Source organism: Sulfurovum sp. (assembly GCA_026990595.1).
Classification (GTDB): domain Bacteria; phylum Campylobacterota; class Campylobacteria; order Campylobacterales; family Sulfurovaceae; genus Sulfurovum.
The window spans coordinates 1-103,654 of the sequence record JALXCZ010000049.1 but is presented as its reverse complement, the minus strand read 5'-3'; the positions used below and the strand labels follow the sequence as shown (position 1 = coordinate 103,654).

The 103,654-nt window shown below is 39.3% G+C and carries 98 protein-coding genes, 6 tRNA genes and 1 riboswitch; of the genes, 67 read left to right on the top strand and 37 right to left on the bottom strand.

Annotated elements, in window-relative coordinates; genetic code table 11:
- From MVE01_RS10150 to MVE01_RS10140, 3 genes are all read left to right on the top strand, one after another.
- The coding region (locus MVE01_RS10150; protein WP_472562070.1) for an RHS repeat-associated core domain-containing protein at positions 1 to 4,299 on the top strand (4,299 nt) is incomplete at its 5' end.
- Positions 4,289 to 4,705, top strand: coding sequence for a hypothetical protein (locus tag MVE01_RS10145; RefSeq protein ID WP_472562069.1), 417 nt, complete (start codon positions 4,289 to 4,291; stop codon positions 4,703 to 4,705). The genes MVE01_RS10150 and MVE01_RS10145, both read left to right, overlap by 11 nt.
- Before the next feature lie 674 nt (positions 4,706 to 5,379).
- On the top strand, positions 5,380 to 5,694 hold the full coding sequence (locus MVE01_RS10140) for a nucleotidyltransferase family protein (protein ID WP_472562068.1): 315 nt from the start codon (positions 5,380 to 5,382) through the stop codon (positions 5,692 to 5,694).
- 179 nt (positions 5,695 to 5,873) lie between these two features.
- Here MVE01_RS10140 and lysM read toward each other — a convergent pair whose 3' ends face one another.
- From lysM to MVE01_RS10125, 3 genes are read right to left on the bottom strand one after another with little or no spacing between them, the layout of a single operon-like run.
- Positions 5,874 to 6,350 carry a peptidoglycan-binding protein LysM gene (gene lysM, locus MVE01_RS10135; RefSeq protein WP_472562067.1) on the bottom strand — a complete coding sequence of 159 codons (477 nt, stop codon included), beginning with the start codon at positions 6,348 to 6,350 and terminating at the stop codon, positions 5,874 to 5,876.
- A 35-nt stretch (positions 6,351 to 6,385) separates the two neighbouring features.
- The gene (dcd, locus tag MVE01_RS10130; protein ID WP_472562066.1) at positions 6,386 to 6,952 is read right to left on the bottom strand and encodes a dCTP deaminase; all 567 of its coding nucleotides are present in this window, start codon (positions 6,950 to 6,952) and stop codon (positions 6,386 to 6,388) included.
- 12 nt (positions 6,953 to 6,964) lie between these two features.
- On the bottom strand, positions 6,965 to 7,780 hold the full coding sequence (locus tag MVE01_RS10125; protein WP_472562065.1) for a peptidylprolyl isomerase: 816 nt from the start codon (positions 7,778 to 7,780) through the stop codon (positions 6,965 to 6,967).
- A 148-nt stretch (positions 7,781 to 7,928) separates the two neighbouring features.
- Between MVE01_RS10125 and MVE01_RS10120 the strand changes: the two genes are divergently transcribed.
- From MVE01_RS10120 to gltX, 18 genes are all read left to right on the top strand, one after another.
- On the top strand, positions 7,929 to 8,897 hold the full coding sequence (locus MVE01_RS10120; RefSeq protein WP_472562064.1) for a Gfo/Idh/MocA family protein: 969 nt from the start codon (positions 7,929 to 7,931) through the stop codon (positions 8,895 to 8,897).
- Positions 8,897 to 9,475, top strand: coding sequence for an acyltransferase (locus tag MVE01_RS10115; protein WP_472562063.1), 579 nt, complete (start codon positions 8,897 to 8,899; stop codon positions 9,473 to 9,475). Before MVE01_RS10120 ends, MVE01_RS10115 begins: the two co-directional genes overlap by 1 nt.
- Entirely contained in the window at positions 9,466 to 10,557 is a 1,092-nt protein-coding gene (locus tag MVE01_RS10110) for a DegT/DnrJ/EryC1/StrS family aminotransferase (protein WP_472562062.1), read from the top strand. Before MVE01_RS10115 ends, MVE01_RS10110 begins: the two co-directional genes overlap by 10 nt.
- Positions 10,558 to 11,826, top strand: coding sequence for a lipopolysaccharide biosynthesis protein (locus tag MVE01_RS10105; protein ID WP_472562061.1), 1,269 nt, complete (start codon positions 10,558 to 10,560; stop codon positions 11,824 to 11,826).
- Positions 11,816 to 12,541 (top strand): class I SAM-dependent methyltransferase, encoded by a 726-nt coding sequence (locus tag MVE01_RS10100; RefSeq protein ID WP_472562060.1) that lies wholly within the window; start codon positions 11,816 to 11,818, stop codon positions 12,539 to 12,541. The genes MVE01_RS10105 and MVE01_RS10100 overlap by 11 nt, the downstream gene beginning before the upstream one ends.
- Positions 12,538 to 13,773 carry a glycosyltransferase gene (locus tag MVE01_RS10095; protein ID WP_472562059.1) on the top strand — a complete coding sequence of 412 codons (1,236 nt, stop codon included), beginning with the start codon at positions 12,538 to 12,540 and terminating at the stop codon, positions 13,771 to 13,773. The genes MVE01_RS10100 and MVE01_RS10095 overlap by 4 nt, the downstream gene beginning before the upstream one ends.
- Positions 13,770 to 14,843, top strand: a complete 1,074-nt coding sequence (locus MVE01_RS10090) for a glycosyltransferase family 4 protein (RefSeq protein WP_472562058.1) — start codon at positions 13,770 to 13,772, stop codon at positions 14,841 to 14,843. Before MVE01_RS10095 ends, MVE01_RS10090 begins: the two co-directional genes overlap by 4 nt.
- Positions 14,836 to 15,876, top strand: coding sequence for a glycosyltransferase family 4 protein (locus MVE01_RS10085; RefSeq protein ID WP_472562057.1), 1,041 nt, complete (start codon positions 14,836 to 14,838; stop codon positions 15,874 to 15,876). Before MVE01_RS10090 ends, MVE01_RS10085 begins: the two co-directional genes overlap by 8 nt.
- On the top strand, positions 15,873 to 16,934 hold the full coding sequence (gene wecB, locus MVE01_RS10080) for a non-hydrolyzing UDP-N-acetylglucosamine 2-epimerase (protein WP_472562056.1): 1,062 nt from the start codon (positions 15,873 to 15,875) through the stop codon (positions 16,932 to 16,934). Before MVE01_RS10085 ends, wecB begins: the two co-directional genes overlap by 4 nt.
- Complete coding sequence (locus tag MVE01_RS10075; protein WP_472562055.1) at positions 16,931 to 17,755, top strand: hypothetical protein; 825 nt, start codon at positions 16,931 to 16,933, stop codon at positions 17,753 to 17,755. The genes wecB and MVE01_RS10075 overlap by 4 nt, the downstream gene beginning before the upstream one ends.
- Positions 17,748 to 18,428 (top strand): class I SAM-dependent methyltransferase, encoded by a 681-nt coding sequence (locus tag MVE01_RS10070; protein ID WP_472562054.1) that lies wholly within the window; start codon positions 17,748 to 17,750, stop codon positions 18,426 to 18,428. The genes MVE01_RS10075 and MVE01_RS10070 overlap by 8 nt, the downstream gene beginning before the upstream one ends.
- Entirely contained in the window at positions 18,425 to 19,633 is a 1,209-nt protein-coding gene (locus MVE01_RS10065; protein WP_472562053.1) for a glycosyltransferase family 4 protein, read from the top strand. The genes MVE01_RS10070 and MVE01_RS10065 overlap by 4 nt, the downstream gene beginning before the upstream one ends.
- 1 nt (position 19,634) lies before the next feature.
- Entirely contained in the window at positions 19,635 to 21,737 is a 2,103-nt protein-coding gene (locus MVE01_RS10060; RefSeq protein WP_472562052.1) for an STT3 domain-containing protein, read from the top strand.
- A 3-nt stretch (positions 21,738 to 21,740) separates the two neighbouring features.
- Positions 21,741 to 22,337, top strand: a complete 597-nt coding sequence (locus MVE01_RS10055; protein WP_472562051.1) for a sugar transferase — start codon at positions 21,741 to 21,743, stop codon at positions 22,335 to 22,337.
- 6 nt (positions 22,338 to 22,343) lie between these two features.
- On the top strand, positions 22,344 to 23,441 hold the full coding sequence (locus tag MVE01_RS10050) for an aminotransferase class I/II-fold pyridoxal phosphate-dependent enzyme (protein ID WP_472562050.1): 1,098 nt from the start codon (positions 22,344 to 22,346) through the stop codon (positions 23,439 to 23,441).
- Positions 23,441 to 25,222, top strand: coding sequence for a UDP-N-acetylglucosamine 4,6-dehydratase family protein (locus tag MVE01_RS10045; protein ID WP_472562049.1), 1,782 nt, complete (start codon positions 23,441 to 23,443; stop codon positions 25,220 to 25,222). The genes MVE01_RS10050 and MVE01_RS10045 overlap by 1 nt, the downstream gene beginning before the upstream one ends.
- A gap of 34 nt (positions 25,223 to 25,256) precedes the next feature.
- On the top strand, positions 25,257 to 25,688 hold the full coding sequence (locus MVE01_RS10040; protein WP_472562048.1) for a helix-hairpin-helix domain-containing protein: 432 nt from the start codon (positions 25,257 to 25,259) through the stop codon (positions 25,686 to 25,688).
- 132 nt (positions 25,689 to 25,820) lie between these two features.
- The gene (gene gltX / locus MVE01_RS10035; protein WP_472562047.1) at positions 25,821 to 27,212 is read left to right on the top strand and encodes a glutamate--tRNA ligase; all 1,392 of its coding nucleotides are present in this window, start codon (positions 25,821 to 25,823) and stop codon (positions 27,210 to 27,212) included.
- A 100-nt stretch (positions 27,213 to 27,312) separates the two neighbouring features.
- Here the strand turns inward: gltX and MVE01_RS10030 are convergent, their stop codons facing one another.
- Positions 27,313 to 27,948, bottom strand: a complete 636-nt coding sequence (locus tag MVE01_RS10030; RefSeq protein ID WP_472562046.1) for an MqnA/MqnD/SBP family protein — start codon at positions 27,946 to 27,948, stop codon at positions 27,313 to 27,315.
- 70 nt (positions 27,949 to 28,018) lie between these two features.
- Here MVE01_RS10030 and MVE01_RS10025 point away from each other — a divergent pair, with 70 nt between their 5' ends.
- The 4 genes from MVE01_RS10025 to MVE01_RS10010 all read left to right on the top strand — a co-directional run bounded on the left by MVE01_RS10025 (position 28,019) and on the right by MVE01_RS10010 (position 30,832).
- Positions 28,019 to 28,240: a MoaD/ThiS family protein gene (locus MVE01_RS10025; protein ID WP_472562045.1), complete on the top strand. Its 222-nt coding sequence runs from the start codon at positions 28,019 to 28,021 to the stop codon at positions 28,238 to 28,240.
- A 2-nt stretch (positions 28,241 to 28,242) separates the two neighbouring features.
- Positions 28,243 to 28,677, top strand: coding sequence for a molybdopterin synthase catalytic subunit (locus MVE01_RS10020; protein WP_472562044.1), 435 nt, complete (start codon positions 28,243 to 28,245; stop codon positions 28,675 to 28,677).
- Positions 28,674 to 29,873, top strand: coding sequence for a molybdopterin molybdotransferase MoeA (locus MVE01_RS10015; protein ID WP_472562043.1), 1,200 nt, complete (start codon positions 28,674 to 28,676; stop codon positions 29,871 to 29,873). The genes MVE01_RS10020 and MVE01_RS10015 overlap by 4 nt, the downstream gene beginning before the upstream one ends.
- Positions 29,874 to 30,178: 305 nt before the next feature.
- Positions 30,179 to 30,832, top strand: coding sequence for a LexA family transcriptional regulator (locus MVE01_RS10010; protein WP_472562042.1), 654 nt, complete (start codon positions 30,179 to 30,181; stop codon positions 30,830 to 30,832).
- On the opposite strand, the gene MVE01_RS10005 is transcribed toward MVE01_RS10010, so the two are convergent.
- Positions 30,827 to 31,165, bottom strand: a complete 339-nt coding sequence (locus tag MVE01_RS10005) for a TraR/DksA family transcriptional regulator (RefSeq protein ID WP_472562041.1) — start codon at positions 31,163 to 31,165, stop codon at positions 30,827 to 30,829. The genes MVE01_RS10010 and MVE01_RS10005 overlap by 6 nt on opposite strands.
- Positions 31,166 to 31,214: 49 nt before the next feature.
- Here MVE01_RS10005 and MVE01_RS10000 point away from each other — a divergent pair, with 49 nt between their 5' ends.
- The 5 genes from MVE01_RS10000 (at position 31,215) to MVE01_RS09980 (ending at position 36,081) form a co-directional block, all read left to right on the top strand.
- The gene (locus MVE01_RS10000; RefSeq protein WP_472562040.1) at positions 31,215 to 33,197 is read left to right on the top strand and encodes a thioredoxin domain-containing protein; all 1,983 of its coding nucleotides are present in this window, start codon (positions 31,215 to 31,217) and stop codon (positions 33,195 to 33,197) included.
- Entirely contained in the window at positions 33,197 to 33,547 is a 351-nt protein-coding gene (locus tag MVE01_RS09995; RefSeq protein WP_472562039.1) for a DUF309 domain-containing protein, read from the top strand. Before MVE01_RS10000 ends, MVE01_RS09995 begins: the two co-directional genes overlap by 1 nt.
- On the top strand, positions 33,547 to 34,830 hold the full coding sequence (locus tag MVE01_RS09990; RefSeq protein WP_472562038.1) for a SagB family peptide dehydrogenase: 1,284 nt from the start codon (positions 33,547 to 33,549) through the stop codon (positions 34,828 to 34,830). The genes MVE01_RS09995 and MVE01_RS09990 overlap by 1 nt, the downstream gene beginning before the upstream one ends.
- Positions 34,831 to 34,916: 86 nt before the next feature.
- On the top strand, positions 34,917 to 35,420 hold the full coding sequence (locus tag MVE01_RS09985; RefSeq protein WP_472562037.1) for a YeeE/YedE thiosulfate transporter family protein: 504 nt from the start codon (positions 34,917 to 34,919) through the stop codon (positions 35,418 to 35,420).
- A 1-nt stretch (position 35,421) separates the two neighbouring features.
- On the top strand, positions 35,422 to 36,081 hold the full coding sequence (locus tag MVE01_RS09980; RefSeq protein WP_472562036.1) for a YeeE/YedE thiosulfate transporter family protein: 660 nt from the start codon (positions 35,422 to 35,424) through the stop codon (positions 36,079 to 36,081).
- A 35-nt stretch (positions 36,082 to 36,116) separates the two neighbouring features.
- On the opposite strand, the gene MVE01_RS09975 is transcribed toward MVE01_RS09980, so the two are convergent.
- The 5 genes from MVE01_RS09975 to MVE01_RS09955 form a co-directional block, all read right to left on the bottom strand.
- Complete coding sequence (locus MVE01_RS09975) at positions 36,117 to 36,458, bottom strand: SUI1 family translation initiation factor (RefSeq protein ID WP_472562035.1); 342 nt, start codon at positions 36,456 to 36,458, stop codon at positions 36,117 to 36,119.
- Positions 36,459 to 36,545: 87 nt separating this feature from the next.
- The gene (gene lsrK / locus MVE01_RS09970) at positions 36,546 to 38,156 is read right to left on the bottom strand and encodes an autoinducer-2 kinase (RefSeq protein ID WP_472562074.1); all 1,611 of its coding nucleotides are present in this window, start codon (positions 38,154 to 38,156) and stop codon (positions 36,546 to 36,548) included.
- A gap of 66 nt (positions 38,157 to 38,222) precedes the next feature.
- Entirely contained in the window at positions 38,223 to 39,371 is a 1,149-nt protein-coding gene (locus MVE01_RS09965; protein WP_472562034.1) for a class II aldolase/adducin family protein, read from the bottom strand.
- A 3-nt stretch (positions 39,372 to 39,374) separates the two neighbouring features.
- On the bottom strand, positions 39,375 to 39,662 hold the full coding sequence (locus MVE01_RS09960; protein WP_472562033.1) for a putative quinol monooxygenase: 288 nt from the start codon (positions 39,660 to 39,662) through the stop codon (positions 39,375 to 39,377).
- 181 nt (positions 39,663 to 39,843) lie between these two features.
- Positions 39,844 to 40,581 carry a YaaA family protein gene (locus MVE01_RS09955; protein ID WP_472562032.1) on the bottom strand — a complete coding sequence of 246 codons (738 nt, stop codon included), beginning with the start codon at positions 40,579 to 40,581 and terminating at the stop codon, positions 39,844 to 39,846.
- 152 nt (positions 40,582 to 40,733) lie between these two features.
- Here MVE01_RS09955 and MVE01_RS09950 point away from each other — a divergent pair.
- The 19 genes from MVE01_RS09950 (at position 40,734) to MVE01_RS09860 (ending at position 58,803) form a co-directional block, all read left to right on the top strand.
- Positions 40,734 to 40,810 (top strand) — tRNA-Thr (locus MVE01_RS09950).
- Between the two features lie 53 nt (positions 40,811 to 40,863).
- A tRNA-Tyr gene (locus MVE01_RS09945) sits at positions 40,864 to 40,948 on the top strand.
- Positions 40,949 to 40,976: 28 nt separating this feature from the next.
- Positions 40,977 to 41,052: transfer RNA gene (locus tag MVE01_RS09940), tRNA-Gly, on the top strand.
- A gap of 150 nt (positions 41,053 to 41,202) precedes the next feature.
- Positions 41,203 to 41,277, top strand: a tRNA-Thr gene (locus MVE01_RS09935).
- A 123-nt stretch (positions 41,278 to 41,400) separates the two neighbouring features.
- Positions 41,401 to 42,609 carry an elongation factor Tu gene (tuf, locus tag MVE01_RS09930; protein ID WP_472562031.1) on the top strand — a complete coding sequence of 403 codons (1,209 nt, stop codon included), beginning with the start codon at positions 41,401 to 41,403 and terminating at the stop codon, positions 42,607 to 42,609.
- Between the two features lie 52 nt (positions 42,610 to 42,661).
- The gene (rpmG, locus tag MVE01_RS09925; protein WP_011979817.1) at positions 42,662 to 42,814 is read left to right on the top strand and encodes a 50S ribosomal protein L33; all 153 of its coding nucleotides are present in this window, start codon (positions 42,662 to 42,664) and stop codon (positions 42,812 to 42,814) included.
- Positions 42,815 to 42,836: 22 nt separating this feature from the next.
- Positions 42,837 to 42,912, top strand: a tRNA-Trp gene (locus MVE01_RS09920).
- Between the two features lie 17 nt (positions 42,913 to 42,929).
- Positions 42,930 to 43,109, top strand: a complete 180-nt coding sequence (gene secE / locus MVE01_RS09915) for a preprotein translocase subunit SecE (RefSeq protein ID WP_472562030.1) — start codon at positions 42,930 to 42,932, stop codon at positions 43,107 to 43,109.
- Between the two features lie 8 nt (positions 43,110 to 43,117).
- A complete protein-coding gene (gene nusG / locus MVE01_RS09910) occupies positions 43,118 to 43,648 on the top strand; it encodes a transcription termination/antitermination protein NusG (RefSeq protein ID WP_472562029.1) in 531 nt (176 codons plus the stop codon).
- A 35-nt stretch (positions 43,649 to 43,683) separates the two neighbouring features.
- Positions 43,684 to 44,109, top strand: a complete 426-nt coding sequence (rplK, locus tag MVE01_RS09905; RefSeq protein ID WP_472562028.1) for a 50S ribosomal protein L11 — start codon at positions 43,684 to 43,686, stop codon at positions 44,107 to 44,109.
- Positions 44,110 to 44,178: 69 nt separating this feature from the next.
- A complete protein-coding gene (gene rplA, locus MVE01_RS09900; protein WP_472562027.1) occupies positions 44,179 to 44,883 on the top strand; it encodes a 50S ribosomal protein L1 in 705 nt (234 codons plus the stop codon).
- Positions 44,884 to 45,095: 212 nt separating this feature from the next.
- On the top strand, positions 45,096 to 45,578 hold the full coding sequence (gene rplJ / locus MVE01_RS09895; RefSeq protein ID WP_472562026.1) for a 50S ribosomal protein L10: 483 nt from the start codon (positions 45,096 to 45,098) through the stop codon (positions 45,576 to 45,578).
- An 82-nt stretch (positions 45,579 to 45,660) separates the two neighbouring features.
- Positions 45,661 to 46,035 (top strand): 50S ribosomal protein L7/L12, encoded by a 375-nt coding sequence (gene rplL, locus MVE01_RS09890; RefSeq protein ID WP_472562025.1) that lies wholly within the window; start codon positions 45,661 to 45,663, stop codon positions 46,033 to 46,035.
- Positions 46,036 to 46,235: 200 nt separating this feature from the next.
- Positions 46,236 to 50,393 carry a DNA-directed RNA polymerase subunit beta gene (gene rpoB, locus MVE01_RS09885; protein WP_472562024.1) on the top strand — a complete coding sequence of 1,386 codons (4,158 nt, stop codon included), beginning with the start codon at positions 46,236 to 46,238 and terminating at the stop codon, positions 50,391 to 50,393.
- Positions 50,386 to 54,915, top strand: a complete 4,530-nt coding sequence (gene rpoC / locus MVE01_RS09880) for a DNA-directed RNA polymerase subunit beta' (RefSeq protein ID WP_472562023.1) — start codon at positions 50,386 to 50,388, stop codon at positions 54,913 to 54,915. Before rpoB ends, rpoC begins: the two co-directional genes overlap by 8 nt.
- Before the next feature lie 207 nt (positions 54,916 to 55,122).
- Positions 55,123 to 55,497 (top strand): 30S ribosomal protein S12, encoded by a 375-nt coding sequence (gene rpsL / locus MVE01_RS09875; protein WP_472562022.1) that lies wholly within the window; start codon positions 55,123 to 55,125, stop codon positions 55,495 to 55,497.
- 141 nt (positions 55,498 to 55,638) lie between these two features.
- The gene (gene rpsG / locus MVE01_RS09870) at positions 55,639 to 56,106 is read left to right on the top strand and encodes a 30S ribosomal protein S7 (protein ID WP_472562021.1); all 468 of its coding nucleotides are present in this window, start codon (positions 55,639 to 55,641) and stop codon (positions 56,104 to 56,106) included.
- Positions 56,107 to 56,117: 11 nt separating this feature from the next.
- Positions 56,118 to 58,208: an elongation factor G gene (gene fusA, locus MVE01_RS09865; protein WP_472562020.1), complete on the top strand. Its 2,091-nt coding sequence runs from the start codon at positions 56,118 to 56,120 to the stop codon at positions 58,206 to 58,208.
- A gap of 229 nt (positions 58,209 to 58,437) precedes the next feature.
- Complete coding sequence (locus MVE01_RS09860) at positions 58,438 to 58,803, top strand: hypothetical protein (protein ID WP_472562019.1); 366 nt, start codon at positions 58,438 to 58,440, stop codon at positions 58,801 to 58,803.
- A gap of 15 nt (positions 58,804 to 58,818) precedes the next feature.
- On the opposite strand, the gene MVE01_RS09855 is transcribed toward MVE01_RS09860, so the two are convergent.
- From MVE01_RS09855 to MVE01_RS09795, 13 genes are all read right to left on the bottom strand, one after another.
- Complete coding sequence (locus tag MVE01_RS09855; protein WP_472562018.1) at positions 58,819 to 59,160, bottom strand: DUF2853 family protein; 342 nt, start codon at positions 59,158 to 59,160, stop codon at positions 58,819 to 58,821.
- A 54-nt stretch (positions 59,161 to 59,214) separates the two neighbouring features.
- The gene (locus MVE01_RS09850) at positions 59,215 to 59,451 is read right to left on the bottom strand and encodes a hypothetical protein (protein WP_472562017.1); all 237 of its coding nucleotides are present in this window, start codon (positions 59,449 to 59,451) and stop codon (positions 59,215 to 59,217) included.
- Positions 59,452 to 59,550: 99 nt separating this feature from the next.
- Positions 59,551 to 59,937, bottom strand: a complete 387-nt coding sequence (queF, locus tag MVE01_RS09845; protein WP_472562016.1) for a preQ(1) synthase — start codon at positions 59,935 to 59,937, stop codon at positions 59,551 to 59,553.
- A gap of 9 nt (positions 59,938 to 59,946) precedes the next feature.
- Positions 59,947 to 61,374, bottom strand: a complete 1,428-nt coding sequence (locus tag MVE01_RS09840; protein ID WP_472562015.1) for an EAL domain-containing protein — start codon at positions 61,372 to 61,374, stop codon at positions 59,947 to 59,949.
- Positions 61,374 to 63,689 (bottom strand): DNA topoisomerase (ATP-hydrolyzing) subunit B, encoded by a 2,316-nt coding sequence (gene gyrB, locus MVE01_RS09835; RefSeq protein ID WP_472562014.1) that lies wholly within the window; start codon positions 63,687 to 63,689, stop codon positions 61,374 to 61,376. Before gyrB ends, MVE01_RS09840 begins: the two co-directional genes overlap by 1 nt.
- 228 nt (positions 63,690 to 63,917) lie before the next feature.
- Positions 63,918 to 66,968: an efflux RND transporter permease subunit gene (locus tag MVE01_RS09830; RefSeq protein ID WP_472562013.1), complete on the bottom strand. Its 3,051-nt coding sequence runs from the start codon at positions 66,966 to 66,968 to the stop codon at positions 63,918 to 63,920.
- Positions 66,969 to 66,977: 9 nt separating this feature from the next.
- On the bottom strand, positions 66,978 to 68,096 hold the full coding sequence (locus tag MVE01_RS09825; protein WP_472562012.1) for an efflux RND transporter periplasmic adaptor subunit: 1,119 nt from the start codon (positions 68,094 to 68,096) through the stop codon (positions 66,978 to 66,980).
- On the bottom strand, positions 68,089 to 69,264 hold the full coding sequence (locus MVE01_RS09820; protein WP_472562011.1) for a TolC family protein: 1,176 nt from the start codon (positions 69,262 to 69,264) through the stop codon (positions 68,089 to 68,091). The genes MVE01_RS09825 and MVE01_RS09820 overlap by 8 nt, the downstream gene beginning before the upstream one ends.
- Positions 69,265 to 69,341: 77 nt before the next feature.
- On the bottom strand, positions 69,342 to 69,647 hold the full coding sequence (locus MVE01_RS09815; protein WP_472562010.1) for a hypothetical protein: 306 nt from the start codon (positions 69,645 to 69,647) through the stop codon (positions 69,342 to 69,344).
- Between the two features lie 96 nt (positions 69,648 to 69,743).
- Positions 69,744 to 70,757, bottom strand: coding sequence for a tRNA (adenosine(37)-N6)-threonylcarbamoyltransferase complex transferase subunit TsaD (gene tsaD, locus MVE01_RS09810; RefSeq protein ID WP_472562009.1), 1,014 nt, complete (start codon positions 70,755 to 70,757; stop codon positions 69,744 to 69,746).
- Between the two features lie 114 nt (positions 70,758 to 70,871).
- On the bottom strand, positions 70,872 to 71,429 hold the full coding sequence (locus tag MVE01_RS09805) for an RBBP9/YdeN family alpha/beta hydrolase (RefSeq protein ID WP_472562008.1): 558 nt from the start codon (positions 71,427 to 71,429) through the stop codon (positions 70,872 to 70,874).
- Complete coding sequence (gene dxr / locus MVE01_RS09800) at positions 71,413 to 72,483, bottom strand: 1-deoxy-D-xylulose-5-phosphate reductoisomerase (RefSeq protein ID WP_472562073.1); 1,071 nt, start codon at positions 72,481 to 72,483, stop codon at positions 71,413 to 71,415. The genes MVE01_RS09805 and dxr overlap by 17 nt, the downstream gene beginning before the upstream one ends.
- 12 nt (positions 72,484 to 72,495) lie before the next feature.
- A complete protein-coding gene (locus MVE01_RS09795) occupies positions 72,496 to 73,254 on the bottom strand; it encodes a phosphatidate cytidylyltransferase (RefSeq protein ID WP_472562007.1) in 759 nt (252 codons plus the stop codon).
- A gap of 110 nt (positions 73,255 to 73,364) precedes the next feature.
- Here MVE01_RS09795 and MVE01_RS09790 point away from each other — a divergent pair, with 110 nt between their 5' ends.
- Positions 73,365 to 75,728 (top strand): multiheme c-type cytochrome, encoded by a 2,364-nt coding sequence (locus MVE01_RS09790; protein ID WP_472562006.1) that lies wholly within the window; start codon positions 73,365 to 73,367, stop codon positions 75,726 to 75,728.
- A 1-nt stretch (position 75,729) separates the two neighbouring features.
- On the opposite strand, the gene MVE01_RS09785 is transcribed toward MVE01_RS09790, so the two are convergent.
- On the bottom strand, positions 75,730 to 77,115 hold the full coding sequence (locus MVE01_RS09785; RefSeq protein WP_472562005.1) for an NFACT RNA binding domain-containing protein: 1,386 nt from the start codon (positions 77,113 to 77,115) through the stop codon (positions 75,730 to 75,732).
- Positions 77,116 to 77,346: 231 nt separating this feature from the next.
- Here MVE01_RS09785 and MVE01_RS09780 point away from each other — a divergent pair, with 231 nt between their 5' ends.
- The 3 genes from MVE01_RS09780 to MVE01_RS09770 all read left to right on the top strand — a co-directional run bounded on the left by MVE01_RS09780 (position 77,347) and on the right by MVE01_RS09770 (position 79,878).
- Positions 77,347 to 78,627, top strand: coding sequence for a 3-isopropylmalate dehydratase large subunit (locus MVE01_RS09780; protein WP_472562004.1), 1,281 nt, complete (start codon positions 77,347 to 77,349; stop codon positions 78,625 to 78,627).
- A gap of 214 nt (positions 78,628 to 78,841) precedes the next feature.
- Positions 78,842 to 79,468, top strand: coding sequence for a hypothetical protein (locus tag MVE01_RS09775; protein ID WP_472562003.1), 627 nt, complete (start codon positions 78,842 to 78,844; stop codon positions 79,466 to 79,468).
- Positions 79,465 to 79,878: an acyl-CoA thioesterase gene (locus MVE01_RS09770; protein ID WP_472562002.1), complete on the top strand. Its 414-nt coding sequence runs from the start codon at positions 79,465 to 79,467 to the stop codon at positions 79,876 to 79,878. The genes MVE01_RS09775 and MVE01_RS09770 overlap by 4 nt, the downstream gene beginning before the upstream one ends.
- On the opposite strand, the gene MVE01_RS09765 is transcribed toward MVE01_RS09770, so the two are convergent.
- The 6 genes from MVE01_RS09765 to rpsU form a co-directional block, all read right to left on the bottom strand.
- On the bottom strand, positions 79,875 to 80,582 hold the full coding sequence (locus MVE01_RS09765) for a succinate dehydrogenase/fumarate reductase iron-sulfur subunit (RefSeq protein ID WP_472562001.1): 708 nt from the start codon (positions 80,580 to 80,582) through the stop codon (positions 79,875 to 79,877). The two genes, MVE01_RS09770 and MVE01_RS09765, sit on opposite strands and share 4 nt — an antisense overlap.
- On the bottom strand, positions 80,582 to 82,177 hold the full coding sequence (locus MVE01_RS09760; RefSeq protein WP_472562000.1) for an FAD-dependent oxidoreductase: 1,596 nt from the start codon (positions 82,175 to 82,177) through the stop codon (positions 80,582 to 80,584). The genes MVE01_RS09765 and MVE01_RS09760 overlap by 1 nt, the downstream gene beginning before the upstream one ends.
- A 3-nt stretch (positions 82,178 to 82,180) precedes the next feature.
- A complete protein-coding gene (locus tag MVE01_RS09755) occupies positions 82,181 to 83,113 on the bottom strand; it encodes a D-2-hydroxyacid dehydrogenase (RefSeq protein WP_472561999.1) in 933 nt (310 codons plus the stop codon).
- Positions 83,110 to 83,532, bottom strand: coding sequence for a secondary thiamine-phosphate synthase enzyme YjbQ (locus MVE01_RS09750; protein ID WP_472561998.1), 423 nt, complete (start codon positions 83,530 to 83,532; stop codon positions 83,110 to 83,112). The genes MVE01_RS09755 and MVE01_RS09750 overlap by 4 nt, the downstream gene beginning before the upstream one ends.
- Positions 83,522 to 84,685, bottom strand: coding sequence for a formate-dependent phosphoribosylglycinamide formyltransferase (gene purT, locus MVE01_RS09745; protein WP_472561997.1), 1,164 nt, complete (start codon positions 84,683 to 84,685; stop codon positions 83,522 to 83,524). The genes MVE01_RS09750 and purT overlap by 11 nt, the downstream gene beginning before the upstream one ends.
- A gap of 138 nt (positions 84,686 to 84,823) precedes the next feature.
- Complete coding sequence (gene rpsU / locus MVE01_RS09740; protein ID WP_472561996.1) at positions 84,824 to 85,036, bottom strand: 30S ribosomal protein S21; 213 nt, start codon at positions 85,034 to 85,036, stop codon at positions 84,824 to 84,826.
- Positions 85,037 to 85,161: 125 nt separating this feature from the next.
- Here rpsU and MVE01_RS09735 point away from each other — a divergent pair, with 125 nt between their 5' ends.
- The gene (locus MVE01_RS09735; RefSeq protein WP_472561995.1) at positions 85,162 to 86,571 is read left to right on the top strand and encodes an NAD(P)H-hydrate dehydratase; all 1,410 of its coding nucleotides are present in this window, start codon (positions 85,162 to 85,164) and stop codon (positions 86,569 to 86,571) included.
- Here the strand turns inward: MVE01_RS09735 and nosD are convergent.
- Positions 86,537 to 87,766 carry a nitrous oxide reductase family maturation protein NosD gene (gene nosD / locus MVE01_RS09730; protein ID WP_472561994.1) on the bottom strand — a complete coding sequence of 410 codons (1,230 nt, stop codon included), beginning with the start codon at positions 87,764 to 87,766 and terminating at the stop codon, positions 86,537 to 86,539. The two genes, MVE01_RS09735 and nosD, sit on opposite strands and share 35 nt — an antisense overlap.
- Before the next feature lie 49 nt (positions 87,767 to 87,815).
- Between nosD and purN the strand changes: the two genes are divergently transcribed.
- From purN to MVE01_RS09710, 4 genes are all read left to right on the top strand, one after another.
- Positions 87,816 to 88,361: a phosphoribosylglycinamide formyltransferase gene (gene purN / locus MVE01_RS09725; protein ID WP_472561993.1), complete on the top strand. Its 546-nt coding sequence runs from the start codon at positions 87,816 to 87,818 to the stop codon at positions 88,359 to 88,361.
- Positions 88,361 to 88,684: a hypothetical protein gene (locus MVE01_RS09720; protein ID WP_472561992.1), complete on the top strand. Its 324-nt coding sequence runs from the start codon at positions 88,361 to 88,363 to the stop codon at positions 88,682 to 88,684. Before purN ends, MVE01_RS09720 begins: the two co-directional genes overlap by 1 nt.
- A 54-nt stretch (positions 88,685 to 88,738) precedes the next feature.
- Entirely contained in the window at positions 88,739 to 90,064 is a 1,326-nt protein-coding gene (locus tag MVE01_RS09715) for an MATE family efflux transporter (protein WP_472561991.1), read from the top strand.
- Between the two features lie 62 nt (positions 90,065 to 90,126).
- A riboswitch (cyclic di-GMP riboswitch) is annotated at positions 90,127 to 90,265 on the top strand.
- 22 nt (positions 90,266 to 90,287) lie between these two features.
- Positions 90,288 to 90,854 carry a PAS domain-containing protein gene (locus MVE01_RS09710; RefSeq protein WP_472561990.1) on the top strand — a complete coding sequence of 189 codons (567 nt, stop codon included), beginning with the start codon at positions 90,288 to 90,290 and terminating at the stop codon, positions 90,852 to 90,854.
- Here MVE01_RS09710 and MVE01_RS09705 read toward each other — a convergent pair.
- Positions 90,851 to 91,546, bottom strand: a complete 696-nt coding sequence (locus tag MVE01_RS09705) for an SDR family NAD(P)-dependent oxidoreductase (protein WP_472561989.1) — start codon at positions 91,544 to 91,546, stop codon at positions 90,851 to 90,853. The genes MVE01_RS09710 and MVE01_RS09705 overlap by 4 nt on opposite strands.
- A 69-nt stretch (positions 91,547 to 91,615) precedes the next feature.
- Here MVE01_RS09705 and MVE01_RS09700 point away from each other — a divergent pair, with 69 nt between their 5' ends.
- Together MVE01_RS09700 and MVE01_RS09695 are read left to right on the top strand one after the other, a co-directional pair.
- Positions 91,616 to 91,855 carry a hypothetical protein gene (locus MVE01_RS09700; protein WP_472561988.1) on the top strand — a complete coding sequence of 80 codons (240 nt, stop codon included), beginning with the start codon at positions 91,616 to 91,618 and terminating at the stop codon, positions 91,853 to 91,855.
- Between the two features lie 39 nt (positions 91,856 to 91,894).
- On the top strand, positions 91,895 to 92,407 hold the full coding sequence (locus tag MVE01_RS09695) for a shikimate kinase (protein ID WP_472561987.1): 513 nt from the start codon (positions 91,895 to 91,897) through the stop codon (positions 92,405 to 92,407).
- Between the two features lie 122 nt (positions 92,408 to 92,529).
- Here MVE01_RS09695 and MVE01_RS09690 read toward each other — a convergent pair whose 3' ends face one another.
- Positions 92,530 to 92,745: a hypothetical protein gene (locus tag MVE01_RS09690; protein ID WP_472561986.1), complete on the bottom strand. Its 216-nt coding sequence runs from the start codon at positions 92,743 to 92,745 to the stop codon at positions 92,530 to 92,532.
- Between the two features lie 56 nt (positions 92,746 to 92,801).
- Here MVE01_RS09690 and MVE01_RS09685 point away from each other — a divergent pair, with 56 nt between their 5' ends.
- The 3 genes from MVE01_RS09685 to MVE01_RS09675 all read left to right on the top strand — a co-directional run bounded on the left by MVE01_RS09685 (position 92,802) and on the right by MVE01_RS09675 (position 95,929).
- A complete protein-coding gene (locus tag MVE01_RS09685; protein ID WP_472561985.1) occupies positions 92,802 to 93,650 on the top strand; it encodes a polyprenyl synthetase family protein in 849 nt (282 codons plus the stop codon).
- A gap of 157 nt (positions 93,651 to 93,807) precedes the next feature.
- Entirely contained in the window at positions 93,808 to 95,793 is a 1,986-nt protein-coding gene (tkt, locus tag MVE01_RS09680) for a transketolase (protein WP_472561984.1), read from the top strand.
- A 58-nt stretch (positions 95,794 to 95,851) separates the two neighbouring features.
- A tRNA-Pro gene (locus MVE01_RS09675) sits at positions 95,852 to 95,929 on the top strand.
- Between the two features lie 3 nt (positions 95,930 to 95,932).
- Here the strand turns inward: MVE01_RS09675 and MVE01_RS09670 are convergent.
- Genes MVE01_RS09670 through MVE01_RS09655 form a run of 4 tightly spaced genes read right to left on the bottom strand, consistent with a single transcriptional unit; the run spans position 95,933 to position 98,988 of the window.
- Positions 95,933 to 96,202, bottom strand: coding sequence for a heavy-metal-associated domain-containing protein (locus MVE01_RS09670; RefSeq protein ID WP_472561983.1), 270 nt, complete (start codon positions 96,200 to 96,202; stop codon positions 95,933 to 95,935).
- Positions 96,203 to 96,553 (bottom strand): mercuric transporter MerT family protein, encoded by a 351-nt coding sequence (locus tag MVE01_RS09665; protein WP_472561982.1) that lies wholly within the window; start codon positions 96,551 to 96,553, stop codon positions 96,203 to 96,205. It abuts the gene before it with no gap.
- On the bottom strand, positions 96,553 to 97,653 hold the full coding sequence (locus MVE01_RS09660; protein ID WP_472561981.1) for a transglutaminase-like domain-containing protein: 1,101 nt from the start codon (positions 97,651 to 97,653) through the stop codon (positions 96,553 to 96,555). The genes MVE01_RS09665 and MVE01_RS09660 overlap by 1 nt, the downstream gene beginning before the upstream one ends.
- A 15-nt stretch (positions 97,654 to 97,668) precedes the next feature.
- Positions 97,669 to 98,988 (bottom strand): MFS transporter, encoded by a 1,320-nt coding sequence (locus MVE01_RS09655; protein WP_472561980.1) that lies wholly within the window; start codon positions 98,986 to 98,988, stop codon positions 97,669 to 97,671.
- Between the two features lie 60 nt (positions 98,989 to 99,048).
- Between MVE01_RS09655 and rdgB the strand changes: the two genes are divergently transcribed.
- The 4 genes from rdgB to MVE01_RS09635 all read left to right on the top strand — a co-directional run bounded on the left by rdgB (position 99,049) and on the right by MVE01_RS09635 (position 103,240).
- Positions 99,049 to 99,654, top strand: a complete 606-nt coding sequence (gene rdgB / locus MVE01_RS09650) for an RdgB/HAM1 family non-canonical purine NTP pyrophosphatase (protein ID WP_472561979.1) — start codon at positions 99,049 to 99,051, stop codon at positions 99,652 to 99,654.
- An 83-nt stretch (positions 99,655 to 99,737) separates the two neighbouring features.
- Positions 99,738 to 101,645: an invasion protein CiaB gene (gene ciaB, locus MVE01_RS09645; protein WP_472561978.1), complete on the top strand. Its 1,908-nt coding sequence runs from the start codon at positions 99,738 to 99,740 to the stop codon at positions 101,643 to 101,645.
- Between the two features lie 20 nt (positions 101,646 to 101,665).
- Entirely contained in the window at positions 101,666 to 101,935 is a 270-nt protein-coding gene (locus tag MVE01_RS09640; RefSeq protein WP_472561977.1) for a nucleotidyltransferase family protein, read from the top strand.
- Between the two features lie 228 nt (positions 101,936 to 102,163).
- Entirely contained in the window at positions 102,164 to 103,240 is a 1,077-nt protein-coding gene (locus tag MVE01_RS09635) for a hypothetical protein (RefSeq protein ID WP_472561976.1), read from the top strand.
- Positions 103,241 to 103,654 lie beyond the last annotated feature (414 nt).

Genomic DNA, 103,654 nt, shown 5'->3' with positions numbered 1-103,654 from the left:
GGAACAGCAGGACAAGATAGGATATATTTAAACCAAGCCAAAAGACCTCTCCTCTCCCGCATCACCAACAACACAGACCAAGATATAAAAATTGATTATAAGCATATGACAGATTCGGCTGTATATCATAACTATAGTACCCATGGTGAACGCAATAAATATGCCTTTAACAATATAGCTAATGATAATATCGAAGTTACCACACCACAGTCATTGGTCTACAGTGTCAATAGTGCTAATGGAACCGGAGGATATAATCAATTACGTTATTATTATTATGGGTATATTATTAACAAAATAAGAGGTTCTCAGGGTTTCCGTGCCATAAATACTTATGATGATACTTCACGGATGAAGTCTGTTGTTTTTTATAATCAAATTACACAACCAAATGGGGTAGGGTTTTGGTATGCAGGAATGCCAGCCCATAGTTATACAGGCTTAGAATACGGGAAACCTTGGGACTATTGGCTCTCAAAAACAGATATTTATTATGGGAATGCATCTAAACGTTCTAAAATCTATGAACCTTATACACGAGTTAATGTTGAAACCATACATGAGCCAGGTACAACTACAGCTATTAAGAGTATCTACCACTACAACTACTTAAACACAGACGGCTTAGGTAACATCAATAAAACAGTAGACAGAATAGAAGATAAAGTCAACAGTAAAAACTTCTATAAAGTAACTTTAAATGAATATAAGGCAGAAGATAAAACCAACTGGCATATAGGCAGACTAAGTAAAGCCACAGTTACCCATACCCAAACAGACGGAGGTACAGTTGTAAGATCATCCACCTTCAAATACAATTCCAGAGGTGTCCTCTCTGAAGAAGTAGCTAACGCAGGTACATCGTTGGCACTTAAAAAGACCTATGCCTATGACGGACATGGTAACAAGATCAAAGAAACCATATCAGGTACAGGAGTGACTACAGCTACGACAACCTTCGGATACAGTGCGGATGGGAAGTTCCAAACCAAAGTCATAAACGCAGCCGGGCTTAGTGAAACACGTACCTATGACCCAAGATTTGGAGTTGTAAAAACACTTACCGGACCCAATGGTCTGACAACCACATGGACATACGATGGGTTGGGACGAAAAACCAAAGAGGTAAGAGCAGACGGAACGGTAAGTACATGGAGTCACCTATGGTATCAGGGAGGTGTGCTCAATAGCAGATATGTTTATTACATTATACAAACAGCATCAGGAATGCCAAGTAGCAATACATACTACGATAGCCTAGGCAGAGAAACTACTGCTTTCCATGTGACATTAAACGGCAAAAGATTGCGCACAAGCCTTAAATTCTATAACGCCAAAGGTGAACTTTATAAGGAGGCATTGCCTTACATTGAAGGGGTAGATACCGTAGGGTATATCAATACCAGCTACGACAAATATGGACGTGCCACCAAAGTCACCAAACCAGGACCAAATGGAACAACCCAGACCTATACTACGTACCATAAGAACTTTACTACCATTGTTACCAACCCAAAAGGTATCAAAAAAGCAACCGTACAAAATGCCATAGGTCAGACCATACACATTACTGATGCCTATGGCACAAGTATTGCTTCAGGAATAGTATACAAATATTATGCAGTAGGTAATCTTAAAGAGACAAGTGATGCCGCAGGTCATGTCATACGCATGAATTATGATGCAGCAGGCAATAAAACCTACATGAATGACCCAGATCTTGGGGTATGGTACTACCAGTATAATGCTGCAGGTAAACTTACCAAACAGTGGAGTGGCAATGCGGGCGTAGCATCATCCAAACATTATTCATGGAAAAGATATGACGTTCTTGGAAGAGTCATTATAGAAGAGACAAAAGACAGTATAAAGACGGATGCCAATTATGATTATAATTATAAAACATATAAATATGGAGCTTCAAATGCAGCTGTAGGAAGCAGAGGTAAACTCATAGAAGCCTATGCAAGTTCCAAGATAAACAAAGGTGACTGGCATGCAGAAAAGAAAACGATGACCTATGACAGTCTAGGAAGACCAAAGAGTACCAATACTTACATCTACGGAAGAGGGAACTACCTCACAAGCACCACTTACGATGCCTACAGCAGACCAAGTACCATCACCTACCCTAACGGCTATAAGATCACCAACCATTATAATTATGGTATTTTAGACTATGTCAAAGGCTCAGATGGGAAAATACACTACCAGATCAATGACCTTAACGCCTTTGGAGAAGTAGCCAAAGCCACCTTTGCCAATGGTGTGAAAACAACCATAGGACATGACTCAGCAGGGTTTGCAGGAACCATAGTAAGCTATACCAATTCACCGGTTGTGGGCAATATACAGCGTCTGGACTATACTTATGATGCCTTGGGTAATGTGGTGACACGTAACGACACAAGTGTTACAGGAAAATATATTAACGATACCTTTACCTACGATGCGATGAACAGACTCTATTCTCAACGTACCTCTTCAAACGTGACAGGCAGCTATGCAAAATCTATAGACTATCGTTATGACAAACTGGGCAATATGACCTACCAAACAGGTATAGGATATTACAAATATTATGCGGACAAACCACACGCAGTGAAGTCTGCAGGAAGTAGAAACTACAGCTACGACAGCGTAGGTAACATGACCAACCGCAACGGCGATACCATCGTCTACAACCCGCTGAACAAACCTGCCATTCTTAAAAACCACAAAAACGGCAAAGAGGTACGCTTTTACTACGGTGTAGGGGATGCACGTTTTATGAAGAGCACAGCAGAGCGTGACACCTTCTATATTGGTAAAGCCTACGAAGAGCAGGTCAGCGGCAGTGAAGAGAAGCAGATCTGCTACATCAGCATAGGCGGCAAGACCATAGGTACGCATACACAGGTACTGAACACAGACTATGTGCCTACCAACAGCCACTACAAAGAGACCCCGTACAACCGCTACTTCCATACTGATGCCTTAGGCAGCATTACTGCCATTACCGATGATACAGGTAAGGTGGTAGAGAGACGCAGTTACGAGCCGTTCGGGAAGATACGTGCGATGGACTACGGTACCAACAATAATACTTTTTCCAATAGAATTATCCAAACGGCAAGAGCCTTTACGGGACATGAACAGATAGCAGAACTCTCTGGACTGATACACATGAACGCCAGAGTCTATGACTCAGACATAGGCAGGTTCCTAAGTGCAGACACCATCATACAAGCCCCACACGACAGCCAGTCTTACAACAGATACTCTTATGTGAGAAATAACCCGTTGGTGTTTACTGACCCTAGTGGGCACTCTTGGTTGTCGAAGTTGTGGCATCATATTAAGCATGCCATAAGAACGATTGCTGCCATTGTTGTGGCGGTGGTGATTGCTATTTATGCTCCAGAGTTTTTAGGTGCATATATTCATAGTGCTTTTGGAGTCACTGTTGCTACAGGAGCATTGGCAGGGTTTGCCTCAGGAGGTATTATGACGGGGTCTTTAGGGGGTGCCTTGAAAGGTGCCCTGTTTGGAGCCATCAGTGCTGGAGTGGCGTATGGTGTAGCAGAAGTTGCAGGTAAACTATCAGGCTTAGGGAGCCTCGAAGGACATACTGCTACCCTGCTCAAATCAGGACTCAACAAACTCACTGCCATCAAAACTATGTTACATGGGCTAAGTCGTGGTATAATATCAAAACTACAAGGCGGAAGCTTCAAGGCAGGCTTTATGTCAGGACTCTCAAGTGCTTTTGACATAGGTACCAAAGCATTTGGTATAGGTGCAGGAGGATTCAGTATGAGAACAGCAGTGATGGCTATAGTCGGTGGAACAGCCTCTGCTCTTGGCGGTGGTAAGTTCTCTAATGGTGCTGTGTCTGGGGCTTTTGTGCATATGTTTAATGATGAGATGGGTACAGCAATAGCAAAAGCACGTCAAAAAGCTTTACGTTTAAGTACAGATAAAATAATTTCATCTTTTGAAAAAATGCGGAGTTTACCTTTAGCACAAAGATTGATGTTGTTATATAAATTTACTAAAAATGGTTCTTTGTTAGACTTTAAACAAGAAGGTGCTCTATATCAAGATTATGGAAACTTTACTTTTGGTGCTGTAGGTTCTGCATTAGATATAGATGATGCTATTTTATTAAGAGGTGCAGGTTGGGCACAAACTAGAGCAGGAACATCTAATCCTGAATATGGTTCTCCTTATGGATTAGCTCCATATGGTGACGACCCAATAGACCAAAAATACATAGAGTATGGAATTACTTATTATAGGAATCAATATGGAAAATAAAATAAAAAAAGTAGTGAAGATATTATTGCCAATACTATTATTTACTGGATGTAATTCAAAAACAGATAAAAAAGAAAATTTTCCATTTGAAACAGTAAAGATAATACCATCTAAAAATAACAGTACTATGTCAGTTGTGATTATTAAGAAAGGTACTAAAGGAGGTGCAACTGTACCCTTTGAATATGAATTTTATTTTTCTAAAGATGATAAAAATTTATCTAAAAATAAATTATTTTTATCAGTAAGAGGTTTGGATCTATATAAAATAAAATGGTCATCTGTAAATACAATAGATATAAATATACATGCTACTAGGGTTAAAATGTTTAGAAGTGATATATTATTGAAAAATAATAAAATAAGTGATTTTTATTATGTTAACAATTTTACATATAATAAATAGCTTTTCTCATTCCTCGTTCCCACGTTGCACGTGGTAACCCATACTTCAATTCATTACACCGGATGCAATGAAGACGAATAGCTCTAGGCTCCTGTATGCGTTCCCGCGAACATCGTGGGAACGAGGAAAATACCATTATTGATATTGGACAACAATTATATCAAGGTGGTATAAATACATATAACTATATTCATTGTGGATATGGTAGTTGCAAATAATATAAACAAAGGATAATTAAATGAAAAATAGAAAAGTAACTTGTAAGGAATTTAAAATAATTGGTTTTGTGGGTTTTTCTCGTTCCCACGTTGCACGTGGGAATGTATACTCCACCCCAAACTACCAAAAACGCTCAACCTCCAATAAACCATCAACCCCCTCATAATCTCTAGCACTAGAGTACCTCCAATGTGACGCCTCATCTACATAGCCACGTTTGAGAGGGTTATGATGGATATACTTAATTTTGCTTATCATCATCGCATCTGTTAGCTCGTTCCCACCCGTCCTCGGTGGGAATGCATATATCAATCCAAACAACAAATTAACCCGAAATACACTAGAATGAAAAACAATTAAACCACAGGTATACACTCCCATCGAGGACGATGGGAGCGAGGGAAAATGCCCTTGGGGTACACCAGACCCCTCTATTTTTATGTTATAATCATTATATGAAAATGACACGAGAAAAGATACTTGAGTATCTTAGAGAATTAAAACGAGAACTAGAAGCAGAAGGCATAGAACAGATAGCTTTGTTTGGGAGCTTTGCCACACAGAGTCAAAATGTCTATAGTGATGTAGATATTGCGATCAGAAAGAAAAAAGATTTTCTTGATGTCTATTCTTCGTATGACTATTTTGCGCTTATCTCAAAGATAAAATCAAAAATCATGCGTAAATTGCATCTTGCCAGTGATGTTTTTTATTTGGACAGCCAGTCTAGTTTTAAAGAACAGATAGAGAAAGAACTCATATATGTATAGTAAAAAAGCATAGGGTCAGAGCATTGGCGATATAGTAGTAATAGAGACTATCGTGGTATTGATGGTAGAATGGTGAGTTTAGGGAGATACTGATAAGGGTTCCACAGCTGGAGCTGTGGAACTAGCAAGATGCACTTGGAAAATAGTATTTCCATTCTGCCTCGCGGAAGAGTGGCGGACTAAACCACTAGCTCAGGGATGCGGATGGCTTGACCCGGGTAGATGAGGTCTGCATCTTTGATGACCTCAAGGTTTGCTTCTACGATAAGCGGGTATTTGCTTCCGTCTTTGTAGAAATCTGTAGCGATACCCCAGAGGGTATCACCCTTTTTAATGGTGTAGAATACCGGCTCAAACACTGCTTCTTCTGCTGTTGCAACATTCTCTTCCGAGATCTGCTGAAGGGTGACAAGCTGGTCTGCATTGACCTGGGAGATGCCTTCTACGTTTCCTGCAATGAGGATGGCTTTCTCTTTGGTCGCCTGATCGTTGGCAACGCCGCCCAATGCCACAGTGTCACCATTGACTTCTACGACAAGTCCCTGTACAGGAAGCTCTTCAAAACTTGATTCGATCTCATTTTTGATCGCCTCTGCATCATCACCTTTGCCCAGCAGTTTCTTGCCTGCATCACCTAAAAAACTAAAAAAACCCATTCTTTCTCCTTTGATTTGGTTTATAAAGTATTATACTAGCTTTCTTTTAATATTCGGGGAAGGGTAATACCAGTCTGGCTCTGGTACTTCCCTTTTCTGTCAGAATAGGTTGTTTCACACGGCTCGTCCCCCTCTAAAAAAAGTACTTGGGCAATGCCCTCATTGGCATAGATCTTTGCGGGAAGCGGGGTGGTATTGGAGATCTCTATGGTGATATGCCCCTCAAAACCCGGTTCAAATGGTGTGACATTGACGATGATACCGCAGCGGGCATAGGTACTTTTTCCTAAACAGATAGCCAGTGTATCACTTGGCATTTTAAAGTACTCTATGGTGCGTGCCAGTGCGAAAGAGTTGGGTGGTACAATGCACACATCGCCTTTAAAGTCCACCACATTGTTCTGGTTAAAATCTTTAGGGTCTACCACTTCTGCATTGATGTTCGTAAAGATCTTGAACTCATCTGAAACACGGATGTCATACCCGTATGAACTCAGTCCGTAACTTACCACACCTTCACCTACAAGCCCCTCACAAAAAGGGGTGATCATCTCTTCATTGATCGATTTTTCGCGTATCCATTTGTCGGATTTTAATCCCATTGTTTTCCTTTTTTATCTTAATATTTGAATATCAGCATTGGCTTTCATTTTCTCAAAGTAGTCTTTGAACGCTTTGCTCTGCTGCTGCTGTTTCCAGCTTCTAAGCACTGCCGGTTTGGCAGCTTCAAAAGGCATGTTTATCTTGCCTCTTTTTGATCGTATCTTGAAAACAACATATCTTCCTCCGGCATTGAACGGACGTGTATAGTCTCCGTTTTTTGTCTGCAGGAGCATAGAGAGCAAAGCAGGATTGAGTTCTTTGGATTTTTTAGTCACAGTACGAACTCTGATGCCTTTTGTGCTGTGTGTCTGTACAAAACGTTTCATCGTATCTTCATCTTCGGTGGAGTATTCATTCATCGTGATGCTTGAAGGAATAGTAAACTCTTTTTTATGATTTTTGTAAAAGATCTTCAGCTCATCATCAGTCGGGGAGGGAATGGCATTGATGACCTTCTCTTTATAGAACTTCTCTTTTTTCATCGCATCACGGATGGTAGAGCGGTATTGGCTCCAGGAAGTGCCTCTTTGTTTCAGTATCTTCTGCATCTGCGGTACTGTAACATTGTTCTGTGCTGCGATACTAGCGATCTTCGCGTCCACTTCATCTTCTGAGAGGGCGACATCTTTCATGGCAGCTTTTTGCAGTCTGTCCAAAACAAGCATATCAACAGCTTTGGCTTTGGAGACATGTCTCATGTGCTGTACGGCACGTATTTCGGCAGTGGTCACTGCTTCACCCTCAACGATCATAGCGATACCGTCAACCATTTGTGCATAGGTAAAGGTAAATAGAGCAATAAGCCCAAATAGAATCCGTTTGTTCATTTATTCTGTCCCCGTGTATAGATTTGAAAAATTATAGCATAATCGTGTAAATCTAATATGAATAGGTGTTACCTGCGGGAGTAAGGCTTTTAAGCTATAATAATAAAAATAATTTCAAAAAATATACTATAAATAAAGGGAGAGTATTGTGGATAGCTGCAAAAATTTTGCACTGATAGGTGCAGCCGGATATGTTGCTCCAAGGCATATGAAGGCGATCAAAGAGACAGGAAATACTCTGGTGGCAGCACTTGATCCGTATGATGGGATAGGTATTATGGACAGTCATTTCCCCCAGGCAGATTTTTTTACAGAGTTTGAACGTTTTGACAGGTTTGTGGACAAATGGCACAGAGATACGGGGAAAAAGATAGATTATATCTCTATCTGTTCACCAAACTATTTGCATGATTCCCATATACGTTTTGCTCTCAAAAGCGGTGCGGATGCGATCTGTGAAAAACCGTTGGTGTTAAACCCGTGGAATATCGATCAGTTGAAAGTGATCGAAGATGAGACCGGGCAGAGAGTTTACAATATTTTACAGCTTAGGTTGCACCCTTCTATTATTGCTTTAAAAGAGAAAGTACAAAAGGAGTTGGAAGCAGATCCGAATAAAGTGTATGAAATCGACCTGACCTATCTGACCAGCCGTGGAAAGTGGTATTTCATCTCATGGAAAGGGGATCAGGCTAAATCAGGCGGGATCGCTTCCAACATAGGGGTGCATTTTTACGATATGCTCTGCTGGATCTTCGGTGAGGTTGAGGAGAATGTGGTGCATGTAAAAACCCCTGACTGTAATGCAGGCTCATTTAAGCTCAAGCATGCCAATGTGCGCTGGTTTCTGTCTGTGAATTATGACTATATCCCCGAAGAGGTCAAGGCAACAGGGCAGCGAACTTACCGAAGTATTACGGTTGACGGGGAAGAGCTAGAGTTCAGCGGCGGATTTACAGACCTGCATACCAGAAGCTATGAAGAGATCCTTAAAGGCAACGGTTTTGGATTGGATGAAGCATACGGTTCTATCAATACGGTCTCAACCATACGAAATCTTGATGCAATCGGTTTAAAAGGTGAATATCACCCATTTTGCAAAAAGGTAGTTGGCTGATGGCTGATTTTTTTGTCCATGAAAGCAGTTTTGTCGATACTGATGTCAGGATCGGTGATCATACAAGGATCTGGCATTTTTCCCATATACTGTCACATTCAACCATAGGTAAAAACTGTTCGTTTGGACAGAACTGTGTCGTGGGTCCAAAAGTGAATATAGGCAATGGTGTCAAAGTGCAGAACAATGTTTCGATCTATGAGGGGGTGGAGATTGAAGATGATGTCTTTTTGGGACCTTCCATGGTCTTTACCAATGTTGTGAACCCCCGTGCATTCATACCGAGAAAAGAGGAGTTTAAAAAGACATTACTCAAAAAAGGCTGCTCCGTCGGTGCCAATGCCACGATTGTCTGTGGTGTGACCATCGGAGAGTATGCACTTATTGGAGCAGGAAGTGTTGTCAACAAAGATGTAAAACCATATGCTTTAATGGTAGGAGTACCGGCAAAACAGATAGGCTGGGTGGGTGTTTCAGGGAATACCATGCATTTTGTAAATGACAAAGCAGAGGATGAATTTGCTAAGTATGAAATCATAGAAAACAGTGTAAAGGTGTTGAAGAAACAATGCAAATAGATTTCGCAAAACTACAGTATCAATATCAACTGTATAAAACAGAGATAGATGAAGCTATGCATCAAGTACTTGATAAATCAAATTATATTATGGGCAATGAAGTACAAGAGCTAGAGACAAATCTTCAAAATTTCACAAAAGCCAAACATGCCATAACCTGCAGCAGTGGTACAGATGCGCTATTGCTGGCTATGATGGCGTTAGATATACAGCCTGATGATGAGATCATCACTACACCTTTTACTTTTATAGCCACAGCAGAGACCATAGCTTTTCTAAAAGCCAAACCAGTGTTTGTGGATATAGATGAAAAAACCTATAACATAGACCCCTCTAAAATAGAAGAGAAAATTACAAAAAAAACAAAAGCTATTATGCCAGTAAGTCTTTATGGGCAACCTGCCGATATGGATGCTATTCAGGCCATAGCAGACAACCACAACCTAAAGGTCATCATAGACGGTGCACAGAGTTTTGGAAGTACATTTAAGGGCAAAAGAGACTCAAATTTGGGAGATATTTCCGCCACAAGTTTCTTTCCTGCAAAACCTTTAGGGTGTTTTGGTGACGGGGGTGCTGTTTTTACCAACAGTGATGTATTGGCAGAGAAGATAAAGATGCTTAGAGTGCATGGACAGAATAAGCGATACCACCATAAATATATTGGGATGGGTGGAAGAATGGATACTTTACAGTGTGCCATTGTAAATGTAAAACTTAAATACTATAAAAAAGATTTGGCTTTACGTCAGGAAGTAGCGTCCAAATACAGTGAGCAGTTAGCAGATAGCAGTGAGCAGTTAGTTTTACCTTATGTTGACACAGGATGTACTTCTGTCTGGGCACAGTACTCTGTCAGAGTTAAAAATAGAGATGATGTGCAAGCCAAACTCAAAGATGCAGGCGTTCCTACAGCTGTGCATTACCCTATGCCTTTGCACCTACAGGAATGTTTTGCATACTTAGGATACAAAAAAGGTGAGTTCCCTATAGCCGAACAGGTTTCCAATGAAATTATGTCGTTACCGATGAATCCTTATTTGAAGGATGAAGAGATAGTGTATATTTGTGAGAAGTTATAATTGTTAAAAAAATTAAAACCTAAATCGGAGTTTTCCCGTAATGTAGTGACCTTAATGACAGGAACGACTATTGCCCAAGCCATTCCTATCGCCATCAGTCCTATTTTGACCCGTATTTATACTCCTGAGGATTTTGGGGTTTTTGCGCTTTATGTGAGTTTGGCTTCTGTCATGTCGGTCGTGGCTACGGGACGATATGAATTGGCGATCATGCTTCCCAAAAAAGATGAGGATGCTATGAATGTTGTGGTTCTGTCTATTGCTATAGCTTTTTTGGTAAGCTTTATATCGTTAGTGATCGTTTCTGTATTTAATGAAAGCATTACCGGTTTGCTGGGAAACCCTGAGATATCTAAGTGGCTTTATTTTATTCCTTTAACGGTTTTGCTGACAGGTATGTATCAGAGTTTTAACTACTGGCTGAACAGAAAGAAGTATTATAAAAAGCTTGCAGAGGGTAAAATTTGGCGAAGCGGAACAACTGCAGTTACTAATCTTGGTATGGGGGCTGGACATACCGGATGTTCCGGATTGATTGTCGGTAGTGTATTCGGACAAGTATTTGCAACCTTTATTTTGGGAAAATTAGTATGGATATCGTATTTGAATAAAATGATTCATATTGACCGATATAGAATATTCACACTTTTTAAAAAGTATAAAAATTTCCCGATTTTTAATGTACCAAATGCTCTTATTGATGCAGTGAGACTTTCAGGAATCAATATTCTGATCGCAAGATTTTTTACAGTTGGTATTTTGGGACAATTTTCGTTAGCATGGAAAATGGTTCAAGTTCCGGTTTCTTTGCTAGGGGGATCAATGGCTCAAGTATTTTTTCAGGAGATCTCTCAAACACAAGATGTACAACTGTATGAAAAAGTGATCCGGTTTCTGAAAAAATCATTCTTGGCAGCATTGCCGATATTCATAACGATCTATCTGTTTGCACCGGAAATTTTTAGTTTTGTTTTTGGTGAAAAGTGGAAACTGGCCGGAGAGGCTGCTTCAGTAATGGCTCCATGGCTGTTTTTGAATTTTATGAGTATGCCATTGGCTAATATTTTTATTGTTATGAATAGGCAAGAGATTGTTCTAGGGGTATCTATTGTTTACATGTTAGTTCCTCTTTCGGTTATATATTTTCAGCATGAATATGGATTTATATATGTTCTAAAAACAGTAACTTTTATGATGAGTATTGTCTTATTATTGTATATTGGGCTTGTTTTAAACTATACAAAAAAGGTAGCAAAGAATGATCTATGACAATCGGGTAAAAGCATTTTTGCAGGGAGAGAATTTTAGTAACGGTGCAAAATTTAGTTTGCATAACAGTTATGGTAATGTATTGTACCGAGATGCATTCTTGCTGCAATTAGTCAAAGATAAATCGGTTTTACATTTGGGTTTTGTTGATCATCTTCCTTTAATTGACAAAAAAATAAAAGAGAACAGTTGGTTACACAAAAAATTGATGGATGTTGCTACTTATTGTTATGGGATTGATATAAACCAGGAGGGTATTGCGTATCTCAAGAAGAAGTATCATTATGACAATATGTATGTGCTCGATGTTTTAAATGAAACGATACCTTCTGAAATCCTTGATATGAAATTTGATTATCTTGTGATACCAGATGTAATAGAGCATATAGGTGATCCGGTAGTTTTTCTTTCTGCGATAAGGAAGAAATTTAAGAACAATGTAGGGCAACTTGTTTTGACAACACCCAATGCATTCAGATTGAATAATTTTATTAATACTTTTAAAAGTATTGAAATAATCAATACTGATCATCGCTTTTGGTTTAGTCCGTATACCTTGTCCAAGATAGCCACAGATGCAGAACTTGACATTATGGATATGGGATATTTTGAGCATAGAATGCTGTCTGGAAGACAGATTGTACGTAAAATACTACTTTCAAAATACCCTGCTTTTAGAGATACTTTGATCTTGAGGGCAAACTTGATATCATGAAGCATATTCTTATTGTTACCTCCCATTTTCCGTATTATGGTGGAGAACAGTTCCTTGAAACTGAAATAGATTATTATTGCAGATACCATAATGTGAAGGTTACTTTGCTGCCGCTACATACAAACAAAGAGATGAGGGAGGTTCCTTTATGTGCCCGCGTAAGTGATTTTTTCAATAATCAAAAATGGGAAGAACAAAAAATGTTTTATACAGCAAAAGCTTTTTCCCTCCAATATATTTACCGGGAACTGTTTAGCCATTTCCCTATCCAACCAAAAAAGTTTAAAATATTTCTGGCATCGGCATCTTTACTGGCATTTTATCGATCTGCATTTGAGCAGTTTATCCAACAGATAGATCCGACAGATGATATAGTTTTTTATACCTATTGGCACAATGAAGCTGCTTATGCTCTTCAGAGCTTAAAAGGTAAATATGGTTTTGGTTTGGTCAGTCGTATTCATAGGTATGATCTGTATGAAGAGGTTCGCCCTTATGGGTATATGCCGATGAAGAGACAATTTACACAACAAATGGATACACTTTATACGATCACAGAAAGTGCCAATGATTATTTAAAGCGAACATATGGATTTAACCAAGACATTTTAGTCTTGAGTAGATTGGGTGTTGCTGATCATACTATTTGTGCAATGCCTACTGATAAGAATATTCTACATCTGGTCTCTTGTTCTTTTTTAACAGAAGTTAAACAAGTTGATAAAATTATTAAAAGTTTAAAAATAATTGCTTCTCGGATGAAAGGGGTAAACTTTAGCTGGACACATATAGGGGATGGTATTTTATATGATGACCTACTTTTATTGGCAGAGAATGAACTGAGTAATTTAGAGAATGTAAAGTATGATTTTGTTGGAAATTATGCAAATGATGAAGTGTATGAATTTTACGCCAAGAATAAAATAGATGTTTTTTTGAATGTCAGCCTGTCTGAAGGGGTACCTGTCTCCATCATGGAGGCTATGAGCTGTCACATACCTATTGTTGCTCCTAATGTAGGGGGTATCAAAGATATGGTGTTAAATGGCTACAATGGTTTTTTATTGAGCAATGAATGTTCAGTTAATGAAATAGTTGCTTCTTTGAAAAACATGGATTTCTTTAAAAATAAAGAGATTAGAAAGAATGCGTATAAAGTATTTTTAGAAAAGTATGATGCAAAAAGAAATTATACAGGGTTTATTGAAAATATAATGAGTATGGCAAAATGACAATAGTATACCTGATAGATTATGATCCCTGTGACAATAATGGAGTAATCCAGAAAATTAAACAGCAATCTTTGCAGTGGAGCCAAAAAGGGCATACTGTCTATTTTGTCTCGAGCAAGACAATGTCTGTCTATGATCATAATGAAAAAGTACTGTATAGACAAAAAGCACTGCATGTAAAGTTCGGCAAGATAGGTACGGCGATAAAACTGTTATATGGCGCATATTATATGGAAACTTTACTGGGCAAGGTAAAGTTTGACATTATCTATATGAGATATAGGTCCTATATGCCGTTTTTCCAGAAGGTACTCAGGCAACACAAAGTGGTCATGGAGATCAATTCGGACGATACTTTGGAATATAAAACACATTCTTGGTTGAAGCATTTGTATAATCGGTATACCAGAGAGTTATTTTTAAGAGATATGGATGCATTCGTCTCTGTCAGTCATGAACTCAAAGAACGTTTTTCGTATTTGGATAAACCGATCACAGTGATCGCCAACGGTATTGATATTGGAAGCTGCAGTCAGGCAGGTATGCCTCAGAACAAACAGCCGATCCTTGTATTTATAGGTTCTTCCGGACAATCCTGGCACGGTATGGATAAGATCATCAAAATGGCGGAGCATTTCAAGGCGTACCGTTTTTATATTATTGGTACAGAAGGCGAAGAGACGCATAATATACGTTATTTTGGTTATCTTTCACAAAAAGAAGCGATAAAGGTGATACAGCAGTGTGATGTAGGGATAGGGACACTCTCTTTATATCAAACAGGCTTGCATGAAGCATCCCCTCTGAAGACCAGACAGTATTTGGCATGTGGTTTGCCTCTTGTTTATGCGTACAAAGATACGGATATTGAAAAGGAAGAAGTGTTCGCTTTGAGGCTTGAGAATGCAGAGCATAATATGGATTATAGTAAAATAGAGCAGTTCGTTCAAGAAGTATTTCAAAATAATGAGATCAAAAAAGCAGCCAGGAGTTTTGCCGAGGATGTTTTGGATTATGCAAAAAAAGAGGAGAAAAGGTTGGATTTCTTTCAAAAGGTCTTAAATGTCTAAAAAGATTTTTTTTATTGCCAATGCCTCATCGATCCATACGGTAAAGTGGGTGGACTATTTTGTACATAAAGGCTACAAGGTATACTTGGCAACCTTCTCTAAAGAAAATCATACAGCCTGTGAAAATACCTATTTTTTGGGAGGAAAAGGTATGGATCGGGCAGGGAAGAATTATCATTATCTTCTGTCTGTATCAAAATTGGCAAAAATACTCAAAAAAGTTAACCCTGATAGTATTAATGCGCATTATAGTTACAGTATGGGGTTTGTCGCTTTGCTGGCAAAACAGAGAGCAGGGATAGAGGCAAGATTCAGTGTGGTATGTCACGGGAGTGATGTGCTGTACCCTCCTGTTCCTTTTATTGTGGATAAGATCAACCGGTATGTATTGAAGCATGCCGATAAGATATTTGCAGTCTCTGATGAGGTAAGAGAAAAGATCGAATCATTGGAGATCGAGCCTGAAAAAATATTTGTCGGACAGTATGGGATAGAGATCGAAAAAGAGGAAACACTAAAAGATATTGACATCATCTCCAACCGTGCATACTCCTCCCATTCAAGGACAGAGTTTCTTTTGGATGCCTTGGCAGAATTAAATGAGCAGCGACTGAAGATCGTATTTATTCTGCCGCAGATAGAGGATGACCGCTATGCGTTATTGGTTAAGAAGTATCCTTTTTTTGAGTTTTATAAAGAGATGGAGCATGCTAGGATGTTAGGACTTGTTGCCAGATCGAAGATATATATCAGTGCGACCAGATCGGATGGAACAGCCCTCTCTTTACTTGAAGCAATGCACCTGGGTGCTGTTCCGTTGCTGTCGAATATACCTTCAAACCGTAGCTGGATCGTTGATGGACTTAATGGGTATCTTTTTGATACAAAAGAGTCGTTGATCAGTAAAATGACATACCTTTTAAAGATGAATGAGAGTAGATATAATGAGATACAGAGACTTAACTACAGACTTATAGAGTATCGGGCTGACTATCAGACACAGATGCAAAAAATAGAGACGGAAGTATTATGAAAATCGTAACCATTCTGGGAGCAAGACCCCAGTTCATCAAAGCGGGAAGTGTGAGTAGAGAGATCGCCAAGCATAAAGAGATAGAAGAGATCATCGTGCATACAGGGCAGCACTATGATGCTAATATGAGTGACGTTTTCTTTGAAGAGATGCAGATACCAAAACCAGACTATTTTCTTGATATCAACGGACTTGGACACGGGGCAATGACAGGACAGATGCTGGAGAAGATAGAAGCAGTGTTATTGAAAGAAAAACCGGATTGGGTTATGGTATACGGTGATACCAACTCTACCCTCGCTGGGGCACTGGCAGCAGCCAAACTGCACATCAAGATCGCCCATGTGGAAGCAGGACTTCGCAGTTTTAATATGAAAATGCCTGAAGAGATCAACAGAATATTGACAGACAGGATCAGCAGTCTGCTCTTTTGCCCTACAGATACAGCTGTGCAGAATTTGAAAAATGAAGGATATACGGCACTTGATTGCAAAATAGTCAAATGTGGTGATGTGATGCAGGATGGAGCACTGTTTTATAAAGATCTGGCAGTCAAACCGGCTTGTGATATAAGGGATGGTTTTGTACTTTGCACAATACACAGAGCAGAGAACACAGATGATGAAGTGCGACTTAGGAATATTTTTGAAGCTTTGGCGACAATAGCAAAAGAAAAACAGATCATTTTGCCGCTGCATCCCAGAACAAAGAAGATCATAGAAAATCTAAAACTCAATACGGACAATGTAACACTTGTTGATCCGTTAGGATACCTTGAAATGGTTTGGCTTATTGACCATTGTGAACTGGTAATGACAGACAGTGGCGGTTTGCAGAAGGAGGCATACTTCTTTGAAAATCCCTGTATTACTCTCAGGGATGAGACAGAGTGGGTTGAGCTTGTAGAGAATGGCTTTAATATCTTGGCAGGTGCGGACAAGGAAAAAATAGTAGACACTTTCAAAAATCATGCTTCATGTTTCACGCCTCATATTTCACTAAATTTGTATGGTGATGGCAAAGCGAGCCAAAAGATCGTAGAGGAGATGCTCTTTTGATAGCGTATAAAGGAGTAAAGTGGTACCACTACCAGGGGGCTTTGCTCCCAAGAGTCCCTCCGCATCAGGAGATATCCTTGAATAGACAGGAGCAAAATGAACTCTTAAAGCTTTCCGGAGCCCTGTTTTTAAGATATACGGATGAATGGAAGAAGGAAGACGGAGAGTTCTGGTTTGTGATCAAAGAGTATTTTGGCGGGATAGAGGAGTTGAGTGCCAATACCCGAAGTAAAATACGAAGAGGGCAGAAACGCAATGATGTCAGACAGGTAGATGCTGAGTATATTGCACAATTTGGTTATGAGGTCTATATGCGTGCATTTGAACAGTATGATACGTTTATCGAACCGATGGATACAAAGCATTTCGAAGCGTATATACGTTCAAAAGAGAGATGTGAATATTGGGGTGTGTTCGATAAACACAGTAATAAACTTGTTGCCTACAGCGAAAATTTTACTGAAGCTGATATGTGCCATTACTCGACGATAAAATTTCATCCTGAATTTTTGAAAAATTATACGAGTTATATTTTATTTTATGAGATGAACAGGTATTATCTTGAAAGCAAAAAAATGAGATATGTTAATGACGGAGCACGAAGTATTTCGCATGAAACCAATGTACAAAAATTCTTGATGGAGAAATTCAAGTTTAAAAAAGCTTATGTCAGATTACATATTGCCTATAGACGGGATGTCGCTCTGGCAGTAAAACTGTTGTATCCGTTAAAGGGTATGATAGAGAAGATAGAGCATCCTTTGGTCAAGAAAATATCTGTCACACTGAAACAAGAAGCCATAAGGAGAAGTTTTGGATAACCATTCGGTATATGCCAATGAAGAATTGGGAAGCTGGACGGAACGTTCAGGACTTTTGGATCAGGAAGCATATCTTATAAAAAAATATATACAAGATCATGGAAGATTGATAGAGGCAGGTACAGGAGGAGGGAGAATTTCTCTGGAGATCAATAAAGCATTTAAAGATTTGGATATCGTTGCTTTTGATTTTGTGGCGGAGATGATCCATGCAGCCAAAACCAAAAGTGATAAGATCGATTTTATGGTTTTAGATGCAACGGAGCTCTCTGTTTTCCAAGATGCAACATTTGATCATGCTATCTATTTGCAGCAGATCGTCTCTTTGGTTCCTGAAGAAAAAATATTTGATGTTTTAAATGAGGCTTACAGGGTTTTGAAAAAAGATGGGGTGATCCTTTTCTCTTTTTTGTATTATCAGGGTAGAAAGATCAATACTCCTTTGAGTGTCATGGTCAATATCATACGTACATTGCGAGGTCAGCAGTGGAGAAGACAAAGTTTGCCGTGGCTCAAGCTTGGAGGTAAAATAAACTGGAGATTCTTTGGAAAAGGGCAGGCAACGACATATTGGTTTGAAGAGGAAGAGATTAGAAAGATATTGGAGCGTATTGGATTTAAGATCGTTGAGATCAAAAAAGACAATATGCTGTATATGGTATGTACAAAATGAATAGATCCATTATAATTGTCAATCAATATATCGGTTCACCCCATCACGGTATGGAGTACAGACATTATTATTTGGCAAAGAATCTCATGGCACTCGGGTATCAGGTTACTTTGGTAAGCGGCTCTTATTCGCATCTCTTTTCCCAATTACCGAAGACTCAAGGAAAATTCACGCATGAGACGATCGATGCAATAGAGTATATCTGGGTAAAAGTACCCAAATACCGCTCCTCAAAATCTATCGGACGTATTTGGAATATGCTCTCTTTTGCATGGAATCTACGCTCTTTGAAGATATCGGGAGCTCCTCATGTTCTGGTCTCTTCCCCTTCACTCTTTCCGATCAAGATCGCTAAAAAATGGGTAAAAAGATTTCAGAGTAAACTGTTCTTTGAGGTACGGGATATCTGGCCGTTGACCTTGGTAGAGCTTTCAAATCTGACGTCGACCCATCCGCTTATAAGAGTGATGGAGTATTATGAAAAATTTGCTTACCGTCATGCAGATAAAGTCATCTCTCTCTTGCCTGCAGCCCAAGAGCATTTTGTCTCACAGGGAATGCGGGCTGATAAGTTTGTCTATCTGCCCAACGGTATTGAGATAGAAGGCGGAGAGTTGGTCCCTCTTCCTTCTTCCCTTGAAATGAAGATCCCAAAAGAGAAGTTCATTGTGGCTTATGCCGGTACGATCGGGCTTGCCAATAATCTTGGTTACCTGGTTGAAGCAGCAGAAACACTGAAAACGTATAGGGATATTCACTTTATCATATTGGGGCAAGGTGGAGAGACACAGGAACTTCAAAACAGGGTTCAGAAATTGGGACTGGAGAATATTACCTTTATAGGAGCAGTTAAAAAAGAGATGGTCGGAAGTTTCTTGGAAAAAGTAGATGTTGCTTTCATCTCTTTACTCCCTGAAAAGCTTTTCAGATTTGGGGTCTCTCCCAACAAGGTTTTTGAATATATGTATGCAAAAAAACCCATAGTGTGGGCAGTTGAGGCAGGAAATAATCTTGTGGAAGAGGCACAGTGCGGTATCAGTGTACCGTTGAACAATGTCTTGAAACTCAAGGAAGCCATTTTGGAACTTAAGCTGCTCTCTAGAGAAAAACGTGAAGAATTAGGACAAAATGGATATAATTTTGTCAATATCCATCATAGTTATAGAATGCTGGCTGAAAAACTAATAAAGATCATTGAGGAATAATATGTTTAAAAACAAAGAGTTAGGGTGGAAAGAGATCAGCCTTTTAATGCTGGTTGCATATGTGTTCAGTTTTGCTGTCAGGCTCATATGGGTGTGGCAGGTCAAAGACAATCCGAATTTTATCTGGAATGGTCAGATCATGATCAATACGAATGACGGTTATTTCTTTGCTTCTGCGGTAGAGTATCTACTCAATGGAGCACATGCGGACAACCCCCGTATACATATTGCGATAGAGAGTTATCCCGGATTTGTCTATATCAGCTACTTGCTTGCCAAATATACACCTATGTCGCTGGAGACGGTGATCTTGTATCTGCCGGCTATTATTTCCAGTTTGGTTGTGGTTCCGCTGATCCTTGTGGGTAAATTGATCAAATTGCCTTGGGTTGGTTTTTTTGCTGCCCTGCTTGGCTCCATCGCATGGAGTTACTATAACAGAACCATGATCGGCTACTATGATACCGACATGTTCTCAGTATTGCTACAGTTTACTGTTTTGTATTTTTTTCTGTTGACCATTTATGAAAAAAAGGACAGGAATGTATTGTGGTTGGCATTTGCACTGCTTGCGTATCCGTTCTTCTATCCTCAGGGGTTGAGTCTGATCTATGCGATGTTCGTGTTGTGGACACTTTATCAAATACTTTTCCAGAAAGAAGAACAGAGCAGTTACCTGTTTATCATCGTGGCTTCTATTGCTCTTTGGGGAGTTCCTATCTGGCTTAAAGCATTATTGATCATTGTGATCTTTCTTTTCCTTGAACAGGTAAAAAACAGACTTGATAACAAAAGATTTTTCTATCTTGCATTAGGCTCTATTGTGGTATTTCTCTTTTTTGGAGATGTATTCGGATTGATCCTTGAGAAACTGAGAGGTTATCTTGATCGTGGGGTAGAAGAGCATGGATTGCACTTTTATCAGGTGATCCAAACGGTAAGAGAAGCGGGAAAGATCTCCTGGGAGACAGTAGCGAATAGAATTATAGGGCATCCTGTATTGCTGACAGCCAGTCTGATTGGGTATATCTTACTGGTTATTAGACATAAACCATTCATTTTAGCACTTCCCCTTATCGGGGTCGGTGTCTTTGCCCATTGGGCAGGACTCAGATTTACTGTCTATGCCGTACCTGTTGCTGCATTTTCTGTAATCTATCTTTTTTATGTATTGATGCAGTATGTTGAAAATAAAAAGGTTGCCTACTTGGGCTTTGCAATATTGTCTTTACTCCCTTTGATACCCAATATAGAACATATTATCGGATATAAAGTTCCAACGGTATTGAATAAATCTGAAGTTCAGGATCTTGAAGCACTCAATAAAATAGCCAATGCCAAAGATTATACCCTGAGCTGGTGGGATTACGGTTATCCTATCTGGTATTATTCAGATACTTCTACATTGATAGACGGATCAAAGCATCATCATGACAATTTCATTATTTCAAAGATTATGCAGACATCTTCTGCGGATATGGCTGTGAATTTAGGGCGCTTGTCAGTAGAGACTTATATTGATTCTAATTACTCAAAAATCACGGACACATTATTTAAGGATAATCAAAAAGATCAGCTGGATCCAAATCTTTTTTTATCGCAATTACAGAGTAGTGAGTATAAACTTCCTAAAAAAACAAGGGATATTTATCTCTATATGCCTTATCGTATGCTCAATATCTTTCCTACTGTGGCAGTATTCGGTAATCTGGATCTGTCTACCGGAAAAGCAGAGCGCAGAATCTCTTTTTATCCCAGCTATGCAATGAGTAATAACAATGGCATACTTGTTATGAGAAATGGGATTGTCTTTGATACCAAACAGGGTGAGATCACTTTAGGCACTGAAAAGAAGGCGGTCAAACATTTTATTATTACACAAAATACAAAAGAGGGGAAGATTATACTGCAATCACAACTTTATCATACAGATGGTGAATACAGTGTCATCTATATGAAAAGTTATGGACAGTTTGTAGTGATGGACAATGAAATATTCAATTCCATGTATGTACAGATGTTCCTGCTTGGAAAATATGATAAAAATCTTTTCGAGTTGGTAGTATCCTCCCCTTACAGCAGAATTTACAAACTGAAGAGATAAATATTGAACAGTACAGACAGACAGATCAAACGACTTTTTGATATAGGTTTATCTGTAGTAGGTATAGGTTTGACATGGTGGCTGATGCTTTTTGCCTGGTTCATCGCCTCAGTAGAGACAAAAAGTAACGGACTTTTTATACAAACACGTATTGGCAGGAGAGGAAAGCCTTTTAGCGTATATAAGTTAAAAACAATGAAACCCATAAGCGGGATGGAGAGTACCGTAACCGTCAGCGGAGATAGTCGAATTACTAAAAGCGGTACTTTGATGCGCCGTTATAAGATCGATGAGCTTCCCCAGCTTTTTAATGTGCTCTTCGGTTCTATGAGTTTTGTCGGTCCGAGACCTGATGTCCCGGGCTTTGCCGACAAACTTAGAGGAGAAGACAGAATGATCTTGGAAATCCGTCCCGGTATTACAGGACCGGCATCTTTGAAGTATAGAAATGAAGAGGAACTTTTAGCCAAACAGAAGGATCCTGAATGCTATAATAAAGAAATTATATGGCCGGATAAAGTACACATCAATAAAATCTATATGCAAGAGTGGTCACTCAAAAAAGATATAGAATATATACTCAGAACAATAACAGGATAAAGAATAATGGATAAAATCTTTCTTTCCCCTCCCCATATGAGCGGTAGGGAACAGCAGTATATCGCAGAAGTATTTGAAAGTAACTATATCGCACCTCTGGGTACATTTGTAGATCGTTTTGAAGAGAGTATAAAAACATATACGGGAGCATTAAATGCTTTGGCACTCTCTTCAGCCACTGCTGGCTTGCATTTGGCTTTACGGGTCTTGGGTGTGGGTGAGGGAGATTATGTTTTGGCTTCGAGTTTTACTTTTATTGGCTCAGTGAATGCTATACTTTACCAAAATGCCAAACCGATCTTCGTAGACAGTGATGAGAGCTGGAATATCTCACCAGTATTACTCAAAGAAGCCATAGCCAAAGCGCCTAAAAAACCTAAAGCACTTATTGTTACACACCTGTATGGGCAGGTATGTAAACTGGATGAAATCATGGCAATCTGTAAAGAAGAAGGTATCTACCTCATAGAAGATGCAGCAGAATCTTTAGGGGCTTCTTATGATGGCAAGCAGAGTGGGACTTTTGGAGATATGGCAGTGTACTCTTTCAATGGCAATAAAATACTGACTACTTCAGGTGGAGGTATGTTGGTGAGTGACAATCAAGCATGGATAGAAAAAGCCAAATTTCTCTCCACACAGGCAAAAGAGGACTTTTTGTATTACGAGCATAAAGAGTTTGGATATAACTACCGTATGTCCAATGTACTTGCAGCCATTGGTGTGGCACAGATGGAAGTATTGTCACAACGAGTAGAAAGAAGAAGAGAGATATTTGCACTTTATGAAAAGGAACTCTCGCAGACAAATGAAATAATGTTTATGCCTGAGATTGGGAAGAGTAGAGGAAACCGCTGGTTAACGACCGCACTTCTTACACATACTGACCCCAATACACTGATAGAAGCGCTAGAGAAAGAAAATATAGAGAGCAGACCATTATGGAAACCGATGCATATGCAGCCATTGTTTAAAGATGCCCGGGTAACAGAAGACGGTACATGCCAAAAACTATTTGAACAGGGTATCTGTCTGCCAAGCGGTTCTAGCATGCATGATGAAGATGTCTATCGTATATGTGATGTCGTAAAAAGGGTCTTGTAATGAAACAACTGCTTCGACCAACCTCATTTAAACGAAAAGCCTTTTTTATTATTGCAGACTTTATTCTCTCTTTGTCAACGTTGTTTTTTGCTTATAATCTGCGTTTTAATTTTCATATTCCGGAATCTTTCTGGCATTCATTCTGGTTGACTTTTGGTGTATTAGTCTCTTTAAAGATCTTTTTTTTGGTCATCCTAAGAAATTATCAGATCGTATGGCGTTTTTTTGGTTTTTTTGATACCAAAAATATGATTAAGGCACATATTCTGGCTTATGTGACGTTCAGTATGATTTATTTTTTATTTAGAGAAGAGTTCAGTCCATTTCCCCGTTCTGTGATTGTGATCGATTTCTTTTTATCGCTCATCGTTCTTGGTGGATTACGGGCAAGTAAGCGTTTATTTAGAGAAGGTGTCGTACGGGAGTTTGTCAAACCTACATTGATCATCGGGGTTAACAGTAAAACAGATACGATCATCCAAAGTGCTTTAAAAAATGAGATCGATTATTATCCGGTTGCAATTGTTTCATTGGATAAAGATGAAACAGTCACGGATGCATACATCAGTAATGTGCGTGTCTATCATGAAAAAAGCTTGGAAGAGATCGTACAAAGCAAAGAGATTGTATCAGCTATTGTAACGGAAAAACTCTCTTCAGATATACTAAAAAAAATAGCAGACAGACTGAATAGGATAGGAATAAAGGAGATCAAACAGGTAAAGCTCCTTGGCTCTGAACATGAAAAACTGGAAGATCTCTCTATTGAAGATCTCTTGGCACGCCATCCCAAAGATCTTGATCTGGAAGTGATTGAAAATTTTATTAAAGCCAAAAAAATACTTATTACCGGAGCCGGTGGGAGTATCGGTTCCGAAATTGCAAAACAGTGTGAAAAATTCGGTGCAGCAGCATTGACACTGGTAGATCACAGTGAATACAATCTGTACCAGATAGGAGAACAGCTTCCAAATACGACTTTAAAACTTTTAAATATCACAAACAGAACTCTGCTTGAGAAGATATTTGAAACAGCTAAACCAGATATCGTGATACATGCCGCTGCTTATAAACATGTACCTGTATGTGAATCAAATCAGGAAACAGCGGTTTATAATAATGTTGTAGGCTCGAAGGTGGTGATGGATGTCAGTATAAAGTATGGGGTACAAAAAGTGGTTATCATCTCTACGGACAAGGCGGTTCGTCCTACCAATGTTATGGGTGCAACAAAACGTGTCACTGAACTTTATGCACAGAATGTTGAGAGTAAAAAAACAGAGATTGTAGCTGTAAGGTTTGGGAATGTATTGGGATCAAGCGGTTCGGTGATACCAAAGTTCAAACAGCAGATAGAAGAGGGAGGACCTGTGACAGTAACACATCCTGAGATCACCCGTTATTTCATGCTCATTCCTGAGGCATGTAAGTTGGTATTGCAGACTGCTGCCATAGCAAAAGGCGGAGAACTTTTTATTTTAGATATGGGTGAACCGGTCAAGATCCTTGATCTTGCACGCCAGATGATACGACTTTATGGGAAGGAAGATGAAATTGACATAGCGTTTATAGGTTTACGACCTGGAGAAAAGCTTTATGAAGAACTTTTATTGGATGAGAGTGAGCAGAAAACGAAATACAGCTCCATTTTCATCACCAGACCTACTGTGTACGATATTACACAATTAACTCACGATATTGAAGTATTATTAAAGGCTGAAGATAAGGTTAAGGCACTGCAGAAGATCGTGCCTGAATTCACAAGAGAAGATTTGCTATAATCTTCTCATCTAAATTTAATTTAAAGGAAGAAGAATGTTAAAGAAAGTGATTATGGGATTTCTGGTACTTGCTACAAGCACACTGTTCGGTATGAGTTTGAGTAAATTGAATTCGGCATCAAAAGCAGAACTTATGGAGATCAACGGGATCGGTGAGCAGACAGCAGCGAATATTAAGAATGATGTAAAGTCAGCAGCAGATGTAAAAAAAGTGAAAAAAACCACGAAGAAAAGAGTTTCCAAAAAGAAAAAAGATGTGAAAGAAAAAGCTGAGAAGAAGCATAAAAAAACAAAATCAAAAGCAAAAAAAGAGAAGAAAGAAAAAGCAGAAAAAACGACTAAAAAACGTAAAATAAAATCTATGGATGAGAAGAAAAAAGAGTTAAAGAAGAAGACAAAAAAAACTAAAACAAAAAAGACTAAAGCAAAGAAAACGAAAAAAACAAAGTCTAAAAAGAAGAACTAGTCATGTAGGGGGGTGTTAAATAATGACACCGCCTGTCGCAAACTATTAAAATACAGCAATAAAAAAACAAACAAAATCCTCCTTAACCACATTTTAGATACAATCACATAATTTATTATAAGGTATATAGATATGTCTACAGTTACACGTTTTGCACCCTCTCCTACAGGGTATTTACATATTGGTGGTCTCAGAACCGCACTTTTTTCCTGGTTGACAGCTAAGCATAACAACGGAAAGTTCCTACTTCGTATCGAAGATACAGATATGGCAAGAAATTCCGAAGAGGCAAAAGATGCCATCTTAAAAGCCTTTGAGTGGGTGGGTATGAGTCATGATGGGGAGGTGGTCTACCAATCCAAACGATTTGATTTATATAAAACATACATTGACCAACTCCTAGAAGAGGGTAAAGCCTATAAGTGTTATATGTCCAAAGAAGAACTTGCCGCACTTCGTGAAGAGCAGATGGCAAAAAAAGAGCGTACGCGTTATGATGGGCGTTACCGTGATTTTACAGGTACGCCTCCAGAGGGTATTGCCCCTGTTATCCGTATTAAGGCACCGCAAGAAGGGCGTATCTCTTTTGTGGATGGTGTCAAAGGTGAGTTCTCTGTGGATGCCAAGGAGGTGGATGATTTTGTCATCGCACGTGCAGACGGAAGTCCTACTTACAACTTTGTTGTAGCGATTGATGATGCGCTTATGGGGCTTACGGATGTCATACGCGGTGATGACCATCTTTACAATACCCCTAAGCAGATTGTTGTTTATAATGCACTGGGCTTTAAAATACCAAACTTCTACCATGTAGCGATGATCAACAATGAACAGGGTAAAAAACTCTCCAAACGTGACGGTGCAACCGATGTGATGGAGTATAAGACTATGGGCTACCTGCCGGAGGCACTGCTAAACTTCCTTGTGCGTCTTGGGTGGAGTCATGGGGATCAAGAGATATTTAGCCTGGAAGAGATGATAAACCTCTTTGACCCAAATGACATTAACAAGAGTTCCTCTAACTACAACTTAGACAAACTCCTTTGGCTCAATGCCCACTATATTAAGAACACTTCCAACGAAAAATTGGCAGAGATGCTAAAGGATTTTGGTGTGGATATTGCCGGGCATGATAAGTTGGAAATGCTTTTAGATGCAACCAAAGAGCGTGGAAAGACACTGGTTGAGCTCTCTAACCAGATCAATCTTATTCTCCATGCCCCGAAAGCCTATGATGAGAAAGCAGTGAAAAAAGCGTTCAAAGGTGATGCGAAAGCCATACTCACAGACTTCATTGCAATGCTTCAAACCTGGGAGAAACCGTTGCATCTGCCATCTGACTGCCATGCAGTAATGGAGAAGCTTGTAGCAGACAAAGAGATAGGTTTCGGAAAGATCGGTATGCCGCTTCGTGTCAGTCTGCTTGGAAGTATGACTGGTGCAGGGATGGATGAAGTGATGGCTATTTTGGGTGTGGATGAGACGATTACACGTATTGAGAGAGCTGTAACAACGATAGAATAGATTTGTTTTTTGTAGGGTGTTGTACCCTTACAACACCGACTAATGGGAAAATAAAATATCTTTTGGATTTATATAAAAGGTGTTGTCGTGGGACAACACCCTACGCAGATAAAAACTTTTTAAGCGACAGCTTCGCTTTCCAATCCAGTTTATAATAAATATGTTCCAAATACCAAATGAGTTGTTTAGGCGTAATTCCTCTTTTCTTTGCTTCATGTTTTAAAATGTATTGGGGTATTTTTACTTTGGTCTGGGCAAAAGTATGTGCTAGTTTCTCTATACTTTTTCCATGTTTGTTGTAACAGAGTCTTGCAAAAACGAAGGGTAAACCTGTTTTGCTATACCACTCTTCGGCAAGATCTAACCCTTCTCCTCCATCTAGGTAGTATTTTAGTGCGGCATCACCTATAAGGACTTTACCTTGCAAGTTAAGTATATTGGCAAGTTGGTTAGATGTAGCAGACGCTGGGTCTGTTTGGTTTTTGCCTTCAAGTAGTAGAACGGAGTAAACTTTTTTATGGGCAATGATGCCCAAGTCTGTACACTTACATTTACGTGATTCTACCGATGAGATGAATGCTGCATGGATAGCTCTACGTTTGAGAGCTTTATTGATAGTAGAAGGAACAGCACGGTTGTGACTATAGGACATACTGGCAGCATTGTTCGAGATGTAGCGTTTTAAGAAAACTTGAAAAGGTAAGAGGTTAAGATAGCTGATACTTCCAAATAACACGCATTTACCCCTTTATTTATTAAGCAGTATTATACCAAACAAGAATTATAATCGCGTAAAGGATTATCCCATGATAAAAGTTGAATTTTTAGGTCCCATAGGTAAAGCACCACTAGAGATGGATGCAAACACACTTGCAGATGTTGCATCTAAGTTAAAAGAAGATAGTACATTAAGCCATTGGCTAGATAAATGTGCTGTAGCATTAAATGATACTATGGTAAATGACTTAAATACTGCACTTAAAGATGGAGATAGAGTTTCTATCTTGCCACCTGTGTGTGGAGGCTAGCCGTGGAACTCTATAATGGACCACTCGATGCCAAAGAGATATTTGGCAGATGGCTCGATGAACAAGCTGAGTCAAACTATGGTGCGTATATCCCTTTTGTAGGTACGATCCGTGCAGAGGATGATATAGAGGCACTGAGTTTTGACATTTATGAGCCTGTACTTAAAGCATGGTTTGATGCATGGCAAGAAAAAGCCAAAGCATTAGGAGCAGTAGTAAAGATGGCACATTCTGTAGGGGATGTACCTGTGCATACCTCTTCGTATGTATCGGCAGTATTTTCGCCTAAGCGCAGGGTGGCTTTGGAGCTTATAGATGCGTTTGTCGAAGACTTTAAAGCCAATGCGCCTATCTGGAAATATGATGTGAAAAATGGTGAGCGTATTTACGCAGCCGATAGAAGTACAGCAATGAATGGAGCAGGATTATTAGCATGATGCATTTTGATAAATCTATCCAAATGATAGAAAATTTAGAGATAAATAACTGTAAAACAAAAAAACTCTACCTTGTAGATGCATTAGGGTATGTGCTGGCAGAAGATATCATCGCTGACCACAACTCTCCGGAGTTTCCTACCTCTGCGATGGACGGTTACGCGATCAATTATGATGATATGGCAATAGGGAGACTGAAGCTCGCCAGTATCAACCCTGCTGGTTCTGCGCTAAAAGAAGATGTGATAGGGGGAACCTGCATTAAAACATTTACCGGTTCACTTATGCCTCATGGGGCAGATACACTTATTCCTATAGAGAATGTAGAGGTAGAAGGTGATGAGATCATCATTAAAGAAGAGGTTCCCCAAGGTTTCTCTGTACGCGAAGTGGGAGAGAATTATGCCAAAGGGAAGTTACTTATTTCAAAAGGTACCAAAATAGACTTTCCTCAGATAGGTGTGATGGCAAGCTTGAATATTGCCAATGTACTTGTCTATGAAAAGCCTACTGTTGCTATACTTTCAACTGGTTCTGAATTACTTGAACTGGGTGTTGAGCAGACCAATGATGCCCAGATACGCTCATCCAATAACTACATTTTAGAAGCGATCGTTAAAAAATATGATGGTACACCTATGCAGTTAGGGTGTATTAAGGATGATAAGGCAAGTATTACTACTGCTATTTCTGATGCACTTGAGAAGAGTGATATCGTAGTGACTACAGGGGGTGTGAGTGTAGGTGACTTTGACTTTGTCAAAGATGTCATCCGCGAACTTGGCTGTGATGTTGTCTTTAAGGGGGTACGTATCAAACCCGGACAGCATATTATGGTAGCGAAAAAAGAGGATAAATTCATTATAGGGCTACCGGGATTCGCCTACTCCTCTACCGTCACAGCACTGCTTTACCTGATACCGTTGATAGAAAAATTCCAGCAAGGTAAATCAGCCCTGCATACTGTCAAAGCCAAACTCAAAGAACCTTTTGTGAAGCGTGCTAAAAAAGCAGAATATACTGCTTGTAATATAACACTTTTTCAGGGTGAGTATTACGTAGACTTTGAAGGTAAAAAAGTAGGTTCCTCTGCCATCCTTACAAATATGCTTGGTAATGTTGCACTTTTGGTGACTTCAGAAGATGATACTTCCAAAGAGATTGGTGATAAAGTTAGCGTATTACTTTTTGGATGATTGTAGGGGTGAACCTGTGTGTTCACCCATCTAAAGGGCAAACACATGGGTTTGCCCCTACAATGCCAAGATAGATTCTCTTGCTCTTAGAAACATTGCAAACTCTGCTGCTGTTTTACATCCCATCTTGATCGCATAGCTTAATAACTCTTTGTTTTTTGAATAGATCATTTTGTTGTCCTTTAAATTAAAATATATCAAATTGTATATAAAAATATAAAATTAGTTAAAAAATATGTCAAATTGTCATACTTTTAAGAAAAATATTATATAATTACCTATATATATACAAAAAAGGAGTCAAAATGGTACGTTTAGCTGAAATTATAGATAAACTCAAAGATGTGATCTCTGAAACAACGATTGGGAAGAAAGTTTTTGACAAAGATGTAGCGGATGTACTGGGCATCCCTCAGGCTACCTTTGCTACGATGAAAAAAAGAAACTCTATTCCTTATGAAGAAATTTTGGAATTTTGTGCATTGAAAAAGATCTCTGTCAACTGGCTCTTTTTTGACCAGGCAGTCGATATGCTTAAAGCAGAAACCGAGAAGTTCTTTCAGGTACGCTATTTTGCAGATATCCGTGCAAGTGCCGGAGGTGGTGCGGAAGTGTTCGATGAAAATTATGAAACCATTACCCTTGATGAGAAGATCATGCATAATATGGTAGGGTTGGGCAATACAGAGCTTGAAGCGATCCATGTGGATGGAGAGTCTATGGAGCCTACACTCCTTGATGGGAGCATTGTGTTTGTAGATAGGGAGCAAACCAATATCAATAAAAACGGTATTTTCATCGCCTCTACAACAGGTGGGCTTTTTATCAAACGTATCCAGCAACGTGCAGATGGGATGATAGAACTTATCTCAGACAACAGTATGTACCCTCCTCAGGCTATCTCTCCTGAGGAGGTGACTATTGTGGGGAAGGTTGTGGGGAATATAGAATCATTATAGGTTGTTGGCACAATTGACACATCTCACACTTTCAGGACGTACAGACATGCGTCCGACTCCGATACTCTCCTCACACTCTATACAAATGCCAAACATCGGTTTATTTATGCGTTGCAGGGCATTGTTAAGACGTGTGAGTCTGACTCTTGCTTCATCTAGAACTTTGTTGTTGACATGTTGTTCTCCCATCGCTTCTAGACGTGTGAGTCTACCTAGTCCACAGTCTGGAGAAATGGGTTTTACTTTTTCTTCCAACTCTTTTATCTGTTGGGTAAGTGTGATGATGTCATTTTCTATTTTTTCTTTGATTGTTTGTTTTTCTTGTTTGGTCATAGGTATCACTTTATGATATAGTAATATATTATACACTAAAGAGTAAAAGATGCGAAAATTATTTTTTTCCCTATTTCTGTCAAGTTTTCTTTGTGCAGAGCATTCCTATACGAATGCGCTTATAAAAGAACACTCTCCTTATCTACAACAACATGCGCATAATCCTGTCAACTGGTATCCCTGGGGCAAAGAAGCATTTGAAAAAGCAAAAAAAGAGCATAAACTCATTTTTCTTTCTATCGGATACAGTACCTGTCACTGGTGTCATGAAATGGAAGCGGAGAGTTTTACAAATGAAGAAGTAGCAAAATTACTTAATGCAGATTTTGTCTCCATCAAAGTGGACAGGGAACAATATCCGCAGATAGATAAAAAATATCAGAAAATCTATAGAGATGTCTATGGTAAGCGTGGAGGGTGGCCACTGAGTATTTTTATGACGGCAGATAAAGAGGTGTTTTTCATGGGAACCTATATTCCTAAAGAGGAGGGGTATGGCTCCAAGGGCTTGCTCAATCTCTTGCCCTCTTTTGTGAAGTTGGCAAAAGAGAATAGTGCCTTTCAAAAAGCAATAGAACAATACAAAAAAACAGCCATACAGCATGCCCTTCAAACAAAACCAAGTAGTAATATCATGCAACGAGTGCTAAAGAAGATAGAAAAACAGTTTGACCGAACCCATGGGGGCTTTGCAAAAAGACCTAAATTCCCTGAAGCTTCCAAGTTGGCACTTTTGTTGGATATCTCTAGACTAGCGGGGAACCAGAGAGCATTTTTTATGGCAGAACAGACACTCAAAAAAATGGCACAAGGGGGACTCTATGACCAGATAGGAGGAGGTTTTTTCAGATACACCACCGATGAGGCGTGGCAGATACCACATTTTGAAAAGATGTTGTATACCAATGCAGAACTTATCACTGTGTATGTCACACTATATGAAATGACAGGAGAAAAACTTTATAAAAAAGTGATAGAGGAGAGTATCGCCCAGATGGAGAAAAACTATATGCAAGAGGGCGTCTACCTGAGTGCCAGTGATGCTGATTCAGACGGAGAGGAGGGAGGATATTTTATTTATGACTATACAAAACTTAAAAGAGCACTCAAAGAGAAAGGCTGGAAGCCTAAAGAGATAGAAGAGGTATTAGCCTATATGGGCATAGAAGAAGATGGAAATATAGATGGGGAGTTCTCTCAGCCACATATTACAAGTGAACGTGTACCGGTAAAGCTAGAGGCATTCAAAGCGTATTTGAAAGCGTTGAGTGCTAAGCGTACTTTCCCTTTTGTGGATAAAAAAGTAAACACAGCTTGGAATGCGATGATGATAAAGGCACTCTTTTATGCCTCACGTATGGATACACAGTATTTAGCATTGGCACAAAAAAGATTGGAAGGGCTACTTTGGAGAATGTATGTGAAACAGACACTTTTTCATCAAACACTCTTAGGGACAGTACCTGTACAAAAAGCACTGCTTGAGGACTATGCTTTTTTAATAGATGCATTGATAGAGGGTTATGAGAGAAGTTATGACGAGGGGTATTTAAAACTTGCAGAAACTTTAACAAAAGAAGCAGTCGAAAAGTTTTATAGAAATAAGCGTTGGTACCTGAGTGATGACGGCATCGAAGCGTATGCCGATTTTGATGACAGGTATTATACCTCTGCACTTTCAGTCATGTTGGACGATTTGGTACGTATGGCAACTTTGGAGGAGAATCTACACTATCAGGCTATTGTGCAGGAGACCTTTACAAACATGGCAAATGTGTTGGAAGAAAATCCTGCTTTGGCTCCTAAGCTGGTAGAGACTTTTTTACGTGTGGAAAAGGGAGATATTATTATTCATGCAAAGCCAGAAGCGTTACGTATCGCCCAACCTGTATTAGATAAAGTGAAGTATCCTTTTTTTTTAAGCGCTGTAGAAGAGAGTGATGAGTATCTTGCATGTAAAACCACGATGTGTTTTGCACATGATAAAAACATAACAAAACTGATTGAAAAAATAAACGAGGCTGTAAAATAATGCTTACAATGAACGATGACTTAGAAGGTGCACTAAAAAACTATATGAAACTTCTTGATGAAGAGGAGTATTTTGAAGCACATGAAGTGCTCGAAGAGGCATGGCATCCTTTGCGTCTAAAAAAAGACCCTTTGGCAAATTTGGCAAAAGGGCTCATTAACGGGGCGATTACCTTTGAACATATCAAACGCAACAGAGCAAATGTAAAAAATAAAGTACAAAGAGTTATCGCATCGTATGAAAGACATAAACATTTGTGTGTGGAGACGATTACATACTATGGTCTGTTTAAAGAGGCATGTAACAAAATAGAAAATCTTAAACAAGTGCATAGTGAGATGTTTGAGTAATGTACTGGTACCACGCTGCGACAAAACACTCTTACAACTCTGTACGTACGAACCCAAACCGTTTATCTTGGGAAGATCAGCCCCGTACTTACAAGAACTACCCAGAAGAGTATCAAAAATTTAAACTGAATTTGGAAGAGCAAGAAGATAATTTTCTTTATCATATTGCAGGACTTACAGCAAAAAAGAGTTACCCCAGTGGAGAATATTATCTACGTATTAATCCAAGTGCAGGTGCGTTGTACCCCAATGAACTTTACTTTCAAGTACGTGGTGTTGAGGGGAAAAGAGATGGTATCTACCATTATGAAGTCAGAAGCTCCTCATTAACACTGCTACAAGAGATAAGTGAAGTAGAGGGTATAGAGCCTTACTTTGGGTTTAAAACAGCGATGCGTGGGTACCTGTTTTTAGTCTTGGCTATCTACTACAGATCCTCCTGGAAGTATAAAAACAGAGCATTGCGCTACTGCCTTTTAGATGCAGGGCATTTGCTAGGAAGCATCGAAGCAGCAGCACTTCTTAAACCCCATGCCGTGCAGATACAGTACACGATAGACAAAGAGAAACTCAACCGTATGTTTGGTTTTGAGGAACGTGAATGGTTCTTAGCAGGGGCAGTGATGGCAGTGCCTATACATAGGAGTGAAGTGAATGCTATAGAGTTTTCCTTACCTTATGTAGATGGCAGTAGAAGTTTTGAAAAAAATGAGATTATCGAAGAAGCTTATCATGAAACAATGGAAACAAAGCTTTTAGCTGAGTGTAAAAAACAAATAAAAGCACCAAAGTTTACTTACAATACGACCAAGCTAGAAGAGACACTTTTTAACAGACGCTCCCAACGTGGGTTTCATGAAGGAGCCATTACCAAAGGGCAGTTTAACTATATTATGGAGATGATACATCAACCCATACTCTCTGACTGTGATGAAGAGGTCTCTGTGTATGTTGTGGTCAATCGTGTGTTGGATATGCCTTTAGGGCTTTATAAAGATGGAGCATATATCGAGTATGGAGACTTTGCAAGAAAAGCAGGATATCTCTCTTTGGAACAGTACTCACTTTCACAGCAAGGAGCCGTAGCATTTTTCTTAACCTCCAAAGCAAAAAATTATCAGGCACTCTATCAAAAAGCAGGCATCATAGGGCAAAGACTTTATGTGGCTGCACAATATATGCAGATAGGATGCTCAGGAATTGGTGCTTACTATGATGATGAGGTGAATGACTTTTTAGGAAATGATGAGATGGTTTTGTATGCTTTGGCAATAGGTAAATAAGAAAAATTGTACGGTATTATAAAATAATTAAATACTATATAATGATTAATATTTTGTTATAATCACACAAAAATTAAAGGATTTTTATGAATAGATTACCATGGTGGATGGGTGGCATATTGATGTCCGGTCTTTTGTTGTTGACATTTTCTGTTTTTGGAGCAGACAGACCTATAGGTGCTTCTACGTATGTACCATACTTTGCAGGGATCATTTTTGATCTTGATCCTGAGAAATACAGTTACCTAAAAGATATTTCCAATCCCGGATCCTGGGAAGGTGTTATGCTTTTTGGTGCATTGGTTGGAGGATTTGTTACTTCAGTGTTTATTACAAGAAGTTTTAGATTTTCATTGATACCTTCCGGCTGGAAAAAATATAAAAACAACTCTGTACTCTCAAGATTATTTTGGAGTTTTATCTCCGGATTCATCATGATTATTGGTGCACGAATGGCAGGAGGGTGTACTTCAGGTCACTTTATGTCAGGAATGAGCCAGATGGCGATATCTTCCATGATCTTTGGCGGTGTGGTACTGGTTGTGGTGATCGTAACTGGCAGATTGTTTTATAATGTGAAGGAGAAATAAGATGGATGTACTTGTAAAAACAGAAGGTACAGATATACTTTCACGTATCGCACAAATGTTTGAGAATGTCATCCACCAGGGGCATGGTTCCCTGGCTTTAGTTTTTCTCATTGGTATCATCTTTGGCGGGATCATCCAGTATACAAGGGTAGACAAGTTTGAGAAGATCGCAGGCTTTGCCATGCTTAAAGACACCATTGTACCCAAGATGCTTTTCCTTGCCGTAGGGCTTACCAGTATAGGGCTCTATTACATGATAGAAGCTGGTGGAGCGCATTATCATATTAAGCCTATCTTGTGGCAGGGGCTCCTTATTGGCGGTACACTCTTCGGTATCTCCATGGCGATTCTTGGTAAATGTCCAGGGACAGGTCCTATTTCCATTGCGGAAGGGCGTATTGACGTATTGATAGGTGCAATTGGCGGATTGTTTGGCGGATTGGTTTTTACGCTCTATTATGATGATTTCTTTAAACCGTTAATGGGAGAGAGTGCCGGAAAGTTGACACTTCCTTCGCTTTTCCCGGGACATGAGCATATGGTCGTTCTTATTTTTGGTGTTGTAGTGACATTGATCGCTATTGTTATCCCTAAAAAAGAACTTTTTGACGAAGCCGATCTTTCTCAGCTCCCTGATGATGAAAGACCTGATCGTAATTAGGCAAATTACTTATGGGTGCCCTTATTAGAGATCCCCTATATTTTAAACCGATATCCTTCTGCCTCCAACTGGGTACGAAGGGTATTGGATATATCTCCCTGAAACTCCAGACTATTCTCTTTAATTGTTCCTCCGGTACCCAATTTCTTTTTAAGGGTTTTTAGTAATGCCTGTAAATCAGCTTTTACCAAATAAAACGGTTTGACAATAGTCACTGTTTTCCCTCTGCGTTTTTCTTTGGCAAAGTGAAGTTGATGTTTGTTAGGCTCTTTTATTTCAGTTGACATTTTTTTAGTAGACTGGTCTTTATTATCAGATTTCCATCCATCCTCAAAGTTCGTACCCATTTCAAAGAGATTTTTTTTACGACTCGGCATTTTATATCCTTTCTTTTAGTGAAAGGCTTGTATTAGACTTTAGTCTTAAACTTGCCTCTCTGTATTGAAGTTTACTTCTTGTCATTGTTATACTCCCGGAGCTTTCCACATACTTTGTGTCAACCCTCTGTCTACAAGGGTTAACTGATCTTCATAAATTTCCTGCCATCTTTTTTGAATATTTTGATATTTGGTATAATTTTCCATATTCGGAATATACTCCTTGTCCCAAACAACAAGTTTTTGGGCTGCTTTAGAAATGCTTTCATAAATCCCTGCGCCAACTCCTGCTGCCATGGCAGCACCCAAAGCTGTAGCTTCAGTCACTTTTGGAATTTTTATTTTGCATCCTGTCACATCTGAGAGTATTTGACACCAAAGTTCTCCCTTGCTGGCACCGCCGGCAAAAACGATCTCCTCTATCTCCAAGTTGGAGAATTGTTTGATCTTTTCTAAATTAATGGCAGAGACGATGCATGCATTCTCTTCCAGACTTCTGAACATGGAAGCTTTGTTGCATATATTAGGGTCTAGACAGAGGTTGAGAAAAGAGGGGGCCGCATGGTACCACTTGCCGTACTTCATACTGTCTGAAAAAATAGGAGTGATACCATAAGATCCTACGGGTACTTTTTTGGCTTTTTCTTCTAAAACAGTATAGGCATCTAGTCCTTGCTTTTGAGCTTCCATTTTTTCCAATTCACAGAAGGCATCTCTGAACCAACGCATAATAAGTCCAGAGAAAAATGTGATACCTTCTGCCTGAGCGAGTCCATCAATAACATGAGGATTAATGCGAATACTCATATTGGAAGGAGGAGGGGTGGTACTTTTAATATTGACTACCTGCTGCCAAAAAGAGCCACCGAGTATGGCTGCCTGTCCTTCTTCTACAACACCTAGTCCTGCGGCACCTAACTGTACATCGCCACCACCCATAACCACAAGTGTAGAAGTGGAGAGTCCTGTCTCTTGTGCAGCACCCTGTGTCACTTTTCCCATGACCGTTCCAGGCTCCAAACAATGAGGGAAGATATCGGCTTTGATACCCACTTTTTCAGCCATATTGGCATCCCAGTCTCTCTTTTTAAGGGAAAAGATACCGGTGGTACCTCCATTGCTTGGATCTGTGGCAATGATGCCCGAGAGTTTAGCCAGCATCCAGTCCCCGATCATGGAGATGGAGGCTACTTTTTCATAGCGTTCAGGATGATGGTTCTTGAGCCACAAGATACGCGGTAGTGCCCCCAAGGCAAAAGTTTGACCTGAAATCTGATAAAAAGTTTCTTCTATATCTTGAATATCTTCTTTCATAGCAATCTGATAAAAGTTCTCTTCGATTCCCCGATAATTCTCTTTTAGGTAGCGTACTTCTTCATCTGCTCGGGCATCTATATTGGCAACACTCCAGAGTACTTCCCCCTCTTTGTCATAAAGCACAATTCCTTCACGCATACTTGTAGCACTCACTGCTGCAATGTCACTGCCTTGAAGTGAGGCTTTTTCAAGTACTGTTTGAATGCACCAGATGACCAGATCCCAGTTGGTATCGGTATCGAAAGTCATAGAGTTTGGTACACCTTCAACTTCTAAATGAACCCACTCTCTTTGGGCTACGGAGATCTGATTGCCTTTGGTATCAAATATGATAGCTCTGACTGAACCTGTTCCTGCATCTATTGCCATGAGGTATTGCATGATCTTTCCTGTTTTATTATTTGGCTTTGACAAGCTCAGCCATCTTTTCCTGAGCTTGTCGAAGGGTTATTTCAATTTTGCCTGCTCAAGTTCCCAGTACTCCATAGCAAAACTCTCTGGTATAGAGATACTCTGATACCCTCCCAGTCTGTCTGCACGCAGTACTGCCATCATTGTATGTGCTACAATATCATTGATGACATCTGCTTCTTTTTGTGTTTTGCCAAAAGTGATTACTCCAAAATTTTTAATGACGGCATATTTGGGATTGGGATCTAACATGATCTCATCCGTTCTGTACGCATTAAAATATGCTTCGTAAGCTACCTTGAAATGTTTTAAAGCATCCTCTATATTACCATCTTCAACAACCAAAGGTATGCGCTTGGTTCGGATAATATGTTCAGGAGTCAATACACCACGCGTTACCTTGGCTCTTAGATCGTCCTGTGAAGCATAATGTATAGCCAGAGGAGTCTGGTTGATATGCATAAATTTATCTATATTTAATCCATTAATATCGAATTTTGCAGGTTCGATCTCTTCGAGCATTACTTTGGTATTTTTTTCTAAAAAGAGTTCTGCCTTACTTACTGCTTCTATCATCTTATCATACGACCTCTTCGCATCATCATCAAAGGTAAAGATACCATGATGATGCAGAATGATCCCTTCGCATCTCTCCCAATCAAATCCCTCTTTGGTCATCCCATGGATTTTCTGTGCCAGTACAAACCCGGGCATGACATAAGGTACAATGAGAAAATCCGGAAAAAGTTTTTCTATGTGCTTCTTGCCCTGCCTGGAATTGCTTATGGTCACTATGGCATCAGCATGGGTATGATCCACCACCTTAAAAGGGATGAGCGCATGCAAGATAGCCTCTACGGAAGGATTGGGCGCATTTTTATCTATCATTGCGGACTTTTGTCCTGCTACCATATCGGTATCACTAAGGCTGTTCAGTGTTGCCATCTCTAAAAGAGTAGACATCTTCACAGGGGCAAAGCCTTCAGCTTTAATAGAGACCAGATCCCATCCACTCCCTTTGACAAAGAGTATCTCTTCACCATTGACTTTGCTTTTGACTGAGGTGTTGCCTCCTCCGTGAAGTACCAGTGCATCACTCTGTCCCAAAAGATTGGAGGAGTAAACCCGTAGATCCAAGTCTGTTTTACATTGCTTTGCTTCCTCTTCATTCCATAGGTTTTTCAAAGTTTATCCCAATACTTCGAGTTCATCGGTATATTTATGCTCACAGTACGGCTCATAGCTGGACTTATAGACTGCATAGTGTTCTGAAGCTTTATGCCCATCCAGTGCAGCCTCATCTTCCCAGCTCTCATACGCCATAAATTTTCTTGGGTTGTCTTTATATTGGAAAATCTCATAAAAAATGACACCCTTTTCTGCTTTGCTTGGTATCACCATGGCTGAGAGAAGCTCTTTCATTTTTTCTTCGCATCCCTCTTTTGCTATAAATGTTACACGTTTCGTGATTGTCATTATTTTCTCCTGTATATTAATAATGCAGAATAACGAAAAGTAGGTTAAAAGTGGAATGATTATAAAAATAATTTAAGCATAATCCGTATCAAAGAATATACCAAGGATCACCATAAGCACAAGAAGAAAGATCATGATCTTATAAAGTGTTTCTTCACTTGGGAGTCGCATAGGGTTCCTTTTAATTGTCTATAATGTAAATGATCTCAGTCTTATTTTTCTTGGTCTGTATCTCATAAATACTCAATCCTTCTATAGGGAGTTTCATAAAATCTTTTAAAGAAGTGATACCTGCTTTTGCTATCTCTCTTAAGACGATACCCCTGTAGGCTTTTGCCCAGTGACTCACTACTTTACCCTCTTTGATGAATTTGAGTGTGGTGTAAGGTAAGGTAGGTTTGTAGTATTTGTCATAGAAGCCTGCACGTATGTCCAAGATATCTTCTCCTTCAAGATAGTTGTCCAAACGTTCTTGCAGCAGAGGTTTGTAGAACTGTTCTGGTTTGATGTCACCTATTGATTTACCTTGTTGCAGCCGGTATTCTGGGATGTTGTCATTGGCTTTGAGTATACCAAACAGATTTGAGAAGATCAGCAGGTTATTATGTAGGTATATTTGGGCATCTTCATCAAGCTCACTGTAATTTAAGTAATCAAAAGCCACACCCGTGTAACGTTCAATAGCTTTCATGGCAGGTTCATGGATAATGTCACGTTTATGTCTTAGAATATCTGCTTCTTTTTTGAGCCCAAACATGGTAGAAAGTGTTACCATATCCCCCTTTTGCAAAATATTCATATAGTAATGTAAAAGTTGTGTACGATGAGGTAGCAGATCTTCAAAAAGTAGATTTTCCAATTTGAATGGCTCTGTTCCGCCAGATGTTTTTGTTTCGCTGGGTGCCAATAGTATTTTCATTAAAGAGATATCCTTCTGTAAATATGTCTGTATTCTATAGAAATTGGCTAAAAAAGAGGAATTTTGATTTTTTTTCTAAAAATCCTTGACTTTTAAAATATTTTTGTCTATAATTCCCGTCCATTTTAAGTGTAACATCTTTTAATGATGGTGCTGGTGTAGCTCAGCTGGCTAGAGCAGCTGATTTGTAATCAGCAGGTCGGGGGTTCGAGTCCCTTTACCAGCTCCATAGAAATATAATTATCAGTGTTTGTACCAGTAATAACAACAAGCAAATATCGTGGTGAGTTACTCAAGTGGCCAACGAGGGCAGACTGTAAATCTGCTGACTATGTCTTCGAAGGTTCGAATCCTTCACTCACCACCATCTCTGTTAAGTTGCATAAAGAAACGACGCGGGCGTAGCTCAGTGGCTAGAGTTCCTGCCTTCCAAGCAGGCTGTCGAGGGTTCGAATCCCTTCGCCCGCTCCATAAACTGGGAGCTGTGTGAATTATGTACTTAACACTAACTACTTCACATTGAAAAGCTTCACATTTTATTTATTATTTTTAGGGATAGGCTAAAAAAATCTAACCTATATACTAAATATATTAAATAGCAAACACACAATAAACAAAAGTGCCCATATGGCTCAGGGGTAGAGCACTTCCTTGGTAAGGAAGAGGTCGTGAGTTCAAGTCTCACTATGGGCTCCAGAACCAAGTATGGACAAGTGTGTAGTAACGATACTATACTCCTGTCCATATAGGTTAATATTGACTTAAGAAGATTTGGGTATAATACTGCCTTTATAAAAACATTTACGCTAGGAGAAAAGCATGGCTAAAGAAAAATTTGAACGTACGAAACCGCACGTTAACATCGGTACTATCGGTCACGTTGACCACGGAAAAACTACATTAACAGCTGCAATCACAATGTGTTTAGGGCTTAAAAATGGTCAAGCAACTATGGATTATGATCAAATTGATAATGCTCCAGAAGAGAGAGAAAGAGGAATTACAATTGCTACTTCTCACGTAGAGTACGAAACAGATAGTAGACACTATGCTCACGTTGACTGTCCAGGTCACGCGGATTACGTTAAAAACATGATTACCGGTGCTGCTCAAATGGACGGTGCTATTCTTGTTATTGCTTCAACAGATGGACCAATGGCTCAAACTAGAGAGCACATCCTTCTTTCTAAGCAAGTAGGTGTACCATATATCGTTGTATTCTTGAACAAAGAAGATCAACTTGATGATGAAGATAAAGAAGAGATGTTAGAGCTTGTAGAGATGGAAGTACGTGAACTTCTTTCTGAGTACGATTTCCCGGGTGATGATACACCAATCGTAGCCGGTTCTGCATTCAAAGCGCTTGAAGAAGCAAAAGCTGGAACAGCTGGTGAGTGGTCAGAAAAAATCTATACACTTATGGATGAAGTTGATGCATACATCCCTGAACCAAAAAGAGAAACAGATAAAGATTTCCTAATGGCAATCGAAGATATCTTTACTATCCAAGGTCGTGGTACAGTTGTAACTGGTAAAGTTGATCGTGGTCAAGTATGTGTTGGTGACGAAGTTGAAATCGTTGGTCTTAAAGATACTCAAAAAACAACCGTAACCGGTGTTGAAATGTTCCGTAAAGAGATGGATTGTGGTATTGCCGGTGATAACTGTGGTGTTCTTATCCGTGGTATCGATAAAGAAGCGGTACAAAGAGGTATGGTTCTTTGTAAACCGGGTTCAATCACTCCACATACTCAATTTGAAGCTGAAATCTATGTTCTTACTAAAGAAGAAGGTGGTAGACACACTCCATTCTTTGATAACTATAGACCACAGTTTTATGTACGTACAACAGATGTAACTGGTTCAGTTAAGCTTCAAGAAGGTACTGAAATGGTTATGCCAGGTGATAACGTTAAAATCAATGTTGAACTTATTGCTCCAGTTGCACTTGATGAAGGTACTAAATTCGCTATCCGTGAAGGTGGTAGAACTGTTGGTGCTGGTGTTGTTTCTAAGATTATTGCTTAGTAAAACACAGCAAGAGACTTGTTCTCTTGCTCACTTATCATAGGAGATAACAATGAGAGAAACTGTTCACTTAGGCTGTGAGAAATGTACAAGACGTAATTATCACACAACTAAAAACAAAAAAACAACAACAGAGAAACTTGCACTTAAGAAATACTGTAAGTGGTGTAAAGAACACACTGTTCATAAAGAGATGAAGCTGTAACAAGCTTTGGCTCTTTATTTTTAGGCCAATAGCTCAGTTGGTAGAGCACTGGTCTCCAAAACCAGGTGCCGGGGGTTCGAGTCCCTCTTGGCCTGCCATAACAAAGGTAACAGACATGGGAAAAATTTCAACATTTATTGCAAACGCGAAAGCGGAGATCCATAAAGTAATATTTCCAACAAAAGTACAAGTAAGACAAGCATTTTTAGCAGTTATTCTCGTAGTAACTGTAATATCAATATTTTTAGCGTTGGTTGACCTCATGATGTCATCAATCGTATCATCAGTTTTATAGGATAGACAATGGCTTTTCAATGGTATGCAATCCAAACATATTCAGGTTCTGAACAATCAGTAAAAAGAGCAATTGAACAACTAGTCCTTGATCACGGTATCGAAGAGAAAGTTGAACGTATTGTAGTTCCTACCGAAGAAGTAATTGAAGTTAAAAATGGTGAGAAGAAAATTACTGAACGTACACTCTACTCAGGGTATGCTTTCGCACATATAGACCTGGATACTGATCTTTGGCATAAGATACAATCTTTGCCAAGAGTATCTAGATTTATCGGTGAACAAAAGACACCTACTGCTTTAAGTGAAGCAGATATCAAAGTGATTTTAGACAAGATGGAGCAAAAAGCTGCACCTAGACCTAAAGTTGATTTTGAAACAGGTGAAATGGTACGTATTATTGACGGACCATTCGCGAACTTTACAGGAATGGTCGAAGAGTATGATCTTGACCATGGTAAATTGAAGTTAAATGTTTCAATTTTTGGTAGAAATACACCAGTTGAAATTCTCTACACACAAGTAGAAAAAATAATATAACCGTATAGCGGTTAAATCAAACAAAGGAAGAACAGATGGCAAAAAAAATAGCTGAAAAGTTTAAAATGATGATCCCAGCTGGTGCTGCAAATCCATCACCACCGGTAGGTCCAGCACTTGGACAACGTGGTGTAAACATTATGGAGTTTTGTAAAGCGTTTAATGAGAAAACAAAAGATCAGATGGGATTTAAAGTTCCAGTGATCGTAACTGTATATGCAGATAAAAGTTTTACAATGGAGACAAAGCAGCCACCTGCAAGTGAGCTTATTTTGAAAGCAGCTGGGCTGAAAAAAGGTACAGACAATCCTCTTCTTAACAAAGTTGGAACGATCACAAAAGCAAAACTTGATGAGATTATTGAGAGAAAAATTGTTGATATGAATACAAATGATAAAGAGATGGCAGCAAATATTATTGCCGGAACTTGTAGAAGTATGGGTGTTGAGATAGTAGACTAATCTTAAGTTAAAGATAATCTTATACCACATGATTTAAAAAATGTGGGAGCATAGAAAGCGGAGAAAATGATGGCAAAAAAAGTAAGTAAAAGAAGAGAAGCTCTACTTAAAAAAGTAGATGCAACCAAAGAGTATAGTGTTGATGAAGCAATGAGCACACTTAAAGATCTTAAATCAGCAAAATTTGATGAAACAGTTGAAGTAGCGCTAAACCTCAATGTTGACCCAAGACATGCAGATCAAATGGTAAGAGGATCAGTTGTTCTTCCAAATGGAACTGGTAAAAAAGTAAGAGTAGCAGTCTTTGCAAAAGATGCTAAAGCAGACGAAGCAAAAGCTGCAGGTGCTGATCTTGTAGGTTCAGATGAACTTATTGAGCAAATTCAAGCAGGGAATATTGATTTTGATATCGTGATATCAACACCGGATATGATGGGTGTACTTGGTAAAGTTGCAAGAGTACTTGGACCAAAAGGTCTTATGCCAAATCCTAAAACAGGTACAGTAACGATGGATGTTGCTAAAGCTGTTGAGAATGCAAAAGGTGGACAGGTCAACTTTAGAGTAGATAAAAAAGGTAACATTCATGCCGGTATTGGAAAAATTTCATTTGATATTGAAAAAATCAGAGAAAACTTCAATACACTTCTTGAGACTATTAATAAAGCAAAGCCCGCATCTGCCAAAGGTAGATTTATAAGCAATGCAGCAATTTCATTGACGATGAGCCCGTCAATCACGCTTGATACAACAGAAGTCATGGATATTAAATAAATTTTAACTTTATAAAAGACAGGAATTTCCTGTCTTTTTCCTAGTTGTTTCAACAGAAAATTACAGAGTTTAATTTTCTGTTGAGGGTAACTGGTTACCACTCATAATCTTAGACTGAAGATAACCGGGGCGAAAGCTTAATTAATATATCCGAAAAGATATATGTGTATGGTCTGTCCATATACCCTGTTAGAAGGTCGGAAGGAGACACTATGACAAGAACTAGAAAAGAAGAACTAGTTGCAGAGATGACGGCAGAGTTTAAAGAAGCTGGTGCCATTATCGTTTGTGATTACAAAGGTATGACTGTTGAGAATCTTGAGATTGTAAGAAATCTTGCAAAAGCTGAAGAGACTAAAGTCAAAGTTGTTAAAAACAGACTAGCAATGATCGCATTGGAAAATGCAGGATGTGAAGCTGTGGATTTTAAAGAAACTAACCTTGTAATTTGGGGTGATACACAGGTTTTACCTTGTAAGATCGCTGACAAAGCTGCGACTCAATTCAAAGATAGTTTTGCAATCAAAACTGGTTTGATCCAGGGTGAAGTTGCTAGTATGGATACGATTATGGCTATGGCCAAACTTCCTACTAGAGATGAGCTTATTGGTATGCTTCTTAATGTATGGAATGCACCGGTTCAGAACTTTACTATTGGATTGCAGGCACTTGCGACTAAAAAAGAAGAAGAGTAGTGTGGTGAGAGCCACGAGGCTCTTTTAATTTGAAAGGCGAAAGCGTTTCAACTAATTTGAATAATAATTTTAAGGATTAATTATGGCAACAACTAAAGAAGATGTTCTTGAGTTTATCTCAAACATGTCAGTACTTGAGCTTTCTGAGCTTGTAAAAGAATTTGAAGAGAAATTTGGCGTATCTGCACAAGCTACAGTAGTAGCTGCTGGTGGAGCTGCTGCTGGTGGTGAAGCTGCTGAAGCGCAAACTGAGTTTGACGTAGTTCTTACAGATGCAGGAGATAAAAAGATCAACGCGATTAAAGTAGTAAGAGCGATCACAGGTCTTGGACTTAAAGAAGCAAAAGCTGCAGTTGAAGAAGTACCTTCAGTACTTAAAGAAGCTTGTTCTAAAGAAGAAGCAGAAGAGTTCAAAAAACAGATCGAAGAAGCTGGCGCTAAGTGTGAGCTTAAATAAGTCTAAGGACTTATTGAGATTGGATACTTTATCCGGTCTCAACCTACGCAGATATAGTTAAAAGCTATTCGGAGACATTTTCATACCCTCCTCTAATAGTTTCTTTGTGTATCTAAAACTTTATAGTTATTAAAACAGACTATGACGAAACGATATTAATCGATTATAAACAAACTACTAACACCACTACAAGGACAAACATGTTAAATTCTTTGCATTCTGGTAACAGACTTCGTGTTGACTTTTCTAAAACTCCAAGAGAGATAGAGATCCCGAATTTACTTCAACTTCAACAAAAAAGTTATGAAAACTTTTTAATGTTAGGCGAAAAAGACAGAAAAAACTCTACTTTAGAGAAAGTTTTCAGATCTTCGTTCCCTATACATGATCAACAAAACAGATTGACACTAACCTATAAGAACTCTGAAATCATTAGACCGAAATATACAGTAAGAGAGTGTATGGAGAGAGGGTTGACTTACTCTGTATCACTGAAAATGAATATTGCGCTTACTATCTGGAACAGAGATGAAAAGACAGGTGAAAAACTTGATCCAAAGGAGATCAAAGAGCAGGCAGTATTTGTTCGTGATATTCCTTTAATGACAGAGAGAACTTCTTTTGTTGTCAATGGTGTTGAAAGAGTGATTGTTAATCAGCTTCACAGATCTCCGGGAGTTATCTTTAAAGAAGAAGAGGGAACAACCGTGGGTGCGGGTATGCTTTACTCTGCACAGATCATTCCTGATCGTGGTTCATGGTTGTATTTTGAATATGATTCTAAAGATATCCTTTATGCACGTATCAATAAAAGAAGAAAAATTCCTGTAACGATCCTTTTTAGAGCTTTGGATTATTCTAAAGATGATATTGTAAAACTATTTTATACAACCAAAGAGATCAATATTAAAGATAACAGATTTCTAGTGAGGTTTGATGCAAATGATTTTGGTGGTAGAGCCGAATATGATGTAAAAGATATGCATGGCAATACAGTTGTGAATGCAGGAAAAAGACTCACCAAGAAGAAAGCACAGAAGCTTATTGAGGATGGTTTAGAGTGGATAGAATATCCTCTTGAAGTACTTATGGAAAGACACTTGGCAACTGCAGTGATTGATCAGGAAAGTGGTGAAGTATTGTATGATGCGGTTTCTCCATTGGATGAGACAAAACTAAAAAAGATGATTGAACAGGGTATTGACAAGATCGAGATTATTAACGATCTGGCTGAAGGTGCTGATCGTTCTATCATCAATGCATTTATTGCAGACAATGAGAGTTTAAGACTACTCAAGCAGACAGAAGAGATAGATGATGAGAATATACTCTCTGCAATTCGTATCTATAAAGTGATGAGACCAGGTGAACCGGTTACTCCAGAAGCTGCAAAATCATTCTTGAGACAGCTTTTCTTTGATCCTGAAAGATATGATCTTACACAAGTTGGTCGTATGAAAATGAACCATAAGCTTGGGCTTGATACACCGGAGTATGTGACTGTACTTACTGCTGAGGATCTTATTAATACAGTAAAATATTTGATCAAAGTAAAGAATGGTCAGGGACATATTGATGACAGGGATCACCTAGGAAACAGAAGAATTAGGGCTATTGGTGAGTTACTTGGGAATGAGTTACATAATGGTCTTGTGAAAATGCAAAAAGCGATCAAAGACAAGATGACTACAGTATCAGGCACACTCGATGAGATCATGCCGCACGATCTTGTAAACTCTAAAATGATCACTAATACCATTTTGGAGTTCTTCTCCTCAGGACAACTTTCTCAGTTTATGGATCAGACAAACCCACTTTCTGAAGTGACACACAAAAGACGTCTTTCTGCACTGGGTGAGGGTGGTCTTGTCAAGGAGAGAGCCGGCTTTGAAGTAAGGGATGTTCACCCTACTCATTATGGACGTATTTGTCCAATTGAAACACCGGAAGGTCAAAATATTGGTCTTATCAATACCTTGGCGACTTATTCCAAAGTAAATGAACATGGATTTATTGAAGCACCTTATAAAGTAGTAAAAGATTGTCAAGTGACTGACGAGATCGTCTATATTACTGCAACACAGGAAGAAGATAAATGTATTGCACCTGCATCAACCGTATTGACAGAAGATGGGCGTATTGCAGAAGATCTTATTGAAACCAGACTCAATGGTAATATTGAGTTGAATGATGCAAAACGTGTGAATCTTATTGATATCTCACCATTAATGATCTCTGGTTCTGCAGCAGCACTTATTCCATTCTTGGAGCACGATGATGCAAACCGTGCGTTGATGGGTTCAAACATGCAGCGTCAGGCAGTACCTCTTTTGAAAACAGATGCACCTGTTGTTGGTACCGGTATGGAAGCGATCGTTTCTCGTGATGCTTGGGAAGCTGTCAAAGCAAAAAGAGGCGGAAAAGTTGAAAAGGTAGATGCAAAGAATATTTATATCATGGGTGAAGATGAAACAGGTGTATTCATTGACCATTATCCATTAGAAAAAAATATGAGAACCAACCAGAATACAACGTTTACACAAACACCGATTGTAAAGCTTGGTGATGTGATCGAAGCGAACCAGATCATTGCTGACGGTGCCAACATGGATCAGGGTGAGCTTGCTATTGGTAAGAACATCATGGTTGCCTTTATGCCTTGGTATGGGTATAACTATGAGGATGCGATCATTATTTCAGAAAAGATCATCCGGGAAGATACATTTACTTCTGTGCATACCTATGAAAAAGAGGTAGAAGCTAGAGAACTCAAACATGGAACAGAAGAGATCACACGTGATATCCCGAATATCCGTGAAGATGAACTGCTTCATCTTGATGAGAGTGGTATTGTTCAAATCGGAACCTATGTGAAACCGGGAATGATCCTTGTAGGTAAAGTAAGCCCTAAAGGTGAGATCAAACCAACACCGGAAGAGAGACTTCTAAGAGCAATCTTTGGTGAAAAAGCAGGGCATGTGGTGAATAAATCACTTTACTGTCCGGCTTCCATGGAAGGTGTGGTTGTTGACATTAAAGTCTTTACAAAAAAAGGTTATGAGAAAGATGCACGTGCGATTCAGGCCTATGAAGAAGAGAAAGCGATCTTAGATTCAGATCACCATGATCAACTTCTTATGATAGACAGAGAAGAGATCTTGCGTATAGCCAACTACCTTTCAAATCAGGCATTAGCTAAAGATGTCACTATCGGTGAAGTTGTATTTAAAAAAGGTACTATGATCCCGGGAGAAACAATTAAAGAGGTGAATAGATTTGCTCTGAGAGGTGTGGTACAGTCTTACTCTGATGAGGTACAAAATGAGTATGAGTCACTTAAGAACTATTTCTTAAAACAAAAAAAGAGGCTGAAAAATGAGCATGAAGAGAAGTTAAGTATTCTTGAAAAAGATGATATTCTCCCTTCAGGTGTAACAAAATTGGTTAAAATCTATATTGCAACAAAGAGAAAGCTCAAAGTTGGGGATAAAATGGCAGGACGTCATGGAAACAAAGGTATTGTCTCAAATATTGTTCCAGAGATCGATATGCCATATATGGAAGATGGAAGACCTGTTGAAATTATCCTTAACCCGCTAGGGGTACCATCACGTATGAATATTGGACAAATTCTTGAGGTACACCTTGGACTTGTAGGTAAGAGACTTGGAGAACAGATCCAGGATATGTTCGAACATAAGCAAAAAGATTTTGTAAAAGACCTTAGAGCAAAAATGATTGAGATTTCAGATGTGGCTAAGCTTATGAATGCCAAAGAACTGCTTTCAGCCATGAGTGATGAAGAACTTCTGAAATACGGTAGAGACTGGGCAACTGGTGTCAAGTTTGCTGCGCCGATATTTGAAGGGGCAAATCAGGCTGAATTTGATAAATTGTTTGAACTTGCCAAGATTGATTCTGATGGTAAAACTGTATTGTATGATGGTAAAACCGGTGAAAAGATGATTGAAAGAGTCAATGTCGGGTATATGTATATGCTTAAATTACATCACTTGGTTGATGAAAAGGTACATGCACGTTCAACTGGACCTTATTCATTGGTCACACAGCAGCCAGTCGGCGGTAAAGCACTCTTTGGTGGACAAAGATTTGGAGAGATGGAAGTTTGGGCATTGGAAGCTTATGGTGCTGCACATATTCTTAAAGAGATGTTGACGATCAAGTCAGATGATGTTGAAGGTAGAGCAAGAGCATACAGAGCGATCACTAAAGGTGAATCTGTACCAGAATCAGGTGTACCTGAGACTATGTTTGTCTTAACGAAAGAACTTCAAGCTCTTGGTTTAGATGTAGACCTATATGAAAGCAAAAAAGAAGTGGAGGGTGAAAATGAGTAAATTTTTAGAGGAATTATCGCTAATTGATTTAAATAAAGAAGAAAGACCTAAGGATATAGCAGCATTAAAGTTAGGTGTTGCAAGTCCAGAGAAAATACTTTCTTGGTCATATGGTGAAGTAAAAAAACCAGAAACAATTAACTATAGAACCCTCAAGCCTGAGCGTGATGGGCTTTTCTGTGCGAAAATCTTTGGACCTATCAGAGATTATGAATGTCTTTGCGGTAAATATAAAAAGATGCGTTATAAAGGTGTGGTTTGCGAAAAATGTGGTGTTGAGGTCACTACTTCTAAAGTAAGACGTAACCGTATGGGTCATATTGATCTTATTGCACCTGTTGCACACATTTGGTATGTCTCTTCTCTCCCATCAAGAATCGGTACACTTTTAGGTGTGAAGATGAAAGACCTGGAGAGAGTACTTTATTATGAAGCCTATATTGTTAAGACACCAGGTGAAGCATCTTACGATAATGAAGGGTTAAATCCACTTGCGAAATATGATGTGCTGAATGAAGAACAATATCAACAGATCGTACAGCGTTTTGGTGATACTGGGCTTGATGCACGTATGGGTGGAGAGATCATCCAGGAATTACTTGCAGATCTTGATCTTGTAGAGATGTTCTCTCAACTCAAAGAAGATATTCAAGCAACAAAATCTGAAGCAAAAAGAAAAACCATTGTCAAAAGATTAAAAGTGATTGAAGCATTCCTCCACTCAGGTAACCGTCCTGAATGGATGATGTTGACACAGCTTCCGGTACTCCCACCGGATCTTAGACCACTTGTAAGTCTTGACGGCGGTAAATTTGCTGTTTCAGATGTCAATGATCTTTACAGAAGAGTGATCAACCGTAACCAACGTCTTAAAAGATTGGTAGAACTTGATGCTCCGGAGATTATCGTAAGAAATGAAAAACGTATGCTTCAGGAAGCAGTAGATGCACTCTTTGACAATGGTCGTCGAGGGAATGCTGTTAAAGGTGCGAATAAAAGACCATTGAAATCACTCTCAGAAGTGATCAAAGGGAAGCAGGGACGTTTCCGTCAAAACCTTCTTGGTAAGCGTGTGGATTTCTCCGGACGTTCTGTTATTGTTGTCGGACCGGATCTTCGTATGGATCAGTGTGGTCTTCCAAAGAAGATGGCGATCGAACTCTTTAAACCGCATCTGATGGCAAAACTTGAAGAAAAAGGATATGCAACAACGCTGAAACAAGCTAAAAAAATGATTGAAAAGCAAGAGAATGAAGTCTGGGAGTGTTTAGAAGAAGTGGTAGATAACTACCCTATCTTACTTAACCGTGCACCAACGCTTCACAAACTTTCTATTCAAGCGTTCCACCCAAGACTTATCGAGGGTAAAGCGATTCAATTGCACCCACTTGTATGTTCTGCGTTTAACGCTGACTTTGATGGGGATCAGATGGCGGTACACGTACCACTTTCAGATGAGGCGATTGCTGAAGCAAAAGTATTGATGCTTGCATCTATGAACATTTTGCTTCCTGCATCAGGTAAAGCGATTGCTGTACCTTCTCAGGATATGATTTTGGGTCTTTACTACCTAACGTTAGAGAAGAATGATGTGAAGGGTGAAAATAAACTTTTTGCCAATGTGGAAGAAGTGGAGATTGCGTTTGAACAAAATGCACTTGATCTTAATGCACGTATTAGAACCGTGATTGATGGTAAGATTGCAAAATCCACAGCGGGTAGATTGATCTTAAAATCAATCATCCCTGATTATGTACCCGAAAAGTATTGGAACAAAATACTTAAGAAAAAAGATATCGGTGCATTGGTTGACTACATCTATAAAATAGGTGGTGTTTCTGAGACTGCTGGATTCCTTGATGATCTTAAGGATATGGGTTTTAAATATGCAACAAAAGTAGGGGTTTCTATCTCTATTAAAGATATTATTATTCCAGATGAAAAAGTACCTAATGTTATCGCAGCTAAAGAACAGGTAAAAGAGATTCAAAGACAGTTTGCTGCAGGACTTTTGACTGACCAAGAGCGTTATAACAAAATTATTGATATTTGGACAGATTCAAACAATAGTATTGCAGAGAGTCTTATGTCTCTCATTAAAGCAGATAAAGATGGATTTAACTCTGTACATATGATGGCTGACTCAGGGGCAAGAGGAAGTGCCGCACAGATTAGACAGCTTTCAGGAATGAGGGGTCTAATGGCAAAATCTGATGGATCAATTATTGAGACACCAATTACCTCAAACTTCCGTGAAGGTCTAAATGTACTTGAGTACTTTATTTCAACACACGGTGCAAGAAAAGGTCTTGCCGATACAGCACTTAAAACGGCCAATGCAGGTTACTTGACAAGAAAACTTATTGATGTTGCACAAAACGTGAAGATTGCTATGACAGACTGTGGAACACACGAAGGTGTTGAAGTATCTGATATCGTTGTGGGTAATGAGATGATTGAACCACTTGCAGATAGAATCTACGGTAGAGTTTTGGCTGAAGCTATTATTGACCCTATTACCTCTGAAGTATTGGTAAGTGAGGGTACGATGATAGATGAAGAAACATCTCTCCGTGTACAAGAAGCCGGTGTACGTTCAGTTGTGATGAGAGCACCATCAACTTGTAAAGCACCTAAAGGTATCTGTGCTAAATGTTATGGACTTAACATGGCAGACAACAAAATGGTAAAACGTGGTGAAGCAGTTGGTGTTATTGCTGCACAATCTATTGGTGAACCGGGAACCCAGCTTACATTACGTACTTTCCACACCGGTGGTACTGCAACCGCCGGTAAAGAAGAGCGTTCTGTTATCGCATCCAAAGAAGGTTTTGTAAGATATTACAACCTTTCTGTTTATCGTAACAGAGAAGGTAATCTTATTGTTGCCAACAGAAGAAATGCTGGTGTACTTTTGGTTGAACCAAAGATCAAGGCAGTGACGTCAGGTAAAGTATCGATCGTAGTAACACATGATGAAGTTGTTGTCTCAGTACAGACAAAAGATCAGGATGAGGTAAAATATAACCTTAGAAAATCAGATGTTGCCAAATCAAATGAACTTGCCGGTGTTGCAGGTAAAATTGAAGGGAAACTTTTCCTACCTCTTAAAGACGGAGACAAGGTCGAAGAGGGAGATTCTATTGTTGAAGTGATCAATGAAGGATGGTCGGTTCCAAGCCGTATTCCTTTTGCATCCGAGCTTAAAGTTGAGGACGGTGCCCCCGTCACACAAGAGGTAAAAGCAGAATCCAAAGGTAAAGTGAAATTCTTCCTACTTAAAGGGGATTACCTTGAAGCAACAGATAAATTCAATGCCGGTACCAAAGTGGATGAAAAAGGTCTCTTTGCAGTGATCGTTGATGAAAACAATAGGGAAGCTGCAAGACACTATATTTCAAGAGGTTCGGTGGTTCAGGTAGATAAAGATGCTGTAGTAGAGAGAGGAGCAATACTTTCTGCACCGGAAGTTGCTACACAAGTAGTGATCGCAGAATGGGATCCATATTCTGAGCCTATTATTGCTGAGCAAAAAGGAACCTTGAAGTTTGAAGATATTATTCCTGGAGTGACTGTAGTTGAACAGTTTGATGAAGTAACAGGTGATACAAGACTTGAATTGAATGAATATATTCCTGCTGCCTACAAACCGGCGATCATCCTTGCAACAGAGGGTGGGGAACTTATCCGTTACCAGCTTGATCCTAAAACAAGTTTGTTTGTTCATGACGGTGATGAAGTAAGTATTGCTGATATTTTGGCTAAAACACCAAAAGCAGCGATCAAATCACAAGATATTACCGGTGGTCTTCCAAGAGTATCAGAACTCTTTGAAGCGAGACGTCCTAAAGATATTGCGCAGATAGCACAGATTGATGGTACTGTAAGTTTTGGTAAACCGTTACGTGGTAAAGAGAGACTAATTCTTACCGGCGATAATGGTCAGATGACTGAACAGTTCCTTGATAAAAATAAAGTAGCACTTGTTCATACCGGTGAGTATGTGCATGCAGGTGAAAAATTGACTGATGGTATTATATCAAGTCACGATATCCTTGCAGCATTGGGTGAAAAAGCGTTGTATGAGTATATTGTCTCAGAAGTACAAATGGTCTATCGTCGTCAAGGGGTAAATATATCAGATAAACACATTGAGATCGTTACTTCACAGATGATGAGACAGGTAAAAGTGGTTGAGTCCGGAGATTCTAAATTTATTGCAGGAGATATTATTTCTCGTCGTAAGTTCCAAGAAGAAAATACATCAGTTATTAAACTTGGTGGTGAACCAGCAATTGCAGAGCCAATGCTTGTAGGTATTACCCGTTCTGCAGTTGGTGCAGACTCTATCATTTCTGCAGCATCATTCCAAGATACGACTAAAGTATTGACATCGGCATCTATTGCAGGTACGATTGACAGACTTGAAGATCTTAAAGAAAACGTTGTTATCGGTCGTCTTATCCCTGTGGGTACAGGTATGATTGACAATGATAATGTGAAATTGACTACTGCTGAGTAGTTGATACTTAATTAAAAGCCTCCATATATCAAAGGGTCGATTTGATCGGCTCTATGGTACCTCTCGTTACCATAAGAATAAATCAAGAATTTTTCGATATAATATGCCTCCATTTTTGTCTATAGACACTCTATTTAAGGACTTTCCGAGTCTTTATATATGGTGTAAAAACCAGATTCAATTCAAACTAACCAGAAAGGAAACGATTTGCCTACAATTAACCAATTGATTCGTAAAGAACGTAAAAAGCAAGTGAAAAAATCAAAATCACCTGCACTCGTAAAATGTCCTCAAAGAAGAGGCGTATGTACTAGAGTTTACACAACAACTCCAAAGAAACCTAACTCAGCTTTGAGAAAAGTTGCAAAAGTTAGATTAACATCAGGATTTGAAGTAATCTCATACATCGGTGGTGAAGGTCACAACCTTCAAGAGCACTCTATTGTACTTGTACGTGGGGGAAGAATTAAAGATTTACCTGGTGTGAAATATCACATCGTTCGTGGTGCATTGGATGCGTCAGGAGTAACTGGTAGAACTGTTGCACGTTCTAAATATGGTACCAAGAAACCAAAAAAATAGAACCTAAGAAATAAAAACAGCAGAGACGCTTTTATATAAATGAGAGCTAAATAACATTGAGTATCAGTTAAAAAACTGAGAAGCAATAACAGAAATTTATTTAAAATTTTTGAGTAAATTATAATAATTGAAGGAAGAACAATGAGAAGAAGAAAAGCTCCCGTTAGACCGGTATTGCCAGATCCAGTACACGGTTCTAAAGTATTAACAAAATTCATCAATGCAGTAATGCTAGATGGTAAAAAATCAGTAGCGCAAAAAGTAATGTATGCTGCGTTAGAGAGAATTGAATCAAAATCTGGTGAAAAAGGTATTGAAGTATTCAACAAAGCAATGGATAATATCAAGCCTGTTATGGAAGTAAAATCTAGAAGAGTCGGTGGGGCAACTTACCAAGTGCCTATTGAAGTTAGACCTGCAAGACAACAGTCACTTGGTATCAGATGGATCGTTGATGCTGCTAGAAAAAGAAATGAAAGAACAATGATGGAGCGTTTAAGTAATGAACTTATGGACGCTGCAACTGAAAAAGGTGCTGCTTTCAAGAAGAAAGAAGATATGTATAAAATGGCAGAAGCTAACAAAGCATTTGCTCATTACAGATGGTAAGGGACTAAGTCATGGCAAGAACGCATAAACTTGAAGATGTAAGAAACATCGGTATTGCTGCACACATTGATGCAGGTAAGACAACAACAACTGAAAGAATTCTCTTCTATACAGGTGTTGAGCATAAAATCGGTGAAGTTCACGATGGTGCTGCAACTATGGACTGGATGGAGCAAGAGCAAGAACGTGGTATTACTATTACTTCTGCTGCGACAACCTGTGAGTGGTTAGGTAAACAAATTAACATTATTGACACTCCGGGTCACGTTGACTTTACTATTGAAGTTGAGCGTTCAATGAGAGTTCTTGATGGTGCTGTATCTGTATTCTGTGCTGTAGGTGGAGTTCAACCACAATCAGAGACAGTATGGAGACAGAGAAACCGTTATGGTGTACCTTCACTTGTATTTGTTAACAAAATGGACAGAACAGGTGCTGATTTCTTAGAAGTTGAAAGACAAATTAGAGACAGACTTAAAGGGAATCCGCTTGTGATCCAACTTCCAATAGGTGCTGAAGAAAATTTCGAAGGTGTTGTTGACTTAGTAAAAATGCAAGAAGTTGTATGGGATCAAGATGCAGAAATGGGTTCTAACTACCATGTACAGCCAATCCGTGCTGAACTTCAAGAGCAAGCTGATGAGTGGAGAGAAAAACTTATTGAAGGTATCTCTGAAGTGGATGGTAACGAAGCACTTATGGAAAAATATATGGAAGGTGAAGAACTTACTGAAGATGAGATTGTTGCTGGTATCAAAGCAGCATGTATCGGTATGCATGTAGTACCAATGCTCCCAGGTACTGCGTTTAAAAACAAAGGTGTTCAGACTTTACTTGATGCTGTTGTTGCCTACCTCCCATCTCCAGTTGAAGCACCTGCTATTAAAGGTACTGAAATGGATGATGAGGACAAAGAAGTAATTGTTGAATCTACAGATGACGGTGAATTTGCATCATTGGCATTTAAGATTATGACAGATCCATTTGTTGGACAATTGACATTTATCCGTGTATACCGTGGTTCTTTGGAGTCTGGTTCTTACGTACTTAACTCTACTAAAGAGAAAAAAGAGCGTATTGGTCGTATCATGAAAATGCACGCGATCAAACGTGAAGAAATTTCTGAAATCTATGCTGGTGAGATCGGTGCGGTTGTTGGTCTTAAAAACACAACCACAGGTGATACCCTATGTTCAGACAAAGATAAAGTAGTGCTTGAAAGAATGGATTTCCCGGATCCGGTTATTTCTGTAGCCGTTGAACCTAAAACAAAAGCCGACCAGGAAAAAATGGGACTTGCACTGGGTAAACTAGCAGCTGAAGATCCATCTTTCCGTGTGGCTACTGATGAAGAGTCTGGTCAAACTATTATTTCAGGAATGGGTGAACTTCACCTAGAAATTCTTGTAGATAGAATGAAAAGAGAATTTAAAGTTGAAGCTGAAGTCGGTGCACCACAAGTTGCTTACCGCGAAACGATCAGAAAAGCAGTGAATAAAGAATATAAGTATGCAAAACAGTCTGGTGGTCGTGGACAATTTGGTCATGTTTACCTTAGAATCGAGCCACAAGAGCCAGGATTTGGTTATGAGTTCGTGGACGAAGTTAAAGGTGGGGTTATTCCAAAAGAATTCATTCAGCCGGTTAACAAAGGTATTCAAGAAGCAATGCAAAGAGGTATTCAAGCGGGTTACCCTGTTGAAGATATAAAAGTAACACTTTATGATGGTTCTTACCATGATGTTGACTCCTCTGAAATGGCATTTAAACTTGCCGGTTCTATGGGATTCCGTGAAGGTGCCAGAGAAGCAAATCCGGTGATCCTTGAGCCAATGATGAAAGTTGAAGTTGAAGTGCCAGAAGATTACATGGGAGATGTTATTGGTGATGTTGCCAAAAGACGTGGTCAAGTATCTGGTATGGATGACAGAGCAGGTAACAAGATCGTGAATGCTTTTGTACCACTTTCAGAAATGTTCGGTTATTCAACTGACCTGCGTTCAATGACCCAGGGTCGTGCAACGTATGCGATGGAGTTTGACCACTATGAAGAAGTGCCGCAGAATGTAGCAAAAGAAATCATAGAAAAACGAAATAGTTAATCTTTCGCAGTATTTCACTGCATCTTTGAAGGAGTGCGTTCAGTCATGTACTGACGTACACTCCTTCAGCACAACCTTCAAATCTACAGCAAACTACTACGAAACCTAAAACTATTTTAAATCTAAGCATAGTTCAAAAAAATCTTAATTATTTCGGAAGTATTAAATATTACTCTATTCTAATTTCAAATTAGCATATAATAGTATTTTTAAGAATTAAAGGAACAAAATGAAATTCATCATAGATCTCATAGAAGATGTGCGTGAGCAGATAGGGAATCATGAGGAGTATCTGGTGACTGCTGGATTGTTGAAAGCGGATGAAAATGATAGCGAGAAACTGATCTATGCCGGAGAAGCACCTTTAAATACTACTGTTTTGGATGAGCAGAAAAGACAATTGATCTTTAAAATGGATGGTAGTGAGTCAGAACTGACCATAGGAGAGATTATTCCCTCTTTGTTGATATCTGACATGGATAGAATGATGTATGAGCTTAGAATGGATGTGAATATTCAATATAAAGATATGGAGATTGTAGGGTTTGGTAAAAATGATCAGCAGAAGAGATATATCCTCTTTATCAGGATATAAATCTTCTTTAATTTCTTATGCGTAAACAGATTCTTTTTTGAACTCTTTGGCAAGCATTGCATAAAAAAGGGCTCTGTATTTGTTTCTGTTCGATGTACCCATCGCTTCACATACTTTTTTAATAGCAGCATCAAGTTTAGCATCATCTGCAGCCAAACCAAGCTTTTTCTGTAAGAAATTCTTTTTGACTGTTTCAAGTTCTGAAGCTTGAGAACATGATACTGTCTCACTGTCTTTTTTATAAATAGACGGTCCCAGCCCTGCAGTGACTTTTGCAATAAGGTCAGCAGATACGTTTAAACCAAGCTTTTTGGCTTCGGCAGTATAGTGCTCTATTTTTTCATCTCTTTTGCTCATTCTTCTTCCTTTATTTATGAATTTGTAGCCATTAATTATAGCTATAAAATTCTTTTAGGTCAAATATTGAGGTTTTTGGGCTAAAAGTATCCAATTCATATTTAGTTTATGGGAGTGGGAAAAGTGTGCAATGGATTCAAAAGGAATTTTTTTACGTTTTTTGATCACTGCATAGTATTGGGGATCAAGACCAAGTGCCAATGCAATATCTTTATCCAGAATTTTCTCTTTTTTGGTTTGAATAGAAAGAATTTTTTTTATTCTTTGCATCACGTTATTAAAATCTATCATTATTATCCTTGGTAGTTAGTCTGGTGATATAATAATAGATTTTTAGAGAGGAGGTTGAAAATATGACATATTGTCATATTTTATTTCAAATGGTGAAGTTTAGTTTTTTGTACTATCTGTACTATCTATTTCTATAACAGTATGTACATTTCCTCTTGGATTGAAATCAGCAATTAATTTCATAGATCTCGGTTCCAGTTTACTGTAGAGTGTATCATAGATCTCATTGGCAGAATTTTCATGAGAGATATGTCTATACATAAATGAATTAATGTATAGTTTCAGCGCTTTGAGTTCTATAACTCTTTTGTTTGGAACATAAGAGAGTTTCAATGTTGCAAAGTCAGGGTAACCTGAACGTGGGCAGAGGCACATGAACTCCGGAAGTTCAATATTGATTGTATAATTCTTTTCATGTTCATTTGGCCAGAAGTTCTCTTTGGCATTTATATCAAATTCTTGTATCTCTTTTTCACCGTATTTCATTTCTATCCTTTAATTATATTTGTCTATAAGTGTTTTTTCTGCAATAGGTTTAGCAATACCAAACCCTTGCAGGTAGTCGATTCCAAGTGCTTTAAGTTTCTTTTTTTGTGACTCGTTGTCTACCCATTTTGCTACAGTAGTAATATGTAGATCTTTTGACATTTTGACCAAAGAAGTCAGCATGGCATAGGTATTCGTATCATCAAGTTTTGTGACATAGTCTCTGTCAAACTGCACAAGATCAAACTTAAAATGTTTCATATATTCCATGGAGGCATTGGAAGAACCAAAGTTATCAATGGCAATTCGTATCCCTTTGGATCTGAAACTGTTGAGTGTCTTAAGATAGCTGCTGAGATTATGGTGTGCTTTTCTCTCATAAAGTTCTATGATCAAACGTGAAGGATCAATATTTTTTTCTTTCAGGTAGGCAAAAAATTTATCCTGAAAAGTTTTATCTCTTAAAGAAAAAGGAGAGAGATTGAATGTAAAAGCAATAGTCTCATCTACCAGAGGGAGAAGATCTACTACATGTTTAAATAAAATGAAGTCATACTCTCTGCCTAAGCCTAAACGGTTAATTATAGGAAGGTAGACTCTGGGAAGGATATCTCCTATAGTTTCTGACTTGAGTTTGGCAGATATTTCATAAATATCGATCTGGTTGTTTTTTGTATTAAGCAAAGGTCTGAAGGAGAGGAGAAGTTTTTCTTCTTTTAAGGCTGTAATGATATTGGATTCAACTTGAGAGATCTCTTCAGCATTTTTAATGAAGTTTGCTTCTTGAGATCCGGAAGTATCTTTTTCCTGTGCAGCAATAATATCTTTAAGCTGTAAAATGATCTTTTCAAAATCTTCACCGGTATGGGTTACAATAGAAAATTTATAATCTACTTCTATATCATTAATTATTTTGTTCTCTGCAATATATTTTTGCATGATCGACTGGATCTGTTCATTCTCCTCATTCAGGGCGATAACGAACTCTGCACCATAGAGTCTACCGATGAAAACATTTTCTAATCCATGCTGTTTAAAAACAAGGTTCAATTTATGCACCATGGTATAGAGAAGAAGATCAATCTGTTCAATACTGTAATGTTCATTGAGTGTTGATAGATTGTCAATGGTCAAGAGTACTAAAGATTTGGGTTTGTAGTGTTTCAGTTTATATATAAATGCTTTTTGGTTAAAGCCCTGGGTGGTCTGGTCTATGAGTGTCTCCTGTACACTTAGTTCGATGAGAAAATAGATAAAGTAGATCGTAATAAAAACAATACCGGCAATTAAAAATTTATTGCCCAGTGTAAGAGTGAGGTTTTCATCTTGAAAGAAAAGAGCATAGAGTACCAGGAAAATAAGAACAAGTAAAGGGATACCTGCCCGAAGTGCAAGTTTAAAACGACGTTCCCTCTCTTGCAGTTCGGAGAGTAACATTAAACATCCAGATGTTTTACATCTTTAGCATGGCTTTCGATGTAGTTTCTTCTTGGTTCAACTTCGTCACCCATGAAAAGAGTAAAGGTATCACTTGCCTCTTCTACATCTTCTATTTTGACTTGAAGGAGTTTTCTGTTGTCTGGGGTCATAGTAGTTTCCCAAAGCTGTTCCGGGTTCATCTCACCAAGACCTTTATAGCGTTGGATATAGGCACCTTTTTTTGCAGATCCCTCTATTTGATTGAAGAGTTCTAAAAGATCTTTATCTTTAAATTCATCTGTAATATGTTCCTTGATTCTCTGGTTTAACTCTATGGCTTGATTGTATTGAGGATTGGTAAAGAGTACTTCATCTATAATGAGCTCTTCCAAACCGTCATTCGTCTGTACAAAGAGATGGATCTCTTCTTCAGTAATGTTTTTATTAAGGATGTTGTACCCCAGTGCAGCAATATATTTTTCAATTGTTTTTGCCAATGCTTTATTGGAAGTACCAATGATATCAGGATTTTCTATCATATAACGGATGACTTCAGGCAGGGCAAAACGATTTTCAAGATCTTTGAGTGCCATCTTATAATGTCCTACAAGTTTAAAGAGATCTACCAGATCTGCCTGTCCCATTGTTTCGCTTTCTATCGCATCAATACCATGTTCTATAAGGAAGTTATTCAGAGCAGTATCATCTTTGAGATAGGTCTCATTTTTCCCTTTTTTATACCGGTAAAGCGGTGGCTGTGCAAGATAGAGATAGCCTTGTTCGATTACCGGCTGCAAAAATCTAAAGAAGAAGGTCATGAGGAGTGTTTGAATATGGGAACCATCTACATCGGCATCCGTCATAATAATGATCTTGTGGTAGCGGAGTTTCTCTTCGTTAAACTCTTCACCGATCCCACAGCCAAGCGCAGTGATCATATTCTTGATCTCGTCTGATTTTAGGATCTTTTCCAAACGTGCTTTTTCAACATTTAGAATTTTACCTTTAAGAGGTAAAATCGCCTGAAATACTCTGTCACGTCCCTGTTTTGCAGAACCGCCTGCAGAATCCCCTTCCACTAGGTAAATCTCAGAGATTTCAGGGTCTTTGCTTTGGCAGTCTGCCAGTTTACCTGGAAGCGTACCGATACTCATAGAATCTTTACGTTTTACAAGATCTTTTGCTCTTTTTGCAGCATCTCTACCACGTGCAGCAAGTAATACCTGTGCCATGATCGCTTTAGCTTCTATAGGATTCTCTTCAAGATATTTGTTAAAGTTTTCAGAGAAGAATTTCTGTACCAACGGACGCACATAGGATGAACCGAGTTTCCCTTTGGTTTGTCCTTCGAACTGTGGCTCAGGTACTCGTACGGAGACAATAGCGATCAGCCCCTCTTTACAGTCATCACCTGTGATCTTCACCCCTTTCTCTTTGGCATTGGCATTTTTAGCGATGTAGCTTGCCATAGAACGTGTCAATCCTGCTCTGAAACCTGCTTCATGTGTTCCGCCATCAGGTGTTTTAATGTTATTCACGAATGAAAGTGATTTTTCTGAGTCTGCATCACAATACATGAGCGCAATGTCTATCTCAATATCATCTGCTTTACCCTGAAAGAATTGAGCAGTGGAAAGAGGCTCTTTGTTGTTCATATCTTCGACGAACTGCTTGATACCGCCTTCAAAATGATACGCCTCTTTGGTTCCATCACGTTCATCTTTGAACTCAATGGTAATACGAGGGTTAAGGTAGCAAAGTTCCTTGAAACGCTTCATAAGGATCTCTTTTTGGAATATGACGCCTTCTGTAAAGATGGTATCATCCGGCCAGAACTCGATCTTGGTTCCTTTTTTACGGGTTGTTCCTGTAGCAGCTAACGGTTCCTGCGGGATACCTGCTTTAAAGTCCTGCTCATAGATACTCCCTTCACGGTTAACCGTAAGGTGAAGATCTTTCGAAAGAGCATTGACAACAGAGACTCCCACTCCATGAAGTCCACCGGAAACTTTGTAAGTGTCTTTGTCAAATTTACCACCGGCATGAAGTACGGTCATTACCACTGTTGCGGCAGAGATCTTTTCTGTTGGGTGCTCAGCAACAGGGATACCACGACCGTTATCTTCAATGATGGCAGAACCTGCTTTGGTCAGTGTCACTTTGATCGTATCACAGAAGCCTGCCATAGCCTCATCTATTGAGTTGTCTACGACTTCATAGACCAAGTGGTGAAGACCCTTTGTAGAGGTATCTCCAATGTACATTCCTGGTCTTTTTCTTACTGCTTCAAGTCCTTTAAGAACCTTAATATTACTCGCTCCATATTCTGCCATGGTCAGACTCCCTTAATAGGTTTATAATAGTAACTATTTTATCTAAAATTACCTTATAGAAAGCACGATAATAAGGGGTTTTAGGGGGTGTATGTAGGGTGATCATTCCTTCCCACCAATTCATCTTAAATTATTACAGCAGATATAACCTAAAATACATGCATTTCCCCTAATCGAGAAATACTAATGTATAAATTTGGGTTAAATCAAAAAGGAGGTCTGTCTTGGTTACTTCTTCTCCTTAAAAAACAAGACATACAACCCCGGTAAAACCAAAAGCGTTAGTATAGTTGAAGAGATGATTCCCCCTGTAACAACCACCGAGAGTGGGTACTGTATCTCTGAGCCTACACCAGTGGCATAAAGCAGTGGCAAGATACCAAAGAGTGTGGTAAAGGCTGTCATGAGTACGGGTCTTAGGCGTAGCAGTGTGGCATCTTTAACCAAGTCGATGGTTTTGATGGTAGGAAACTTCTTACGTAGTTCATCGATGAAGGATACCAAGACGATACCATTGAGTATGGCGATGGCAAAGATAGCGATGAACCCGACAATAGCGGAGACGGAGAGGTACTCACCACTTATGAGAAGTCCTGCTATACCTCCTATCATTCCTAGTGGTACCCCTAGTAAAATGAGGAACGCTTTTTTGAATGAATTAAATGCCGTATAGAGTAGGAGTAAAATGAGCAGTAGTGTAATAGGGATAATCATAGCAAGTGTTGCTGTGGCTTCTTGCATATTTTTGAAGTCTCCAGCCCATTTGATGTAGTATCCGTTGGGAATGTTCACATCTTTTTTTATTTTGGCATCAGCCTCGGCAACAAATGAAGCGATGTCTCTGCCTTCTGCTTCCATAGAAATAACCATGTATCGACTCAAATCTTCACGTTTGATAAATGCAGGACCTTGGACAACTTTAATGTGACATACTTCATCAAGTCGTACCATTTTCCCTGTCTTGCTACGTAAAAGAATTGCTTTTATGGTAGATATATCTTTTTTGGCATTTTTTATTTTAGGAACGATACCAAATCGGCGGATACCCTCTATTTTCTCAGTGACAGGTTCTTCACCTATACCATTTCGGATGACACGCATCACTTCATCGACAGTGATACCATAGCGAGAGAGTGCCAAGTAGTCTGGTTTGATAGTAATTTGTGCTTGTCCTAACTGTGATTCTATCTCAGGTCTTTCCAAACCTTCGATGCCAGAGACGGCTTTTTGAATATCTGTAGCAATTCTATCCATTACTTTTTGGTCTTCTCCGTATATTTTGACGGCAAGTTCAGCTTTAACACCTTCAAGTAGCTCTTCAATACGCATAGAAATAGGTTGTGTGGGTACAAATTGTACAAAAGAGAAAGCATTTTGCAACTTCTCTGTCATATTGTGTCCCAATGCCTCTAAGTCTTCAATATCAGGTTTAAGTGTAAGGAGTACTTCCATGTAGTTACCCTGTGCAGTTTCTCCTTTTTCACTTCGTCCTATCATGGTTAGAACAGAGCTTACGTCATTGGGGTAGTGTTTGAGTATATACTTTTCTATTTTTTTTGCAGTCTCGGTACTTTGTCCTAAGGCAGTACCAGGAATAGCAATGACACGATACATTATGGACTCTTCGTTAAGCTCAGGCATAAATTCACGACCTTGTTGTGTAAGTAATGCTGCAAGTACTGCGAAGATAGCAAACGTAACGATAATCACTTTTTTGGCATGGTGCATTGCAAAAGTCAGCATAGGTGTATAAAACTTTTTAATAACATGCATCAGTGGTGAGTTAGAGTGTTTACCCGTTTTAAGCATCATGAATGAGAGTACGGGTACAAGCAGGAGTGCCACTGCCAGTGAACCTAACATGACAAATACAATATCTAGTGCCATAGGTGAATATAGCTTTCCTGCAAGTCCTTCAAGGCTGAGTAGTGGTATGAAGACTACGGCGATGATGAGTAGAGCAAAAATAACAGGTTTTGCAACTTCTGCTGTTGCCATAGCAATGACTTCTGCGCGTCCAAGTTTTGGGTTATCGTGTAGGAGTCTAAAACTGTTTTCCACCACAACGATAGTACCATCGACTATCATCCCTATGGCTATGGCAAGCCCTGAGAGACTCATAAGATTTGCAGACATACCGTACTCTTGCATCATCAAAAAGGCTATGAGTAAGGAGACAGGTAAAGAGAGTATAACGATGAAAGCAGAACGTAACTCAAAGAGGAACAAAAAGAGTACGATAGCAACGAGTATAGACCCGCTCATGAGAGCAGAAGTCATCGTACTGACTGCCTTATGTGTAATCTCTGTTCTATCATATATTGTTTTTATACTTACATTTTTTGGAAGGGCAGCATTTACCAGTGGGAGTTTTTCTTTAATGGCATCCACCACTTTTGCAGCGTTGGTACCACTTCTTTGCAGTACCATACCAAACATTGCCTCTTTTCCATCAATAGTCACTGCACCAAAACGTGGTGCTTTCCCTTTTTTTACTTCTGCCACATCTGCAATGGTTACAGCGATGGCATCTTTACTGCGTATGACGGTATTTTTAATATCATCTTGTGTCCTATAAAAACCTGCACCACGAATAAGATACTGCTCTTTGTTAAACTCAAGATATTGTCCACCTGCTGACATATTGGAACGCTCTAATGCCTCAACAACTTCATCATAGGTAGTGTTAGTCGCCTGTAGACGTTTTGGATCGATGAGAACATCGTATTGTTTTGTAAAACCACCCCAGCTAATGACATCTTCTACCCCATCAACAGACTTAAGTAGAGGTGTAACGATATACTCTTGTATCTCACGTAGTTTGGTTGTAGAAAGTTTGCCTGTACTGTCAGCCACTTGATACCAAAAGACTTGTCCAAGACCCGTTGTGTTTGGTCCCATAGTTGGTTTTCCCCAACCCATTGGTATTTCAATGGTATTGAGACGTTCAGTTACAAGTTGTCTTAGAAAATAGGTATCGTACTTATCTTCAAAGAAAATAGAGACATAGGAGAGTCCGAAGATAGAGTTTGAAAGTATCATCTTTACTCCAGGAAGCCCAGACATTGCTGCTTCTATAGGATAGGTGATGAGTTTTTCTATGTCCTCAGCGGAGTTTCCTGGGCTTTCTGTATAGATAACGACCTGCTTAGGTGTAATATCGGGGAAGGCATCTACAGGAATATTGGTGTAAGCCTTGTATCCGAAACTGGAAATGGCAATGAAAAGGGCTATAATTAAAAATTTATACTGTATTAACAGTTCAAAAAAACGTTTCATATTTGACTCCTAATCCCCATCGCCAATGGCAGATTTAAGGAGCATAGATTTAACATAATATACACCATCGCTTACATACTCTTCATTTGGTTTTAACCCCTTTATGGCTACTTCGTCACCATTGTATGCTATGATTTGTACTACTTTTGGTGCATAGGGAACTTCTTCCTCTGCTTCATCATTATCACCTTCTCTTTCACTATTTCCCTTTTTGGGATGCGTATCAGCTTTACCTTCTTTTTCATCTTCATGTGTTTCAACAAATACGACCCACTCACCTTGGAATAGTGAAAGAGCAGATTTTTTAATCATGACAGCATTTTGGTAAGGTTCTAAGCTTATATCTATTTGGGTAAAGGCATGAATGAGTATATTTTTAGGATATTTCATCATTATAAAGAGTACTTTTGCACGCTGCGTTTCTTCATCAATATTTGGAAGAAGTTGTACAAAGTGTACAGGGTACTGTTTATTGGCAATGGTGACAAACCCAGTGGTTTTGGATGTAATTTTCATAGCATCATTGATACGCATATATGCCACGGCATAGTAGTGACTTCGGTTCACAATAGACATAAGAGCGTCTTCAGCATTTACATTTGAGTGTAGTGGTACAAATATCTCTCCCACAACACCACTAGCGTGTGCATAAAGGACAAACTTGTCTGTAGCTTCTTTTAAGTCTGATGCTTTGATACCAAGAGATTTAAGTTGTGAAACAAGGGCATTTTGTTTTGCCAGTATTTTCTCTAGGGCTATAATCTTTTGGTTCAGTTCATTTTGTGAGGCAAGTCCTTTTTTATACAGTTTTTTTGTTACTTCAAGTTGTTCTCTTGCTGCCTTTACCTGTTGTCTGAGTGCGACATACTCTGCAGACATTTTAGAAAGTGATATAGATTCTATGAGTACAACCTTTTCACCTTTTTTGACTTTTTGACCAGTGGTTACAAAATAATTTTCAACATGACCAGGCAGACGAGAGACTATCTCTTGTTTTTGGTCGGAGAGTTGTGTAATCTGTGCATTGGTTTTTACAATCTTTCCTAAGGGTTTCATCTGTGCATGTGAGATGCTTATTTCATTTGAAAAAGCCCATAATGGGAGCAGAAATAGTAAGTATTTAGTCATTGTATTGTCCTTGTATAAAACGAAGTTCTATTTTTTTTGTATTTATCATTTTTTGTGTTTGAAGTAAAGATTTACTTGTTTGTATCAATTTATTTTTTGTATTCATCATCTCAAATATTGAGCCTTGTGCAATTTTATATCCTTCAAGTAATAAACTATTGAGAGATTTTTGTTCACGTTTGAGTATTTTAAGTGCTTGATACTGACTAGAAAGTTCTTTAATAGAAGATTTAAGCATCTGTCGCTGTGCATGTAAATCAAGTTTTAATTGTGCATTGTCCAGCTTGAGTTGCTGCATTTTCAATCGTGCGAGGGCTTTCTCTTCTTCTTTGTTATTTCGTACAGGAAGAGGGATAGAAATACCTAGCCTGAATATAGACTGGTCTGGTTCTTTTTCTATGCCTGCTTGTAATGCATAGGCGTTAATACTATTGTCATTCATACGCATTTGACTTTGAAGGAGTTTTTCTTTTGCTAAAAGTATTTTTTCTTTGGGTGTAAGGTGTTTACCGCTTTTTGTACCCGCACTTACCGAATAGATAAACTTTTTTGACAAAGTAACCTTTTTCTTAAATCCACCAATGGCTAGAAGTTGATAATACAAAGATTGCATGGCTTGTTTTGTGGTATGTATTTGTGCTTTGAGCGTCAGTGTATCAGTTTTGGCTTGTAAATAGGATACTTTAGTCTCAGAGCCACTCTTATAGCGTTCTTTCACTATATGTGTCACCTTACGTGAAAGCTTGTATTCATCCTGTAAAAGTGAAAAGAGTTTACTCTGATAGACATACTCTGTATAGAGGCTTTCCAAGGTTTTTATAAATCCTGCTTTGCCATTTGTTACATATGCTTCTTGTAGAAGTCTGGATGCATAGGCTTTGTCTTCTAGCGCATTGTAATACCCATTGGTTCGTATACGTTGAGAGGCACTCAGGGCATACCCATAAGCAGAGGATGAAAACTTAGGATTAAACTTAGAAATCTCCATATTTAACTCAGGGTTTTTTGTTCTAAGCATCTGTTTATTTTGTTCATCTGTTGTTTGTAATGATAATGCTTTACTTTGAAGCACATTGGAGTGTTTTAGTGTATATTTTTTAAATTTTGCATAACTCATACCAAAAGAGGAGAGTGTCAAAATTAAAAAAATCATGCCGATTTTTTTCATAGTTGTTCCTGTAATGTAAAATATTAATTGTTGTTCATCACTTCTAAAAAGAGAGAATGAGGGTGTGGTAACGTGGTTTAAGCTATAGGAGGTTTTATGCTTGTTTCGTGGAATGGAGGCGTATAAAGCGTTGGTTTTTCTGTGAGTAACGTTTTCGCATATTTTGTATCAAAATGTATTTCAACATTAGATATGATAGCCATAAAATGAAAGAGATGATGTAACTCACACAAATCACCACAATCTGTAGCATGTTCCTGCTCTGCAACATACTCATAGGCAGTTTCATGATGACAAGTATCTTCAGTAGCGATAATAGAGGCATGTGCAATGTTGAAGAAGAGAGAAAACAGTAGTAAAAATTGTATCACGTGTTTCTTCACAGATATGCCTTTCATCATTTTGTTTAGTTTAGCGAAATAAGTGTTAATATATAAAGCATGTAGCATGAATAATTGTAAGGGGGGGGGAAGAGAGAATTACAGTAGCATCCCAGATTGTTGTTTTTTCGTACTTATAATATCAATGGTATTGGGGTCTATAAATTGTTGTTTTTCATAGGCATCAAGGGCATAACGTCCTATCATGGCTGCATTATCAGAACAGTATCTTAGAGGTGCTACATGCATGGTTTTTCCAAATTCATGACAGAGTTTTACATAAGCATTTCGTATATATTTATTGGCTGATGCACCACCCACAATAGCAAAATCTTTGATAGGCTCTTTTGCAAAGATCTTTTTGCTTTTTTGAAGCAGGTGAAGTTTAACTGCTTTTTGAAAAGAGGCAGAGAGATCTGCTTTGTCCTGTTCAGTCATTTTGGAAGCTCCACCAAGCTTTTCTACCGCCAAACGTACAGCATTCTTTAGTCCAGAGAGAGAGAAGGCAACAAGTGGTGAATTACGCAGAGGTACAGGCAGCTCAAAACGGTTCTCATCCCCTTGAAGTGCAAGTTGCTCTATGAGAGGACCTCCGGGATAGCCAAGCCCCATCATCTTGGCACATTTGTCAAAGCTTTCACCTACTGAGTCATCCATAGAGGTTGCAAGTATCTCCATCCGTTCAAAACTTTCCACGCGTATGACCTGTGTATGCCCTCCGGAGATAAGAAGTACCAGTAGGGGTAGTGTAGATTCCTTTTCAATGAATAAAGAGTAGATATGACCCTTTAAATGGTGTACAGGGATGAGTGGAATATCCTGCAAAACTGCCAAGGTCTTTGCCATAGCAATACCTTCCAGAAGAGTTACTCCAAGTCCAGGTTGGTTGGTGACTGCAACCGCCTTGAGTGTGTCAAAGTAGGGTTTGGTCTCTCTCAGTATCTCAGGCAGAGCAACGGCATGCAAGCGTGAAGCGAGTTCGGGGACTACCCCGCCATAGCAGGAGTGTTGCTCTTCTTGAGAGATTTTTTTATGATAGAGGATTTTTTTAGTTTCTATTTCGGTGATAGCTATGGAGCTGTCATCACATGAACTTTCGATGCTTAGTATCATAGATTTGCCTGTAGGTCGGGGTGTCCCCACCCCGACAATAAATTGAAATATCTATTTTGGTTATTCTTGTCTATCGACAATACTGTCGGGGTGAGGGCACCCCGACCTACATTTTTATATTTTTGCATTTGATGTTCCTAAAACAAGGTTTTCTATCAATTTCCATTTTCCATAACCCGAATCGGTATTAATGTGTCCCGCATTTGCTATGGTGGTAAATGTGGCATCATAGTGTGAAGCTATCTCTTTTGCCTCTTGCCTTTTTACCCATGGGTCATTGTCTGAGACTATTATATGCACCTCTTTTGCATAGATGTTTTTGGGTAAAGGACAAGGAAAAAAGGTTTTAATGGTTTTTTCTTGTGTCACAAGGCTTGGCAGAGAGACCATAAAGAGTCTTTTTATTTCACGCATATCAGCCTCTTGGCAAAGCCATAGCCAAAGGTTGTTTGCAAGTGAATGGCAGACTACGGTATCTGGTTTAAAGTCATCCAGTATCTGTTTTACCTGTTTTAGCCATCTGTTCTTTGAGGGGAAGTGGCAGTTATCCAAAAGAGGAAAAGAGACCGTGCCATAGTTCTTGGCTATTTCACTTGCAAGTTCTGCCTGCCAATGTGGTGCATCTGAACCGCCCCAACCATGCAAGATAAGTACTTTATCTTGTACTTGCATAGGCTCTTACCTCTTTGTCTATCTGGATAATGTCTTGAATATTGTTTGCTTTAATATGTTTAAATTTCTCATACGCATCCAAGATAATATTACTCATTCCAAAAAAGCTACATGCTTCTTTTTGAAATTTTTCTATGGCTATCTCGTTGGCAGCATTGACCACAACACCCAAGTGAGGATTTTGTAAAATATGCTCTTTGATGTGCCAAATAGGGTAACGTTGGGCTTCTATGGGTAGAAATTCCAAGCCACCAATACTCAGTAAATCTGTAGGAGGGAGTATCTCTTCAGTGACTTCTCCCTGCAATGCAAAAGCGATAGGTAGTTTCATATCTACGCCTGCAAAGTGTGCCGTGGTTGAACCATCTTTGAACTCTACCAAGGCATGGATGATAGACTTTTTTTCGATGACTGCATCAATGTTGGAAGTGTTAAATAACCACTTGGCTTCGAGGAGTTCAAAGAGTTTGTTAGTCATAGTGGCTGAATCTATAGTGATCTTGTTCCCCATAGACCAGTTAGGGTGCTTAAGAGCATCTGAAAATGTTGCATCTTTCATCTTGTCTAGTTCCCAGTCTCTAAATGCACCACCACTTGCTGTAATGTAAAGTTTAGAGACAGGACGTTCATTGATAAGGTACCAAAGCCCAAAATGCTCAGAGTCGATGACATTAATAAGAGACATGTCTATAAATGCCCCAGCAACCACAAGAGACTCTTTGTTTGCAAGTGCCACACGTTTACCTAAGCTTGTGGCTTTGAGTGTCGGAGCTAGACCTGTGTAGCCAACTAAGGCATTGACAATCATAGGGCTTTTAGATTCTTCTATGAGGGTTAAGATAGCATCATTTCCACAACGTACATCAGGATGGTTCACTTTATGTCTGTCTGCCTTATGGGCGATGACAACAGTTTTGGGTTGATGTTCCTGTATCTGTTCGTTGAGCAACTCTATATTGCTGCCTGCGACCATCGCTTCAATTTGTATATTGTAGCGTTTGGCAATGATAAGGGTATTGACCCCAATGGAGCCGGTAGAGCCTAAAAGTACAATGGAAGGCATAGGTTATAAAAATGCTCTTAGTGCGATGACCATCATGGGTGCACCAAAAAGATACCCATCTATTCTGTCCAGTATGCCGCCGTGTCCCGGGAGCAGATCACCGGAGTCTTTTACCCCTGCTTCACGCTTTAGATAAGATTCAAAGAGATCGCCGAATACCGAAGCGGTTGCAGTGAGTAGAGTAACGACTAATGCTGTCCAAAATGGTGTGATATACAGACCTGCATAGGTACCGAAGACCGTTGCGATGACAATGCCTCCAATGACACCCTCAAGGGTTTTATTCGGGGAAGTGTCTGAAAATTTGGTTTTTCCGATGGCTTTGCCTGTAAAGAATGCACCTACATCGGTAAGTGCTACAGTTACCAAAAGCCAGAACATGGAGACTATGCCAAAATCTTCGTAAAGAATAAGGAAAAAAAGTATACCACTGACCGGGTAGAGAAACGGGAAGATTAGTTTTTTGTCAAAATTATGCAAGTAGGCAAGTGATGCACCAAAGAGTATAGCGATCAGAAAGAAGAGATCATCAGGATTGGGGTAGAAATAGGCAATGATCCACAAAAGTGCAGCCCAAAAATAAGCAGGTGGAGAGACAAGTTTAAAGAGTTTCATGGCTTCATAGAAACCGAACATGTAGATAACCCCTAAAAAAACCCACATCACAAAAAAACTGTCGATCCAACCTATAAAGCCAACAAGAGCAAGCAAGCCAAGTCCTGTTAGCCAACGCTCCTGATGGTCTGTAAAAATTTTTGTCATATTTTATCCTGATTTAGAGTAACTATAATTATAACACGACTTGGATTATACTATGGTTTTAGTCACTTTTGCTATAATCATTTATAATCTTGAATAATTAGGGATAATAAATGAAAAAAATAGTTATCATAGGTATTCTATTCACATTTTTGTATGGTGCAAATAATACCTGTCTGCATTGTCATAAAGGCATAGAACACATTAGAGACCATAAATCCAAAATGATGGAGAAGATCTTTGCCAAGGCAGATGAAGCAGATGTGACAGGCAATGACTGTGTGGTTTGTCATGGAGGAAACCCTGAAGCAACAACCAAAATAGAGGCACACAAAGGCACACCGGAATATTTTGAAGACAATGAGGGTCCCAAAGCTTTTTATCCTGATCCGGGAAGTCCGTGGATCAATAAAAATACCTGCGGTATGTGCCATAAAAAACAGGTAGCTTCACAGTGGAACAACCTGATGGCAACAGAAGCCGGAAAGATCCATGGAGCACTTTGGGGCTTTGGTGCCAAAGATGGGTATGACCATAACCACAGCAACTTTGGAAATGTAGATATTCACAAGCGTATCGGCACAGATATTTACAGTAAATATATGAAAAAACTGCGTAAAAAAGAGCCTCAGGGATTTCCTGAAAAAATGAAAGAGCTTCCCCCTGCACCTACAGCAGAACAGATAGAGAAAGATCCGACACTTTCTGTCTATACCTATCTGCGTCAAGAATGTTTACGTTGCCATACGGGAGGAAAAGGGCGTAAAAGAAGAGGGGACTACCGTGGGATCGGTTGTTCCTCTTGTCATATTCCCTATTCCAATGAAGGGTACTATGAAGGAAATGATCCTACGATAGATAAGAATGCTACAGGACATATGCTGGTGCATGAGATACAATCTTCACGTAAAGTAAAAGTAACTGTGCATGACAAAACCTATTCGGGTATCCCTGTAGAGACCTGTACAACCTGTCACAACCGTGGTAAACGTATTGGGGTGAGTTATCAGGGATTAATGGAAACAGAGTATAAGGCCAATTTTGATGCTCAGGGTAACGGGCAGCCAAAGTTGCACACAAAGCGTTATCTGCATCTTCAGGAAGATATTCATTACACCAAAGGGATGCTCTGTCAGGATTGTCATACTTCCATTGACCACCATGGTGACGGCTTCAATGTAGGAGCCAATCTTGGAGCAGTGGAGATAGAGTGTCAGGATTGTCACGGTACAACCGATAAATATCCGTGGGAGTTACCACTTGGGTACAGTGATGAGTTTAAGACATCTCCAAAGACAGGTAAAGCAAGAGGTGTAGGACATACTTTGGCAAAATATCTTAAACAGGGGTTTGTGCCTAAAGATAAGGGTGATGGCTATCTGCTTTCTGCGCGTGGGAACCCTATGCCAAAAACCGTTAAAAAAGGCAATGAGGTAGTGGTGCATCTGGCTTCGGGAAAAGATTTGACACTTAAGCCACTCAAATTACTTAAAAAAGAGAAAAAACTTTCCAAAGAGGGACTTGTGGCAATGGACCAGATTAAAGCGCATACAGATAAATTGGAGTGTTATACCTGTCATGCTACCTGGGCACCGCAGTGTTATGGCTGTCATGTCAAGATAGACTACTCCAAAGGCAAACAGAATCCTGATTATCTGGCAGCTTCGAAGATGCACCATAACGGTGTCACAGGGGAGGTACATAACCTCAAAGACTTTTTGGTAGATGGAAAAGTGACAGAAACCCGTTCTTATTTACGATGGGAAAACCCAGCATTGGCACAGAATGGTGAAGGACGTATTTCTCCGGTAATTCCTGGTTGTCAGGTGATTTTGACAGTGATAGGCAAAGATGGTAAAGCCAAACTCCATAACCACATCTTTAAGATCCCCAACAAAGAGGGTAGGGGTAAAGAGGGGATAAATTCTATTGTGATGTCTCCGGTGAATCCCCATACCATTACTAAAAAAGGACGTACCTGTACCTCTTGTCATGATTCAGCCAAAGCGTTGGGGTATGGGATAGAAGGTGGTAAATACTTTGCAGATCAGAGTAAAACAACCATTGTTGATTTAATGAGTGCAGATAAAAGAGTACTCCCGCATAAAACAGATGAACAGATGCCAGCAATTCCTAACTTAAAAGATGATTTGTCTCGTTTTGTAGATGAAAACGGAACACAGGTACAAACAGTAGGAGATCACTGGAAGCTTTCTCAGGCTTTAGATAATGAAACTAGAGCCAAACTGGATAGAAGAGGTGTTTGTCTGAGTTGTCACCAAGAGATGCCGCATAAAGATTTGGCAGTCTCTCTGTTGGTTCATACTGCTGAAATGGCAGGTGTGAAAATAGACAACAAGATGCACCATACTTTGGTGCATAAATCACTTTTAATGACTGCTTGGGTACAGGTCCTGGGTGGACTGTTATTAGGGCTTGGATTGATGTATTGGGTGATGAGACGAAGGAGAAAATAGTCTATTCTCTGATCTCAACCCCTTCTTTCAAAACGGAAAGCGTTTGATACTTATCGTATTCTACACTGGAACCTTCTTGAATCTTGACGAATTTTCGTTTGGTATAGTCAACAAGATAGTTTCCCGGTTGATCGGTGGAGAAATCAACACAAAGTTTGGCAGCTGCTTCTAAAACTGAGTCAGGCAGATTCTGCTTGTCAGTACGGATGATGACATGAGAACCGGGTATCTCTCTTGTGTGCATCCAAATATCATTGCTTTTTGCTCTTGAGAGTAGTTTTTGGTTCTCCTTGCTGTTGCGTCCTACCATGACTTTGTAGTCTTCTATCCAGAAAAGCTCTCCCTCTCTTAACTTCTCTTTTTTGCGCAGTGATTTCGCACGTTTAGGTACAAGCAGTTCTAGTTCGTACGGAGTATTTCCCTGTTCTAAAGCATAATAGATATTCTCATAAAAAGCTTTTTTAGAGCTAAGATTCTCCTGTTCTATATGGACATTTTTAGCTTTGGCCTTGGCACGTTTTGAGAGATTGAAGTAGTGGTCAGACATGCGGTTCACTTTGATATTTTTGGGTAGGGGTATGACAACTTCATTGCCTTCAAAATCATAGGTTTTAAGCTCTGTGTCATAAGGTTTTATCTGATAAAGGTTTGACAAGATGAGGTTACCAAGATTTTTAAAATCTTTTGCTTGCTCTTCGAGTTTTTCTTTGTTTGGAAGTTTATATAGGAGCTGCTCAAATTTTTTAATTTTTTTAGAAACAGCAGAGCATTTTTGTTTTTTCATCTCTTGAAGTTTTTTATGCTGTATCTGTGCAAATTTCTCTTTTAGGAATATATCTATATCCGTAGGGTGTTGTGATGGTACAACACCCTCTTTGTTATTTTGCTGATTTAAGGTGTTGTCGTGGGACAACACCCTACGAGGTATTTGTAGCAACTCCATACCTGGACGTACCACTCTAAAAGAGCTGTCTGCATCGATGTGTCTAAGCGCTTCGATAATGACTTCATTCTCATCAATGAGGATGGCATTGGTATTCTTGCCAGTAAATTCAAGTTGCAGGTAAATTATCTTATTTTTATATGAGCTTTTTGGGGCAATAGAAAAACGTAACATACGATCATCATTGGGTATATCAACAGCAATTAACTTACTTCCGCTAAGCAGTGAGTGCAACAGAGTGTCAAAAGGGGCATTGTACCCCTGAAGTGGTCTTTGGCTGGGAGCTTTATATATGAAGCTGTGCCCTCGTGTCATGTTGAAGAAATAACTCTGAGATTTGTCAAACATAATCTCTAAGGTATTGTCTTCCGTGCGCCGTGCACGGCTTATAAATGTGAAATCATTTAGACGTTTGGCGATGGCTTGAAGTTCGTAGAGTTTCATAGTTGAGCCCTTTGGCTCTCGTTCCCATGCTCTGCGTGGGAATGCATATTTGTGTTTAACTATAGATATAAAATTTGCAAAACATTCTAAATATCTGTATGCATTCCCACCGAGGACGAAGGGGAACGAGGTTAAAATTATTAATGAAATTCTAGCATAATTTTATTTTGCTATAATTCGCGTAATAAATGGGAACCTATTATTAGAGATTCCCAAATTAAGGATAACCTTATGGGACAAACTATAACAGAAAAGATTTTCTCGGAGCATGCTGGTAAAGATGTATTTGCAGGAGAGATAGTAAGAGTGCCAATCGATATGACGATAGGGAATGATATTACTACACCAATATCTATTAGAGCTTTTGAGGAGAGTGGTGCTGAGAAGTTGGCAAATCCTGATGGTTTTGCTATTGTAATGGACCACTATATCCCTGCAAAAGACATCGCTTCGGCAAACCAAGCAAAGATTTCAAGAGAGTTTGCATACAAGCACGACCTTAAGTACTTTTTTGATGAGAAAGATATGGGAATCGAGCATGCCTTGCTTCCTGAAAAAGGACTTGTAATTCCCGGTGATGTGATTATCGGTGCGGACAGCCATACCTGTACACATGGAGCACTGGGTGCATTCTCTACAGGAATGGGAAGTACGGATATCTCATTCTCCATCATCACCGGAGGTAACTGGTTCAAGGTACCGGAGTCTATCAAAGTAAATCTAGTGGGTAAACCCGGAGAACACATTTACGGAAAAGATATCATCTTGGAGCTTATCCGTATTTTAGGAGTGGATGGTGCGTTGTATAAAGCTATTGAGTTTACAGGAGAGGGTGTGCAATACCTTGGTATGGCAGACAGATTCTCTATGTGTAATATGGCGATCGAAGCGGGGGCAAAAAGCGGTATTTTTGCTATTGATGCCATCTCTCAGAAATATATTGATGAGAGAAAAGAGGCAAATTGTGGGTTAAGGGCTGAGCCGAAACTTCACTACTCTGATGCAGATGCAATCTATTGCCAAGAGATCACCATAGATATGGAGAACCTTTCTCCCATCATCGCCTACCCGTTCTTGCCAAGTAACGGAAAACCTGTAGAGCAGGCAGTAGCAGATGATCTTAAAATCGATCAGGTGATGATAGGATCTTGTACCAACGGACGGATTGAAGATTTGAGAATCGCAGCGAAGATCATGGAGGGGAAGAGAGTGGCAAAACATACACGTATGATAGTAACTCCTGCAACCCAGAAAATATTTTTACAAGCACAAGATGAAGGGTTGATGAATATACTTATAGAGGCAGGGGCAGTTGTTTCAAACCCAACGTGTGGTGCCTGTCTTGGCGGATATATGGGAATCTTGGGTGATGGTGAGCGTTGTGTGGCAACGACCAACCGTAACTTCGTAGGACGTATGGGGGCTAGAACCTCTGAAATCTACTTGGCAAACTCAGCTGTGGCTGCTGCATCTGCCATAGCAGGGAAGATAGTGGATCCTAGAGATACCTAGTTGTGAAACAAGGGATGAAAACTATACTCATAGTCATTTGTCTCTTGGGTTTCTTTTTTTGCTTAAGCGGTTTTGTTATGATGGGAAGCTTTTCTGTTAATGCTCCTGTAGAACAGAGAGAACATTACCAATTTGTTATATATTTATACACCTCAGGGACTATTTTTTCTTTTTTTCTATTTCTTTATTTGATATTTTTTGTAAAGATATCTAAATGAAAAAATTTAATCATCTATTTAAAAAAGAGAAGTCTTCAACCGATGGACTTCCTGATAAAAGAACTAAAAAATTTATTTTGCTTCTTTTTGTGTGCTTTTTCTTTTTTTATTTACAATACAAACCCTATTCAGGACAAATACACGAATTTAGAACGATAAGTGAATATTTCTTTGGTATCTATCAATTTATCATCAATCAAACTTTAGGTATCGTACATGAAGGAGGGCATGGTGTATGTTATATTTTACCATGTCCCAAGTTCGTGATGGTAATGAATGGTACACTGTTTCAGTGGCTGTTTCCTTTTGGCGTTGCCTATTATTATAAAAAACAAAAAAACTATATGGCGTATTATGTAGGTATATTTATATTGGGTATTTCCTTTGATTATTCGTCTTGGTATATGTCGACTGCACATCAAGGTGCGATAGTTACTGCAGCAAAATCTTTTTTAGGAGTGGATGGAATCCATGATTTTAACTATATGTTTACAACACTTGGTGTGATGCCTTATGAGTCCTTGATTTCCGGCATGACTAAGCTGGTTTCGGTACTATTAATGGCTGGAGCACTTATTGCAATGTTTTTTGAAGCATTTTCAAACCAAAAAGAGGAACAATGAAACACTATACCTATACTTTTAGAGTGAAAAAAGAAGAGATAGACTTTAACGGCCATGTACATAATGTTACTTACCTAAGCTGGATGATAGATGCTGCTACCAAACACTCAGAAGCAGTTGGATTCGGCTATGAGAAATGTTTGGAGCTTGGTGGTACATGGGTTGCCAGATCCCATAACATTGAGTATAAAAGAGCTGCATTTGAAGGTGATGAACTCGTGATGGAAACATGGGTAGAAGAGATAGGGAAGGTTATGTCTGTACGTCGTTATCTTATCACCCGTGTGAGTGATGGTGCTACGGTCTGTGAAGGAAAAACGGAGTGGGTTTTTGTAGATAGCAAAAAGATGAGACCTATGAAGATCCCTGAAGTGATTGTTGAAGGATTTGAAAAGGCTCAGGCAGATTAAAACCCACCATTTGGATCAAATCCAAAATCCGGTGTTCCAAAACTTTGTGTAGCAAAATTGGGGTCAGAGTGTCCAAACTGCAAGGATGTTCCTCTAAGCATGGTAATGTCCATTTTTGGGTCAATGCCTTTGGGGCATACAGCTGTACACTCCCCGCATAAAGTACAGTCCCAGACCCCGTTGGTCTGGATGTTGTCTATGATGGCTTTGGCATCACCTTCTCTTTTGTCTGTAGTGTAGCGGTAGGCACGTGTGAGAGCAAAAGGTCCTAAAAAGTCAGGATTGACTGCGTACACAGGGCAGGCAGAATAACAGGAGTCACAGAGTATGCAGTCTGTCTGTTTTTCGGTAAGTTTTTCATCATTATGTGTAAGTGTTGCTTCTTTGCTTTCATGTAGCCATGCGGTGGTCTTTACCAATGTCTCTTTGGCTCTGTTCTTGTCTACTCTCAGGTCACGCAGTACGGGATGGTATTGTAGGGGTTCGACAAGTTCATCCCCCTTTATTTTATAGGCACAAGCCAACTCTTCTTTGCCGTTGACACGTACTGCACAGGTACCGCATACCGAAGCACGGCATCCTGCCATGAATGTCAGTGAAGCATCCTGATCTTCTTTAATTTCGTAAAGGGCGGCAAGCAGGGTCATGGATGGGGAGACTTCAAATTCTTCAATACTTTTGTCTCTTTGTATTTTAATTTTCATTATGACTCCCTCTTCCACTGCAAAACAATATGCTTTCTAAAATCCTCATTCTCTTCTTTAAAATCTACTTTGTAGTGTGCCCCGCGGCTCTCGTCTCTGGCAATGGCTGCTGAGATGATGGTGGGAGCAAGCAGGAGTGCATTGGAGAACTCTAAAAAGTCTATAAGATTGGTGTTGTTGGTGGCGCTTTTGTCCTGTATGCCTATTTTGTTTGAAAGTACCTGCATCGCGATGACTTCATCAAGAGCCTTACTGAGCTGAGAATTTTCTCTGATAATACCTACTTTTTCATAAAAGAGTTTTCCAAGTTGTTCACGTTGTGTATAGAAATTCACGCTGGCTTTCTGGGTATAGATGTTTTTTATGTGTGCTCTGTCTTTTTGAAGTTGTCTACCTTCATCAGGTTTGGTACTGGCATAGATACTGTGTTTGTAGGCATTCTCTCCTGCAAATCTTCCAAATGCTGTAATCTCCAGCAGGGAGTTCCCTCCAAGGCGGTTGGCTCCGTGTACCTTGGCATTGGAGCATTCTCCTACTGCAAAACAGCCTTTGATACCTGTAACTTCTAGTGCATAGTCAACATCTATCCCACCCATGCTGTAGTGTGCCACAGGTTTAATGGGGATGAGCTCTTTGGCTGGGTCTATATGTTCATGCAGTTTGCACAGTGCCACCTCCTGAGGGAGGAGTTCCATGAGTTTGTCCTCCCCAAGATGTCTGACATCAAGGAACACTTCTTTGTCCTCAGAGAGCTCTTTAAAAATGGCTCTGGCTACTTCGTCACGAGGTTTAAGCTCATCCACAAAACGCTCACCCTCAGAGTTTAGCAGATGTCCGCCTTCACCTCTGGCACTCTCGCTTATGAGAATAGAAGAGTGTTTGAGTGCAGTGGGGTGGAACTGTATGAATTCCATGTCAGAGACTGCACCGCCTGCACGAAGTACGGCTGCTACACCGTCACCTGTACTTCCATAAGCATTAGTCGTAAAACCGTGATAGAGTGAAGCATACCCACCTGTAGCGATGATGATAGATTTGGCGTTAATCTGTTTGACCTCGCCTGTACGTATGTCTAAAAAAGTTGCACCTTTTGCTATGCCATCTTTTACAATGAGGTTAAGAAAATAGTGTTCATCTAAAAAGTCTATCTTTTCTTTTAGGCAGGTATCATACAGAGTGTGAAGGATCTTCAATCCTGTATAGTCCTGTGCATAGCAGGCACGTTTGGCAGAGGCTCCACCCATTTGACGCTGGGCTACTGTCTCTACACCGGCTTTGTCATTGTCAAGACGTGAGAAAGGTACACCGATACTCTCTAGCCACTCTATGGTTTTTGGGGCATCTGCACACATTTGACGTACCATATCTTCATCGCACAGACCGTGTGCTGATTTGATGGTATCTTGTACATGCAGGGCTATATGGTCTTCACCCGCATTGCCAAGTGCCGCATTCATCCCGCCTTGTGCCATAGAAGTTTGAGAGTTGGTAGGGTAGGATTTACCTACTACAAGTACAGAAGCACCGGCTTCTTTTGCAGCCAAGGCTGCAGTTAATCCTGCACCTCCTGAACCAATGATGAGAACATCGATCATAGTTTATTTCTCCAAAAATGTTTCAATATTTTTCACAATACCTTTAAGAAGCTTTTGTCTGGCTTCAATACTTGCCCATGCGATATGAGGGGTGATAAGCAGTCTCTCTTTGTGTTTGATCTCATTAAGCCTGTTAGTAGACTGCAACGGCTCTTTTTCCAGTACATCCAACCCTGCGTAAAATCTTTTTCTGTCCAGTTCATAAGAGAGATCGGTCTCATCTATGATGCCTCCGCGTCCGAGGTTGAGTAAAATAGCATCTTCTTTAATGTAGGAGAGATTCATTTCATTGATGAGCTCATATGTATCCTCATTCAACGGTGCATGGATCGAGATGATATCGGAGTCTTTTAGAATGAACTCCAGACTTTTATGGGGGTAACCATGTTTAAGGTTCTTCCCGCTGGTGGAGTAGTAGCTTACTTCTGCACCAAAGGCAGTGGCAACGTTGGCGACTTCCTGACCTATGGTACCAAGACCGATGATCCCCCATTTTTTTCCTGCGATCTCATAAAAAGGTTGGGAGACATCAGTAAAAAGTCCTGACGCTGTCCATGTACCGCTTTTGACTGTTTGGTCATAATATGCTATTTTCTCCAAAAGGTACAAAGCCATGGTAAAGGTATGTTGAACAACGGATTTGGTGGAATATCCTGCTACATTTTTGACCACCACGCCATTCGCTCTGGCTGCTTCAAGATCAACATTGTTCATCCCTGTGGCTGCGATGCAGATAAGTTTGAGTTTAGGGGTAAGTTCAAGCAGGTTTGCATCAATGACCACTTTGTTGGTAATGACGATCTGTGCATCTTTGATCCGCTCATAGGTCTCATCATAAGAGGTGGTCTGGTAAACAGTCATATCTCCAAATGGTTCAAGAACGCAAAGGTCAAGATCATCACCGAGTGTCTGAGCATCGAGCAGAACGATCTTCATGACTGCTCTCCTTGCAGTGTGAGGATAACTGTTCTTCTAGATGCATGATCCCTGTGTTCAAAAAGGTAGACCCCCTGCCATGTTCCAAGTGCCAACCTGCCTTGGGTCAGAGGAATGCTGAGTGATGTACCCAAAAGCATATTCTTCAGATGGGCGGGCATATCATCGCTTCCTTCATAGGTATGTTGAAATTTGGGGTAGGACTCAGGGATGAGGTCATTCAGGAATGTCTCTGCATCACTGCGTACAGAAGGGTCTACATTTTCACTGATACACAGACTTGCACTGGTATGCTGCAGGAAAAGATGTGCCATACCGGTAGAAACGGAACCGTCAAAGAGTGCTTCTATCTGATCTGTGATAAGGTGCATCCCTCTTGGGTAGGCAGGGAGGGTAAGTCGGTACTGTCTAGTTATCATTGATGCTATCAACGATCTGTGCAGCTCTTCTTTTTGCTTCTTCTACTTCATCGAGAACAAGACTGACTGCCATACGGCGACCTACATGGGATTCTGGTTTTCCAAAGACTCTTACAAAAGAGTTTTTAGAGAAAGCATCATCAGGAATCTCAAGTACAGGGCTATGGCTCTCATTTTTTGCTTTGTATGCACCACAGGCACCAGAGCCGTAAGTGGTGTAGTCAAGTGGCAGACCAAGTACGGCTCTTACATGCAGGGCAAACTGGCTTTGACTCTGTGTGATGAGTGTCACCATCCCTGTGTCATGTGGACGAGGGCTAAGTTCAGAGAAGTAAACTTCTTCACCTTTAACAAAGAACTCCACTCCAAAGATACCGCGACCGCCAAGACCGTCTGTCACAGCCTTGGCAATCTCTTTTGCCTTTTGCAGTGCTGCATCACTCATTTGCATTGGTTGCCATGAGAGGATGAAGTCACCATCTTTTTGTACGTGTCCTATAGGGTCACAAAAGACGGTACCTGTCTCGTTACGCACGGTTAGCAAGGTGATCTCATAGTCAAAAGGTACAAACTCTTCGACAATCAGCTCACTCGCATCACCACGTGCCTCTTTGGCTATCTCCCATGACTTTTCTATGTCATCTGCTGTTTTGGCGATGCTTTGTCCATGTCCAGATGAGCTCATCACAGGCTTAATGACACAAGGGAATCCTATGTGCTCTGATGCCTCTTTGAGTCCATTAAGTGTGGTGACAAACTCAAAGCCAGATGTTTTCACACCCAACTCTTGGGCCGCAAAAACACGGATATTTTTACGGTTCATGGTCTTGTTTACCGCTTCAGCGTTAGGGATAACATGAAAACCTCTTTTTTCTGCCTTAAAAAGTGCAGAGATGGAGATGGCTTCTACTTCAGGTAAAATGAAACTAGGCTTCTCTTTTTCTATCACTTCAAGAACGGCTGCTTCATTTTGCATGTCTATAGCGTAACTTCTGTTGGCTACCAGGTGTGCAGGGGCATTTTCATATTTGTCCACAGCAATGACTTCGATGCCAAGACGTTGTGCCTCTATAGCCACTTCTTTACCAAGTTCACCTGAACCAAGGAGCATGATCTTGATCGCATTTTTTTGTAATGGGGTAGTAAATGTCATAGAGAAACCTTTAAAAAAATAATTGGAATTATTTTAGCGAAAAGTTAACTAAGATGTAATGAGTTTGGTAGGATTTTATAGAGTTTGTAGTAAAAATGTAGATTGAGTAGCAGGGCAGATGCCCTACTGCTGTAATGATTACAGTCTAGACTCGTATCTTCTAAGCATGAAGAGTTTTTTAAGGATCTTTTTGCGTGTTGCAATCTTCTCTTTTTTTCTTTTTTCAGTTGCTGTTTCGTAGTGCTGTCTAGCTCTTGCTTCAGTTACGATAAGGTTTCTGTCACATTGTCTTTTGAATTTTCTGTAAGCGTCATCAAATGAATCACGTGATGTTAGTTTAATTCCTGGCATGTCCGGCACCCCCTTCCTTATCAAAATTTTTTGGGAACTTGGCCCAAAAGAGATAAATATGAAGCGGATTATATCGAAATAAATTTATGGTAAGATAAAAGTAAAGAACCTTTAAAGGATGACTCATGCACAAACTCTTTAAATCCTGCTATAAATTTGATCAAAAATGCTACGAGACATACGGACTTACCGAAGACATTCTCATGGAACATGCCGCTAGAGGAATGGCAGAGTATATACAAAACCGTTTTGAAAAAGGCTCTTCTGTGCTTATCGTCTCCGGAGTGGGCAATAATGGAGCAGACGGCATAGTGCTTGCACGGCAGCTGCATGGAACCTATGAAGTAAAGTTGGTGCTGCCTTTTGGTGTAAAGTCAGAGATGGCAAAACTGCAGCTTCAAAGAGCAGAAGCATTGGGTGTCAATATTGTAAAAGAGCTTTATGATTCTGATGTGATTGTTGATGCACTCTTTGGTGCAGGACTCAACAGAGAAATAGACAAAGAGACGCAGTACCTTCTGCATCGACTCAACAGTTTTAAAGGACACAAGATCGCCTGTGATGTACCTACAGGAATAGGAGAAAACGGAACGTTGATGCCTATGGCTTTCAAAGCAGATGTAACTGTTACTATGGGGGCATTCAAAGAAGGGCTCTTTTTGGATGAGAGTAAAGATTCTATAGGCAGGATCATACGGGCAGATCTTGGTATAAGCAGTAGACAGTATGAGGGAGAGAGTAAAACTTTTGTACTGGAATCTTCTGATCTGAGTTTGCCAAGCAGACTGACAGAGGCGACACACAAAGGAGATTTTGGTCATGCAGCACTCTTCTGTGGAGAGAAAGAGGGAGCAGGTATCATTGCCGGTATGGCATGTAGCAGGTTTGGGGCAGGGCTTACCACACTGGTTGTCCATGACAAAGTTTCTCCACCTGCATATTTGATGCATGCGACCGTAGTCCCTGACAATGCATCAGCCATTGCCATAGGTATGGGGCTGGGTGGACATTTTGAGAGTGAATTTTTACAAAAATATGTGGTGGAGAGCCATCTGCCTGTATTGCTGGATGCAGATGCTTTCTATTCCCCTCAACTATTGGGTATTTTGGAGCAAAAGAACAGAGAAGTGGTCATCACTCCTCATCCCAAAGAGTTCATTGCCTTATGGAAACGGTTGACAGGGGAGATTCTTACAGTCTCTCAAGTACAGAAGAGCCGTTTTGAAATGGTGCGTCGCTTCAATACCAAATATCCGCATGTGACACTTTTGCTTAAAGGTGCCAATACTCTCATCATGCAGGAAGAAAACCTTTATGTTAATCCTCTTGGGTGCTCCAAACTCAGTAAGGGGGGCAGCGGTGATGTACTTTCCGGGCTGATCGTCTCACTTTTGGCACAGGGGTATACAGGTATAGAAGCTGCGGTGCAGGGATCATTGACTTTGGTACTTTCAGCAAACAGATACAAAGGTGCCTCTTATTCGATGCTGCCTACGGATATTATCGATGTATTGGCTCAGTTGGAAGTACCATAACGGGCTTTGTATCTTCAAGGAGTAGCACAGGTTCTATGAATGGGGCTATACGTGAGAGAAGATTGATGACAGAGAGTATGGGAGTATTGTAAAAAAATTTTAACTTGTTGTCTTGTTTCCAAAGCTGGTCAGCATATAAAAATATACGGTAAGGGGTATCTCCCAGATTATCATGATCTCTGTCAAATCCTTCATATCTGTCCCAGTAGTTGTAAGCTATAGTATTGTTTTGGGGTGATTTGGAGGTAAGATCCTGAAGAACATCCTCAATATTGCCACGAATGATATTGTGTGTGATTATATTGTTTTGAATCGCTGAATGAAAGTGAAACACTTCATTATTGTACAAGAACTGGTTATGGGAAATATATCTTTGTATGCCTTTTTCATTCCCTTTTTCATCAATATAGAGTGCTTTTGCATTGAATTTGACACTGTTGTGTTCAAAATGAAAATGATTGACTTTGTCAGCGACTACTGCAATACCTGCGGCACCTTTTGAACTTAAGATCTGGTTTCCGGTGATATTGATATCTTTGATCCCCATCATCAAAATGCCTACGGAATTATATTTGAATATATTGTCTTTGATGATGTTTTGATGACTCATTTCAAGATGAAGAGCAAAGCGATTGTTTAAAAAAATGTTTCCTTCAATGCGATTATGGCTGGCATATGTCAGGGTGACATCTCTGCTGCGTTCTATCGTATTATTCTGAATTATATTGTTTTTGGCGTACCATATTTTGATAGCATCACCACGAAGAGGTAAAGTATTTTTTTTAGAAGTAATATAGTTATTTGAAATGATAGAATCTTCAACACTGTCCATATCTATCCCGTAAAGGGTATTGGTAATTTTACAATGGTCTATTTTACACTGTTTGACATGATGAAGTCTGATACCCGCATCTAGCATTTCCATTCTTTCTCCGGAAGATGTAATATGGAGGTTTTCGAGAACGACATAGGCACTGTTAATGGTAACCACACTTCCTCTATTATCACCTTGAATGATAACGTTTTTATCTTTCCCCCTAATAGTCAAAGGTTTGTTTATGACAATATTGCCTTTATAAACACCTGAAGGTAGCGTGAGTGTCGCACCTATGGGTGCTTTATCAATAGTATTCTGAAGAATATTTGCATATATCGTAAAGATACAAACAAGGTAGAGAAATAGTGTTTTAGCCATATGTAAGTGTAGCATACTCTCTTGAAGAGAAAAACGATAAAATATCACTATGAAAAAAATAGCTATACTTTTCAGCGGCAAAGGATCCAACTTTTCCCATATTGTCAACACCCTTCATAACAAAGAGCTTGAAGTTGTCATTGCTTTGACAAACAACCCTGAAGCAGGGGGCATTTCCATAGCAAAAGCACATGGTATCCCTTTGGAAATAATAGATTCAAAAGTGTATAAGGATAGAGAAACGTTTGATAAAGATATTGTAAAAAGTTTACAGAAATATCAACTAAACTTGACAGTATTGGTTGGTTTTATGCGTATTTTGACACCTGTGTTTACAGAGAATATCAAAAGTATTAATCTACATCCTTCACTTCTACCTAGACATAAAGGGCTTCATGCGATTATCAAAAGTTATGAAGATCCATTTCCCACAGGCGGTGTATCTGTGCATCATGTTACTTCTGAGCTTGATGGAGGTGAAATAATTGTACAAAAAGAGATTGTAAAAGATGGATTCACGCTTGAACAGTATAAAAAAAAGATACATACCCTTGAAAAAGAGGCTTTGGTTGAAGCAATTTGTAAAGTGCTATGATGAAGTATTATAATGACAAAAGTAACCAATCTGCTGCAAAAGTCATATTTTTGTTCTTTCAAATATGTATGCTTCTAATCGTTTATGGATTTGTTTATACGGCTTTTATTGCAGTGAAATTGGCTATAGTTAAATATAGTCTGACTTTTATGAGCTATCTTCCTGAGCTGATTACTCTTGTTGGATTCCCTGTTATACTCTATAAAACCAGGCGCTTGTTCGATAAAAATAGAAGAGTCTATGCCGTTGGGTTGGTTATGGCATGGGCTGCAGTGATCATTGTTCTTCTCTATCTTCATCTTTCTCAGCTCGTAGGAGTATAATATGGGTATCTCTAATAACCTTAGACACTCATATTTATTTAAAAAAGAGACCATGTGTTAAAACTTTTCCCGCCTAAACATCAAAAAATACTCAAACTCTCCATCCCTGCAGCGATCAATTCTCTGCTGGATATGTTGCAGGTGATCACTGACTTGATCATGGTAGGGCGACTCTCTGCTTTTGCTGTGGCAGCAGTGGGGCTTGGTTTACAGTCACTGATGTTTATTTTTGCTGTGTTGACCTTGCTGCATGTTGGTACATCAGCACTGCTTTCACGTTTTGTAGGAGCAGGACGTATGAAACGTGCCTCCATAGGACTCTCTACACTGCTTCGGTTCGCATTTCTGCTAAGTCTGCCTGTGATGGCGGTATGGTATCTTGTTGCCTCAAACATTTATGTCTGGTTCGGTACGGCACCCGAGGTTGTAGCTTTAGGGGAAGATTATGTGCAGATGCTGACATGGATGATGCCTTTTGTATTTATGAAGCTGGTCTTTGTCTCAGCACTCAATTCTGCCGGCAATACCAAAATGCCGATGCAGGTGAAGATAGGCTCCATTATCCTTAACGTGATCCTGAACTATTTGCTGATCTTCGGGCATTACGGTTTCCCTGAACTTGGGGTTCTGGGTGCAGCTGTGGGTACGGTGATCGTCAATATTTTGGAATTCATCGTCTATGTCATTTTATACCTTAGAGAAAAAACACCTTATATCCCTGTATGGTATTACTCAAAATCTCTGCTCTCCCGTGCACTCAAAGTAGGCATCCCTGCATCGTTTGAGCGTTCACTGACCTTTGGAAGTTTTATGCTTTTTACAGTGATCATTGCTCACTACGGTACATCGGTACTTGCCGGGTATCAGATAGGTCTGCGTGTGGAAGGTTTGGCATTTATGCCAGGTATTGGGTTTACCATTGCTGCGATGGCACTCATGGGGCAGGGACTCGGAGCCAAAAAGCCAGAACAGGCAAAAGAAGATGTCATTTTAGTACTTAAATATACCTCTGGATTTATGTTTATTCTTTCTTTTTTTATGATCTTCATGCCTGAGAAGATTGTATGGCTCTTTACCAATGATGCACAGACCATCAAAGAGGCAAGTCTCTATCTGCGTATCGTAGGAGTATCACAAATTCCATTGGCTTTTAACTTTGTACTCTCGGGCGCACTTCGTGGAGCAGGAGATTCCAAGCGAACCTTGAAAATAAACTTGATCTCTTTATGGTTTGTGCGTATTCTTCCTGCATTTTTGTTAAGTTGGTATTTTGAAAACATACTGTTTGTCTATCTTGCAATGATCTCAGATACCTTCGTGAAAGCTATTTGGTTGTGGGTGACATTTCAAAAAGGAGAGTGGCAGAAGATCAAAGTATAAGATAAATTGATCAAAGTGATTAGTTTTTTGACATTTTTTTGACATTTTTTTATTATAATGCTGAAATTCAAAGCCAAACCTGTTGTGAAGCAGGGACGGAAAGCCACGGGACTCAACAAGCGTAAGCTTTGGTGATAGGACTTGTATCGAAGTTTTACTTTGATACGAAGAGAATTATAATGAGTTAGCCGGGTTGCTCTTAATTTAATATAAGGGTAAAAAGATGTCAGTACTAAGACCGGTTCCAACAGGAAATGAGATCAAACTTGATGCTAAAAGATTTATTGTCAGTAAAACAGATACAACAGGTAAGATAGTCTATGGTAATGACTATTTTTCCGAAATAGCTGGATATAAGGAGAGTGAGCTCATAGGAGCTCCTCATAATATCCTTCGTCATCCCGATATGCCAAAAGCAGTATTTTATTTGATGTGGCAGTACCTTAAAAGCGGTAGAAATATCATGGCAGTGGTTAAGAACTTAGCGAAAAACGGTGACCACTACTGGGTAGTGACAGACTTCGATATCAAGCGTGATCAAACGGGTAATGTACGTCACTATCTTGCTTTCAGACAAGCTGCACCCAAACATGTTGTCAAGGCAATAGAACCACTTTATGCAAAATTGCTTGAGATTGAAAAAGAGCATGATATGGATGCTTCCATTGAGTATTTGAACGGATATCTTGAAGAGAAAAGAATGAATTATGATCAATTTATAGAAGAGCTGGCAAAACCAAAAGGTCTTACAGCGATCTTCTTTAATAAAATGAAAAAGATGTTCGGTTAAGAGATTTCTCTTACATCCAAAAAACTTCCACTTTCATAGTCCAATAATGTATTAAAAGTAGCCACAAGAAGTCTGGCTGCTTCTTTTGGGCTTTGTATCTTTCCTTCTTTTAGACGTCTTGCTGAGGGAAATTCAGTTTCATTCACATACTTGATGATCTGTTGTACCATAGGTGTATTGATGACTCCCGGGGCAAGTGAAGTAAAGTGAATATGGGGTAACTCTTTTGCATAGACATTCAGCAGCATATTGAGTGCTGATTTGGAAAGAGAATAGGCTCCCCATCCTTTAGAACCATTTACTGCAGCTCCGGAGCTGATACCTACTATCTGTTTGACAGAGGCATATGTGCTGAGCAGGTCGATCAATTCCTTGTTTGCCCATACATTGAGCTCCATCACCTCTTTGATCTCTGTTACTTCCATCTCTTTTAATGTTTTGATCTCACCCAAGATACCCGCATTTAGAATAACAAGATCAAACGAGTGTTTGTCGATGAACTCTTTAATACTGGACTGTATCATAAAAGTTTGACTAAGATCAAAAGGAAAAAAGAAAAAATGAGGATCATGATCAAGCTCTTTTGGGAAACTTCTTCCTATGGCATAGACATGGTCTCCTTTGGATAGATACTCTTTAGCCAATGCTTCGCCAAGTCCCGAGCCGATACCTGTAATAAGTATATTCTTCACAATGTAATCCTTTTGTAATACTCTGTGCTATAATTATGCCAAAATAAATATATTATATGAAGGATGATAATGAGTAAAGATTTAAAAACAATCGATGAGAGAATAGAACGTATTTACAAACTTGCAAAAGAACATTTCGGTGAGGTACGTTTTGTAGGGATCAAAAAACATACCAAGATCGGATGGGTCGCAAAGATACAGTTTGATGAGTTTGAATCACTCATTGCTGAGGGTGTAGATGCAGTAGATGCTCTTAAAAAGCTTCGTAAACGTCTTAGAAAGATCATTGATCGTTACAATATGGTGTAACGATGGCGTCAAATTAAAAGTTAAAAGTTAAAAATTAAAATGAAAAAAAATATAATTGTTATAGGTTTTATGGGTGTGGGAAAGGGTACAACAGCGCGTGCTTTTAGCAAGAGGTACGGCACATACATCATTGATACTGACGACCTCATAGAATCCAAAGAGAACAAAGAAGTCAAAAAAATCTTTGAGAAAAAAGGAGAAGCCTATTTTCGCCAACAGGAACAAGTCACAGCAGATTGGATAGAAAAATGTGTCAAAGGTACACTGATCTCCTGTGGAGGCGGATTTTATAAAGTTGATAACCTTAAAAAACTGGGAACCGTTGTATTGCTTGATGCTTCATTTGAATGGATATATAACCGTCTTAAAACTGCCAAGAACAGTGAACAGAAACTTGCAAAGCGGCCGCTTTTTCAAGAACCAAAAAAAGCGAAAAAACTCTATGAAGAGAGAGAAAAAGCCTATAAAAAACTGGCTGATGTAGTGGTGGATGTAGAAAAGATGTCGCTTGATGAGCAGCTAGTGTTTATTGCTAGGAAGTGTAAAGTCTGATTTTTTAACCTATTGTTCTGTAGGGTGTTGTACCCTTACGACACCAATAATTTGAATATGTATTAAAATTCAAAGTTTATCTGTATATTTAAACTTAAAAGGTGTTGTCATGGGACAACACCCTACGTGTTTTCCCCCCAATACTCTAACCCTTTATATACCATAGTGAGTAGTCCAAAGATCAGCATTGTACTTCCCATGCAGTAGGGTACTTGTTCTCTGAATGGAGCAGGGGATTGGGAGATGGTGATGATTGCATATCCCCAAACCAAAATAGCTAAAAGACCCAAAACTCTTTTAGTCCATAAAATAATTGTCTGTTTTTGTTGATTTTCCATAGCCGTATTTTAGCCTAATAAGGTATAATTTTACCAATAAAAAATCTAGGGTGAAAATGCAACGGTTCGAGCAATATCTACAAGATAATCTTCCCAAGGTACCAAGTTTCCATCCTGTGTATGAAGATGCACTGGGTGTGATGTTGTCTGCCGGTGGAAAACGTTTTCGTCCTATGCTGCTTTTAAGTGTAGTAGATGCCTATGAGCCAATGCTTTATAATGGTGCCCTGCCTGTAGCGATGGCATTGGAAATGTTCCATACCTACTCTCTTATCCATGATGATCTCCCTGCTATGGATAATGCAGACTTGCGCCGTGGACAGCTAACACTTCATAAACGTTATGATGAAACTACAGCAATCCTTGCCGGAGATGCACTCAACTCCGATGCTTTTTTCCTTATAGCCAAAGCTCCGCTGCGTGAAGATGTCAAAATCAAACTGGTGGAACTACTTGCCCGTGACGGTGGAAGTCGTGGAATGGTACTGGGGCAGGCGATCGATTGTTATTTTGAGAACAAGCCTCTTGATCTGGAACAGATCAAAATACTTCATACGAATAAAACAGCAAAACTTATAGCTGTAAGTCTTCAGATGGGCGCTGTGATTGTTGGGCTTGAAGCAGAGGTACAAAATGAACTTTACTGTTTCGGTATTGATCTCGGGTTGCTCTTTCAGATACAAGATGATATTATAGATGAGACACAAAGTGCAGAAGAAGCAGGAAAAACGACAGGCAATGATAGTGATAAAAATAGCTTTATAAATCTTTTAGGACTAGCGAGGAGTGTTGAAGAAGCAGACACACTGGCAAAAGATTTGCAAAGACGATTTGAAACGTTTGATGTAAAGCTGCAAACAGCTTTGCAACCCTTGATAACAAAATATCTACATAGACATAAATAAAGAGATGTCACGGGTACACTTTATGGTTAAAAGTATAGCCTTGACATCTCAAGAGCGACAAGTTGCGAGAGCACTCTGCTGAAGAGAACTCAGCGTTAGCGTAGTTTTTGGAGCTTTACTCTAAAAGCATTATATTATAATAACAAAGGATAACTCTATGGCAGTAATGACTGAACAAAACCAAATGCGTAAAAAGATGGCAAATACCATTAGATTTTTGGCGGCAGATATGGTGCAAAAAGCAAATTCAGGACACCCGGGTGCACCGATGGGTCTTGCGGATATTGCAGTCGTGCTTTCTGAAAAGCTCAGCCATAACCCGAAAAACCCAAAATGGCTTAACCGTGACCGTTTGGTGTTTTCAGGAGGACATGCGACAGGACTTATCTACTCACTTTTACACCTTTGGGGGTATGATGTAAGTCTTGATGATCTGAAAAATTTTCGTCAGCTTGATTCCAAAACACCGGGTCACCCAGAGTATGGACATACAGACGGTATAGAGATCACTACTGGACCATTGGGACAAGGAATCGCCAATGCAGTCGGTTTTGCTATGGCAGAAGCGTTTACCGCTAATCAAGTGAACTCTGAGACATGTAAATTGATTGACCATAAAGTATATTGCCTCTGTGGTGATGGTGACTTAGAAGAAGGTATTTCATATGAAGCATGTGCCTTGGCGGGACATCTTGGACTGAAAGATCTGGTACTCATTTATGATTCAAATGAAATAACGATCGAGGGAGATACAAATATCGCCTGGAGTGAAAATGTAGCGGCAAGGTTCACAGCACAGAACTGGAATGTACTTAAAGTGAACGGTCACTGTTATGATGAGATCGAAAAGGTGCTTGAAGAGGCAAAATCTGCTACAAGACCTACGATCATTATTGCAAATACGATCATTGGTAAAGGAGCAATGGAGCTAGAGGGTACACACCATACCCATGGTGCACCGCTTGGTGAAAAGATCATTGCTGAGTCTAAAGCAAAGGAGGGTTTTGATCCTGAAGAAAAATTTGCTATTCCTGAAGATGTACTGCTTCGTTTCAGATGTGCAGTTGAAAAAGGTGAACTAGCAGAAAAAGAGTGGATACACAGACAAAAAGAGGCTCCGCTTATAGAGCAAAATAAGGCTTTGTCAAGACTGCTTACTCCTGACTTTTCAACGATCGAGTATCCAGATTTTTCTAATGATCCTGCAGTGGCAACAAGAGATTCAAATGGTAAAATCCTTAATGCCATTGCCAAGGCAGTACCATCATTTCTTGGCGGTTCGGCAGACCTTGCCCCAAGTAACAAGACAGAACTCAAAGAGATGGGCAACTTCCCTAAGGGGAAAAATATCCACTTTGGGATCAGAGAGCATTCTATGGCTGCCATAACCAATGCAATGGCACTTTACGGTACGACTATGCCGTTCAATGCAACATTCTTTGTCTTCTCCGATTATCTTAAACCGGCAGCACGTATTGCAGCATTGACTAAGATTCAAAACTTCTTTGTCTGGACACATGACAGTATCGGTGTAGGTGAAGACGGTCCGACACATGAACCTATAGAACAGATCAGCCAGTTTAGAGCGCTGCCGAACTTCTATGTATGGAGACCGGCAGATGCAACAGAAAATGTGGAAGCATGGAGAACAGCCCTTAACATGAAAGTACCACACGGTTTTGTCTTGAGTCGTCAAAAGCTTAAAACATTGAAGCCAAAAAGAGATTTTGGAGAGGTAAGCAAAGGGGCATATATCGTTAAAAAACGTGAAGGTGCAACAATAACATTGATGGCAAGTGGCTCAGAGCTTATGCCATGTCTTCAGGCAGCTTGTCATTTAGAGGTACTTGGGGTGAAAGCTAATGTTGTTTCTGTCCCTTGTCTTGACCTTTTCAATGAGCAGGATGCAGCCTACAAAAATATAGTCGTTGATCCGAATACTAAAGTATTGGCAGTAGAAGCTGCCACAGCAACTGAGTATTACCGTTATGCAGATGATGTGCTTGGCATGGAAACCTTTGGAGCCTCTGCACCGGCAGATCTACTCTTTGAGAAGTTTGGATTTACTATTCAAAATATTACTAAGCGTGCCTGTAATTTAGTAGGTGCGGAGTATCAAGTAGTTGATTTAGGGAAGTGTTAATCACTTTTCTAAAGTCTGTTTAAGAAGCTATGTTTTATAATCACACTCTCCAAACAATCGGGGTGTAGCGCAGTCTGGCTAGCGTGCTATCTTGGGGTGATAGAGGTCGCAGGTTCAAGTCCTGTCACTCCGACCATATTTATTTATCAATGACCTTTCCTTTATATCCAACTTCTTCAATCGCTTTTAGCAATGTCTTGTTTTGTACTTTTGTATCATCGTAAGTAACCGTAGCTGTATGTGTATTTAAAATAACTTTGGCTTTGGTGACACCAGTTTGTTTTTTAAGATTCTTTTTGATGGTCATAGTGCATAAGGGGCAGGTCATACCTGTGATGGCAATATGTACAGTAGCCTCTTTGGCAAGCAGTATGCCTATAGATAATGCAATAAGTAAAAAAGCTTTCATTTAGTCTCCTATAAAGTAAAGTATCCAGTACTGGTAAGTCAGTAGTATGCCAATGAGTAGTGTACCAAAGATGAGATAATGCAGATGGTATCTGCATAGGTTTTTAGAACAGTAGGTTCTTGTGCTTTTCAACTTAAAATAACGGTACCACAAATAGAGTATAAGTATGAATGCTGCAAGCACAAAATAGATATGATAGGGTGCAAATATTTTGAGAAATGAGAGTGATGAGGCACTGATACCAAAGAGTAAAAACAGTAAGGGTGTCAGGCAACAGGTACTGGCAAGAAAAGCAGTTACCAAAGAGGTGACAATAAGTGCCCAAAAAGACTTTTCAGAGTTTTGAGCCATTACTTAAAAATTTCCTGAGAGGTGATTTGGTAGCTAAAACTTTTTGGCTCATAGTAGTCTAATACATCATCCTCTACCTCAGCATAAGGGTAGCCCAGCATATTGATAGGGTATTGGGTTGGTTTTGGTGAAAGAACAAAGTCTCTTCCATGGTTGAAGCCTACCCAGTTCATTTCCCAGCTGTGTAAGTATTTGTTATTGAGCTCTTTGACGCGTGGGTCATTATGTTTTAGTTTCTCTACCAATTCAAGTTTGGTAATATCTGCCGGATCAGCAGGAATCCAGCCTGCTCCCGGGATGAAGTATTCCGCACGACAGTGCTGCCATGAGGTGATAGTAGCAAAACCTTTGTCATCACTTTTACCCAAGGCTTTGGAGAAGTGACTTTTCCCAAGACGAATACCGAATACTTCTCTGGCAGGGATACCTGCTGCACGCACAAGGGCAACAAAGAGTGAGCTAAGATCAGTACATTTGCCACCATAGTAGCCATTGGCAAAGGCATCATCTACCTCTTTTTGTGTCACCATTTTATGCACATCACCTACACCACACCCTTTGACCTTACTGTCTCTAAAAGTGTGTGATGTACACCAGTAGTAGATAGCTTTAACTTTTTCAAAACGGTCTGTTTTGTTTTGTGTAATTCTGTCAGAAAGCCCTTTGACAATGCCATCCGTAGGCAAGTGGGCAGTTGCTTTGATAAAAGGTTTGACTGCATCAGGCAAAGGTAGGTTTTTCGCACTTGCTTTGCTAATAACATCCAGTGGTACCAAACGGTCTTTGGTCTCTATACGTAGAGTTATATGCAGTTTTTTAGGTTTATTTTCCTTTTGCCATTGGGCATACAGGATTGTTGCATCAGCACTATTGTTCTTGTTGATGTTAAAGTTGTCATAGTTTCCGTCAAATGTCAACATTTTTATATTTTGGTAACTACTGTCAAATGGAATCGGGTTCCAAAGTTTGACAGGGTAGTTTTTTGTATCGTATTTGATATCAAAGTCGTAAGTAACTTCAAAGGTTCTGCTTTTGTTTTCAGCAAAGAGTGTCAGTGTAAACAATAGTAGTGAGGTGAGTATAAAAAGTATTTTTTTCATAAGTTTTTTATGCTGCTATTTGAGCATCATTCCCCTGATTGTATCTTCATCGATCACTTCACTTTCATATTTGATCACTATTGTCTTTTCTGTTTTGTTGGTATAGAAATCATTGATCCCTTCTATATTTTTCAGTTCGGCAAGCTTATTCTCGTCGAAAATATCGGTAGAGAGAAAGAGATTGGCACGAAGAGCAGGGTTTCGCATACCCAGAATCCAGAGTATCCAAAAGATACAGAGAACCATAACGGCAATGGCAACACCCTGTTCCTGATAATGTCCATAGAGCCATCCGCCAATTGCACCGCCAAGGAAAATTCCTACGTAGGAGAAGGTGTTGGCAACACCAAGAGCTGCACCTTTTTGGTGTACTTTTGCAAATTTGGCAACAAAGCTTTGAAGCAGCGGTTCAAACATGTTAAATCCGATGAAAAAGAAGGTAGCCCCTGTTGCAAAGAGCCAAAAGTTGCTGCTAAAGCCCATCAGTGCAAAAGAGGCGATAATGAAGAGTACAGAGACCACAAAAATCTCTTTGCCTTTACCATATTTTTCACCCAATATGGCTGCCGGAGCCATAGCGATGATACCAAAGAGTACCGCAGGCAGATAGACCTTCCAGTACTCCATACGTGTCATATCAAATTTACTTTTCATGACAATAGGAATGATAAAAAAAGCGATCGCCATGGTAGAACTGTGAAAGAGGAACGTAATGTACATTCTTACCAGATCTTTGTCTTTAAAGACCTCTTTGATCTTGGCTTCCTCTTCAGAATAGTGGTGTTCAATATGTGGAGGCTCCGGTACGGCAGTGAAGAGAATGACCAGTGCAGTCAGTGCCAGAGCACCTGTGAGCCAGAAGAGTGCACTCACACTCCAAATTCCGGCAATTACCGGACCGATGATCATAGCTGCTGCAAAACTCATAGCAATGACCATCCCCATGATCGCCATAGAGTGGGCTCTCTCATCTTCACGTACCTGATCAGCGATCATAGCTGTTACTACGCTACCTATAGCTCCTGCTCCTTGAAGAAAACGACCAAGAAGAAGTATATAGATATTGTCTGCTACAGCAGCTACAGCTGAACCAAAAGCAAAGAGAAGCAGTCCAAAAAGCAGAGTCTTTTTACGACCGAATTTGTCACTCATGACACCAAAAGGGACTTGAAGCACAGCTTGTGTAAGAGCATAACCACCTAATGCCAATCCTGCGAGAAATGCTGTTCCTCCCGGTAGTTCTTTAGCATAATTTGAAAGGACTGAGAGGACAATGAAGAGTCCAAAAAATCGTAACGCTACAATAAGACTAAGGGGTAAAACCTTTTTAATCATATTAATATCTCCAATAGGGTAAAATTTGTCCTAATTATAGTAGTAAAAGGTTAATTGTTTATGAAATTAGTATTGGCAACAGGTAATAAAGGAAAATTACGTGAATTTAAACAGATGTGCCAAGATGAGGTAGTACCTTTTTCAGACTTGCTAGGCAAATTTGATATTATTGAAGATGGGGATACATTTGCAGACAATGCCCTCATTAAAGCACGTACGATCTATGAGAAGTTGGTGGCAAAAAACTCTTCCATAGACTATCTGGTCATTGCAGATGACAGTGGTATTTCTCTGCCTGTATTGGGCGGTGCACCGGGCATTTACTCTGCACGATATGCAGGTGAGGATGCTACAGACAAAGATAATCTTTATAAACTCATTGAGGCGGTGAAAGAAAAAGGATTAAAATCTACACCTGCTTACTATACTGCAGCCATCGCCATAGTCTCCAAATACGGTGAGTATGTGGTACACGGATGGATGCATGGGGATGTGATAGATGAAGCCAGAGGAGAGAAAGGATTTGGGTATGATCCGATGTTCATTCCTGCTGGGTTTGACAAGACTTTGGGTGAGTTGGATAATGATGTGAAGTCTGGGATTTCGCATCGTGGTAAGGCATTGGCGTTGGCGAAGCCTATTATCAATATGTTACGAAATAAATAGGGCAACAACAAGGGATTGCCCCCTACGAAGAAAATAATTAAATGTAGGGGTGCCCTTCATGGGTACCCGAAAAGAGAGAAGATATGACACAACAACAATTTATGAATGATTTACAAGCAATTTACCTAGAGTTGCAAGATAGACAGACAGAGCTTAATGGATTTTATGAGCTTTTAAATGGTAAATACGAGAGAGCAGAGCAGTCAGTAGATGCTTTTTTGTCGCTGCTTAATATACCTAAAAACGATGATACCGTTATGGCAGCACTTACGCGTATTGTAAACCTTAGAGAAGATGCGTTAGAGCAAGTACTTAGCAAACTTGAGTTGACAGATGAAGAAATACGAGTCAAAAAAGAGTTGGCATATGGCTTTGTAAGCATGATGCACATTACGCGTCATGAGAGTCTGATAGGGTGGATAGAGGAGCAGAAACTGCTGACACCTTTTTATCGTTCGTTGATTTTTGGCGTGCATTTTGTAGGCTTGAGGCTCTCTGAGTGGCAGAGTCACTGGACAGAACATATTCTGCATACTGTCAACCTCGGGTTGAGTGAAGCTTTTAATGGGGACGATGCCAAAGTATTTGAAATGTTACAAAGTGAATCTCTACTTGATAAAGATGAGAATGGCTGTGTGGGTGACAGATGTTACTCTGTGCTCATTAAAGACACTTCGGCAAGCTCAGTGACTGAACCGACAAGCACCAGGACCAAAGGTAAATCGGGGGCTGAACCTGTCGAAGCCAGACGATGCTACAAATCTGTAGCCTATGCAGAGGCATTTCCTCAGCAGGTAGAAGCAGTTACGACTGCAGTGGAACAACTCATCTCACTGCTTAGACAATATGAAGATGAGGTCTATGGTCAAAAATCTGAATGGATTGCCTACTTTACGGCTATTAAGGAAGCATTTGCACATACAAAAACAGAGGAGCTCATAGGAAAATGGGCAGAGGTGGACAGACGCTGGATGAAGATCACCACTCCGCTTCAAGTTGGACATCCTTTGGAATATTATGAAGACCACTACAGGAAAGCAGTTGCTCTGGAATGGGATCTGCGTATCATAAACCCCAAGTTGCAGAAGGGTTCTCAAACACGCAATAATATTAAAATGTTCGTGTATGAAATGGCAGAGGAGTTTGGGAAAGAAGCACTGCATACCATAAGCAAAAATCTTTTGCAGGTGGATGAAACACAACTGTATATCGGTCAACCGATGCTCTACTATGCGGCAGAGTTTAACGGACTTTTTTCTGCACAGGTCGTCCCCAATGATGAACAGGTCTCTACAGAACTTGGCAAGAAGATCTTTGCCTATGCAGACTTTGTGATGGAATCTAAAAAATCCAAACCTGTTATGAAACTCAATATAGAGACAATGGGAGAGGATTTTGTAAAAAAACAAAAAGTCCTCATAGAAAATGACCCAACACTCTGGCAGGAACTTTACGACATCTCTACGGTGGGACATGAGTATGGACACATCTTATGGATAGACTCAGACACTGAGACTAAGATGAATGGTACCGGTCAGTTTAAGAACATAGAAGAGTTCAAAGCTACATCTGGTGGTCTTATGGCATTTTTCCATAATGAACGTGATGCACTCAAAGAGCATGTGGTAGATGATGTCGTAAGCCGTGCCGTAGGACTTATGGCTTGGCGTGAAGTGGGTGAAGTATTGCCTTACTACTGTGAAGGGCTTATCCATTTAGACATATTGTTTGGCTCAGGTATCATCACTTATGATGGAGAGATAAAGATAGACTATTCTAAGTATGATGCGATGAAAGAAGCCTATATCTCTGCCTATAAAAACTTAGCAGACAACTACCTCAAAAAAGTAGATGCGAGTGAATATTTGTCTCAATATGCAGTAAAAAATGAGGGTATCTACTTGCCTAAAAATGAAAAAATAAAATCTTTTGTAGAGCACTATTATGCACGCTACAAGGAGATTGGTCAGCAGACTATTGTGCTAGATTAGAGTTATGTTATAATCTAATCATGAAAACAATACAAGAAGTAAAAGATTTTTTAATAGCCCAGTTTCCTCATGAAAAAATATATCTTTTTGGCTCACGTGCCAGAGGAGATGAGAGTATGCATTCTGATATTGATATAGCGATTGAAGGAGATGCACTCGGCTCACGACTCTCTCAAGCACGTTTTGCACTGGAAGAGTCTCTTGTACCCTATAAAATAGACTTAGTTGACCTCTCTAAAGCTTCTTATCTTAAGGGGATTATTCAAAAAGAGGGGATAGTGTGGCACTAGAAGATGATACTTTCTTACATTTAGAATCATATAGAGTACTTTTTAAGCGTATAGATGGGCTTATGATGTAATGCATAAAAATGTATAATCAAAATTAATAATAAATTTTTTTGTAGAGCTTTATTATACATGCTACAAGGAGATTAGACTGCAGATAGTTATTTAAATTAAAATATGTATTTTTTAGATAAAATAATTTATTAATAATTGTATATAGGGAGTATTATTTTGTTTAAAGGTATATGGAAAAAATCATTAAACAACCCACTAGTGTTAGTTTTAATTGTCTTGATTATAGGTATAAGTTTAATAGCTTTTTCATTTTATATACCAGATGATAAAAATAACTTTTTTCTTTGGATTTCGTATAGTGATTGGAGAAAAATAGTTTTGACAACAGCAACTACTTTTTTAAGTGCCTTGGTTTTTAAGTTACTACTTACTTCTACCGCAGTAATGAAAATGGTTCAAAAAGCTATTGAAGATTTATTATTAGAATCTAATTTTATTGAAGCATATAATGAAAACCAATTACAAAAAATATCAGAAAAGGTTTCTCAAAAAAGTAAATTTATTGAATATTCATACAATGATAAAAAAATAAAATCTATATATCATGCAAAGCAAAAATATAATGAGAATCCAAATAAAAAGAATTTTTTTATTGAAGATATGATATGGATTAAAACGATTTATAAAAATGGAAATGATATTCAAAATACAATTGCTACATTAGATATCACATCTTCAGGAAATTTAGATTTAATTTATGAACTTGAAAGTGATTTCAATTCAAGTATATACCCAGATTATAAAAAATTTACAACAGATAGATTTACTGATTATTCATTTAATGTAAAAATAACTAATTATGAAAGGAAAGGAAATAAATTAGCGAAAGAAAATTATCCTAAATTATCCTATCCTTGTATTAAAGAAGATAAAAATAAGAAAATTTTTAAAGTTTGTGTTGAAGATTGTTTAGCAGGAGATAAATTTGTAATTCGTATCTCAAGAACAACACTTGGGGAGTATACAGATGACAAAGTCAAAAAAAGACGTCAAGAAGAAACAAAAATAGCTACTGTTGATATGAAAGTTCCTGCGGGGGTTAGAAAAATTATTTTTCAAGAAGAAATATATGGAGATGATAATCAAACAAGATTTAAAAGTAATATTACATCTAACGGAAAATCAACACATATTAGTCCCAAAGAAGAAGAGTCATCTTTTTATATTACTAAAAAGTGGGAAGTTTTTTATGATGATCATCCAAATGCAACAATTGAGTTTAATATATACTGATTTAGTTTAATTTAAGTAAATAATGTGTATATTACCGAACAAGCTTGTCTAGATATCTAGATAAACAAATACTATTTTGTAGTATTACTTCTTAACATTTAATAAAGGGCTATACAATGAATTACACACTAAGAGATGGTGGAGATTTATTTTAAAAGGCGTTTTTGTTAATTCCTCAATTAACATTTCAATCTAAATTATTATATTCCACTCTTGGAATATATTATATTTATTTTTATTAGATTATACATTTATCGATGTATAACCTACTTTTAGCTATAATCCCACCAATTACGCCGTCGTCATGATGGCGATTGCGAGGATATTTATGTTACTTTTTACACCAGGACCTACGCCAGTACCCGAGTCTGTACGTTTGGCTATGGCTACACCGACACTTCACCACAGAACACC

Excerpts from the sequence above, each read along its gene's own strand:
- nusG (WP_472562029.1), top strand. The coding sequence starts at position 43,118 with ATGGCTTTTCAATGGTATGCAATCCAAACATATTCAGGTTCTGAACAA.
- MVE01_RS09820 (WP_472562011.1), bottom strand. The coding sequence starts at position 69,264 with ATGAAAAAAATCGGCATGATTTTTTTAATTTTGACACTCTCCTCTTTT.
- secE (WP_472562030.1), top strand. The coding sequence starts at position 42,930 with ATGGGAAAAATTTCAACATTTATTGCAAACGCGAAAGCGGAGATCCAT.
- MVE01_RS09670 (WP_472561983.1), bottom strand. The coding sequence starts at position 96,202 with ATGAAAGCTTTTTTACTTATTGCATTATCTATAGGCATACTGCTTGCC.
- MVE01_RS10090 (WP_472562058.1), top strand. The coding sequence starts at position 13,770 with ATGACAATAGTATACCTGATAGATTATGATCCCTGTGACAATAATGGA.
- MVE01_RS10040 (WP_472562048.1), top strand. The coding sequence starts at position 25,257 with ATGTTAAAGAAAGTGATTATGGGATTTCTGGTACTTGCTACAAGCACA.
- MVE01_RS09780 (WP_472562004.1), top strand. The coding sequence starts at position 77,347 with ATGGGACAAACTATAACAGAAAAGATTTTCTCGGAGCATGCTGGTAAA.
- MVE01_RS09640 (WP_472561977.1), top strand. The coding sequence starts at position 101,666 with ATGAAAACAATACAAGAAGTAAAAGATTTTTTAATAGCCCAGTTTCCT.
- gyrB (WP_472562014.1), bottom strand. The coding sequence starts at position 63,689 with ATGGCAGAATATGGAGCGAGTAATATTAAGGTTCTTAAAGGACTTGAA.
- MVE01_RS09690 (WP_472561986.1), bottom strand. The coding sequence starts at position 92,745 with ATGGAAAATCAACAAAAACAGACAATTATTTTATGGACTAAAAGAGTT.
- ciaB (WP_472561978.1), top strand. The coding sequence starts at position 99,738 with ATGACACAACAACAATTTATGAATGATTTACAAGCAATTTACCTAGAG.
- tsaD (WP_472562009.1), bottom strand. The coding sequence starts at position 70,757 with ATGATACTAAGCATCGAAAGTTCATGTGATGACAGCTCCATAGCTATC.
- MVE01_RS10025 (WP_472562045.1), top strand. The coding sequence starts at position 28,019 with ATGATAAAAGTTGAATTTTTAGGTCCCATAGGTAAAGCACCACTAGAG.
- dcd (WP_472562066.1), bottom strand. The coding sequence starts at position 6,952 with ATGGGATTAAAATCCGACAAATGGATACGCGAAAAATCGATCAATGAA.
- purT (WP_472561997.1), bottom strand. The coding sequence starts at position 84,685 with ATGACATTTACTACCCCATTACAAAAAAATGCGATCAAGATCATGCTC.
- MVE01_RS09655 (WP_472561980.1), bottom strand. The coding sequence starts at position 98,988 with ATGATTAAAAAGGTTTTACCCCTTAGTCTTATTGTAGCGTTACGATTT.
- nosD (WP_472561994.1), bottom strand. The coding sequence starts at position 87,766 with ATGGCTAAAACACTATTTCTCTACCTTGTTTGTATCTTTACGATATAT.
- MVE01_RS10000 (WP_472562040.1), top strand. The coding sequence starts at position 31,215 with ATGCGAAAATTATTTTTTTCCCTATTTCTGTCAAGTTTTCTTTGTGCA.
- MVE01_RS10110 (WP_472562062.1), top strand. The coding sequence starts at position 9,466 with ATGCAAATAGATTTCGCAAAACTACAGTATCAATATCAACTGTATAAA.
- rpoC (WP_472562023.1), top strand. The coding sequence starts at position 50,386 with ATGAGTAAATTTTTAGAGGAATTATCGCTAATTGATTTAAATAAAGAA.
- tuf (WP_472562031.1), top strand. The coding sequence starts at position 41,401 with ATGGCTAAAGAAAAATTTGAACGTACGAAACCGCACGTTAACATCGGT.
- MVE01_RS09735 (WP_472561995.1), top strand. The coding sequence starts at position 85,162 with ATGCACAAACTCTTTAAATCCTGCTATAAATTTGATCAAAAATGCTAC.
- purN (WP_472561993.1), top strand. The coding sequence starts at position 87,816 with ATGAAAAAAATAGCTATACTTTTCAGCGGCAAAGGATCCAACTTTTCC.
- MVE01_RS09785 (WP_472562005.1), bottom strand. The coding sequence starts at position 77,115 with ATGAAACTCTACGAACTTCAAGCCATCGCCAAACGTCTAAATGATTTC.
- MVE01_RS09760 (WP_472562000.1), bottom strand. The coding sequence starts at position 82,177 with ATGATCGATGTTCTCATCATTGGTTCAGGAGGTGCAGGATTAACTGCA.
- MVE01_RS10100 (WP_472562060.1), top strand. The coding sequence starts at position 11,816 with ATGATCTATGACAATCGGGTAAAAGCATTTTTGCAGGGAGAGAATTTT.
- MVE01_RS10010 (WP_472562042.1), top strand. The coding sequence starts at position 30,179 with ATGGTACGTTTAGCTGAAATTATAGATAAACTCAAAGATGTGATCTCT.
- MVE01_RS09990 (WP_472562038.1), top strand. The coding sequence starts at position 33,547 with ATGTACTGGTACCACGCTGCGACAAAACACTCTTACAACTCTGTACGT.
- MVE01_RS09795 (WP_472562007.1), bottom strand. The coding sequence starts at position 73,254 with ATGACAAAAATTTTTACAGACCATCAGGAGCGTTGGCTAACAGGACTT.
- MVE01_RS09765 (WP_472562001.1), bottom strand. The coding sequence starts at position 80,582 with ATGAAAATTAAAATACAAAGAGACAAAAGTATTGAAGAATTTGAAGTC.
- MVE01_RS09685 (WP_472561985.1), top strand. The coding sequence starts at position 92,802 with ATGCAACGGTTCGAGCAATATCTACAAGATAATCTTCCCAAGGTACCA.
- MVE01_RS09775 (WP_472562003.1), top strand. The coding sequence starts at position 78,842 with ATGAAAAAATTTAATCATCTATTTAAAAAAGAGAAGTCTTCAACCGAT.
- wecB (WP_472562056.1), top strand. The coding sequence starts at position 15,873 with ATGAAAATCGTAACCATTCTGGGAGCAAGACCCCAGTTCATCAAAGCG.
- MVE01_RS09665 (WP_472561982.1), bottom strand. The coding sequence starts at position 96,553 with ATGGCTCAAAACTCTGAAAAGTCTTTTTGGGCACTTATTGTCACCTCT.
- rpoB (WP_472562024.1), top strand. The coding sequence starts at position 46,236 with ATGTTAAATTCTTTGCATTCTGGTAACAGACTTCGTGTTGACTTTTCT.
- queF (WP_472562016.1), bottom strand. The coding sequence starts at position 59,937 with ATGAAATACGGTGAAAAAGAGATACAAGAATTTGATATAAATGCCAAA.
- MVE01_RS09755 (WP_472561999.1), bottom strand. The coding sequence starts at position 83,113 with ATGAAGATCGTTCTGCTCGATGCTCAGACACTCGGTGATGATCTTGAC.
- MVE01_RS10145 (WP_472562069.1), top strand. The coding sequence starts at position 4,289 with ATGGAAAATAAAATAAAAAAAGTAGTGAAGATATTATTGCCAATACTA.
- rplJ (WP_472562026.1), top strand. The coding sequence starts at position 45,096 with ATGACAAGAACTAGAAAAGAAGAACTAGTTGCAGAGATGACGGCAGAG.
- tkt (WP_472561984.1), top strand. The coding sequence starts at position 93,808 with ATGGCAGTAATGACTGAACAAAACCAAATGCGTAAAAAGATGGCAAAT.
- MVE01_RS09700 (WP_472561988.1), top strand. The coding sequence starts at position 91,616 with ATGAGTAAAGATTTAAAAACAATCGATGAGAGAATAGAACGTATTTAC.
- MVE01_RS10015 (WP_472562043.1), top strand. The coding sequence starts at position 28,674 with ATGATGCATTTTGATAAATCTATCCAAATGATAGAAAATTTAGAGATA.
- rplA (WP_472562027.1), top strand. The coding sequence starts at position 44,179 with ATGGCAAAAAAAGTAAGTAAAAGAAGAGAAGCTCTACTTAAAAAAGTA.
- rpmG (WP_011979817.1), top strand. The coding sequence starts at position 42,662 with ATGAGAGAAACTGTTCACTTAGGCTGTGAGAAATGTACAAGACGTAAT.
- rpsU (WP_472561996.1), bottom strand. The coding sequence starts at position 85,036 with ATGCCAGGAATTAAACTAACATCACGTGATTCATTTGATGACGCTTAC.
- gltX (WP_472562047.1), top strand. The coding sequence starts at position 25,821 with ATGTCTACAGTTACACGTTTTGCACCCTCTCCTACAGGGTATTTACAT.
- rplK (WP_472562028.1), top strand. The coding sequence starts at position 43,684 with ATGGCAAAAAAAATAGCTGAAAAGTTTAAAATGATGATCCCAGCTGGT.
- MVE01_RS10065 (WP_472562053.1), top strand. The coding sequence starts at position 18,425 with ATGAATAGATCCATTATAATTGTCAATCAATATATCGGTTCACCCCAT.
- MVE01_RS09860 (WP_472562019.1), top strand. The coding sequence starts at position 58,438 with ATGAAATTCATCATAGATCTCATAGAAGATGTGCGTGAGCAGATAGGG.
- MVE01_RS09720 (WP_472561992.1), top strand. The coding sequence starts at position 88,361 with ATGAAGTATTATAATGACAAAAGTAACCAATCTGCTGCAAAAGTCATA.
- MVE01_RS09975 (WP_472562035.1), bottom strand. The coding sequence starts at position 36,458 with ATGCCGAGTCGTAAAAAAAATCTCTTTGAAATGGGTACGAACTTTGAG.
- MVE01_RS09695 (WP_472561987.1), top strand. The coding sequence starts at position 91,895 with ATGAAAAAAAATATAATTGTTATAGGTTTTATGGGTGTGGGAAAGGGT.
- rdgB (WP_472561979.1), top strand. The coding sequence starts at position 99,049 with ATGAAATTAGTATTGGCAACAGGTAATAAAGGAAAATTACGTGAATTT.
- MVE01_RS09830 (WP_472562013.1), bottom strand. The coding sequence starts at position 66,968 with ATGAAACGTTTTTTTGAACTGTTAATACAGTATAAATTTTTAATTATA.
- MVE01_RS09750 (WP_472561998.1), bottom strand. The coding sequence starts at position 83,532 with ATGATAACTAGACAGTACCGACTTACCCTCCCTGCCTACCCAAGAGGG.
- MVE01_RS09985 (WP_472562037.1), top strand. The coding sequence starts at position 34,917 with ATGAATAGATTACCATGGTGGATGGGTGGCATATTGATGTCCGGTCTT.
- MVE01_RS10060 (WP_472562052.1), top strand. The coding sequence starts at position 19,635 with ATGTTTAAAAACAAAGAGTTAGGGTGGAAAGAGATCAGCCTTTTAATG.
- MVE01_RS09710 (WP_472561990.1), top strand. The coding sequence starts at position 90,288 with ATGTCAGTACTAAGACCGGTTCCAACAGGAAATGAGATCAAACTTGAT.
- MVE01_RS09660 (WP_472561981.1), bottom strand. The coding sequence starts at position 97,653 with ATGAAAAAAATACTTTTTATACTCACCTCACTACTATTGTTTACACTG.
- MVE01_RS09790 (WP_472562006.1), top strand. The coding sequence starts at position 73,365 with ATGAAAAAAATAGTTATCATAGGTATTCTATTCACATTTTTGTATGGT.
- MVE01_RS10005 (WP_472562041.1), bottom strand. The coding sequence starts at position 31,165 with ATGACCAAACAAGAAAAACAAACAATCAAAGAAAAAATAGAAAATGAC.
- MVE01_RS09960 (WP_472562033.1), bottom strand. The coding sequence starts at position 39,662 with ATGACAATCACGAAACGTGTAACATTTATAGCAAAAGAGGGATGCGAA.
- MVE01_RS10140 (WP_472562068.1), top strand. The coding sequence starts at position 5,380 with ATGAAAATGACACGAGAAAAGATACTTGAGTATCTTAGAGAATTAAAA.
- MVE01_RS10125 (WP_472562065.1), bottom strand. The coding sequence starts at position 7,780 with ATGAACAAACGGATTCTATTTGGGCTTATTGCTCTATTTACCTTTACC.
- MVE01_RS09855 (WP_472562018.1), bottom strand. The coding sequence starts at position 59,160 with ATGAGCAAAAGAGATGAAAAAATAGAGCACTATACTGCCGAAGCCAAA.
- MVE01_RS10095 (WP_472562059.1), top strand. The coding sequence starts at position 12,538 with ATGAAGCATATTCTTATTGTTACCTCCCATTTTCCGTATTATGGTGGA.
- MVE01_RS09995 (WP_472562039.1), top strand. The coding sequence starts at position 33,197 with ATGCTTACAATGAACGATGACTTAGAAGGTGCACTAAAAAACTATATG.
- MVE01_RS09770 (WP_472562002.1), top strand. The coding sequence starts at position 79,465 with ATGAAACACTATACCTATACTTTTAGAGTGAAAAAAGAAGAGATAGAC.
- MVE01_RS10050 (WP_472562050.1), top strand. The coding sequence starts at position 22,344 with ATGGATAAAATCTTTCTTTCCCCTCCCCATATGAGCGGTAGGGAACAG.
- MVE01_RS09955 (WP_472562032.1), bottom strand. The coding sequence starts at position 40,581 with ATGAAAATACTATTGGCACCCAGCGAAACAAAAACATCTGGCGGAACA.
- MVE01_RS09825 (WP_472562012.1), bottom strand. The coding sequence starts at position 68,096 with ATGACTAAATACTTACTATTTCTGCTCCCATTATGGGCTTTTTCAAAT.
- lsrK (WP_472562074.1), bottom strand. The coding sequence starts at position 38,156 with ATGCAATACCTCATGGCAATAGATGCAGGAACAGGTTCAGTCAGAGCT.
- MVE01_RS10085 (WP_472562057.1), top strand. The coding sequence starts at position 14,836 with ATGTCTAAAAAGATTTTTTTTATTGCCAATGCCTCATCGATCCATACG.
- fusA (WP_472562020.1), top strand. The coding sequence starts at position 56,118 with ATGGCAAGAACGCATAAACTTGAAGATGTAAGAAACATCGGTATTGCT.
- MVE01_RS09850 (WP_472562017.1), bottom strand. The coding sequence starts at position 59,451 with ATGATAGATTTTAATAACGTGATGCAAAGAATAAAAAAAATTCTTTCT.
- lysM (WP_472562067.1), bottom strand. The coding sequence starts at position 6,350 with ATGGGTTTTTTTAGTTTTTTAGGTGATGCAGGCAAGAAACTGCTGGGC.
- rplL (WP_472562025.1), top strand. The coding sequence starts at position 45,661 with ATGGCAACAACTAAAGAAGATGTTCTTGAGTTTATCTCAAACATGTCA.
- MVE01_RS10115 (WP_472562063.1), top strand. The coding sequence starts at position 8,897 with ATGGCTGATTTTTTTGTCCATGAAAGCAGTTTTGTCGATACTGATGTC.
- MVE01_RS09980 (WP_472562036.1), top strand. The coding sequence starts at position 35,422 with ATGGATGTACTTGTAAAAACAGAAGGTACAGATATACTTTCACGTATC.
- MVE01_RS09805 (WP_472562008.1), bottom strand. The coding sequence starts at position 71,429 with ATGCAAGTACAAGATAAAGTACTTATCTTGCATGGTTGGGGCGGTTCA.
- rpsG (WP_472562021.1), top strand. The coding sequence starts at position 55,639 with ATGAGAAGAAGAAAAGCTCCCGTTAGACCGGTATTGCCAGATCCAGTA.
- MVE01_RS09840 (WP_472562015.1), bottom strand. The coding sequence starts at position 61,374 with ATGTTACTCTCCGAACTGCAAGAGAGGGAACGTCGTTTTAAACTTGCA.
- MVE01_RS10045 (WP_472562049.1), top strand. The coding sequence starts at position 23,441 with ATGAAACAACTGCTTCGACCAACCTCATTTAAACGAAAAGCCTTTTTT.